111 protein-coding genes and 1 pseudogene (1 of these 112 running past the window's edge) are annotated in these 114,328 nt (G+C 61.5%); 72 read left to right on the forward strand and 40 right to left on the reverse strand.

From position 1 onward, the window contains the following. The 7 genes and pseudogenes from QAZ47_RS13860 to QAZ47_RS13890 form a co-directional block, all read right to left on the reverse strand. On the reverse strand, positions 1-325 hold the 5' end (the start) of the coding sequence (locus tag QAZ47_RS13860; RefSeq protein ID WP_278207312.1) for an adenosylmethionine--8-amino-7-oxononanoate transaminase. The gene continues 941 nt to the left of window position 1, outside the view; the window shows 325 of its 1,266 coding nt (coding positions 1-325); it begins with the start codon at positions 323-325; the stop codon falls past the left edge of the window. Next, a complete protein-coding gene (bioD, locus tag QAZ47_RS13865; protein WP_278207313.1) occupies positions 322-960 on the reverse strand; it encodes a dethiobiotin synthase in 639 nt (212 codons plus the stop codon). The genes QAZ47_RS13860 and bioD overlap by 4 nt, the downstream gene beginning before the upstream one ends. Continuing rightward, positions 957-2,099 (reverse strand): 8-amino-7-oxononanoate synthase, encoded by a 1,143-nt coding sequence (locus QAZ47_RS13870; RefSeq protein ID WP_278207314.1) that lies wholly within the window; start codon positions 2,097-2,099, stop codon positions 957-959. The genes bioD and QAZ47_RS13870 overlap by 4 nt, the downstream gene beginning before the upstream one ends. Before the next feature lie 8 nt (positions 2,100-2,107). Then, on the reverse strand, positions 2,108-3,106 hold the full coding sequence (gene bioB / locus QAZ47_RS13875) for a biotin synthase BioB (protein WP_278207315.1): 999 nt from the start codon (positions 3,104-3,106) through the stop codon (positions 2,108-2,110). A gap of 87 nt (positions 3,107-3,193) precedes the next feature. Beyond that, complete coding sequence (gene panD, locus QAZ47_RS13880; protein WP_278207316.1) at positions 3,194-3,643, reverse strand: aspartate 1-decarboxylase; 450 nt, start codon at positions 3,641-3,643, stop codon at positions 3,194-3,196. Positions 3,644-3,692: 49 nt separating this feature from the next. Further along, positions 3,693-3,930, reverse strand: a pseudogene (locus tag QAZ47_RS13885) (hypothetical protein); the annotation flags it as partial. Between the two features lie 123 nt (positions 3,931-4,053). Next, the gene (locus tag QAZ47_RS13890; RefSeq protein WP_278207317.1) at positions 4,054-4,803 is read right to left on the reverse strand and encodes a 3-oxoacyl-ACP reductase family protein; all 750 of its coding nucleotides are present in this window, start codon (positions 4,801-4,803) and stop codon (positions 4,054-4,056) included. Positions 4,804-5,082: 279 nt separating this feature from the next. Between QAZ47_RS13890 and QAZ47_RS13895 the strand changes: the two genes are divergently transcribed. The 4 genes from QAZ47_RS13895 to QAZ47_RS13910 all read left to right on the forward strand — a co-directional run bounded on the left by QAZ47_RS13895 (position 5,083) and on the right by QAZ47_RS13910 (position 9,010). Further along, positions 5,083-6,369: a Re/Si-specific NAD(P)(+) transhydrogenase subunit alpha gene (locus QAZ47_RS13895; RefSeq protein ID WP_278207318.1), complete on the forward strand. Its 1,287-nt coding sequence runs from the start codon at positions 5,083-5,085 to the stop codon at positions 6,367-6,369. Further along, positions 6,369-6,791, forward strand: a complete 423-nt coding sequence (locus QAZ47_RS13900) for a proton-translocating transhydrogenase family protein (RefSeq protein ID WP_278207319.1) — start codon at positions 6,369-6,371, stop codon at positions 6,789-6,791. The genes QAZ47_RS13895 and QAZ47_RS13900 overlap by 1 nt, the downstream gene beginning before the upstream one ends. A gap of 1 nt (position 6,792) precedes the next feature. Further along, on the forward strand, positions 6,793-8,190 hold the full coding sequence (locus QAZ47_RS13905; RefSeq protein WP_278207320.1) for an NAD(P)(+) transhydrogenase (Re/Si-specific) subunit beta: 1,398 nt from the start codon (positions 6,793-6,795) through the stop codon (positions 8,188-8,190). 67 nt (positions 8,191-8,257) lie between these two features. Beyond that, a complete protein-coding gene (locus QAZ47_RS13910) occupies positions 8,258-9,010 on the forward strand; it encodes an SDR family oxidoreductase (protein ID WP_278233810.1) in 753 nt (250 codons plus the stop codon). 77 nt (positions 9,011-9,087) lie between these two features. Here QAZ47_RS13910 and QAZ47_RS13915 read toward each other — a convergent pair whose 3' ends face one another. After that, positions 9,088-10,083: a zinc-dependent alcohol dehydrogenase family protein gene (locus QAZ47_RS13915; protein ID WP_278207322.1), complete on the reverse strand. Its 996-nt coding sequence runs from the start codon at positions 10,081-10,083 to the stop codon at positions 9,088-9,090. A gap of 100 nt (positions 10,084-10,183) precedes the next feature. Here QAZ47_RS13915 and QAZ47_RS13920 point away from each other — a divergent pair, with 100 nt between their 5' ends. Further along, complete coding sequence (locus QAZ47_RS13920) at positions 10,184-11,080, forward strand: LysR family transcriptional regulator (RefSeq protein ID WP_278207323.1); 897 nt, start codon at positions 10,184-10,186, stop codon at positions 11,078-11,080. A 170-nt stretch (positions 11,081-11,250) separates the two neighbouring features. Here QAZ47_RS13920 and QAZ47_RS13925 read toward each other — a convergent pair whose 3' ends face one another. Beyond that, positions 11,251-11,835 (reverse strand): hypothetical protein, encoded by a 585-nt coding sequence (locus QAZ47_RS13925; RefSeq protein ID WP_278207324.1) that lies wholly within the window; start codon positions 11,833-11,835, stop codon positions 11,251-11,253. Between the two features lie 185 nt (positions 11,836-12,020). After that, positions 12,021-13,655, reverse strand: coding sequence for a sigma 54-interacting transcriptional regulator (locus QAZ47_RS13930; protein WP_278207325.1), 1,635 nt, complete (start codon positions 13,653-13,655; stop codon positions 12,021-12,023). A gap of 195 nt (positions 13,656-13,850) precedes the next feature. On the opposite strand from QAZ47_RS13930, the gene QAZ47_RS13935 reads away from it, so the two are divergent. The 11 genes from QAZ47_RS13935 to QAZ47_RS13985 all read left to right on the forward strand — a co-directional run bounded on the left by QAZ47_RS13935 (position 13,851) and on the right by QAZ47_RS13985 (position 25,174). Then, entirely contained in the window at positions 13,851-15,107 is a 1,257-nt protein-coding gene (locus QAZ47_RS13935; protein WP_278207326.1) for a CoA transferase, read from the forward strand. Positions 15,108-15,243: 136 nt separating this feature from the next. Next, complete coding sequence (locus tag QAZ47_RS13940) at positions 15,244-15,945, forward strand: enoyl-CoA hydratase-related protein (RefSeq protein WP_278207327.1); 702 nt, start codon at positions 15,244-15,246, stop codon at positions 15,943-15,945. 4 nt (positions 15,946-15,949) lie between these two features. Beyond that, positions 15,950-17,566, forward strand: coding sequence for a class I adenylate-forming enzyme family protein (locus QAZ47_RS13945; protein WP_278207328.1), 1,617 nt, complete (start codon positions 15,950-15,952; stop codon positions 17,564-17,566). Beyond that, entirely contained in the window at positions 17,563-18,330 is a 768-nt protein-coding gene (locus tag QAZ47_RS13950) for an enoyl-CoA hydratase-related protein (RefSeq protein WP_278207329.1), read from the forward strand. Before QAZ47_RS13945 ends, QAZ47_RS13950 begins: the two co-directional genes overlap by 4 nt. Then, positions 18,323-19,030, forward strand: coding sequence for an SDR family oxidoreductase (locus tag QAZ47_RS13955; RefSeq protein ID WP_278207330.1), 708 nt, complete (start codon positions 18,323-18,325; stop codon positions 19,028-19,030). The genes QAZ47_RS13950 and QAZ47_RS13955 overlap by 8 nt, the downstream gene beginning before the upstream one ends. After that, the gene (locus QAZ47_RS13960; protein WP_278207331.1) at positions 19,030-20,196 is read left to right on the forward strand and encodes an acyl-CoA dehydrogenase family protein; all 1,167 of its coding nucleotides are present in this window, start codon (positions 19,030-19,032) and stop codon (positions 20,194-20,196) included. The genes QAZ47_RS13955 and QAZ47_RS13960 overlap by 1 nt, the downstream gene beginning before the upstream one ends. Next, complete coding sequence (locus QAZ47_RS13965; protein ID WP_278207332.1) at positions 20,193-21,071, forward strand: 3-hydroxyacyl-CoA dehydrogenase family protein; 879 nt, start codon at positions 20,193-20,195, stop codon at positions 21,069-21,071. The genes QAZ47_RS13960 and QAZ47_RS13965 overlap by 4 nt, the downstream gene beginning before the upstream one ends. Before the next feature lies 1 nt (position 21,072). Next, the gene (locus QAZ47_RS13970; protein WP_278207333.1) at positions 21,073-21,714 is read left to right on the forward strand and encodes a 3-hydroxyacyl-CoA dehydrogenase family protein; all 642 of its coding nucleotides are present in this window, start codon (positions 21,073-21,075) and stop codon (positions 21,712-21,714) included. Beyond that, a complete protein-coding gene (locus QAZ47_RS13975) occupies positions 21,711-22,838 on the forward strand; it encodes a CaiB/BaiF CoA-transferase family protein (protein WP_278207334.1) in 1,128 nt (375 codons plus the stop codon). Before QAZ47_RS13970 ends, QAZ47_RS13975 begins: the two co-directional genes overlap by 4 nt. 55 nt (positions 22,839-22,893) lie before the next feature. Beyond that, on the forward strand, positions 22,894-24,330 hold the full coding sequence (locus QAZ47_RS13980; protein ID WP_278207335.1) for a 3-hydroxyacyl-CoA dehydrogenase NAD-binding domain-containing protein: 1,437 nt from the start codon (positions 22,894-22,896) through the stop codon (positions 24,328-24,330). A gap of 46 nt (positions 24,331-24,376) precedes the next feature. Continuing rightward, positions 24,377-25,174 carry an SDR family oxidoreductase gene (locus QAZ47_RS13985; protein ID WP_278207336.1) on the forward strand — a complete coding sequence of 266 codons (798 nt, stop codon included), beginning with the start codon at positions 24,377-24,379 and terminating at the stop codon, positions 25,172-25,174. 237 nt (positions 25,175-25,411) lie between these two features. On the opposite strand, the gene pcaF is transcribed toward QAZ47_RS13985, so the two are convergent. The 9 genes from pcaF to QAZ47_RS14030 form a co-directional block, all read right to left on the reverse strand. Beyond that, entirely contained in the window at positions 25,412-26,617 is a 1,206-nt protein-coding gene (gene pcaF, locus QAZ47_RS13990) for a 3-oxoadipyl-CoA thiolase (RefSeq protein ID WP_278233622.1), read from the reverse strand. Between the two features lie 160 nt (positions 26,618-26,777). Continuing rightward, positions 26,778-27,776: an NADPH:quinone oxidoreductase family protein gene (locus tag QAZ47_RS13995; protein WP_278207339.1), complete on the reverse strand. Its 999-nt coding sequence runs from the start codon at positions 27,774-27,776 to the stop codon at positions 26,778-26,780. 36 nt (positions 27,777-27,812) lie between these two features. Next, positions 27,813-28,124, reverse strand: a complete 312-nt coding sequence (locus QAZ47_RS14000) for a DUF4286 family protein (protein WP_278207340.1) — start codon at positions 28,122-28,124, stop codon at positions 27,813-27,815. A gap of 111 nt (positions 28,125-28,235) precedes the next feature. Next, positions 28,236-29,681, reverse strand: a complete 1,446-nt coding sequence (locus tag QAZ47_RS14005; RefSeq protein ID WP_278207838.1) for an aldehyde dehydrogenase — start codon at positions 29,679-29,681, stop codon at positions 28,236-28,238. A gap of 105 nt (positions 29,682-29,786) precedes the next feature. Next, positions 29,787-30,761, reverse strand: a complete 975-nt coding sequence (locus QAZ47_RS14010) for a biotin-dependent carboxyltransferase family protein (protein ID WP_278207341.1) — start codon at positions 30,759-30,761, stop codon at positions 29,787-29,789. Then, entirely contained in the window at positions 30,751-31,626 is an 876-nt protein-coding gene (locus QAZ47_RS14015; protein ID WP_278207342.1) for a carboxyltransferase domain-containing protein, read from the reverse strand. The genes QAZ47_RS14010 and QAZ47_RS14015 overlap by 11 nt, the downstream gene beginning before the upstream one ends. 7 nt (positions 31,627-31,633) lie before the next feature. Continuing rightward, complete coding sequence (locus QAZ47_RS14020) at positions 31,634-33,007, reverse strand: acetyl-CoA carboxylase biotin carboxylase subunit (RefSeq protein WP_278207343.1); 1,374 nt, start codon at positions 33,005-33,007, stop codon at positions 31,634-31,636. A gap of 6 nt (positions 33,008-33,013) precedes the next feature. After that, positions 33,014-33,256 (reverse strand): acetyl-CoA carboxylase, encoded by a 243-nt coding sequence (locus QAZ47_RS14025; RefSeq protein ID WP_278207344.1) that lies wholly within the window; start codon positions 33,254-33,256, stop codon positions 33,014-33,016. A 14-nt stretch (positions 33,257-33,270) separates the two neighbouring features. Then, positions 33,271-34,041: a 5-oxoprolinase subunit PxpA gene (locus QAZ47_RS14030; RefSeq protein ID WP_278207345.1), complete on the reverse strand. Its 771-nt coding sequence runs from the start codon at positions 34,039-34,041 to the stop codon at positions 33,271-33,273. 209 nt (positions 34,042-34,250) lie between these two features. Here QAZ47_RS14030 and QAZ47_RS14035 point away from each other — a divergent pair, with 209 nt between their 5' ends. The 7 genes from QAZ47_RS14035 (at position 34,251) to QAZ47_RS14065 (ending at position 42,028) form a co-directional block, all read left to right on the forward strand. After that, positions 34,251-35,165, forward strand: coding sequence for a LysR family transcriptional regulator (locus tag QAZ47_RS14035; protein WP_278207346.1), 915 nt, complete (start codon positions 34,251-34,253; stop codon positions 35,163-35,165). A 231-nt stretch (positions 35,166-35,396) separates the two neighbouring features. Continuing rightward, positions 35,397-35,588: a hypothetical protein gene (locus QAZ47_RS14040; protein ID WP_278207347.1), complete on the forward strand. Its 192-nt coding sequence runs from the start codon at positions 35,397-35,399 to the stop codon at positions 35,586-35,588. 50 nt (positions 35,589-35,638) lie between these two features. Further along, positions 35,639-37,018, forward strand: a complete 1,380-nt coding sequence (locus QAZ47_RS14045) for an aminotransferase (RefSeq protein ID WP_347566942.1) — start codon at positions 35,639-35,641, stop codon at positions 37,016-37,018. A gap of 206 nt (positions 37,019-37,224) precedes the next feature. Then, entirely contained in the window at positions 37,225-38,385 is a 1,161-nt protein-coding gene (locus QAZ47_RS14050) for an ABC transporter substrate-binding protein (RefSeq protein ID WP_278207840.1), read from the forward strand. A 74-nt stretch (positions 38,386-38,459) separates the two neighbouring features. Next, positions 38,460-40,010, forward strand: coding sequence for a sugar ABC transporter ATP-binding protein (locus tag QAZ47_RS14055; RefSeq protein WP_278207348.1), 1,551 nt, complete (start codon positions 38,460-38,462; stop codon positions 40,008-40,010). After that, positions 40,007-40,990 (forward strand): ABC transporter permease, encoded by a 984-nt coding sequence (locus tag QAZ47_RS14060; RefSeq protein ID WP_278207349.1) that lies wholly within the window; start codon positions 40,007-40,009, stop codon positions 40,988-40,990. Before QAZ47_RS14055 ends, QAZ47_RS14060 begins: the two co-directional genes overlap by 4 nt. A 69-nt stretch (positions 40,991-41,059) precedes the next feature. After that, complete coding sequence (locus QAZ47_RS14065) at positions 41,060-42,028, forward strand: ABC transporter permease (protein ID WP_278207350.1); 969 nt, start codon at positions 41,060-41,062, stop codon at positions 42,026-42,028. A 92-nt stretch (positions 42,029-42,120) separates the two neighbouring features. On the opposite strand, the gene nadC is transcribed toward QAZ47_RS14065, so the two are convergent. The 4 genes from nadC to QAZ47_RS14085 all read right to left on the reverse strand — a co-directional run bounded on the left by nadC (position 42,121) and on the right by QAZ47_RS14085 (position 46,531). After that, on the reverse strand, positions 42,121-42,969 hold the full coding sequence (gene nadC, locus QAZ47_RS14070) for a carboxylating nicotinate-nucleotide diphosphorylase (RefSeq protein WP_278207351.1): 849 nt from the start codon (positions 42,967-42,969) through the stop codon (positions 42,121-42,123). Further along, positions 42,966-44,525: an L-aspartate oxidase gene (locus QAZ47_RS14075; protein ID WP_278207352.1), complete on the reverse strand. Its 1,560-nt coding sequence runs from the start codon at positions 44,523-44,525 to the stop codon at positions 42,966-42,968. The genes nadC and QAZ47_RS14075 overlap by 4 nt, the downstream gene beginning before the upstream one ends. Beyond that, on the reverse strand, positions 44,522-45,496 hold the full coding sequence (gene nadA, locus QAZ47_RS14080) for a quinolinate synthase NadA (protein ID WP_278207353.1): 975 nt from the start codon (positions 45,494-45,496) through the stop codon (positions 44,522-44,524). The genes QAZ47_RS14075 and nadA overlap by 4 nt, the downstream gene beginning before the upstream one ends. A gap of 66 nt (positions 45,497-45,562) precedes the next feature. Continuing rightward, positions 45,563-46,531, reverse strand: coding sequence for a hypothetical protein (locus QAZ47_RS14085; RefSeq protein ID WP_278207354.1), 969 nt, complete (start codon positions 46,529-46,531; stop codon positions 45,563-45,565). Between the two features lie 402 nt (positions 46,532-46,933). Between QAZ47_RS14085 and QAZ47_RS14090 the strand changes: the two genes are divergently transcribed. The 9 genes from QAZ47_RS14090 (at position 46,934) to QAZ47_RS14130 (ending at position 55,860) form a co-directional block, all read left to right on the forward strand. Then, complete coding sequence (locus QAZ47_RS14090) at positions 46,934-48,073, forward strand: GNAT family N-acetyltransferase (protein WP_278207355.1); 1,140 nt, start codon at positions 46,934-46,936, stop codon at positions 48,071-48,073. Positions 48,074-48,148: 75 nt separating this feature from the next. Continuing rightward, positions 48,149-48,976, forward strand: coding sequence for a MurR/RpiR family transcriptional regulator (locus tag QAZ47_RS14095; protein ID WP_041006570.1), 828 nt, complete (start codon positions 48,149-48,151; stop codon positions 48,974-48,976). Beyond that, the gene (locus QAZ47_RS14100; RefSeq protein ID WP_278207356.1) at positions 48,960-49,871 is read left to right on the forward strand and encodes an N-acetylmannosamine kinase; all 912 of its coding nucleotides are present in this window, start codon (positions 48,960-48,962) and stop codon (positions 49,869-49,871) included. The genes QAZ47_RS14095 and QAZ47_RS14100 overlap by 17 nt, the downstream gene beginning before the upstream one ends. Positions 49,872-49,936: 65 nt before the next feature. Then, a complete protein-coding gene (locus QAZ47_RS14105; protein ID WP_278207357.1) occupies positions 49,937-50,653 on the forward strand; it encodes an N-acetylmannosamine-6-phosphate 2-epimerase in 717 nt (238 codons plus the stop codon). Then, the gene (locus QAZ47_RS14110) at positions 50,650-51,666 is read left to right on the forward strand and encodes a Gfo/Idh/MocA family oxidoreductase (RefSeq protein ID WP_278207358.1); all 1,017 of its coding nucleotides are present in this window, start codon (positions 50,650-50,652) and stop codon (positions 51,664-51,666) included. Before QAZ47_RS14105 ends, QAZ47_RS14110 begins: the two co-directional genes overlap by 4 nt. 64 nt (positions 51,667-51,730) lie before the next feature. After that, on the forward strand, positions 51,731-53,023 hold the full coding sequence (locus tag QAZ47_RS14115) for a sugar ABC transporter substrate-binding protein (RefSeq protein WP_278207359.1): 1,293 nt from the start codon (positions 51,731-51,733) through the stop codon (positions 53,021-53,023). A gap of 74 nt (positions 53,024-53,097) precedes the next feature. Further along, positions 53,098-53,979, forward strand: a complete 882-nt coding sequence (locus QAZ47_RS14120) for a sugar ABC transporter permease (protein WP_278207841.1) — start codon at positions 53,098-53,100, stop codon at positions 53,977-53,979. Further along, positions 53,979-54,791: a carbohydrate ABC transporter permease gene (locus tag QAZ47_RS14125; protein ID WP_278207360.1), complete on the forward strand. Its 813-nt coding sequence runs from the start codon at positions 53,979-53,981 to the stop codon at positions 54,789-54,791. The genes QAZ47_RS14120 and QAZ47_RS14125 overlap by 1 nt, the downstream gene beginning before the upstream one ends. Positions 54,792-54,798: 7 nt before the next feature. Next, complete coding sequence (locus QAZ47_RS14130; RefSeq protein ID WP_278207361.1) at positions 54,799-55,860, forward strand: ABC transporter ATP-binding protein; 1,062 nt, start codon at positions 54,799-54,801, stop codon at positions 55,858-55,860. 123 nt (positions 55,861-55,983) lie between these two features. Here QAZ47_RS14130 and QAZ47_RS14135 read toward each other — a convergent pair whose 3' ends face one another. Both QAZ47_RS14135 and QAZ47_RS14140 read right to left on the reverse strand, forming a co-directional pair. Beyond that, positions 55,984-56,688 (reverse strand): nucleoside hydrolase, encoded by a 705-nt coding sequence (locus tag QAZ47_RS14135; protein ID WP_278207362.1) that lies wholly within the window; start codon positions 56,686-56,688, stop codon positions 55,984-55,986. Positions 56,689-56,794: 106 nt separating this feature from the next. Beyond that, positions 56,795-58,186: a PLP-dependent aminotransferase family protein gene (locus QAZ47_RS14140; protein ID WP_278207363.1), complete on the reverse strand. Its 1,392-nt coding sequence runs from the start codon at positions 58,184-58,186 to the stop codon at positions 56,795-56,797. A gap of 121 nt (positions 58,187-58,307) precedes the next feature. Here QAZ47_RS14140 and QAZ47_RS14145 point away from each other — a divergent pair, with 121 nt between their 5' ends. The 8 genes from QAZ47_RS14145 (at position 58,308) to QAZ47_RS14180 (ending at position 68,599) form a co-directional block, all read left to right on the forward strand. Next, positions 58,308-59,627, forward strand: coding sequence for a hydroxymethylglutaryl-CoA reductase, degradative (locus QAZ47_RS14145; RefSeq protein WP_278207364.1), 1,320 nt, complete (start codon positions 58,308-58,310; stop codon positions 59,625-59,627). A gap of 100 nt (positions 59,628-59,727) precedes the next feature. Next, positions 59,728-60,966 carry a CoA transferase gene (locus tag QAZ47_RS14150; RefSeq protein WP_278207365.1) on the forward strand — a complete coding sequence of 413 codons (1,239 nt, stop codon included), beginning with the start codon at positions 59,728-59,730 and terminating at the stop codon, positions 60,964-60,966. 2 nt (positions 60,967-60,968) lie between these two features. Then, entirely contained in the window at positions 60,969-61,721 is a 753-nt protein-coding gene (locus QAZ47_RS14155; protein ID WP_278207366.1) for an enoyl-CoA hydratase/isomerase family protein, read from the forward strand. A 23-nt stretch (positions 61,722-61,744) separates the two neighbouring features. Next, positions 61,745-62,743 (forward strand): ABC transporter permease, encoded by a 999-nt coding sequence (locus QAZ47_RS14160; protein WP_278207842.1) that lies wholly within the window; start codon positions 61,745-61,747, stop codon positions 62,741-62,743. A gap of 31 nt (positions 62,744-62,774) precedes the next feature. Continuing rightward, entirely contained in the window at positions 62,775-63,779 is a 1,005-nt protein-coding gene (locus QAZ47_RS14165; RefSeq protein WP_278207367.1) for a sugar ABC transporter substrate-binding protein, read from the forward strand. 70 nt (positions 63,780-63,849) lie between these two features. After that, positions 63,850-65,964 (forward strand): SMP-30/gluconolactonase/LRE family protein, encoded by a 2,115-nt coding sequence (locus QAZ47_RS14170; protein ID WP_278207368.1) that lies wholly within the window; start codon positions 63,850-63,852, stop codon positions 65,962-65,964. After that, on the forward strand, positions 65,961-67,100 hold the full coding sequence (locus QAZ47_RS14175) for a strictosidine synthase (protein WP_278207369.1): 1,140 nt from the start codon (positions 65,961-65,963) through the stop codon (positions 67,098-67,100). Before QAZ47_RS14170 ends, QAZ47_RS14175 begins: the two co-directional genes overlap by 4 nt. Next, the gene (locus QAZ47_RS14180) at positions 67,097-68,599 is read left to right on the forward strand and encodes a sugar ABC transporter ATP-binding protein (RefSeq protein ID WP_278207370.1); all 1,503 of its coding nucleotides are present in this window, start codon (positions 67,097-67,099) and stop codon (positions 68,597-68,599) included. The genes QAZ47_RS14175 and QAZ47_RS14180 overlap by 4 nt, the downstream gene beginning before the upstream one ends. Positions 68,600-68,621: 22 nt before the next feature. On the opposite strand, the gene QAZ47_RS14185 is transcribed toward QAZ47_RS14180, so the two are convergent. After that, the gene (locus tag QAZ47_RS14185) at positions 68,622-69,050 is read right to left on the reverse strand and encodes a hypothetical protein (protein ID WP_278207371.1); all 429 of its coding nucleotides are present in this window, start codon (positions 69,048-69,050) and stop codon (positions 68,622-68,624) included. A gap of 89 nt (positions 69,051-69,139) precedes the next feature. Here QAZ47_RS14185 and QAZ47_RS14190 point away from each other — a divergent pair, with 89 nt between their 5' ends. Then, entirely contained in the window at positions 69,140-69,649 is a 510-nt protein-coding gene (locus QAZ47_RS14190) for a TetR/AcrR family transcriptional regulator (protein WP_278207372.1), read from the forward strand. Positions 69,650-69,698: 49 nt separating this feature from the next. Here the strand turns inward: QAZ47_RS14190 and QAZ47_RS14195 are convergent, their stop codons facing one another. Genes QAZ47_RS14195 through QAZ47_RS14225 form a run of 7 tightly spaced genes read right to left on the reverse strand, consistent with a single transcriptional unit; the run spans position 69,699 to position 78,342 of the window. Further along, positions 69,699-70,553, reverse strand: coding sequence for a hydroxymethylglutaryl-CoA lyase (locus QAZ47_RS14195; RefSeq protein ID WP_278207373.1), 855 nt, complete (start codon positions 70,551-70,553; stop codon positions 69,699-69,701). Between the two features lies 1 nt (position 70,554). Continuing rightward, positions 70,555-72,045: a sugar ABC transporter ATP-binding protein gene (locus QAZ47_RS14200; protein WP_278207374.1), complete on the reverse strand. Its 1,491-nt coding sequence runs from the start codon at positions 72,043-72,045 to the stop codon at positions 70,555-70,557. Further along, positions 72,042-73,133, reverse strand: a complete 1,092-nt coding sequence (locus QAZ47_RS14205) for a hypothetical protein (protein WP_278207375.1) — start codon at positions 73,131-73,133, stop codon at positions 72,042-72,044. Before QAZ47_RS14205 ends, QAZ47_RS14200 begins: the two co-directional genes overlap by 4 nt. Beyond that, the gene (locus QAZ47_RS14210; protein WP_278207376.1) at positions 73,133-75,244 is read right to left on the reverse strand and encodes an SMP-30/gluconolactonase/LRE family protein; all 2,112 of its coding nucleotides are present in this window, start codon (positions 75,242-75,244) and stop codon (positions 73,133-73,135) included. Before QAZ47_RS14210 ends, QAZ47_RS14205 begins: the two co-directional genes overlap by 1 nt. Before the next feature lie 6 nt (positions 75,245-75,250). Next, entirely contained in the window at positions 75,251-76,252 is a 1,002-nt protein-coding gene (locus tag QAZ47_RS14215; protein ID WP_278207377.1) for a sugar ABC transporter substrate-binding protein, read from the reverse strand. 45 nt (positions 76,253-76,297) lie between these two features. Then, on the reverse strand, positions 76,298-77,317 hold the full coding sequence (locus QAZ47_RS14220; RefSeq protein ID WP_278207378.1) for an ABC transporter permease: 1,020 nt from the start codon (positions 77,315-77,317) through the stop codon (positions 76,298-76,300). Between the two features lie 5 nt (positions 77,318-77,322). After that, positions 77,323-78,342 (reverse strand): hypothetical protein, encoded by a 1,020-nt coding sequence (locus tag QAZ47_RS14225; RefSeq protein ID WP_278207843.1) that lies wholly within the window; start codon positions 78,340-78,342, stop codon positions 77,323-77,325. A 124-nt stretch (positions 78,343-78,466) separates the two neighbouring features. Between QAZ47_RS14225 and QAZ47_RS14230 the strand changes: the two genes are divergently transcribed. Together QAZ47_RS14230 and QAZ47_RS14235 are read left to right on the forward strand one after the other, a co-directional pair. Next, positions 78,467-79,864, forward strand: coding sequence for a PLP-dependent aminotransferase family protein (locus QAZ47_RS14230; protein WP_278233623.1), 1,398 nt, complete (start codon positions 78,467-78,469; stop codon positions 79,862-79,864). 385 nt (positions 79,865-80,249) lie between these two features. Next, a complete protein-coding gene (locus tag QAZ47_RS14235) occupies positions 80,250-80,564 on the forward strand; it encodes a hypothetical protein (RefSeq protein ID WP_278207380.1) in 315 nt (104 codons plus the stop codon). A gap of 427 nt (positions 80,565-80,991) precedes the next feature. On the opposite strand, the gene QAZ47_RS32105 is transcribed toward QAZ47_RS14235, so the two are convergent. Next, entirely contained in the window at positions 80,992-81,447 is a 456-nt protein-coding gene (locus QAZ47_RS32105) for a hypothetical protein (RefSeq protein ID WP_347566943.1), read from the reverse strand. A 455-nt stretch (positions 81,448-81,902) separates the two neighbouring features. On the opposite strand from QAZ47_RS32105, the gene QAZ47_RS14245 reads away from it, so the two are divergent. After that, positions 81,903-82,949 (forward strand): ABC transporter substrate-binding protein, encoded by a 1,047-nt coding sequence (locus tag QAZ47_RS14245; protein ID WP_278207381.1) that lies wholly within the window; start codon positions 81,903-81,905, stop codon positions 82,947-82,949. Between the two features lie 342 nt (positions 82,950-83,291). On the opposite strand, the gene QAZ47_RS14250 is transcribed toward QAZ47_RS14245, so the two are convergent. The 5 genes from QAZ47_RS14250 to QAZ47_RS14270 all read right to left on the reverse strand — a co-directional run bounded on the left by QAZ47_RS14250 (position 83,292) and on the right by QAZ47_RS14270 (position 87,827). Beyond that, positions 83,292-84,251, reverse strand: a complete 960-nt coding sequence (locus tag QAZ47_RS14250) for an acetylxylan esterase (protein ID WP_278233624.1) — start codon at positions 84,249-84,251, stop codon at positions 83,292-83,294. Between the two features lie 235 nt (positions 84,252-84,486). Further along, the gene (gene tdh / locus QAZ47_RS14255) at positions 84,487-85,524 is read right to left on the reverse strand and encodes an L-threonine 3-dehydrogenase (RefSeq protein WP_278207383.1); all 1,038 of its coding nucleotides are present in this window, start codon (positions 85,522-85,524) and stop codon (positions 84,487-84,489) included. 52 nt (positions 85,525-85,576) lie between these two features. Beyond that, positions 85,577-86,764 (reverse strand): glycine C-acetyltransferase, encoded by a 1,188-nt coding sequence (locus QAZ47_RS14260; RefSeq protein WP_278207384.1) that lies wholly within the window; start codon positions 86,762-86,764, stop codon positions 85,577-85,579. Then, entirely contained in the window at positions 86,761-87,024 is a 264-nt protein-coding gene (locus tag QAZ47_RS14265) for a hypothetical protein (protein ID WP_278207385.1), read from the reverse strand. Before QAZ47_RS14265 ends, QAZ47_RS14260 begins: the two co-directional genes overlap by 4 nt. 56 nt (positions 87,025-87,080) lie before the next feature. Next, positions 87,081-87,827, reverse strand: coding sequence for an SDR family oxidoreductase (locus QAZ47_RS14270; protein ID WP_278207386.1), 747 nt, complete (start codon positions 87,825-87,827; stop codon positions 87,081-87,083). 416 nt (positions 87,828-88,243) lie between these two features. On the opposite strand from QAZ47_RS14270, the gene QAZ47_RS14275 reads away from it, so the two are divergent. The 13 genes from QAZ47_RS14275 to QAZ47_RS14335 all read left to right on the forward strand — a co-directional run bounded on the left by QAZ47_RS14275 (position 88,244) and on the right by QAZ47_RS14335 (position 100,936). Continuing rightward, positions 88,244-89,035 carry a GntR family transcriptional regulator gene (locus tag QAZ47_RS14275; RefSeq protein WP_278207387.1) on the forward strand — a complete coding sequence of 264 codons (792 nt, stop codon included), beginning with the start codon at positions 88,244-88,246 and terminating at the stop codon, positions 89,033-89,035. A 660-nt stretch (positions 89,036-89,695) separates the two neighbouring features. Then, positions 89,696-90,745, forward strand: a complete 1,050-nt coding sequence (locus QAZ47_RS14280) for an ABC transporter substrate-binding protein (protein ID WP_278207388.1) — start codon at positions 89,696-89,698, stop codon at positions 90,743-90,745. Positions 90,746-90,978: 233 nt separating this feature from the next. After that, the gene (locus QAZ47_RS14285; protein ID WP_278207389.1) at positions 90,979-91,692 is read left to right on the forward strand and encodes an SDR family NAD(P)-dependent oxidoreductase; all 714 of its coding nucleotides are present in this window, start codon (positions 90,979-90,981) and stop codon (positions 91,690-91,692) included. 20 nt (positions 91,693-91,712) lie between these two features. Beyond that, a complete protein-coding gene (locus QAZ47_RS14290; RefSeq protein WP_278207390.1) occupies positions 91,713-92,771 on the forward strand; it encodes an aldo/keto reductase in 1,059 nt (352 codons plus the stop codon). A gap of 632 nt (positions 92,772-93,403) precedes the next feature. Beyond that, the gene (locus tag QAZ47_RS14295) at positions 93,404-94,576 is read left to right on the forward strand and encodes an ABC transporter ATP-binding protein (protein ID WP_278207391.1); all 1,173 of its coding nucleotides are present in this window, start codon (positions 93,404-93,406) and stop codon (positions 94,574-94,576) included. A 1-nt stretch (position 94,577) separates the two neighbouring features. Beyond that, complete coding sequence (locus QAZ47_RS14300; protein ID WP_278207393.1) at positions 94,578-95,477, forward strand: ABC transporter permease; 900 nt, start codon at positions 94,578-94,580, stop codon at positions 95,475-95,477. Further along, entirely contained in the window at positions 95,474-96,292 is an 819-nt protein-coding gene (locus tag QAZ47_RS14305) for an ABC transporter permease (RefSeq protein ID WP_278207394.1), read from the forward strand. The genes QAZ47_RS14300 and QAZ47_RS14305 overlap by 4 nt, the downstream gene beginning before the upstream one ends. A gap of 60 nt (positions 96,293-96,352) precedes the next feature. Continuing rightward, positions 96,353-97,336 (forward strand): SIS domain-containing protein, encoded by a 984-nt coding sequence (locus QAZ47_RS14310; RefSeq protein WP_278207396.1) that lies wholly within the window; start codon positions 96,353-96,355, stop codon positions 97,334-97,336. Positions 97,337-97,408: 72 nt separating this feature from the next. Beyond that, positions 97,409-98,341 (forward strand): PfkB family carbohydrate kinase, encoded by a 933-nt coding sequence (locus QAZ47_RS14315; protein WP_278207398.1) that lies wholly within the window; start codon positions 97,409-97,411, stop codon positions 98,339-98,341. A 298-nt stretch (positions 98,342-98,639) separates the two neighbouring features. After that, a complete protein-coding gene (locus QAZ47_RS14320; protein ID WP_278207399.1) occupies positions 98,640-99,368 on the forward strand; it encodes a LuxR family transcriptional regulator in 729 nt (242 codons plus the stop codon). A 94-nt stretch (positions 99,369-99,462) separates the two neighbouring features. Beyond that, positions 99,463-100,089 (forward strand): acyl-homoserine-lactone synthase, encoded by a 627-nt coding sequence (locus QAZ47_RS14325; RefSeq protein WP_278207400.1) that lies wholly within the window; start codon positions 99,463-99,465, stop codon positions 100,087-100,089. Positions 100,090-100,125: 36 nt separating this feature from the next. Further along, positions 100,126-100,383 (forward strand): DUF6499 domain-containing protein, encoded by a 258-nt coding sequence (locus tag QAZ47_RS14330; protein WP_278233625.1) that lies wholly within the window; start codon positions 100,126-100,128, stop codon positions 100,381-100,383. A gap of 217 nt (positions 100,384-100,600) precedes the next feature. After that, positions 100,601-100,936: a DUF2285 domain-containing protein gene (locus tag QAZ47_RS14335; protein WP_278207844.1), complete on the forward strand. Its 336-nt coding sequence runs from the start codon at positions 100,601-100,603 to the stop codon at positions 100,934-100,936. Between the two features lie 16 nt (positions 100,937-100,952). On the opposite strand, the gene QAZ47_RS14340 is transcribed toward QAZ47_RS14335, so the two are convergent. After that, positions 100,953-101,204, reverse strand: coding sequence for a DUF2285 domain-containing protein (locus tag QAZ47_RS14340; RefSeq protein ID WP_278207401.1), 252 nt, complete (start codon positions 101,202-101,204; stop codon positions 100,953-100,955). A gap of 125 nt (positions 101,205-101,329) precedes the next feature. On the opposite strand from QAZ47_RS14340, the gene QAZ47_RS14345 reads away from it, so the two are divergent. The 15 genes from QAZ47_RS14345 to QAZ47_RS14415 all read left to right on the forward strand — a co-directional run bounded on the left by QAZ47_RS14345 (position 101,330) and on the right by QAZ47_RS14415 (position 114,322). Then, entirely contained in the window at positions 101,330-101,539 is a 210-nt protein-coding gene (locus tag QAZ47_RS14345; RefSeq protein WP_278207402.1) for a helix-turn-helix transcriptional regulator, read from the forward strand. 413 nt (positions 101,540-101,952) lie between these two features. Continuing rightward, entirely contained in the window at positions 101,953-102,915 is a 963-nt protein-coding gene (locus tag QAZ47_RS14350; RefSeq protein ID WP_278207845.1) for a zincin-like metallopeptidase domain-containing protein, read from the forward strand. After that, positions 102,912-103,115 carry a hypothetical protein gene (locus QAZ47_RS14355; RefSeq protein ID WP_278207403.1) on the forward strand — a complete coding sequence of 68 codons (204 nt, stop codon included), beginning with the start codon at positions 102,912-102,914 and terminating at the stop codon, positions 103,113-103,115. The genes QAZ47_RS14350 and QAZ47_RS14355 overlap by 4 nt, the downstream gene beginning before the upstream one ends. A gap of 14 nt (positions 103,116-103,129) precedes the next feature. Next, the gene (locus QAZ47_RS14360; protein ID WP_278207405.1) at positions 103,130-103,537 is read left to right on the forward strand and encodes a DUF2958 domain-containing protein; all 408 of its coding nucleotides are present in this window, start codon (positions 103,130-103,132) and stop codon (positions 103,535-103,537) included. A 92-nt stretch (positions 103,538-103,629) separates the two neighbouring features. Then, entirely contained in the window at positions 103,630-105,360 is a 1,731-nt protein-coding gene (locus tag QAZ47_RS14365; RefSeq protein WP_278207406.1) for a ParB/RepB/Spo0J family partition protein, read from the forward strand. 536 nt (positions 105,361-105,896) lie between these two features. Then, positions 105,897-106,220, forward strand: coding sequence for a DUF736 domain-containing protein (locus tag QAZ47_RS14370; protein ID WP_278207407.1), 324 nt, complete (start codon positions 105,897-105,899; stop codon positions 106,218-106,220). A 171-nt stretch (positions 106,221-106,391) separates the two neighbouring features. Beyond that, positions 106,392-106,631, forward strand: a complete 240-nt coding sequence (locus tag QAZ47_RS14375) for a helix-turn-helix domain-containing protein (protein WP_278207408.1) — start codon at positions 106,392-106,394, stop codon at positions 106,629-106,631. After that, a complete protein-coding gene (locus QAZ47_RS14380) occupies positions 106,628-107,176 on the forward strand; it encodes a S26 family signal peptidase (RefSeq protein WP_278207409.1) in 549 nt (182 codons plus the stop codon). Before QAZ47_RS14375 ends, QAZ47_RS14380 begins: the two co-directional genes overlap by 4 nt. Beyond that, positions 107,164-107,850, forward strand: coding sequence for a lytic transglycosylase domain-containing protein (locus QAZ47_RS14385; RefSeq protein ID WP_278207410.1), 687 nt, complete (start codon positions 107,164-107,166; stop codon positions 107,848-107,850). The genes QAZ47_RS14380 and QAZ47_RS14385 overlap by 13 nt, the downstream gene beginning before the upstream one ends. A 189-nt stretch (positions 107,851-108,039) precedes the next feature. After that, positions 108,040-110,010 carry a relaxase/mobilization nuclease RlxS gene (gene rlxS, locus QAZ47_RS14390; protein ID WP_278233626.1) on the forward strand — a complete coding sequence of 657 codons (1,971 nt, stop codon included), beginning with the start codon at positions 108,040-108,042 and terminating at the stop codon, positions 110,008-110,010. Between the two features lie 211 nt (positions 110,011-110,221). Beyond that, positions 110,222-111,178 carry a DUF1403 family protein gene (locus tag QAZ47_RS14395; RefSeq protein ID WP_278207412.1) on the forward strand — a complete coding sequence of 319 codons (957 nt, stop codon included), beginning with the start codon at positions 110,222-110,224 and terminating at the stop codon, positions 111,176-111,178. 2 nt (positions 111,179-111,180) lie between these two features. Then, complete coding sequence (locus tag QAZ47_RS14400) at positions 111,181-111,873, forward strand: SMC-Scp complex subunit ScpB (protein WP_278207413.1); 693 nt, start codon at positions 111,181-111,183, stop codon at positions 111,871-111,873. Between the two features lie 123 nt (positions 111,874-111,996). Then, positions 111,997-113,130 (forward strand): radical SAM protein, encoded by a 1,134-nt coding sequence (locus tag QAZ47_RS14405; protein ID WP_278207414.1) that lies wholly within the window; start codon positions 111,997-111,999, stop codon positions 113,128-113,130. Between the two features lie 71 nt (positions 113,131-113,201). Then, positions 113,202-113,711, forward strand: coding sequence for a 3'-5' exonuclease (locus tag QAZ47_RS14410; protein WP_278207415.1), 510 nt, complete (start codon positions 113,202-113,204; stop codon positions 113,709-113,711). Beyond that, complete coding sequence (locus QAZ47_RS14415; protein WP_278207416.1) at positions 113,708-114,322, forward strand: AAA family ATPase; 615 nt, start codon at positions 113,708-113,710, stop codon at positions 114,320-114,322. The genes QAZ47_RS14410 and QAZ47_RS14415 overlap by 4 nt, the downstream gene beginning before the upstream one ends. The last annotated feature ends 6 nt before the right edge of the window (positions 114,323-114,328 follow it).

The raw sequence follows: 114,328 nt of genomic DNA on the forward strand, positions 1-114,328 counted from the left end.
CGCTGGTCGAGCCGCTGTCGGAGAAAAAGACCCAGTCAAGGCCCGCTGGCGTCATGTCGACCAGTGCGGCGCCCAATTGCTCGGCCGGCTCGTGGCAGAGGCCGGCGAAGATCACCTGGTCGAGCGTTTCGGTCGCCTCGCGGATCGCCTCCAGGATCTTCGGGTGGCGGTGGCCGTGGGTGATGACCCACCAGGAGGAGATCGCATCGAGGATGCGCCTGCCTTCGCGCGTCTCGACATAGGCGCCCTCTGTGCGCACGATCGTCGGCGGAACCGGCTCGGTGGCATGTTGGGTGAAGGGATGCCAGACAGCGGAGCGGCTCATGCCCGGATCTCCCTGAAGTCGGCGATTTTAAATGCGGCCTGCATAGCCGCGGAAAGCACCTCAGGCGTTAGCGGGTCGAGACGCGGCAGGCGACCAAGCATTCGTACATTACCCATTTCGGCGATCGTCCTTTGCGTATCGGCCATCTCGTCGCCGATGAAGGCGATGCCAAGCAACGGTATCGAACGGGCACGCAGAGCTTCCAACGAAAGCAGGGTGTGGTTGATGGTGCCGAGCGCCGTGCGGGCGCAAAGAATGACCGGTAGTTGCCATTCCCGGAAAATATCAATGAACCGCATCTGCCGACTGAGCGGCACCATCAGCCCGCCAGCACCTTCGATGACGAGCGGGCCCGGCAAATCTGGGAGCGAAAGCCTTGCCGCCTCGATCGCGACGCCGTCAATTTCGGCCGACCGATGCGGCGACAGAGGCGTCCTCAGGCGGTACACTTCCGGCAGGACGCGCCCCGCCGGCAGGCCGGAGAGGCGAGCAACGATCTCGCTGTCGGTCTCCTCGTCGAGGCCCGATTGCACCGGCTTCCAATAGAAGCCGTCGAGCAGGCCCGCCAGACCGGCCGCAAACACGGTCTTGCCGATTCCGGTGTCGGTGCCGGTCACGATGAAGCGCGCCGTCATGGCCTGCGCCCCCATTCCTCGGCAAGCGCATCGAACAGCGCCGAGACGTCGTCCTCGCCGACATTCAGCGTCAGCGAGATCCTGAGCCTCGCCGTCCCTTCGGGAACGGTTGGGGGGCGGATGCCGCGCACATCGAAGTCGCTTGACTGCAAAGCCAGCGCCAGCGCCATGGCGCGCGCATTGTCGCCTACGATGATTGGCAGGATCTGCGAACCGCTCGCAGGCAGGCCCAACTCCCCAGCCTTCTTGGAGGCGAGCGCGACCAGCCCCGCCAGCCGTTCACGGCGATCCGGTTCGTCGGCGACGATGTCGAGGGCCGTCGCCGCCGCCACAGCCATCAGCGGCGAGGGCGCGGTGGCGTAGATGAAGGGCCGGCAGCGGTTGACGAGATAGTCGCACAGCAATTCTGGCGCGGTGACCAGCGCGCCGGATGCGCCCAGCGCCTTGCCGCAGGTGTGGAGCACCACGACATTGTCGCGGCCTTCGAGATCGTGCGCGAGACCGCGCCCGTCGGGACCATAGACGCCGGTAGCGTGCGCCTCGTCGACGAACAGGAATGCATCATGCTGGTCCGCGATCTCGATCAATTCACCAAGCGGAGCCCGGTCGCCGTCCATGCTGTAGAGGCTCTCGACCACGATCCACGCGCGGCCGGTGCCACCTCTCGCGCGCCAGGTTTGGATCGCATCGTCTACGGCGTCGGCATCGTTGTGCGCTGCTTCAGTCAGTTCGGCGCGGCCGGCTCGCGCCCCCTCATGCGCGCTGGCATGGATGAGCTCGTCCAGCACGATCAGATCGCCCTTCTGGGGCAAGGTCGTGAGCACCGCGAAATTGGCAACATAGCCGCCGCCGAAGAACAGCGCGCGCTCGGCGCCGAAGAAGCCGGCGGCCTTGGCTTCGAGTACCTCGTGTTCGGGGTCGTTACCGCGCAGGAGCCGCGAACCGGTCGCCCCAACGAGGGTGCCGGCGGCGAGTGCCGCGGCGACCGCCTCTGCCATACGCTTCGAGCGCGCCAGGCCGAGATAGTCGTTGGAGGCGAAATCGAGCCCGGCGCGGCCGCTCAGGGCCCGCAACCGCTTCTTGCGGGCCAGCCCGCTCAAGGTTGCTTCGTAGCGGTCGAGCATAGCTCGGCCGTTCACCCGCCCGTTCACTGGGCTTCGCGCTCCATCGGCTTGATGCCCAGCCGGCGGAACAGCGCGCTGTCCTTGTCCTCGCCTGGGTTTTCGGCGGTCAGCAAAGTGTCGCCGACGAAGATGGAGTTGGCGCCGGCGAAGAAGCACAACGCCTGCATCTCGTCGCTCATCGCCGTGCGCCCGGCCGAGAGCCGCACGTGCGACTTCGGCATCATTATGCGGGCAAGGGCGATGGTGCGCACGAATTCGATCGGCTCGATCGGGTCGGCCTCGCCGAGCGGCGTGCCTTCGATCGGGATCAGCATGTTGATGGGCACGCTGTCGGGCGGCTCCGGCAGGTTGGCTAAAGTCACCAGCATGTCGATGCGGTCGGCTTTGTCCTCGCCCATGCCGACGATGCCGCCGCAGCAGACCTTGATGCCGCTGTCGCGGACGTTGGCCAGCGTCTCCAGCCGGTCGGCGAAGGTCCGCGTCGAGATAATCTCGCTGTAGTAGCGCTCGGAGGTGTCGATGTTGTGGTTGTAGTAGTCGAGGCCGGCCTGCTTCAGCCGCTGGGCCTGGCCGAGGTCGAGCATGCCGAGCGTCATGCAGGTCTCCATGCCGAGCGCCTTCACGCCCTCCACCATGGCGATGACCGCCTCCATGTCGCGCTCCTTGGGGCTGCGCCATGCGGCGCCCATGCAATATCGCGTGGCGCCTGCGTCGCGCGCCTTTCTTGCCTCGGCGATGACGCGCTGAACCTCCATCAGCTTCGAGGCCTTGAGGCCGGACTGGTGATGCGCCGACTGGCTGCAATAGCCGCAATCCTCAGGGCAGCCGCCTGTCTTGATCGACAGCAGGCGCGACAGCTGCACCCGGTTGGGGTCGAAATTCTCCCGGTGGATGGTCTGGGCCCGGAACAGCAGGTCGTTGAACGGCAGATCGTGGATAGCCTGGGCGGTTTCCCGCTTCCATTGGGAGGACACTTCGTTGAACAGCTCAACGGCCGCGTTCAGATGCAATTCGGCGTTCATTCCGTCTCCATCGTCTAGATGTCCATTTGCAGCCGGTTCCGCTGAACGAGCTTGAACTTTTCCGCAGTGGCCAGCCTGGCCAGCTTTTTAGCCGCCCACGAGCGCCGGTATCGGCAGAGCGTCGTGGACCTCGTTGAGTATCGAGAAGCTGTAGCCTCCGCCGGCGTTGCGCTCAACTGAATAGGTCAACTGGTCGACGACGCGATTATCCTTGTCGAAGGTCAGCACGCGCGGCTTGAGTGCGGTCAGGTCCGTCTCGTGCGCATACACTGCGTTGCAGATGATCACCTGATCGCCCGGCTGGCAGGTGCGGGCCGCGGCGCCGTTGAGAATGCAGCAGCGGGATCCGCGTTCGCCGAGGATGACATAGGTCGAGATCCGTGCGCCCGAGTTCTTGTTCCAGATATCGACGAATTCCATCGGCAGGATGCCCGCTTTCTCGCAATGGTCGGGATCGAGCGTGACCGAACCATGGTAGTCGAGATTGGCCTCGGTGACGTGGATGCCGTGCAGCTTGCCGGCGACGATTTTGCGCATGGACATCTCCAGAACAGCTTGCGATTTTAATGCAACCGCTTTGCGCCTCTCATTCACCTCGGCGGCTGCGACTGGCCGCAAAGCGGCCTCCCCACCGGGCGCGCCGGTTTCTGTCGTGGCCGTATGTGCTACGATCAAAAGCCAATGAAGCTGGTATCAGGTCGATGCCCGCCGCGGCAATTGCCGATGCTGTCTGCGCGATCACCCGGCCGGATGGTTCGGTGATCGCGCGGCCGCCGACCATCGCCATCGCCCGGGTCAAACGACATGTTGTCCAGCACTGCGTCTTGGTGGGCGCGATCGGGCCTGCTCATCATAACAGCCACCATTTCATTTCTCGATGCAGGCGCCAGCGATCATCGTTCGAAGGCCACTTTGGGAGTTGTCTACGCTGTCATATCGTTCGACTATCAGGCGTTGGATCCGCGATCGATCGTGTAGACGGAGCCAGTAACGCTGGCTGCGCCGGGCCCAGCAAGCCAAGATACGAGCCCGGCTATGTCCTCAGGAGTAGCAAAGCGCCCCGGCAGCGCCATCCGCGCCCGTTGATTGTCGGCGAATGCACCATCAGCAGGGTTCATTTCCGTATCTGTGGAACCTGGCTGAACGACGTTTACGGTTATGCCTTTCTGGCCGAGTTCGCGGGCGAGGGCTTTGGACATCCCAACAAGGGCGGCCTTGCTCATGGAATACAGGCTTAAGCCCGGTCGAGGCGCTCGATCAGCAAGATTGCTGCCGATTGAAATGATCCTTCCGCCCGCACGCATTTGGCGGCCAGCCGCGCGGCAAGCTAGAAAGGGAGCTCGTACGTTGATTGCAATGGTCTGCTCAAAATCCTCGAGCGTGAAGTCCTCAATTGGCCCGGTGTGCAGAATCCCAGCGTTGTTGACGAGAATGTCCAGACCTCCGAGCTTGGCGATCGTTTCGTTCACGGCAAGATCCATTGCTTCAGCGGCCAGATTGTCGGCACGGATAGCGATGGCGCGGCGGCCGATGGCCTCCATTTCCTTGACCACTTCATCGGCTTTGTCTTTGGCCGAAGTGTAAGTGATGGCGACGTTCGCACCGTCGCGCGCAAGGTGCTTCGCTATTGCGGCGCCGATGCCGCGGCTGCCTCCTGTGACCAAGGCGATCTTGCCTTCAAGTGCAGAGCTCATCAACTAATCCTCCCGAGTGATGCCGTCATTCTCTTCGCAATAACCATGCCATTCCGCTGGCAGCCAGGGATGGCGAGAAAAACATCAACCCAAGCGCTGACCTTCACGCGCACACCGGTGCTGGCTGTCCTTGATAAACACATGATGTTGCCACCGGAAACACCGGGATCCTCCTGCCTGGAAACAGACGAGTAGCTGGTAGCCAGTTACTCGGCCTCCATCCTCTCTGGCACGGGACTTGCTACTGAGCGCGGCAACGAACCGACAGAAAGATTAACCCGTTTGGCAGCGACACAAACCATATTCATCCCTCGTGAGCTTGATGCGAACGAGCCGCGTGTCGCGGCTTCGCCTGAGACGGTGAAACGGCTGGCGGGTCTGGGCTTCGAGGTGATCGTCGAGAAGGGCGCGGGCCTCGGCTCGCGCATCACCGATCAGGAGTTTGCCACGGCGGGTGCCGCGATCGGCAAGGCTGCCGACGCGTCGAAGGCCGATGTGGTGCTGAAAGTGCGCCGGCCGACCGATGCGGAGCTGAAGGGCTACAAGTCCGGCGCGGCCGTCATCGCCATCATGGATCCCTACGGCAACGATGCGGCGGTGGCCGCGATGGCCAAGGCCGGCATCACCTCCTTCTCGATGGAGTTCATGCCGCGCATCACCCGCGCGCAGGTGATGGACGTGCTTTCCTCGCAGGCCAATCTCGCCGGCTACCAGGCGGTGATCGACGCGGCCGCCGAATATGACCGCGCGCTGCCGATGATGATGACGGCGGCGGGCACCGTGCCGGCGGCGAAAGCCTTCATCATGGGCGTCGGCGTCGCCGGCCTGCAGGCGATCGCCACCGCGCGTCGCCTCGGCGCCGTCGTCACCGCCACAGATGTGCGCCCGGCGGTGAAGGAGCAGGTCCAGTCACTCGGCGCGAAGTTCCTCGCCGTCGAGGACGAGGAATTCAAGGCGGCCGAGACGGCCGGCGGCTACGCCAAGGAAATGTCGAAGGAATACCAGGCCAAGCAGGCGGCGCTGACCGCCGAGCACATCGCCAAGCAGGATATCGTCATCACCACGGCGCTGATTCCGGGTCGTCCGGCGCCGAAGCTGGTCTCGGCCGCCATGGTCGCCTCAATGAAACCGGGCTCGGTGATCGTCGACCTCGCGGTCGAGCGCGGCGGCAATGTCGAGGGCGCGGTGCCCGGCAAGGTCGTCACGACCGAAAACGGCGTCAAGATCGTCGGCCATCTCAACGTCCCGGGCCGCGTCGCGGCATCGGCCTCGCTGCTCTACGCCAAGAACCTCTACGCCTTCCTCGAGACGATGGTCGACAAGGCGGCGAAGCAGCTTGCCATCAAGCGCGACGACGAGCTGGTCAAGGCGACGATGCTGACCGACGCTGGCCAGGTCGTGCATCCCAATTTCGCCAAGGCCGCCGATGCGCCGCGCACGGAGCCGGCTGCGATCCCGGCCACGATCATGGTTGCCGGCGCCGGCGACACGAAACCGGCACCCCGGAAAACCAACAACAGGAAGGCCGCGGCCAAGTCGCCCTCGTCCAAGCCAGAAGGGAGCGCGTGATGGAACAGCTGCAGAAAGCCCTCGACCAGCTCGATCAGGCGACGGCCGCCGTCCGCCTTGCCGTGCATGACCTCGCCAACGCGCCCGCCGGCGCCGAGGCTGCCGGCAACGCCGCACATGCGCTCTCTGGCGGCGCCATCGATCCCTTCGTCTTCCGCTTCGCCATCTTCGTGCTGGCGATCTTCGTCGGCTACTATGTCGTCTGGTCGGTGACGCCGGCGCTGCACACGCCGCTGATGGCCGTCACCAACGCCATCTCCTCGGTCATCGTCGTCGGCGCGCTGCTTGCCGTCGGCATCGCGGCTTCCGGCCTTGCCGCGGGCTTCGGCTTCATCGCCCTGGTGCTGGTTTCGGTCAACATTTTCGGCGGCTTCCTCGTCACCCAGCGCATGCTCGCCATGTACAAGAAGAAGGAAAAGTGACGTGACCGTCAATCTCGCTTCCTTCCTCTATCTGGTCTCCGGCATCCTCTTCATCCTGGCGCTGCGCGGCCTGTCGCACCCGACCACCAGCCGGCAGGGCAATCTCTACGGCATGATCGGCATGGGCATTGCTCTTTGCACCACGCTGGCGCTGGCGCTGCCCTCGGCGGGCCGCTTCGGCCTGATCGTGCTGGGGCTAGCCATCGGTGGCGGCGTCGGCGCCTATGTGGCGCGGCGCATCGCCATGACCTCGATGCCGCAGCTGGTCGCCGCCTTCCACTCGCTCGTCGGCTTCGCCGCCGTCATGGTGGCGGCAGCCGCCATCTACGCGCCGGAAAGCTTCGGCATCGGCACGGCGGGCGACATCCACGCCCAGGCGCTCATCGAAATGAGCCTCGGTGTGGCCATCGGCGCCATCACCTTCACCGGCTCGGTTATCGCCTTCCTGAAGCTCGACGGCCGCATGTCCGGCAAGCCGATCATGATCGGCGGCCGCCACATGATCAACATCGCGCTGGGTGTTGCCCTGGTGGTGCTGATCGTGCTGCTGGTCACCACCGAGTCCAAGCTGGTCTTCTGGCTGATCGTCGCCGCCTCGCTGGTGCTCGGCGTGCTCCTGATTATCCCGATCGGCGGCGCCGACATGCCGGTCGTGGTGTCGATGCTGAATTCCTATTCCGGCTGGGCGGCGGCAGCGCTTGGCTTCACGCTCGGCAACTTGGCGCTGATCATCACCGGCGCGCTGGTCGGTTCGTCCGGTGCGATCCTGTCCTACATCATGTGCAAGGGCATGAACCGCTCCTTCATCTCCGTCATCCTCGGCGGTTTCGGCGGCGAAACCGCTGCCGCTGCCGACGACGGCATCGAGCGCACCGTCAAGCAGGGATCGGCCGACGACGCCGCCTACCTGATGATGAACGCGCAGAAGGTCATCATCGTGCCGGGCTACGGCATGGCGGTCGCCCAGGCGCAGCACGCGCTGCGCGAGATGGCCGACAAGCTCAAGGCCAACGGCGTCGAGGTCAAATACGCCATCCACCCGGTCGCCGGGCGCATGCCCGGCCACATGAACGTGCTGCTCGCCGAGGCCAACGTGCCCTATGACGAGGTGTTCGAGCTCGAGGACATCAACTCCGAATTCGCGCAGGCCGACGTCGCCTATGTCATCGGCGCCAACGACGTCACCAACCCGTCCGCGCGCGACGACAAGTCCTCGCCGATCTACGGCATGCCGATCCTCGACGTCGACAAGGCCCGCACCTGCCTCTTCGTCAAGCGCTCGCTCGGCTCCGGCTATGCCGGCATCGACAACACGCTGTTCTACAAGGACGGCACCATGATGTTGCTCGGCGACGCCAAGAAGATGACCGAGGAAATCGTCAAGGCCATGGATCACTGATGCTAGGTGGCTTTTGACTGAGTTCGCAACGACGAATAAGGCTGCCGCACCGAAGAAGGTCGCACTGGTGACGGGCGCTAGCCGAGGCATTGGCCGGGCTATCGCATTGGAACTCGCAAAGGGCGGCTTTTCTCTTTGCTTGGCTGCTCGCGACAGTCAGTCACTCGCCGAAACACAGCAGGCTGCGACAGCACTTTCTGGCGCGCCAGCAGCTGTCACTATTGCAGATCTGAAAAAGCCTGACGCCCCGGATCGATGCGTAGCGTTTGCATTAGGTCAGTTCGGTCAGCTCGATCTTTTGGTCAACTGCGCCGGCGACACCAGGCGAGGGGAGTTTCTGGATTTTACTTATGAGGATTGGTTGGATGGGTTCTCGTTAAAATTTTATGCGAGCGTGCTTCTGTGCCGGGCGGCGTGGCCGCATCTGGCTTCACGCGGCGGCTCTATTATCAACATAGTAGGCTCGAGCTCTCGCACGCCAAGCGCGGATTTCACAATTGGCGGCGCGGTCAATTCGGCACTGCTGAACCTGACAAAGGCCTTGGCTGATAAGGGAAGTCGCGACGGCGTTCGAGTGAATGCGGTAAACCCGGGCTATATCAAATCGGGTAGGCTATTCGCCCGCATCGAGTCTTTGATGAGGGAGCGACAGTTAAGCGAAAGCGCCATCGAGAACGAGCTACTTGCTGGCCACCAGATCGTGCGCTTCGGGTCCCCAGAGGATGTGGCTCGGCTTGTTGCCTTTCTTGCATCCGATCAGTCAGCCTACATCCAAGGCGCCACGATTGACATCGACGGCGGCGCTGCCCGGGGAATTTAGTACTGTCGGTCCCCTCCGGCTCTAACGACTGAGCGGCCCAAATGGGCCGCTCAGATGGTCACTGGTTTGAGATGCCCCTAGGTGTTCAGCGACACAACCACTTTGCCAAATTGTTCGTTTGATTCGAGATATCGATAGGCTTCGACGATATCTGCAAAATCAAAGGTCTTGGCGATCACAGGCTTCAGGGATCCGTCCGTGAGTCCCTCGGCAATGAAAGTCTTGGCGGCTTCGAGGCGGCGAGGATCCTGAACGATCTCATGTACAAGGTAACCGCGAAGCGTCAGACATTTACCCAGCACCGTGAAAAGCGGGAAAGGGGTAGGCTCGGGGCTTAGTCCGCCATATTCGAGCAGGATGCCGCCGCGAGCCATGGCAGCAGTCAGTGGATTGAAGATTGGGCCACCGACTGCGTCGAGAACGACCCGCACGCCAGTCGAGCCGGAAATGGCCTTCAGCCGGGCTTCCAAATCCTCCTCATTTGCCGCGATCACATGGGTTGCGCCGAAATCGATCAACGCCTGCTTCTTGGCGGACGATCGGGTAATGGCAATTGGCGTGGCGCCAACCTTTTTGGCGATCTGAATGGCCGCCAGTCCGACACTGCTTGACGCCGCGGTAATAGCGACGAAGTCCCCGGCGCGCAGCTGGGCGATCTCGATCAAAGCGCCGTACGCCGTGAGAAACTGCATCCATAAAGCAGCAGCAGCTTCGAAGGTGAGGCTCGCAGGGTGCTTGACAATGTGCGCGGCTGGGAATGTGGCGAGTTCGCCATGGGCCGGGTATTCGATCATCGAGATCGGTGGAATGGTACTGACAACGTCACCAGCCGCGAACCCGCTTACGCCGGATCCGAGTGCGTCAACGATGCCGGCGGCCTCGAGGCCAAGACGCGAGGGCAACTCAGGGGTCTCGATATAGGTGCCAGCGCGCATCAGCGCTTCAGCCCGATTGAGGCCGATGGCCTTCACGCGAATACGGACTTGCCCCGGGCCGGGAGGCGCCACATCGATATTTTCTATGCGCAGAACCTCAGGGCCACCAAACTCATGAAAACGGACGACTTTTGTCATTATAACTCCTAACGATTTGCATCGAATTGGCTTTACCATGCACAAATCGGGAAGATATATTGGCTCGCAGGAAGATAAGACTAAACCAACGGTTTGGAATATGGATCGTCTTGCCAGCATGACTGCCTTCGTCAAAGCCGTGGATCTAGGCTCATTCGAAGCGGCGGCCTCTGCCCTTCAAATGTCTGGCCCAATGGTTGGGAAGCATGTGCGTTTCTTGGAGGAGCGGCTCGGGGTTCGGCTGCTCAACCGCACCACGCGCAGGCAGAGCCTCACCGATATCGGCAAGATTTATTATGAGCGCTGCCGCATCATTCTTACCGAGGCTGAAGCTGCCGACGCACTAGCAGCCGATCAACTCTCGGAGCCAAGGGGCAAACTGAGAGTAACAATGCCGGTCCATTTTGGCCGGCAATGCGCAGCCCCCGTAATGCTAAACTTGGCCAAGCGCTATCCTGGATTGGAGTTGGAGCTCTCTTTCACCGATCGGCTTGTCGACCTCATGGAAGGCGGGTTCGACCTCGCGATTAGGACGGGAGAATTGACCGATAGAGCCGGACTCATGGCCAAGCGACTCGCGCAGCAACGCATGATCGTTTGTGCTTCGCCAAGCTACATTGCCGAGCGTGGCATGCCCCAAGATCTGTCTGACATCGCGGGCCATGAGACAGTGGTTTATTGGCGCGCTGGGCCGGTTCCTCCTTGGCTGTTCCCGCGCGATAGCGAAGCGCCTTTTGAGATCGTTCCGCCGAGCCGATTTCGCTTCGACGATCTCAATGTGATTGCCGAAGCCGCTGCAGCAGGGGCTGGCCTTGCATGGCTGCCCTCATGGTTGGTGCGCGGTCATATTGCTAATGGCAGCTTGAGGGATGTGTTTCCGACAATGCCGAGCTTTCCTTACGACGCTTATGCCGTCTGGTTGCGGGCGCCGCTGATGCCAGTCAAGTTGAGGCTTGCCATAGATGAGCTGGCAGCATCCTTGCCGAAATTGATGTGAGAGCTCAGAAATGGCGGCCTGTGTGCAGCGTGGGAACGGGCCGGACTGTCGTCCGACCCGTTGCCAATATGAGCCATCAGGCGTTGAGATCGTCATTCGGCTGTCGGTTTGAAGGTAAGGTGGCCGTCCGCGTCCTTGATCCATAAACGATGAATTCTGCCAAGGCGTGGTCAGCGAACTAGGGGAAGCGCTTCGGGCTGCTCGGTGATTACCAGATCGGAGATGGGCTCGTAGAAAGCCTCGTTGACACCTGCGATTGCAGCGTAGGCGGTGTCTGATTTTTCGACCGAAAGGCCGAGAAGGGGTGTGTGCCTGTCGAGGCCGACAGATCGGAACCATCTGGTACCGGGTCGCTCGGCATCGATTTGGGAATGGGCATCCGTGGCATATGCTTCCGACGCGCCCTCGAAAGAAACCAGGCGCAACAACTCGCGTGGTCGCAGCTTGGGCGCCGTCACCGAATGCCCGTTACGGGCTTCAAACAGGTCGCGGCTCCAATCGACTATATAGGGGTGCCATTCGAAGAAGCCCCAGTCGCTTGTATATTCGTTGGTGGTGAAGGCGTCCGCGGACGCGATGGTCCAGAAGGCGAGGTAGTTTCGCCCCGATCCCGAAACTCGTCGAAATCGCTGCACGGTCAGGAAGTGTGGCTTTGCCAACATCTGCCTCAGCTTCGGGCCACTATACCAGTCGTTCCAGGCGGCCTCGCGTGAGGCATCGTTGAAGTTGCAGCGTACGACATAAGCGAGATTCATATTCATCCTCAGATAGGCCCGGCGATCTGGCCTGATCTTGCAACCAATGTGCCAGTCAGTCTGGGCGGCTTCGGGCGGGTCGTAAAACGTCCCTCGGATATGCTTCGCTGCCTTTCTGAAGGACACGGAAGTCACTGAATGCCTGTGCTGCGGACATGGACCGCAATTCCGTGGGCTGTCTCGCACTAACGGTCGACTTCACCGAGGACCTTGTAGAGATAAGATCGTGAAATGCCGAGTTCATCGGCGACACGTTTCTTGTTCCCGCCAAAGGCTTGCATTGCTTCCCGGATAAGCGCGGTTTCGGTACGCTCGATGGCATCCTTCAACCGCGGTAGACTGGCTCGGGGTTCCCGTTCAAGCGGCAGTTCCGAACGCGCGGCGCTCGCTTCCAGACCGCCATGTTGGATCAATGTCTCGGTGGTGATCAGACCGTCCTCGGCAAAGATGAAGGCCCGCTCGATGACGTGACGAAGCTGGCGGACATTGCCAGGCCAAGTCCGCTCCATCAGATAGGTGCCGGCGCTCTCGCTTATCTTCGGAACCGGTTTACGGTGAATACGCGAGAACTCGTCGAGGAAATGTGCAGTAAGCAGCTCGATGTCCTCAACACGCCTGCGAAGCGGCGGCACTTCGATAACGACAGGTGAGATCCGGTAGTAGAGATCGAGACGAAACTTCTCTTGCGAAACGAATGACTGCAAGTCCCGGTTGGTCGCCGAAACAAGGCGAAAGTCGACATGCCGCGGACGCTCGCCACCGACACGTTCAACGACCCGGTCCTGCAGGACGCGTAGCAACTTGGCCTGCACGTCGAGTGGCATGTCGCCGATCTCGTCAAGGAAGATGGTGCCGTCAGCAGCCTGTTCGAACTTACCCTTGCGACCCTTCCGGTCGGCACCGGTGAAAGCGCCGCCCTCATAACCAAAGAGTTCCGATTCAACCAGATTGGCCGGGAGCGCAGCAGCATTGACCATGACAAGCGGGTTGTCGCGGCGTGGGCTCAAGCGGTGCAGTGCATGCGCCACCAGTTCCTTGCCCGTCCCGCTCTCGCCGGAGACCAGTACCGGGACCTCCAAGGGCGCCACCTTGGTGATCTCTGTTTTAAGGCGCTGCATAGGCGCGCTTTCGCCGATCAGGTGCTCGAGGCCGAAACTGCGTCCGCGCAAGACTGCTGCTTCGCGGCGGTGGAACTCGACCTCACCCTCCAATTGACTGATGCGCTTGCTCAGCGCGGCGAGTTGCTCAGGGCCCTTGAACATGATGCGGCCGATCGCGCCGAGGGTCTTTCCATCGCGCAGGATCGGCTGTCGCGAGACCACGCGTTCAACGCCGTTCATGCGCTGGATCTCCCCGATTTCGGGGCGCCCCGACCGCACGACTGAATCCAATCTTGTGTTTTCGATGACGCGCGCGACGGGACGACCATTGGCTTCGCCATGTCGCAGGCCAAAAAAGGCCTCATGCACGGGCGAGATGTAGACAAGACGCGCCTCGCGATCGACCACTGTCATGGCCTCGAAAGGATCGGTCAGCAGCTTCTCGATAATGTCGTAGGCGAAGTCGACGGAGCCGATGAATTCAAGAACCGCGTTGCGGCTCGTGCTGATGAAGATGACGTCGCCATCGGCGTACGAAGAGATGAGCGCCGAATAGTCCTTGCCGCGCAACAGGAGCGGTTGCAGCCGGCGCGTTCTCGCTTCCGCTATCCATTCCCGGTCAGTTGCAAGGGCCCGCACCCGGGGATCGGCACCAGCGCCGCACGCAAAGACAACGCCCTTACCCGTCTGGGTAACCACAAGGCCCTCAATGCCCGACATCACACCCTCCTGAGCCCGAAGACGAGCAAGTGTCGTCAAAAAAGACACACCAGCGCGTTCCGCTGTACTGGATGAATACAATCAGACAGGGCTGATGTAAATCTTAGCCGGATTTCGGTTCAAAATTCTTCGCGTGAGGCATGGGACGCGATTGGCATGCGACTTGCTGATAACGGCTTAGCAGTGAGGAACCGCATGTCGCATGACCACATGATTGCAGGAGGCTTGCCGCTCGACCAGCTTCCCGTCGAGCAAGTAGGCAACAAGGGCTTTGACTTGCTGGAGGGGGTGCGTGTGATCGATTTGACTACGTCGATCGCTGGTCCTTATGCCGCGCAATTGCTCGCCGATTTCGGCGCCGACGTTATCAAGGTCGAGCGGCCTGGCGGCGACGACGCTCGGGCATGGGGGCCGCCCTTCCTTGACGGTGAGTCGCTTTGGTTCGAAAGCGTCAACCGAAACAAGCGCAGCCTGTGTCTGGACTATAGTCAGCCGGAAGGCGTGGCGATCTTGCGCGACCTGGCCGAGAGAGCTGATGTTATCCTGATCAACACCTCTGTACGGGTCGCCGCAAAGCTTGGCCTTGACCAGGAAACCGTGCGTTCGTGGAACCCCCGGCTGGTCTATGTCTCAATCACCGGTTTCGGAATGACTGGGCTCCGATCTGATTTGCCCTGCTACGACCTGATTGCAGAGGGGTATTCAGGGATCATGGACGTCACCGGCGCGGCTGACGGAGATCCGCAGAAGGTCGGCGCGCCTGCGGCCGACATGTTGGCTGGCCAGGATGCCGCCCTCGCGGCAATCGCCGCGTTGATGAGGCGCGCCCGAACAAACGTGGGCGCAACAGTCGACATCGCATTGGTCGATTCGATGTCGCGCTTTGTCGCCTGTCGGATCGTGCCGTTCCTGGGTTCCGGCGAACTCCCCCGGCGGTCCGGCGGTAAGGACAGCGTGATTGCAATCTATCAAGCGTTTGAGACCGCCGATGCTCCGATCACGCTTGGGCTTGGTAATAACAATATCTGGCAACGGTTCTGGGAGGCGCTCGGCAAACACGAAATCGCTGGCGACGGGCGCTTCGCCAGCAACGCGCTACGACGCGAGTGCAGGACAGAAATTGTAGCGTTGATCCAAGAGGTTCTTCTGGGCAAGCCTCGCGCCCATTGGCTGTCCCTGTTTGCCAAGGCGCGGATACCGGCCGGACCTATAAACCGTGTCGATGACCTCGTCAGCGACCACCACCTGCTCGAGCGCGGCCTGTTCTATGCCTTGCAAAGCGGCGATCGCAAAGTTCCGCAGGTTGGCATCGGCATTCAGGTCGATGGGGCGGTCAGCAGGCCGCGGCTTGGGCCACCGCTTCTCGGCGAGCATAGCGCCGAGATACTCGAAAATCTTTTGAGGTACGATCAGGAGCGCCTTACGGATTTGCGCCGCCTGAAGGTGGTCTAGTCATACAAGAACAACGTCGCTCAGGCGGCAAGCTGGCAAGCAAGGGAACCAGGATTCAATGAGCTACGATACAATCATTTATGAAGAAGACGGTCCGATTGGGACGCTTACGCTCAATCGTCCTGACGATGGCAACATGTTCAACCTGACAATGTGCCACGAAATTCGGGATTGCCTGAACGAGGTCCGCCGTGAAACGCGCACGCGCGTGATTGTGCTGACCGGCGCGGGCGACCAGTTCTTCTGCGTCGGTGGCCGCAAGGATGGTATGGAGGATAGCCTGCTTTATGCCGGCACGCTCCCCACTCTGGAGATGTACGAGACGATCGACCGGCTGCAGAAACCTGTCATTGCCTCAGTCAACGGTTTCGCGGTCGGTGGCGGCAACGTTCTGCAGATGGTTTGCGATTGTACGATCGCCAAGGAGAGTGCCGTCTTCCGCCAGGTCGGTCCGATGGTCGGATCCTTCGATGCCGGCTATGGCACCTGGTACCTGGAAGATCTGGTCGGCAAGAAGAAGGCGAAGGAAATCTGGTACCGCAACCCGAAGATTCCGGCCCATGAAGCGCTTGAGCTCGGTTTGATCAACAAGGTGGTGCCCGACGCCGACCTCAAGGAGGAGACGCGCAAGTTTGCGCTGGAGATCGCCGAGCGTGGCTCTTTTGCGCTTGCCTCGATCAAGGCGGCCTTCAACGCTCGCCATGGCGGCGTGTCAGGCCTGTCCCGCATGGCTCACGACCTGTTGTTGCGGGCCTATCTCGAGACGGATGAGAGTCATGAACTTGCCAGCGCCTTCACCGAGCGGCGCAAGCCCGATCCCTCCAAATTCGGGGCCTGATGCGATGCGCCCATATCTGACGCTGCACCATCCTACGGTGGCGCGCGATTATTACGATGCAGGGCTTTGGCAGCCGGACACGTTCTATTCGCTGCTCCAGCGCAACGCTCGAAGGCGACCCGACGATGCGGCCCTGCAAGACGGCCGTTCCGTGCTGTCGTGGGCAGAGCTATTGGGGCGTGTCGATGGGGTCGCTGCGGATCTGAGGATCTACGGCCTTGTACCCGGTGATCGCGTCTCGATCTGGATGTCCAACAAGATTGAGGCCGTCATACTATTCCTGGCCTGCGCGCGCGAGGGCTTTGCCTGCAATCCTTCGCTTCATCGTACCTATACCTGCGCGGAAGTCGCAGGACTTCTCAATCGGCTCTCCGCGCGCGCCTTGTTAACGGAAGAAGGGTGGGGCGCGGACCGAGCGACGGCAAAGTTCGATCAGTTACTCGCCGGTGTGCGATCGCTGAAGATCGTATACACGCCGAAAAGCCTGCCGGTTGCCGCCCCGAATTTGTCGGAACCGTCCCGCGATCCAGACAAGGTCGTCTACCTTGCATTTACATCCGGCACCACAGGGGCACCCAAATGCGTCATGCATTCCGACAACACGCTGTTGGCGAATGCGCGCGAACTCGTGCGCGACTGGGGCCAAGGGTCAGAGACGGTTGTCATGGTATTGGCTCCGCTCTCGCATCACATTGCCTGGGTGGCAGTATCCCAGTGGCTTTTGACCGGCGGGCGTTTTGTCACCGATGACCCGCCAGAGGGTATGAGCCGCCTTGACTGGATTCTGAAGACCGGCGCCACCTATGTGCTTGGGGTGCCTACGCACGCGATGGACATCCTGGCAGAGCAGCAGCAACGGGGTCTGCCACGGCTTGGAAGTGTGGCGACGTTCTATATGGCTGGATCTCCAATCCCGCCTTCCGTGGCGAGCGCTTTCCTGGCGCAGGGGGTCAAGGCACAAAACGTCTACGGCATGACCGAGAATTCATCTCATCAATACACGCATCCGGACGATGATGAGCTAACGATCGTCAACACCTGCGGACGAGGGGGTAACGCTTATCGGGTGCAGATCTTCGATGCAGCCGATCAGGATGTAGCTCTGCCTGCCGGCCAGATCGGTCAGATCGGCGGCAAAGGGGCTTCGCTCATGCTTGGCTATTTCGATAACCAGACGGCGACTGAAGGTAGCTTCAACCGTGACGGCTGGTTTATGTCGGGAGACCTCGGCATCCTCGATGAGAAGGGCAATCTGCGCATAGAGGGCCGCATCAAGGACGTCATCATTCGTGGCGGCCATAACATCTACCCGGCGCATATAGAGGCCATTGCACTGCGCCATGCTCAGGTCGATCGGGTTGCGTGTTTCCCCGTTGCCGACGTCCGGCTCGGCGAAAAGGTCTGCATCGCCGTGATCGGTACGGTCGATGCGGGTGAGCTACTCGAACACCTGGCCCGCGAAGGTCTGTCTAGGTTCGACATGCCGGAATACTTCATCAGGCTGAGCGAGTTGCCTCTGACCCCAAGCGGCAAGGTGCTCAAACGCGAACTGGTCGAACAGGTCAAGCGCGGCGAGATCGCCCCGATAGCTATTCGCTACCAGGCGAGGACGCCAGCATGAGTGTCACCCTTGATCGGAAGGACGATTGCGCCATCGTGACGCTAGATCGCCCGGGGAAGCTGAACGCGCTGTCATTCTCGCTGATCGCAGAGTTGGACGCCGTGTTGGACCAAGCCGCAAGCATGCCTGTGCGCGCCCTGGTCGTTACAGGTGCCGGTGAAAAGGCGTTCTGCGCAGGAGCCGACATTGAAGAGTTACGCGGGCGTAGCCAGACCGAACAGCAGCGCGGCGCAGAGCTTGGTCAGGCGGTGTTCGAGAGACTTTCACATTTTCCTGTGCCCTCGATCGCCGCAATTAAGGGTTATGCATTCGGCGGCGGGCTGGAGCTCGCCATGGCATGCACCTTCCGCATCGCCGCGCGGACGGCGCGTCTGTCGTTGCCCGAGATCAAGCTTGGCCTGATCCCGGGCTATGGGGGGACCCAGCGCTTGCCGAGGCTGGTTGGTGAGGCGCGCGCCATGGAACTCATTTTGACGGGGCGCATGGTCGATGCCGTGGAAGCCTTTCAGATCGGCCTCGTCAACCGTGTGGCTGATGGGGAGCCAGTCGCAGCGGCTATCGAATTCGCAGGGGCATTCATGCGGCATGGCCTGGTAGCGCTGCGGTTGGCGCGATCCGCAGTCGCAAGGGCGCTCGACAATCCGATCCAGGTGGGGCTCAAGATCGAGGCCGATCTGTCAACCCTCGCCTATCAGACTCGTGATTCCGAGGAGGGCATGGCTGCCTTCCTGGAGAAGCGCAAGCCGGAGTTTCGAGATGCCTGAGCAGCAGATTATCGTCACGGGCGCGAGCAAGGGCATTGGCGCCGCCATCGCTACAGACCTCGATCGGCGTGGCTTCATTGTGGCCGGTCTTTCACGCTCCGGCGAAGTGCCTGCCGGTTATGGGCTCGCATGCGACGTCTCCGATCAGCATTCGATTGCGGCCGCAGTGAACGCGGTGGCGGCCAGAGGATACATCACTGGCGTTGTGAACTGCGCCGGAGCGCACGCATCAACCCCGAGCGCGGACTTGCCGGTCGAAGACTTTGAAAGCACCATGCGCCTCAATGCGACCTCGGTGCTCGCCGTCTGCCAGCAAGCCTACCGCCATCTGGTCCGTGCCGAGACGTCGCTAGTCGTCAATATCGGCTCCTTTTACGACAAGCTCGCCGTGGCAGAGAACGTCGCTTACTGCGCCTCGAAAGCGGCGGTCGGCGCGATCACCCGTTGCCTCGCGGCGGAATGGGCCAAGGACGGGGTGCGGGTCATCAATATTGCCCCTGGATATATCGAGACCGATCTCAACCGCGAGTTCCTTGCCAAGGACAAGATCCGGGCCTGGATCGGCAAGCGCGTACCGGTCGGACGGACCGGCAAGCCGGATGAAGTGGCCAGGCTGGTCGGCGCGCTATTTACCGAAAACATCGGCTTTTTGAGCGGCGAGACGATCTATCTGGACGGTATGCAAGGGATCAATCTGTAATGAAGTTTCTGGATCAACTTGAGCGCCGGCGCGGCTGGTCGTCAGACGAGCGCATGGTTCTCGACCAGGTGCGGCGGCTTTGCCAGGAATTGATTGGCCCAAGCGCCGAACACCATGACCGGACGGGCGAGTTTCCGGCCGAAAACCTCGCTGCGCTGAACGCCCTTGGCCTGAACGCGATCTTCGTTCCGGAAGCCTATGGCGGCTCGCCGATGTCATACCGACTCTACCTCGAAGTCGTGAAGACTATTGCGGAGGCTTGCGCGTCGACTGGCATTATCTACGCAACGAACTTCCACGGCATGAAACCTCTGGTGGACTTCGGCAGCGAAGAACAGAAAGCGAGGCTGCTGCCACGCATCGCGGAAGGTGGTATCGGCGCGCTGGCGATCACCGAAAACAGTGCCGGTTCGGATGCCACGGGCATGAAGACGCGCTTCCGGCCTGACGGTGACGAGATCGTCGTCGATGGCAACAAGCTTTTCATCACCAATGGCGATGTCGCCGACCTCATTCTGCTGTTCGGCAAATGGAGTGAGATCGACGATGCCCGTGCAGCCATCTCGGTTCTGGTGTTTGAGAAGGGAACGCCAGGCTTTGAGGTCGTGCGGCTCGAAGACAAGATGGGGCATCGCGGTTCGTCGACGGCTGCGATCGCATTTCACGAATGCCGGGTTCCACACGCAAATCTCATAGGCAACCCCGGGGATGGGCTTCGCATCCTGCTTGCTTCACTTAACAAGTCGCGTCCCAGCATCGCGGCGCACGCGCTAGGCATTGCCCGTGCAGCGTTCTCCGATGCGGTCGCATACTCGAACCAGCGACGCCAATTCGGCCACGCCTTGCTCGAATTTCAGGGCAACCAATTCACCTTCGCCGACCTATCAACGGAACTCGCAATGACAGAGCTGTGGCTCGATTATGTCGGCCGGCTGATCGATGACGGAGAGGTCGACTTTGGGCTCGAGGCCTCCATGGCGAAAATGCGAGCCTCCGACCTTGCCATGCGTCTCAGCACCGAAGCGGTCCAAATGCACGGCGGCTACGGCTATTGCAAGGATTACCGCGTGGAGCGCCTGATGCGCGACGCCAAGATCACGCAGATCTGGGAGGGCACCAATCAACTGCATCGTCAATTGATCGGCAGGAGTCTCATCGCCAAATGAGCAACATAAAGACAGTAGGGGTGTGTGGCGCGGGCGGCACCATGGGGGCTGGCATCGCGATCGTGGCAGCGCGGGCGGGCTTCCGCACCATTTGCTTCGACAGGTCGGCCGAGGCACTCGACCGGTCAAGGCAGAGCACGGCCACATTCTTCGGCAAGTCCGTGGAACGAGGCAAGATGACGACTGCGGAGCGGACTGCCATACTCGACAACATGCGCTCGACCACCGCGCTTGATGTTCTGGGTGAATGCGACCTGGTCATAGAGGCGGTATTCGAGGACCTGGAGACTAAGCGCCAGCTGCTTGGAGCGCTCGACAGCGCATGCGGGCCGCAAACAATTTTCGCATCAAACACCTCGACCTTGTCCATCACCGAGATTGCTGCTGGTTCCAAGCATCCGGAACGGGTGGTCGGTATGCATTTTTGCCTACCGGCACAGTTGATGAAGCTCATCGAGATGTCGCCGGGCCTGCTGACTTCGACCGAGACCTTCGCTGCTGCCTGGGATTGGACGGAGGCCTGCGGCCAGATCCCGGTCAGAACCCAAGACAAGCCGGGCTTCATCCTCAACGCACTCCTGGTGCCATTCAACAACGACGCCATCCGGGCCGTGGAAGCCGGCGTTGCATCGCCGGCAGACATCGACAAGGCGATCAAAGCGGGCCTCGGTTACAAGATGGGGCCGCTGGAGTTGCTCGACTTGATCGGCCTCGACACGCAGATAAGGCTGTCGGAAGCCTTCTATCCCATAACGCTCGACGCACGAGCAGCGGCGCCGCCACTTCTGCGGCGGATGGTTGCCGCAGGCCTGCTCGGGCGGAAGTCGGGAAGAGGGTTCTTCAGCTATGCCGGCGATAAGATGTTCGGAGCTTGAGATGCGCTACACACTGGTAAAGAAAGGCACCAGTCCATCGTTCCCCGACGACGACCCCTTCCTGGCGGCGGCGGTTGCCGACCCGGACGCAGAGGCGGTGATCTACCTATCGGGGACCAAGCTGCAAAGCGATAGCTCGAAGTCCGCTATCCTTGTAGAGCTCGGCCTTGAAAGCCTAGGCTTCCATACAGGCGAAGCGGCGGGAGAAGAGGGCTCCAACATCCTCGGTTTCGCGCGCTATCGGAATGGGGCGGACGCGCCTTCCTCCCTCATCGAACTCGTCACGCAGCCCAAGACTTCCCCCCAAGCCGTGACTGCTGCGCGCGCCTTGCTGGAATCGGCCGAGTTCGCCGTGATCATTTGCAGCGACCAGGCAGGGCGCATCATCGATCGATTGGTCCGGCCAAAATACAACGCGGCGCTGCGGCTGCTCGATGAAGGCCTTGCCAGCCAGAAGGATATCGATCTGACCTGTCGCCTTGGCCTCGGCTATCCCGATGGACCGATTGAACGCACGGTGCGCGGCGGTCTTGCCTATCATCACGACGTCTGCAGGGCCTTATTTGAAACCTATGGCACCCCGGCTTTCGCGCCAGCGCGCCGTGCCGTTGTCGCTGCCCAGCGCAGGGAGGCAGGCGATTGAGACCACTACAGGGACTGCGCGTACTCGACTTCTCGACGCTGCTGCCTGGTCCGCTTGCTTCGCTGTTGTTGGCCGAGGCCGGCGCCGACGTCGTCAAGATCGAGCGCCCGGGGACAGGCGAAGATATGCGTGGCTACGAGCCGCGATGGGGGCGGGACAGCGTCAATTTCGCCATGCTGAACCGAGGCAAGAAAAGTCTTGCCCTGGATTTGAAGCGGGACAGAGACCGCGCCGTGTTAGCGCCGTTGTTGGAGAGCGCCGACATTGTCCTGGAGCAGTTCCGGCCCGGTGTCATGCAGCGGTTGGGATTGGATTACGCGACAGTCGCGAAGACCAATCCGAGGGTTATCTATTGCTCGATAACCGGTTACGGACAAAGCGGCCCCAAGCGCGACGTGGCTGGGCATGATCTGAACTATATTGGCGACACAGGCCTGCTTTCGCTCTCGATGGGAACACCACAGATGCCGGTCCTTCCGCCGGCGCTGGTTGCTGACATCGCGGGTGGCGCCTACCCTGCGGTGATCAATATTCTGCTGGCTCTAGAGGAGCGTCGCGCGACGGGCAAAGGCCGCCATCTCGATATCGCGATGACCGACAATCTGTTCACTTTCATGTACTGGGCGATGGGCAGTGGCCTGGTCACGCAGAAATGGCCCGGCAACGGCACCGATCTGGTAACGGGCGGCACCCCCCGCTATCGCCTCTATCCCACGCAAGATGGCCGGTTCGTTGCCGCGGCGCCGATCGAACAGAAATTCTGGGATCATTTTTGTGATCTGATCGATTTGCAGCAGCGCTATCGCGACGACACGATCGATCCGTCCGAGACTGTCCGCCAGGTCACGACGATCATCTCATCGCGTCCCTCGCAGCACTGGCGAGAGAGTTTCGCTGGTCGCGACTGTTGTTGCTCGATTGTCGCGACTCTCAAGGAAGCACTAGCCGATCCTCACTTTGCCGCCCGCGGGGTTTTCAGCCATCTCGTGACGAACGAAGCCGGCCAGACACTGAAGGCCCTGCCTGTGCCAATCAACGCCGGATTCCGTGGCGATGCAGGTGAGCCTCTGGCAGCCCCAATCCTCGGCGGGTTCGGGGCGGAACCAAACGGATCGGGGCGATGAGGCGGTTTTGCGAACCGGACTTACCTGCGCAAAATCAACAACAGGACAACGCAAAATGAGCGCTCTGTCGCAAGATTCACTTGTCGCCGTGGTCGGTACCGGCGCGATGGGTTCCGGTATAGCTCAGGTGGCAGCGACGGCTGGACATCCGGTCATCATCTACGATGCAATCGAGGGCGCAGCGGCACGCGGCCTCAAGCGCATAGAAGACAGCCTTGCCGGTCTCGTGTCAAAGGGGCGGCTTGGCGACGACGAGCGCCGAAATGTTCTTGGCCGCATCACGCCGGCTGAGGGTTTGGACGGACTGGCCGGCGCCAAATTGTGCGTTGAAGCAATCAACGAGGACCTCGCGGCAAAGCGATCGCTTTTTGCCGCGGTTGAGGACAAGCTGGAGACAAGCTCCATCCTCGTCACTAATACGTCGTCCCTGTCGATCCCCGCCATTGCGGCCGGCCTCGCAAGCCCCCAACGCTTTGCAGGCATGCATTTCTTCAATCCTGCGCCGGTGATGAAACTCGTGGAGGTCGTCAAGGGGCCGGCAACATTGCCCGAGGTCGCCACCACCATTTTCGACACCGCCCAGGCATGGGGTAAAGCGGCGGTCCTTTGCCGATCGACCCCCGGCTTCATCGTCAACCGCATCGCCCGACCTTTCTATGGCGAGGCCCTGCGCATCCTCGAGGAGGGTGTGGCAGACGTCTCGACGATTGACACTTTGATGGTGGAGAGCGGTGGCTTCCGCATGGGGCCTTTCGCGCTGATGGATCTCATCGGACAGGATGTCAACTATGCCGTCACCTGTTCTGTTTTCGAGGCTTACTACGGGGATCCGCGCTATCGGCCTTCCCTGCTGCAAAAGGAACTGGTCGAAGCCGGTTGGCTCGGTCGCAAGACCGGGCGCGGCTTTTACAATTATTCCGACGGTGTTCGGTCTGGTAGCGATCGGCCCGGCGCCGATTCCACCGTGGTGGCTACGGCCGGCCGCCGGTTCGCGGAGCGCATCGAAGGTGTACGCTTCCAGCGCACGGATGGGCGTATGGCAGCCGAGGTCGCGCGAACCCTTGGCGAGCCGGTCATCCTGCACGACCTCGCCCTTGATGCCGGCAGCAGCGGGAGGATCGGTATCTCCGCCTCGCCGGATCTACCGGCCGCGCTGCTGCAACGCGTGATCAAGGCACTCCAGGAAGACGGGCTAGCGGTCTCCTGCCTGAGTGATCACCCCGGACTTGTCGTGATGCGGGTTGTCGCGATGCTGGTGAACGAGGCCTATGAGGCAGCCATGCACAAGGTCGCAACGCCTGATGCCATCGATATGGCCATGCGCCTTGGTGTCAACTATCCGGTCGGCCCGATCGCCTGGGGACAGCGCATTGGCCTGAACGCGGTGCTTCAGGTCCTCGAAGCTGTTCTTGAGCGCACAGGCGACACTCGATACCGGCCGTCACTTGGCCTCAGGCGAGCATGCCTGGCCGACGAGCTTTTGTCGGCGTGACGACTGACATTTTTCCTAAAGCGGTGAGGTGGGGCAGATGACGCGAATGAACGGCAAGGTTATTTTCATCACCGGCGCCGGCGGTGGGCAGGGAGCAGCCGAAGCCGAGCTGTTTGCTCGGGAAGGGGCATCGCTGGTTCTGAGCGATGTCGATTCGAGCAGGGTCGCTGCTATTGCAGCCAAGGTAGAGAAGGCTGGATCGCGGGCGATATGGTGCAAACAGGACGTGACCATCGAGGCTGATTGGGTCTCTGCGGTCGAGAAAGCACGGCAAACATTTGGCGCCCTTCATGTCCTGGTCAACAACGCCGGCACCATCAGCCGGCAAGGAATTGCAAACACCGAGCTCGCCAATTGGAACAGGACGATCGATGTTAATCTGACAGGCGCGATGCTGGGCATGAAGCATTGCGCGCCTGCCATGCGCGACTCTGGCGGAGGCGCTATCATCAACGTGTCCTCGACGGCCGGACTTGGCGCTCACTATGACGCCGCCTATACGGCGAGCAAATGGGGCCTCCGCGGTCTCACTAAGTCGGCGTCGGTGGAGTTCGTCGAATGGAACATTCGAGTCAACTCCATTCATCCTGGCCAGATTGTCGATACAAGCTTCTACCGCGAAGGGTCACCGGGTCACGCTGAATCTGGCCGGCTAAGCGTGCCGATGCAGCGCCAGGGCACGCCGTTGGAATGCGCCCAACTTGTGCTCTTCCTCGCTAGCGATGAGGCCAGTTACATCACCGGAGCCGAAATCGCCATTGACGGCGGTTATTCTGCAGCTGGCGGTCTCTGGTTGCGCAACCGCCTGCGCGATGCGTTAGCTGCCAGTTCGTCGCAGCACTAGATGGCGATCTATGGTGTCGCGGGCCGAGTGCATTTTTCGGCCGCGCTGCGGACGGGATCATTCCGCCGGGAGCATTCGTTCTGGCCTTGCGAAGGAAGTCGGGAGCGCGCGTTAACTGGAGAAGACGATGGTCACTCGCCCTCGTGTTGAGTGCGAGTCATGCTTTTGTGAACACGGTCCTGCTGTATGCGCAAGGCGAGCCGTACTGGGCCGCATCACCCCGCCCAAGGGGCGTAATTAAATTCGCTCCAGCGCGATGGCAATACCCTGGCCGACGCCGATGCACATGGTGGCCAAAGCAAGCTTGCCGCCGCGCTCGCGAAGCTCCAGCGCTGCCGTGCCGGTGATGCGCGCGCCGGACATGCCGAGCGGATGGCCGAGCGCGATCGCCCCGCCATTTGGATTGACGTGCGCAGCATCTTCGGCGATGCCGAGCTGGCGCAACACGGCGATGCCTTGAGAGGCAAAGGCTTCGTTCAATTCGATGACGTCGAATTGCTCAGGCGTCAGGCCGAGGCGTGTGCAAAGTTTCTTCGTGGCGGGCGCCGGACCGATTCCCATGATGCGCGGCGCGACGCCGGCGACCGCACCGGCGAGGATGCGGGCGATCGGCGTCAGACCATACTTTTTTGCCGCTGCTTCCGAAGCCACGATTAGGGCGGCCGCACCGTCATTGACGCCGGAGGCGTTGCCGGCGGTCACCGAGCCGCCCTGACGAAACGGCGTCGGCAATTTGGCCAGCGCCTCGATGGTCGTGCCGGCGCGCGGATGCTCGTCCTTCGCCACGACGACAGGGTCACCTTTCTTCTGCGGGATGGTCACCGGTGTGATCTCCCTAGACAGCCGGCCGTTGGCTTGCGCGGCGATGGCCTTGTCCTGGCTGCGCACGGCGAAAGCATCCTGGTCGGCTCTGCTGACGGAAAAATCCTCGGCGACGTTCTCGCCCGTCTCCGGCATGGAATCGACGCCATACTGTTTTCTCATCAGCGGGTTGACGAAGCGCCAGCCGATGGTGGTGTCGTGGATCTCGGCGTTGCGCGAGAAGGCGGTGTCGGCCTTGGGCATCACAAAGGGCGCACGGCTCATCGACTCGACACCGCCGGCGATCATCAGCTCGGCCTCGCCGGCCCTGATGGCGCGCGCAGCGATGGTGACTGCGTCCATACCGGAGCCGCACAGCCTATTCACGGTCGAGCCCGGGATGTCCTGGGGAAGGCCCGCGAGCAGCAGCGCCATGCGCGCCACGTTGCGGTTGTCCTCGCCGGCCTGGTTGGCGCAGCCATAGACCACGTCGTCGATCGCCGCCCAGTCGACGCCCGGGTTGCGCTCGACCAAGGCTTTCAGCGGTACGGCAGCGAGATCGTCGGCGCGCACCAAGGACAGCGCGCCGCCGAAACGACCGATCGGTGTGCGAATGTAATCGCAGATGAAGGCGTCGGTCATTTATGCGGCTTTCCCTTTGGCGGTTCTCGTCGGCGCCGGCGTATCGTCAGGCGCTTCGGCAAATTCTACGATTGAATATCGCAAGGGTTTTGCACCTGCTGACGCGTAACGTCCGGATGTAGCGAGACCAGACAATTCCTTGGTGACCTGCGTTTGCACGTCATTCTGATCCAATATTGAGGACGATCTTGCCCTGCGCCTTGCCGTCGCGCAGCAGCCTTAGTCCTTCGGCGAATTCCTCCAGCGCGAACTCTCGACTGATGATGGGATCAATCTTGCCTGCCATAAATAGCGAGGAAATCTGCTCCTGAGCCTCTTTCACCCGCTCTGGGGTCCGTTCGCGATAGTCGGACCATTGCAAGCCGGTGACGGCGATGTTCTTCACCAGCAGATAGTTGGCTTTGATCGTCGGAATCGTGCCGCTGGCGAAGCCAATAATGACCAAGCGCCCGCACCAGGCCAGCGACCGCAAAGCTGCGGCATTCGAGTCTCCGCCCACCGGATCAATGACGATGTCGACTCCATTTCCGCCCGTCAGCTCTTTGACCTGATCGCGCAATGCGTCCTGTAGATTGGATGCGCAGAGGTTGATAACCGCGTCAGCCCCGGCTTGTCGCGCAATCGCATCGTTGCCTGGCCCGATGATACCAGCGATGACAGTCGATGCCCCCAGTGCCTTGGCCAGCTGGATGCTGGCAACGCCGATGCCGCCAGATCCCCCAAGAACCAGCACGCTTTCGCCTGCCTTGAATGAAGCCCGGTCCTGCAAGGCAAACCAGGCGGTTTGGTAGACCAGGCCGAGAGAAGCGGCCTTGGCGAAGGGCATGCCTTCGGGCAGCACGAAGCAACTTTCCTCGCGGACCCGCAATTTCTGAGCATAGGCGCCATATTCGGTCTGTGCCGCGACCCTTTGACCGACGCTCAGCGATGCCACGCCCGCCCCGATGGAAGAGACGACACCAGCGGCGCATTTCCCGGGAGAGAATGGCAGGGGTGGCTTGATCTGGTATCTGCCCTCAATGGCCAGAATGTCGGGATAATTCGCTTCCGCAGCTTGCACCTCAATGACGACCTCGCCCGGGCCTGCAACGGGATCGGGGACGTCTGCGACGCGGACCTGCTCGAACGGCGCAAATTCAGTTACCCAAACTGCTTTCATGGTAACGTCTCCTGCTGGCAAGGGTTGTCGACGGCCTTAGCGTAGTCGGCGGAACATGGCGTGGCGGCGGACCGAGAGGTGAGGGCGGATCGTCTCCGCCCAACTCGATTTGACCGAGGCCTCGAGCCAGGCTGGCGATTTGGGGACGTCCGGCGAATCGACTTCATAGATGGCGAGATATTCTGGTGCCTTCTCGCCATCGGTCCACTCCAGGCGATAGCGGCTCACCGCTCTAACGCCGGGCAGTTTCAGGAGCTGGGGCAGATAGCGATTGTCGTAGAAATCATTGAACCGCCGATCAAACTCTTCAGGCACGGACAGCTGCGCCAGATACACGTAGTCGCTCATTCCACCACTCCTTTCTTCAAGACCCTGTCTGGCAAGTTGGTCACGTGGCACACCTCACGGTTTGCGAGATAGGCGACGCACCGCTCCCAGCTACTCAGAGGCCAACAAACCTCAACCGAGTTTGAAGGGATCTCTCGGCTGGCCGCTGAGCTCCACAAACACCGTCTTGGTTTCCGTGAACTCCCGCATCGCGTCGGGCCCGTTTTCACGTCCCAGCCCGCTTTCGCCAAACCCGCCAAAGGGAGCCATGTAGCTGACGACGCGGTAGGCGTTTATCCATACTGTGCCGGCACGCAACTTGGCTGATACGCGGTGAGCGCGATGCACATTCTTGGTCCAAACTGCGGCTGCCAGACCAAACCGCGTGTCGTTGGCGATCGCGATCGCCTCCTCCTCCGTCTTGAAGCGGATGACGCTGAGGATCGGTCCAAAAACCTCCTCCTGCGCGATACGCATGTCGTTGGTGACATCGGCGAATATGGTTGGCTTCACGAAATAGGAGCCGATATCGGTGACAGCCTCGCCGCCTTCGACCAGTCGCGCGCCCTCTTGCTTTGCCATCTCGATTGAGGACAGAACCTTCCGATACTGCGGCTCATTCGCGATCGGCCCCATCTGGGTTTCAGCGTCCATCGGATCGCCCAGACGAATTGTCCGGGTCTGTTGAATCAGCTTCTCTAGAAAGGAGTCATGGATGCTCTCTTGGAGCAGCAGGCGAGAGCCGGCGGAGCAAGATTGGCCACTGGCGCCGAATATGCCGGCAATCGCACCGTTTACCGCGACATCGAGGTCCGCGTCCTCAAACACAATGTTCGGAGATTTGCCGCCGAGCTCAAGGGAGACCCGCGTCAGATTAGCCGCGGCGCTGGCAGCGATGCGCTTGCCGGTCTCTGTACCGCCCGTGAATGCGATCTTGTCTATGCCCGGGTGGTTGACTAGTGCCGCGCCTACCACGCCACCGCCAGTGACGACGTTGAACACGCCGGGCGGGAAGCCTGCTTCGTCGGCACGCTTGGCAAGTTCAATGGTCGAGATCGGCGTGTATTCGGATGGCTTGACGACAAAGGTGCAGCCGGCTGCGAGCCCGGCTGCGAGTTTCATGATGAGCAGCATTCCGGGCGAGTTCCACGCTGTGATGGCGCCGACAACGCCCACTGGCTCCTGGCGTGTGAACAGGTGGAAGTTCTGGCGATCCGAGGCGAGCACGCTCCCAGCAAGCTTGTCCGCCATACCCGCGAAATAATAGAAGTATTCCGGCAGGTAGCGCCATTGTCCAAGCATCTCGCGATAGAGCTTGCCATTGTCTGCCGTTTCCATGCGCGCGAACGCTTCCGCATCCCGGGCGACGATATCGCCAAGCTTGCGCAGGAGGTGACCGCGCTGGGTCGCGGTTATCATGCTCCAGGGTCCGGTCTCGAAGGCGTCACGGGCCGCCTTCACGGCGGCGTCGACATGCGATGCATCGCCATCTGGCACTCGGGCCCACGCCCGGCCCGTGTAGGGATTGACGGTGTCAACGTATTTGTCATGCATCACATCCGCACCCCCGATGCGCATGCCGTAGCTCTCAATCTTAGCTTCGAAGCCCATAGGTCCTCCTTCGGGCGTCCCAGCGGACGCCACATCAAGCGTTGATATTCAGGTCAGATCAGGCGATAGGCCTTAGCCATATCCTCGTCGCAGACGATCGAGGCGGTCTGCCTCGTGTCGCCGAGCCGCGAGGGCGGTGGGCATGTCGACCGGAGCGAAGCGTATTTTCTGATGGGGTTGCAACTGGCCAATCAGGTCCATGTCGGCCGCGATGACGGTGCCGAGCGTGAAATAGCCGCCGCCTGACACGGCATCACGGTGCAATACGATCGGTTCGGTGCCGGCGGGAACCTGGATTGAGCCGTAAGGATAGCAGGCATCGACAATGTTGGACGGATCGGCGCCAGCGCCGAATGGCTGTTCTCGCGCCTTGAACTCCAATGGTGACCCGCCTCGAAACCGGTAGCCGACGCGATCAGCGTCAGGCGCCACCGCCCATGTGTCATCATAGAAACGCTGTTCGGCAACGGGCGTGAGGCGATGGTTATAGAGTCCGGGAAGCACGCGCAATACCACATCCGCAGGCATGGTGCGCCGCATTTCATCCGCTACTCGCAACCGGCTCCCCGACTGTCGCTTGCGCGCTCCGGCGGGCAAGCGGTCGCCACTTTTGAGAGGCCGCCCGTCCAGGCCGCCGAACTGGCCATGCACATAGGTCGATCGGCTGCCCAGCAGCAGCGGCACTTCAAATCCACCCGAAATGGCAATATATGCCCTGGCGCCTCGCTTGAGAAACCCGAAAGACAAGGTCTGACCCGGTTCGACCTCGAATGCCGCCCATGTGGGCCGGGATTCTCCGTCGACTTTTGGAGGCAAATCGGCTCCCGTAACCGCGATGATCCTATGGTCGGTAAAGGTCAGCTCCGGCCCCGTGAAGACAGCCTCCAACGCTGCGTCGCCTTCATCATTTCCGACCAGAAGATTGGCCGCCCGCAAGGCATGGCGGTCCATGGCGCCAGAGATCGGGATGCCGAGATGATAGTAGCCGGGACGGCCGAGGTCCTGGATGGTGGTGAGAAGGCCAGGCTTGATGACTTCAATGTCCATCGATTGCCTCCAGCATTTGCTGGTTAAACGCCTTGATGTCTCGCTCGAAGTCGTCGAGCGAGAATGAGGCTGGCGTCTGGCGCAGCTGAAAATCTCCGGTCTTCACTTGCTCCGCGAGGTCGTCATACTCATTGCGGCCGATAGGGCGCATTCGCACGATGTCGCCGGGGCGAAACAGGATCATGAACTCCTGTAGATAGCTCGTCGTCTGCGTCGGATCGTAGATCGGCAGCGGTGTAACGCCGAGCATCTGGTAACCGCCGGCACCGCGCACCGGGTAAATCCCGGTGAAGCAGCCGCCCTGGGATACGCATTGTTTCGGCGTGTCCGTGCGCGGGCGCACATATTTCGGGACTTGGAGTTGTTGGTCTTGCTCCACCATCTGGAACATGAACGGGCTGCCGGCACCGAAGCCAACCATCGTGACCATCCAGGGCGAACCCGAATGTCTGGCGACATAGTCGACTGGGCCGGACAGGCCGTTTATGTGTGCCACGTATTCGAGATCGGTCATTTCAGGGTCTTGGCGGCGGTCGCTGAATCTCGCCATGACCTCACGTGTCCAGGGGTCATCGTAAAATACGGGAATTTCGAGAACGCGTGTCCCTAACGCCTGTTCCCGGTTTGACAGCGATGCCTCGATTTTCTTCACCTCTGCCAGAAGGTCTTCGGCCGCGATGAGGTCCGGATCAAAGCGAAGTTGAAATGATGCGTTGGAGGGGCAGATCTCCGTGACACCTTGGATTTGACTGTCGCGGATAGCATTGCAGATTGACAGGGCGGCCAAGAAGGCGCGCAGCGACATTGCTTCGTCCACCTCGACGACCAGATGCTCGTCCCCGCCAAATGAATAACGCGTCATCAAGATCGTCCTAGGATGCCAGCTTAGCCGGTTCTAGTGGCCGGTCTTCCAGCCATCGCTCAAGCCAGCCGGTATGAACGCGCAGCGCGCCGACATCCGGGTCGAGCGCCAGCCGGCGATGCAGTGGTGCCGTGGTCGCGATGCCGCCAACCTCGAGCACAGCGAGTGCCTGACGCAGTTTCTCAAGCGCTTTTGCTCGCGTCTCCCCCCAGACGATGAGTTTTCCGAGCAAAGAGTCGTAATAAGGCGGCACAATGTATCCCGGATAGAGCCCGGTATCGAAACGCACATGCGACATCTCGGGCAACCGGAGTTCCTCGACCTTGCCGGGTGTCGGCCTGAAGTCTGCGTGTGGATCCTCGGCGTTGATGCGGCATTCAATGGCGTGCCCGGACAGCACGATGACGTCTTGCTGGACAGACAGTGGCTCGCCGGCAGCGATCCGGATCATCTCTTTCACGAGATCGATGCCTGTTACCATCTCGGTGACGGGATGCTCCACCTGGATGCGTGTGTTCATCTCGATGAAGAAATACTCGCCCGTCAGCTCGTCATAGAGAAATTCCAGGGTGCCGGCGCCGCGGTAGTTCACGTGTTTGGCAAGACGCGCAGCCGAAGCGCAGAGTTCGGCGCGCACAGACTGCGACAGGCAAGCGGCAGGGGCTTCCTCCCACACCTTTTGGCGTCGACGCTGCAAGGAGCACTCGCGCTCAAAGACATGGACAGCGTCCTTCCCGTCTCCCAGGATCTGGACCTCGATATGACGGGCGCGTTCGATGAAGCGCTCGACATAGAGGCCACCATCGCCAAAGGCCGCAAGCGCTTCAGCGCTGGCCAGAGGCATCATACGCTTGAGCTCCTCGACCGTATTGGCGACCCGTATCCCCCGGCCGCCACCTCCGGCGGCCGCCTTGATCATCAGGGGCAGGCCAAGCTTGGCAGCTAGATCGGCGGCGTCCGCGGCGTCAACGCGCCCCTCGCTTCCTGGGACGGTCCGGATGCCCGCCGCTGCCGCCGAAGCCCGGGCGGCAGCCTTGTCGCCCATAGCGCGGATCGTATCGGCCCGCGGCCCGATGAATGTCAGCCCTGCCGCCTCGACCGCGTCGACGAAGTCCGCATTCTCCGACAGAAATCCGTAGCCGGGATGGATAGCGTCGGCGCCGACGGCGCGCGCCGCATCGATGATCGCATCTATCTTGAGGTAGGATTTGGAGGCTTGGGCAGGCCCGACCTCGATCTTTTCATCTGCTAACCGCGCCGCAAGCATCTCATGATCGGCCTTGCTAACCACCTGAGCTGTCGCGATCCCCATCTCACGCGCTGCACGGATGATACGAACCGCGATTTCGCCGCGGTTGGCAACGAGTATTTTCGAGATTCCCATGGCCGGCTACGTCTCCAGTTCATAGAGCGGCTGGCCAGGCATGACCGCGTCCTCATCATCGACGAGGTAACGGACAAAGTGCCCCGACTCTTCAGCCTCGATCTGCGTGAACGTCTTCATGACCTCGATCAGCCCCACCACATCGCCTTTGCTGACGGCATCGCCTTCAGATTTGAAGGGCGGCTTGTCCGGCGACTCGCTCCGGTAGAAGACACCCGGGATCGGCGCTGGCACCGTCGTCAATGTCATTTCGGTTTCTCCACTCAGATCCTTGCCAGGCTGCCGAGGCTTCGTCCGCAATCCGTTATCGCCTTCCGGGCGGCGTTGATGACCGCCAGCACGTTGGGCCCGTCACTGTGAACGCATACGCTGTCGACGTCCATCGGCAGAACCTTGCCCGAGCGTATTGTGAGTGTCTTGTGGGTGATGATCTCGGCGACGCGCCGGTAGACCAGGTCGGCATCGACCGGTTTCTTGTGCCTCTCGACAATGACAGAGCCGTCGTCTTCATATTCGAGGTCGGGATAGGCCTCCGGCCAAACCGGAACGCCGCGCGCGACCGCGGTGCTGGAAAAGATTTCCTTCCCGGTGGGGCCGGCCAGGATGATGGGAAGCCCGGGTGCAACGGCGGCGATGGCATCCACGGCCGCTTCAGCAAGTGCCCGGTCACGCAGAACGTAGAACATGGCGCCATGGGGTTTTACGTGGCTCATCGCTACTCCGGCCTCGGTGAGGAAGCCCTGCAGCGCCCCGATCTGGTAGACGAGATAGGCATGGAGGTCATTCGGGCTGATGGCCATCGGGCGCCGCCCGAAACCCAGCAAATCGGGAAGCCCTGGATGCGCACCAACGGCGACGTTGAACTCGCGCGCCAGATTGACGGTATTGCGCATGATGACCGGATCGCCGGCGTGAAAGCCGCAAGCAAGATTGGCGGTGCTGATGAGAGGCATTATGCCGTTGTCGTCGGCCAGACGCCAATTGCCGAACCCTTCTCCAAGGTCGCAATTGATATCGAATTTTCCACCGCTCATCCACGGCCCTCCCTTCCGCTGTAGGCAATTGGCACGTTCGGTCCACGTGCATCCGGGGCCATTGCACGCCCCGTGGAATTCCCGAACGCCCCGTGTTTCCTGGCCACGCCGTGGTGGCTCAGGAATCCATAGCCAATATGGAAAGGATGCGATAATATTTAATAATGATGATGTTCCATCTGTTTTTTTTATAATCCTAGGGTGCTGTCATGACCTTTTCGCTGAAGCAGGTCCGATATTTCATTGCCGCCGCGGAGACCGGTCAGGTCAGTCGGGCGGCTATCCAGTTGAACGTTTCACAGTCGGCGGTGACGACCGCGATCCGCCAACTGGAGGATCTCATCGGGATAACGCTCCTCAACCGCACTTCCCTTGGCGTGACGCTCACGCGTGATGGCGAGCAGTTTTTGCGACGGGGACGGGACATAATTGCAACCGTCGAGCAGGCACTGCACCTTCAACGGGATGGTGAGCGGGAAGTAGCGGGTGAGGTGAGGCTCGGTACCACGACAATCGTTACAGGTTATTTCCTGGCTCCCCTGCTGGCGCGCTTCCACTATGTCTACCCGGACGTCAGGTTGATTCTTGAGGAACTTTCAAGACAGGCTGCTGAAAAGGCCGTCCTAGATGGCCGCTTCGACCTTGCGCTCACGATGACCCAGGATGCGCAGCAGGATGGCGGGCTGAACTATAAGTTGCTGCACAGATCATCCCGCAGGCTCTGGCTCTCCGCAAACCATGCATTGCTCGCCAAGGAGTCGGTAACCCTCGGAGAGGTAGCGCAGGAGCCCTACATCGCTCTGACCGTCGACGACGCCTGGGACAATGCCCTTCGCTATTGGGAAACGGAGCCTGTGAAGCCAAAAGTCGTCTACAGGACTGATTCAGTCGAGGCGATCCGGACGATGGTTGCCTCGGGTCTCGGGGTGTCAATCCTGTCCGACATCATCTATCGCCGTTGGTCATTGGATGGCCAGCGGGTGGAAACCCGTGACCTGCAGAACAATGTGCCTACGCTCGATGTATCGATCGTCACGGCGACACAACGCAAACTCAGCCCGGCGGCAAAGACGTTCACAACGTTCATTCAGCGAATAGTCAGCAGCCCGCAGCTGCCGCAGTGATGGATTGACGGCTCGGAAACTGAGGAGAGAGAGGGTCCGGCCCTGGTTTGAGTGGTTCATTATAAAAAGATCAGATAGTGCTCCCTCACTATTTTGAATTTTACATTGCTCACCAATTTCAGCAGCATCTGACCAGCGCAAGGGATGGAGCTGCGTCGGTGAGCGTTTTCAAATCAGATCCTCTGTCGGGAAGCTGCTATGTGGGCATAGCGGGCTACCGACAGCGTCATCGTGATGCTGATCGGGGAATTGGCGATCTTCCTGCCGGACGTGGCGTGGCTTGGTGTTCTGTTCGGGCCCGACAAGGCGCTGGCCGGCGGGCTCTATCCGTCCATTCTCGCGGAAGTGCTCAAAGTCTTACGCGCCTGTGCCGCGATCCGACTTTTCAGAGCTCAGCCGGCCGGGAGCAAAGCTGACGTTTGATCCGGCCGGTTACGCACTGGCCCTATGACACGGTAAAAAAGGGGAAGGCAATGCTGCAGGCCGCGCCGAATTCCATAGAGTCGCGGGACATGCTCTCGCTGATTCATCCGCAAACTAACCTCGCGGCTCATCTGGAGAGGGGGCCAGAAGTTATAACGCGTGGGGAGGGCGTGTTTGTTTTCGACAATAACGGCCGTCGCTACCTTGAATGTGCGGCCGGCCTGTGGTGCGCAACGCTCGGCTTTGCCAGCGAGCGCCTGGCAAAGGCGGCCTACGAGCAACTCCGCACGCTGGGCTATTATCACAACTACTGGCATTACGCTCACGAGAAGAGCATCGAACTCGCCGAGAAGCTCCTGAAAATCGCGCCGGTCCCAATGTCGCGCGTTCTCTTTCAGAACAGCGGTTCGGAAGCCAATGACACCGCCATCAAGCTTGCTTGGTATCATTGGAATGCGCGAGGGCGTCCCGAGCGGCGCAAGATCATTGGCCGCGACCTTGGCTATCACGGTACCACGATTGCCGCGATCAGCGCCTCCGGCAAGCCAGACATGCAGCTCCCGTTCAACTTGCCGCTTGACCGGTTCATCCATACGCTGACCAATCACTACTACAAGTTCCATGACGCGGGGGAGACCGAGGAGGCCTATTCCGCACGGCTGGCCCAGGCGCTCGAGCAGTTGATCCTTGCCGAAGGACCCGAGACCATCGCGGCCTTCATCGCTGAGCCACTCATCGGCGCCGGCGGGGCAATTCCGCCCTCGCGTGGATACTTCGAGAAGATCCAGGCTGTGCTGGAGAAGTATGAGATTCTCTTCATCGCCGATGAAGTGATATGCGGCTTTGGGCGCACTGGCTACATGTGGGGCAGCGAGGCCTACGGCCTTAAGCCGGACTTGATCGCGTGCGCCAAAGGCTTGTCGGCCGGCATGCTTCCGATTGCAGCGGTGCTGGTCGGGCCGCGGGTCTATGAGACGATGCTGGAGCAAAGCCGCCAGCATGGCAACTTCGCTCACGGTTCAACTTACTCGGGTCACCCGGTCGCGACTGCGGTCGCGCTTGAGGTGCTGGAAATCTATCGAGAGATCGACGTCCTGAGCCGGGTGAAGTCCGCTGGCGCCTATATGCTTGGGCAACTCGAGGAACTGCGTGGGCATCCCTTGGTCGGCGACATCAGCGGCATCGGTCTCGTCGCCGGCATCGATCTGGTCAAGGACAAGGCTTCGAGGACGTTCTTCGAGCCTGCGGGAGGCGTCGGCGCCCTCGTTATGCGCGCGGCGCGCGAGCGCGGACTGCTGATCAGGGTCATCGGTGACCGCATTACACTGTCGCCGCCGCTGATCATCACCGAGTCGGAGATCGATATTATCGTCGATGAACTGAAAATTGCGCTCGACCAAGTCTCGGCGGCCTTGTCGAACGGAAAGTAACGAAGTGCCTCGCGGTGCGTTTTCGTGAGGGCATTGGGGAACGAAGAATGACCCGTCACAGGCGGGATCACTGGAGCGCATCGGGCGGAATTTGCTCCAATCTGAAGCGTCGCTCCTAGATGGTTGGCGGCGCTCGGCATGAGGTTCAGGCCACCGCTCGGCAGTGCGTGAAATCAAGCATGCATACTTCACAATGGGAGACGGAAATGAAAGCATTACTTCAGCTCGCGCTTGCCGCATCAATCGGCATCGCCTGCGCGCTTCCGGCAATCGCCGCTGAACGAGGCCCCGTGCCGGAAGGCCAGAAGGCGGCGTATGAACGTGTCGACCCTCAATTGCCGATAGGGCCGAGTCCCTTGGTGAACTTCAAGCCCAGGAAGGGGCCACCTTGGAGGATTGGCTACGCCAGCAACTATGCCGGCAATGGTTGGCGCGCGGCCATCATGGATGAGTTCACCAACAAGCTTTTGCCGAAATACAAGGCAGCCGGTCTCGTCTCCGACTTCGTGGTGACGCAGTCGGAGCTCAAGGACACGGTGCAGATCCAGCAAATGCGCCAGATGGTCGATGACGGGGTCGACGCAATCATCATCTGCTGTTCAAACGTCACGGCCCTCAACCAGACGATCGAATACGCGCATGACAAGGGCGTCCCGGTGATTTCCTTTTCGGGTTATGTGACATCACCCCTGGCCATCAACGCCACCGAAAACGCTGTGCAGAACGGCTATATCGCCGGCGAATGGCTAGCCAAGGAAATGGGGGGCAAGGGCAATATCCTCTTGGTGTCGGGCATTCCCGGTATGGCCACATCCGACAGCTTTGACCTTGGTGCCAAGGAAGCCCTCGCCGACCATCCCGACGTCAAGATTGTCGGCAATGTCGCAGGCAACTGGACCGATCAGGTCGCGCAGGTCGAGGTGCAGAAGTTCTTGGCCACAAACCCCCAGCAGATCGACGGCATCCTGGCCCAGTCGTCGAATGAGAATGGCGTGCTCAACGCGGTTCGCCAGTCCGGCCGTGAAATGATGCCGATCGTGCTTGGCGGCGAGGCCTCGGCCGCATGCTTCTGGCGCAATACCCCCAATTTTGTCAGCAAGAGCTTCCACTTCTGGCCGCCTCGTGCCGACGCCAGGCTGGCTTGGGACGTCACCTTGCGTATTCTTGAAGGGCAGGGTCCGAAGAACCAGTCGATCTTGCGCCAGGCTCTGCCCTACACGATTGAGGACGTCAATGCGGCTCTTCCGAAGGACTGCAACCCGAACTCAACCGACTGGATCGAACCCAAGGGTGACGATTGGGCAAACTCTGCCGTGCTGGACGCCTTCTTCGAGAGACCGCATGATCCCCTCAGTTGGAAGCCTTGACCGCGGGCGGACAACTCGCACTCTGGCGGAGCCCAATCTCCGCCGGAGTGCTCGACCAGTGAAGGGGCTCCAAAGTGGACAATGGGAAAAACTTCATCGAGCTGAACAACATCGTTAGGGCGTTCGGCGAAACCAAAGCCCTGCGTGGCTGCAGCTTTTCTGCCCGTGGTGGGGAAGTGCATGCGATCGTCGGTGAAAACGGCAGTGGGAAAAGTACGCTCGCCAAGATCATCTCAGGCGTGGTGCGAGAAGACTCTGGCAGCGTCCGGGTACTCGGCGGCCGTCCGCGTAACCCCATCGAGGCTCAAGCGCTAGGCGTGGCCACGATCTTCCAGGAAGTCCTGCTGGCCGACGAAGCAAGCGTGGCGGACAACCTGTTTGTCGGCGCAGATGGGCTCCTCGCCAAAAGAGTCTCCGCACGGGAGAAGCAGTCCCGCGCGCGGGAAATGATGCGCCGCTTCACGGGGCGCGACATTCCGCCATGGACACGCGTCGGGATTTTACCGCTCAGCGTCAAGCAATGGATCGTTATCGGCAGGGCGCTGTTGCGCGAGCCAAGGGTGTTGATCCTGGATGAGTCTTCCGCTGCATTGGATCTTGAGGCGACTGAGCGCCTCCATCACGAAATCAGTCGATTGCGTGAAGTCGGAGCCTGCGTAGTCCTGGTGACACATCGTATTGCGGAACTGGTGCGCATCGCCGACAGGGCAACGATCCTCCGTGACGGAGTTGCGGTCGGAACGCTCGATAAGTCTGCGCTGACCGAGCAGAATCTGCTGGCCTTGATGACGCCGCAGGATCGTCAGATCGCCTCGCTTGATCGGCGCCAATCCTCGGTGATTAAGCCACCGCTGATGACCATGTCCAGTGTGCAGTTGACCGAAAAGGCGCAGGCTTTTGATTTCCAGATCGGCCCGGGGCAGATTGTCGGAGTGACCGGACTCGACGGTCAGGGTCACGAGCTGTTTGCCGCAGCGGCAGCAGGTATCTCCAAGCCCGAAACTGGTGCGCCGCTGATGCACCTGGCAGGCGGCGCGATTCGGGCTTTGCGCAATGCGGCCGATGCTGACGCCTTCGGCGTTGCCTATGTATCAGGCGACAGGAAACGCGACGGCATTTTTCCCAACCTCAGCATTTTTGAGAATCTGGCTATAAGTCTTTATCGCCAGAACACGGGCCTGCTTGGATTGATCAGGCGAAAAGCTCTGGAACAGGCTTTTGCAAGCGAGGTGCGCAGGCTTTCCATCAAGACTGGCCATTCCTCCAACAAGATTACGTCGCTCAGCGGTGGCAACCAGCAAAAAGTGCTGATCGGCCGGGCATTCGCGCGGGATCCGCAATTGATCGTGCTTAATGATCCGGCCCGTGGCGTGGATCTTGGCACCAAACGGGACCTTTACCGTGAACTGCGGAACTACGCCGACGCCGGCGGTGCGGTGATCTACCTCTCCAGCGAGATCGAGGAGTTTCTGGGCTTCGCTGATCGGGTCGATGTGTTCGTCAACGGCAGCCTGTTCCGATCCCTTGAAGGCGACAACATCGCCGAGGCTCCGATCCTGAGTGCCATGTTCGGCCACGGCAATCATACCGGACTCCAAGCAGTGACCGAAGGAAAGGTTCAATGACCTCAGCAGCACATCCCTCCGGCCGGGTGTCCCGCGACAGCCACCTTATCGTTCCGGCGGCTTTGTTCATGATCCTTGTCTTGTCCTGCATTGTCCGTAGCCCGGCTCTTTTTACCGGCACTGGAATCGCAGGGGCCGTGTTGGTGGCAGCGCCGCTCGTTCTTGCGACCATGGCTCTCACGCCGATCGTGATGGCCGGGCGCGGTGCCGTCGATCTAGCTGTGGGGCCGCTTCTTGGCTTAATCAACGTAACGCTGATCCAGTGGCTGGTCGGCAACGGGATCGTGGGCCCCGTCGAGTTCTTCGCCTGGGCGATTGGCATTGGTGTCGTCTATCAACTCTTCCAAGCCTTCGTAATCGTCTTTGTGCGCGTCGCCCCAATCATTGTCACCCTAAGCAGCTATCTCTTTCTCAGTGGGGTCAACTTGATGGTCATGCCGCGGGCAGGAGGAGTGGCACCTGATTGGTTGGCGAAATGGGGCGCTGGCGTCGACCCATTTTCGCCGATCCTTGCCGTTGTTGTTGTGGCGCTTGCTTTGTGGGGTCTTCTTACGCGCACAGCGTTCCATACGCATTTGCGCATGACCGGCTTGGACGAGCGTACCGCGTATACGGCTGGCGTGCGCATCGAAGCCGTGCGCTTCGCGGCCCATGTCGTTGGCGGCGTCTTCGTCGGGCTAGCCGCGATCTGCCACACCGCACTAATCTCTTCCGGGGATCCGATCCAGGCAGGCACTTATACACTTCAGGCGATCACAGCATTAGTGCTTGGCGGTGCCAGCATGGCGGGGGGACGGGGCGGAGCGGTCGGTGCACTCTTGGGTGCGCTCAACATGTTCATGATTTCCCGACTGCTGGCGACGTTCAATTTTGGTATGTACTCAGGCTACGCCACGCAAATGTCTTTTGGCCTCATCCTCATTGCGTCGCTCTTGATCAACGTGCTCGTGAATAGCGCCAACGCGCCAAGGACGAGGTAGCAGATGACCGTGACACAGCTATCCGTGGACGGAGCGAGGGGCGAGTTGGGCTCTTCTGGAATATCGCACATGATCCGAATCAATCGTGCCTTGGCCATCGGCGTCTGCCTTCTTCTCATGCTTGCTATTGCGGGGTCATTCCTCGTGCCAGGGTTTGCCTCGGTCCAGAATGCGCGCTCCATCCTGCTGCTTGCCGCGTTTCTGGGATTGGCATCGCTGGGGCAGACTATGGTTGCCCTGCTTGGGGGGCTGGATCTCTCGATCCCCTATGTCATCGGCGCGGCCAACATCCTTTTGCCTGCGATGATCAATGCGGGATTGCCGGCCCCCATCGCCATCACCATGATCCTGCTGCTTGGGCTGATGGCTGGCGCAATCAACGGCGCGCTCAGTTTCCGCCTTCAAGGCCAGGCCCTCATTATGTCGCTTGGAGTCGGCTTCACGATCGTTGGTGCGACACAGATCTACACCGCGCTCGGCTCTGCCACCGGGGGCAATGTTTTTGCACCGATACCTAGCTGGCTGACGAATTTCGCGGCCTTCAACGGCCGTACATTTGGCTTGCCCATACCGCCGGTCGTCGTAATCTGGTTCCTGGTGATCGTCGCCATGACTTTTGTGGTGAAAAGAACATGGTTCGGCCGCAGCCTCTATGCTCTGGGAGGCAGCCGGAATGCCGCAGCCAGGCTCATGATAAACGAATTTAGACTGTGGGTGGCTGTGCACGCGATCAGCGGCATCATGTCAGCAATGACCGGCGTGCTTCTGCTCGGCTTTTCGGGTGGTGGCTATGTAGCTGTGGGCGACCCCTATCTTTTCACAACAGTTGCGGCGGTGGTGATTGGCGGAACGTCATTGCTCGGCGGCGCCGGTGGTTATGGCGCGACCGTGATCGGCGCACTTGTCCTGACAGTCCTAACGTCCTTGCTGGTTGGTGTTGGACTGTCGATCCCAGCGCAGCAGGCGATCGTGGGATTGCTGCTCATCCCGATGGTCGCTCTGTATGCCCGGATGCCGCACATTCGCTCCCAGGTCTGATGGGTGCAAACGATGAATGCTTTGCCAGCTCGATGCGGCCGCACCGCCTTTATCTGTCGGGTGGCGTGGCGTTCTGTTGAGGGCTGCATTAGCTACCGGCAATCCAGCCCGATGTCGAGGATCGGTGCGCTGTGCGTGATCCATCCGACCGAAATCAGGTCGACCCCGGTCGAGGCGATTGCAGGTGCAGTCTGCGCGGTTATCCGGCCAGATGCTTCGGTGATGGCGCGGCCACCCACCACCGCGACTGCGTGAGTCAGTTGCTCAACGGACATGTTGTCCAGCAGCACCGCGTCGACTCCCGCCGCCAGTGCGACATCGAGTTGCTCAAGTGTGTCGACCTCGACTTCGATCTTCACCATGTGACCTGCAGCTGTCCGCGCCCGCTCGATGGCCGTGCGGATATCGCCAGCGATTGCAATATGGTTGTCCTTGATAAGCATGGCGTCGTCGAGACCGAAGCGGTGATTGACCCCGCCGCCCGCGCGGACGGCATATTTTTCCAGAGCGCGCAGGCCGGGCGTCGTCTTTCGCGTACAGACGATTTTGGCCTTGTGCCCGCGCACCCCTTCGACGATCGCCGCGGTTCGCGTGGCGATGCCGCTAAGATGGCAAAGGAAGTTGAGCGCGGTGCGTTCGGCCATGAGGAGCGCGCGGGCAGGTCCGCGCACCGTGGCCAAGACATTTCCGGCCGAGATGGCAGCGCCCTCCGGGTGGACTACGGTGACCTCGGCGCGTGGGTCGATCAGTTCGAAGGCGAGAGCGGCGACATCGAGTCCGGCGATCACGCCGGGCTGTCGTGCAGCGAGCGCCATCGTCGCGGTCGCATCCGCTGGAACGATCGCGTCGGTGGTTAGATCGCCAGCGCGGCCCAGATCCTCGAGCAGGGCGGCGCGCACCAGGGGCTCGACCATCACACGCGGCAGCGGTGTCAGATTCATGGTGAAGCCCTCCTGTCGAGCAGCGCTATAGGATCGGACACCGTGTCGGAAAGGATTGCTGCCGCTTCGAGCGTCTGGTCGAGCGTCAACCGCAGCGATCGTGGCCGTGCATCGCGCTGCGGGAAATCGGTCCGGAAGTGCGAACCCCGGCTTTCTTCCCGGCGAAGGGCTGCGATCATGATCATCAGGGCGACCAGCGCGGGATCTGAGGCGGCATCATGACCGGAGGCAATTGGCGCTAGTATCTCCGCCGCTTCGCGCAGCGTCTGGCCGTCGCGCTCGATGCCGAGAGCGCGCGACGCGATTGGGCGGATGCGCGAAGCATCGGGCCGCGGCGGCACGATCATCGGCTTCAGCCGTTTGTGAGCGCCAGGCGACGCAGCGGCAACGCTCGCCGCTACCCATGTGGCCGATGTCACGGCCTCAATGAGTGAGTTGCTGGCAAGCCGGTTGGCCCCGTGCAGTCCAGTCCGTGCGACCTCGCCACAGGCCCACAACCCGCGAACCGAACTGCGGCCGTCGGCATCCACGGCCACGCCGCCCATGTGATAGTGAGCCGCGGGACGCACCGGGATCGGCTCCTTGGCGGGATCAATGCCGGCCTCCCGGCAGAGCTGTGCAATCGCCGGGAAGCGCGCGGCGAATCTCGGCCCGAGACACTGCCGCGCGTCGAGGAACACGCTATACCCGGCGCGAAGCTCGCGCCACAGGCCCCGTGCCACGACATCGCGCGGCGCGAGTTCCCCGCCCGGTGTATCGGCGAGAAAGCGCCGGCCGCGCTCGTCTACCAGGATCGCGCCTTCTCCACGCACCGCTTCGCTCACCAACGGCATCGGGCGACGGAAGCGATCGAGCGCCGTCGGGTGGAACTGCACGAATTCCAGATCGGCGAGCTCCGCGCCGGCACGCGCGGCAAGCGCCAGGCCCTGCCCGAACGAGCCGAGCGGGTTGGTCGTGTGATCGAACAACCCGCCAATGCCGCCGGTCGCGAGCACCACGCGGTTCGTCGAGAGCGTCATCGCGTCGCCGTTTCCGACGGCAAGCCCGCCGGCGATTTCGCCGTCCTCGACAAACAGGCGTCGCACGTCGACGCCTTCAAGGACGGCGATCGAAGGCGTCCGTCGCACGGCGGCGGCAAGCGCCCGGACCAGTTCACGGCCGGTGGCGTCGCCGCCGGCGTGCACGATCCGCCGGCGCGAATGCGCGGCTTCGAGCCCGAGCAGAAGCCGGCCGTCGGACGCATGATCGAACCCGACGCCCAGCCGCTCGAGACGCCTGATAGCTTCCGGTGCCGCTTCGACTACGCGCCTCGCCGCGAACTCGTCGCAAAGCCCGTCGCCGGCCCCAAGCGTGTCGGCAAGATGCAGGCCCGGGCAGTCATCGCTGCCGAGGCTCGCTGCAATCCCGCCCTGGGCGAGCGTGCTGGAGGTTTCATCTCCCAGTGAGGCCCTGGAGATGAGGACGACCGGTTCCGGCGCGAGATGCAGCGCCGTCATCAGTCCAGCAATGCCGCCGCCGATGATGACGGGGCGGCTGCAGAGGTCGCGCATGGTCATATGGCGAGCATCCGCTCCACCGCCCGGCTCGCCCGCTCGGCGATGTCCGGATCGATGGTTACGATGTGGCGGTTCTCCTCGAGTGCCGTGCGGATGTTGGCGAGCGTGATGCGCTTCATGTGCGGGCAGAGATTGCAGGGGCGCACGAAATCAACGTCAGGATGTTTGACGGCGACGTTGTCGCTCATCGAGCATTCGGTCATCAGCACGACGCGCGCCGGCCTGTGGCGCCCGACATAGTCGGACATCGCCGCCGTCGAGCCGGCGAAATCCGCCTCCGCGACGACCTCCGGCGGGCACTCGGGATGGGCGAGCACCCTGACGCCAGGATATGCTTCGCGCAGCTCGCGTATATCGGCGGGCGTGAAGCGCTCATGGACTTCGCAATGCGCCTTCCAGGCGATGATCTCGACCTTTGTCTGCGCCGCGATGTTTTTAGCTAGATATTCGTCGGGCAGCATGATCACCCGTGGCGCGCCAAGGGATTCCACTATCGCAAAGGCATTGCCCGAGGTGCAGCAGATGTCGGACTCGGCCTTAACGGCAGCGGAGGTGTTGACGTATGTCACGACCGGCACGCCGGGATAGCGTTGCCGCATCAGGCGCACGTCGGAAGCGGTGATAGAGTCGGCTAGCGAGCAGCCGGCGCCGAGATCCGGAATGAGCACGGTCTTGCTGGGATTGAGGAGCTTGGCCGTCTCGGCCATGAAATGCACGCCGGCGAGCACGATGATGTCCGCGTCGACCGCCATTGCCTTGCGAGCAAGCGCTAGGCTGTCGCCGACGATATCGGCAACGCAATGGAAGATCTCCGGCGTCTGGTAGTTGTGCGCCAGGATGACCGCGTTGCGTTTTCGCTTCAACGCGAGAATGGCTTCGATGTCATCGGTGAAGGCCGGCCATTCGATCGGCGGGATCACCCGGCGCACACGATCGTAGAGGGAGGCGGTGGTCGAAAGCGAAACCGGCACTGGTCCTCCAAATTATTCTCAATATGAGTATAATTACGATATATACTCACAATGAGAATAAGGGTGTCAAGCCCGCGATAGAGGCAATTTCGTCCCTGCGACAACCCGCTCGTCCAGGACGGCGCGGCGGAAGCGGAAGAGTTTCGCTGGTCGTCCGACCGTGTCGGCGGTTGCCTCTCCCGTCTCTTCGATTAGTTCCTGCTGCTCGATGAGGCGCCGGAAGTTCGGCTTGTGTAAGAGCCTTCCTGAGAGCGCTTCCACGGTGCGTTGCAGTTGCAGGAAGGTGAATGAGGGCGGCAGCAGCTCGAACACGACGGGCCGGTATTTGATCTTTGAGCGCAACCGTGCGATCCCTGTCGCCAGAATGCGACGGTGGTCGGCTGTCATCGATACGCCAGGGATAGGCGGAGATGCGGCAGGCTGCGGCCCGCGCACCGCTTCTTCGATCAGGGCCGCCTCGTAGAGTAGCTCATAGCGCTGCAGGACCAGCTCTTCATTCCAGTCGCGGCCGTCGAAGCCAAAAGCGATTGCGGCGCGCTGCCGGCGCTCGCGCTTCATCTGGTCTTGGCCGGCGCCGTCCGCCCAAGCCAGCAGGCGCGGCTGCAGAACCTCCGTAATGATCGGCGGGATGCCAGCGCGGTGATCCTCCCATGGGAAATAATCGTACCAACGCCGCCACGCGCGCTTGGCGGGGCCGACAGTTTGCTCGACGCGCGTCAGGGCGAGATAGCTGATCGAGATCACGCGCTGCTGACGTCGCTCGCCGATCCGGTCGCTGTCAGCAAAAGTGTAGAGCTGCTCGATATAGCCGAGCTGGTGGCCGGTCTGCTGTTCTACCCACGCTCGCAGGCCGGACTGCAAGGACCGATGGCCAAGCTCGAAGGGACCGGAGGGCAGGCCACTGTCTGGCCCGACGGTCAGGACACTCGGCCCCTGATCGGTGACCGCCACGACCACTGCGATCAGATCCACGCTGGCGTCCTGGACGTTGCGTGAAGCTCGCCCTCTGTTCGTTGCTGCTGCTTGGTCCTGCATGATTCACGAGCGCGTCGATCAGAGACGATTTTGGAAGCTGAATCGGATCGCTGCGAAGGTGGACTGCGACCGCTCACCCGTCAACGGCGCTGGGAACTTGCTGGAACAAATGATTGGCGGAGAGATAATTGAAAACATAGATTTTTTCTTATCGATTGTTATCCAGTTTGTTACGCAGTCAGGGATGAGCGCTTTGCGCCTCAAATAGGATGTTAGGCAAAGTTCCCGACAGCCTGAAAGCGGACGTTGTGAGTCCAGGGCTAGCAGACTTGGCTGAAGTTCATCCCTTCCCGCAGCCCCATCCTGCGAACATTCCCAACCCAAATCTGTGAGGGCTGATCGGCCCCCGTTGCGTACCATCGTTTTCTTGCTATGATAAAAAGCGTCATAGATGGGAAAGATATGAAAAAAAACTTCACAACAGACCAGGCGACCACCAAGGATGTCGTCGATATCGCCAGCCTACTAAGCTGGGCCTTCGGTTTCAGGAAGGCACGTTCGCACGAATACATCTCCAACATCGGGCTCGAAACGCTGCGACTCATTCGCGGCGAGGACGGCCGCCCGGTAGTGTGCGCGGGTCTGCTGCAGACGGCGCATATCTTTCACGGCAAGCCCGTGCAGGCGGCCAACATCGTGCATGTGGCGATCGCGCCGGAACGGCGTGGACAGGGACTAGCCGTGCCTTTTGTAGATGCTCTTTGCGACGAGGCGAAGAGCAACGGCGCCGCGATTGCCACGCTGTTTGCCTCGACTCGGCCGGTCTATCGCAAGGCGGGCTTCGAGCTCGCTGGCCACGAGATCGTCTACGAGGCCGATACCGCGGCGTTGCCCTCCGCCAGCCGGCTTGGCTTCGAGCGCGTCGAACTCGACGATCAGCGGCTGGCCGGCGCCTATGCCGAAAAGACGTTGCGCGAATCCGGGCTGCTCGTGCGCGGCACGGCGCACTGGAACGAGTTGCGCCGCGCGCCGACCGATGCGCTCGCCGCCTATTTGGCCGAGGGCGAGGCCGCCTATCTGATCCTCGACATGGGCAACGAGAAGCGTCTTGAGGTCCGGGACTGGTTTGCCGCTTCGCCCGAGGCGGCGCTTGGCCTGCTCTCCTTCCTCGCCCGCTTCCGCTCGGTCTATCCGGCCGTGCGCTGGCACGGCGCTCCGCAGGACGATCTGGTGGCGGCCATGCCGGACAAGGACTGGCGGCTTGCGCATCAGGAGGAGTGGCTGCTGCGCGTGCTCGACCCTGCAGCCGCGCTCCGCCAGCGCGGCTACCATGTCGACGCGGCCCGGCTCGCGTTGCGCATTGGCGAGGCGCCACCGCTGGAGATCGACATCCGCGCCGGCAAGGCGGAGGTAGGCGAGGCGGCCGGCGCGTTGGGCGGCGCGGTGTCACTGCAACCGACCGCCTTCGCCCAGCTCTTCACGGGCTTTCGCAGCGCCTCGAAACTGGCGCAGTATGGCCTCGTTTCCGGCGACTCGGCTGACATACGCCGCTGTGACCAGCTCTTTGCCGGATCGCCGCCCTGGGTGGCGGAACATTTCTGAACATGATCCCGAAAAGGTGGGAACCGGTTTTGGACAGAATCATGCTCACACCAGGAATCTTTTGAGGGATCTTGCATGACACACGCGCTGATAGCCTCGCTGAGAGCGGCGGCAGGCGACATGACGCCGGCGCTGGCGCGCGTCGCCGAGACGGTGCTGGCGCAACCCGACGCCACGCTTCGCCAGAGCATCACCGAGCTTGCCGAAACGTCCGGATCGTCTGAGGCGAGCGTCATGCGCTTTTGCCGCGACCAAGGCTTTTCCGGCTTCCAGGATTTCAAGCTGGCGCTGGCCAAGGAATTGGCGACCGACGAACGGGCGCGCGATAACGGCTCTCCTTCCGACGACATCCAGCGGCTGGTCGAAACCGCGATCACCTCGCTGCGTGAGACCGAGCAGCTGATCGTTCGCGAAGACGTCGCCGTCGCGTCGCGAAAACTCCTCGACGCTTCCGTGGTCGAGTGTTTCGGCATCGCCGCCTCCGCCGTCACGGCGCAGTATCTCGCCTACAAGATGACCCGCATCGGCAAGTTCAGCCGCGCGCTGGGCGATGCGCATCTGGCGGTTATGGCGGCGGGAACCGCGCAGCCGGGGACGGTGCAGGTGGTGATCTCGAGCTCCGGCTCGACCATCGACGCCGTGCGTGTCGCCGAGCTCGCCCGCTCCAAGGGCGCTTTCGTCATCGGTATCTCCAACCGTTCGAAGAGCCCGCTGATCGCCGTTTGCGACCTGGCTTTGATTGCCTCCTGGCCGGAGACGCCGCTCACTGGCGGAGCCTTCCCGTCGAAGATCAGCCAACTGCTCATCGTCGATGCGCTGGTCGCCGAGATGACCAGGCAGGATCCGAAGCGACTGGTCGAGCTCAGCCGCACGGCGGAGGTCGTGAGTGACCGCAGCTTCTGATTTGCCGGTGCTCGCCATCGATATCGGCGGCACCAAGATCGCGACAGCCGAAGTGCGTGGCGGCAGGATCGCCAACCGCCGCCAGGCGCCGACGCCACGCACCGGCAGGGGTGACGACCTGATCGCGGCCATCGCTGGGCTTGCGCCGAAAAGCGGTTTTGGCGCGGTGGCCGTCGCCACCACTGGCATCGTGCGCGACGGCGCGTTGACGGCGCTGAACCCCGAAACCCTGCCGATCGAGGACGGTTATCCGATTGCCTCGGCGATCGAGCGCGCTTTCGGCATGCCGCCGCTCGTCGTCAATGACGCGCAGGCAGCCGCCTGGGCCGAATTCACGATCGGTGCCGGCAAGGGTCATCGGAACTTCGCCTTCTTCACCGTCTCCACCGGCATCGGCTGCGGGCTGGTGATAGATGGCCGGCTGGAAAGCGGCGCGACCGGGCTCGCCGGCCATGTCGGGCACACGCGCTCCGAGCCCGGCGGCATCCTGTGCGGCTGCGGCCGGCGCGGCTGCCTGGAGACGGTCGCCTCGGGTACGGCGCTGGCGCGGCTGGGCAGCGCGCGCCTTGGCCGCAAGGTAACGGCGCCGGAGCTGTTTGCGGCGGCGGAACAAGGCAACGGCAATGCCGCGGAAATCATCGCCGGCGCGGTCGCAGCACTGGTCAACGCCTTTGCTGACCTGGCGGCCTCGGTCGATGTCGACTGCTTTGCCGTCGGCGGCGGAGTCGGCCTCGCTGGCGGCTTCATCGAGGCACTGCACGCGCGCTCGCTCGACCTGCCGCGCGTCTACCGGCGTCCCATCCTCGCCGCGCGTGCGGGCGCCGATGCCGGCCTGCTTGGCACAGCGATGCTGGCGAGTTCGAAAATGCCTGACAGAAATTTTCATCAAAAATAATTTGTTGACAAAAACTTTCATCCGCGCTTGGTTAGCAGGGTAATGCTCTTCCAGGAGATGCCCCGGTGCAGGCCAAGCAGGGCGATTTGCTCGCCATACTCGATGGGACGCTGGTCGTGTCGTGCCAGGCCGAATCCGGCCTGCCGCTCGACGCTCCCGGCCACATCGCCGCGATGGCGCGCTCCGTCGTGTTGGGTGGCGCCACCGGCGTCCGCATCGAGGGGGTGGCCAACGTCGCCGCCGTCCGCGCGGCGGTCGACGTGCCGCTCATCGGCCTGATCAAGTCCAGGCGCGACGACACCGAGGTCTACATCACACCGACGCTCGACGACGTCGCCGCCGTCGTCGAGGCCGGCGCCGATATCGTCGCGATCGACGCCACCGCCCGGCCGCGCCCAGCCGAGCTGAAGGCGATGTTCGCCAGCATCGCGGCGAGGGGGCGGCTCTCCATGGGCGACGTCGCCACGCTCGATGAAGGCCGGCGCGCGCTCGATGCCGGCGCTGACCTCATCAGCACCACCATGGCCGGCTACACAAACTATTCCAGCGACCAGCGCGGCCCCGCCTTCGCCCTGATGGAGGAACTCGCCCGTGCCGGCCTGCCTTTCGTTGCCGAGGGGCGCATATGGTCGCCGCACGAGGCCGTCCATTGCTTCGAGCTCGGCGCCCGCTTCATCGTCGTCGGCGGCGCCATCACCCGGCCCGACGCCATCACCCGCCGCTTCGCCGACGAGGTCGCCGCTTCGAGTGCCCGTCCGCAACTGAGAAGGAACCCGACATGATCAAGCGCCGTCGCGTCGCCGTCATTGGTGCAGGCTTCATGGGCTCCATGCATGCCGGCATCTTCGCCAACATGGTGGGCTCCGAGCTCGCGGCCATCGTCGATCCCAACCGCGCGCTGGCCGAGGCCGTGGCGGCCAAGGCGCCGGGCTGCAAGGTCTATGACAGCCATCAGGCGTTGCTCGGCTCGGAACGCGATCTCGATCTAGTCTCGATCTGCACGCCGGACAATCTGCATCTGGCGCCGGCCGTTGCAGTGGCCGAAGCCGGCATCAACGTCTTCGTCGAGAAGCCGATCTCCTCCAAGGTCGACGACGCCCAGGCCATCATCGCGGCTTGCGAGGCGGCGGGCGTAAAGCTCGGCGTCGGCTACCTGCTGCGCTTCGATCCGCGCTACGCCGCCGCCAAGGAGCTGATGACATCGGGCAAGATTGGTGAGCCGATCCACATCTATGCCCGCCGCAACAGCGCCCGCACCGAGGGCCCGAAGCGCTATGGCGGCAAGCTGCCGCTGGCGCTGCATGTCACCGTCCACGACGTCGACATGGTGCTGTGGATGCTCAAGGGCCAGCAGCCGGTGTCGGTCTATGCGCAGCAGACCGACAAGCTGCTGGGTAGCTCCGGCACGCAGGACAGCATCGCGGCCATCGTGCGCTTTTCCGGCGGCACGGTCGTCAATTTCGAGAGCGCCTGGTCGCTGCCCTCCGGCGCGCGCCACATGATCGACGCGCGCATGGAACTTATCGGCACCGACGGATCCTTCGAGGTCCAGTGCGGCGACAGCGGGCTCTATTTCGCCAGCAACGAGACGTCGCGCGAGATCGATACCCAGCACTGGCCCCAGCTCAACGGCCGTATCGACGGCGACCTCGCGCGCCAGCTCGGCGGCCTCATCGACTGGCTGGACGGCGCGGCGATGCCGATCGCCACCGGCCGGGAAGCCCTTCGTTCGCTCGAACTCACCCTAGCCATGATGCAGTCGGCACAGAGCGGCGAAATCGTGCGCCTCGGTTGAGCTCAATCAAACGGACGGTGCTGTTGCAACGAGGCCAGATGGCCCAAGAATGGGAGACGAAAACATGCTGAACAGACGCAATCTACTGATGCTTGGCGCGGCCGCCGCCGCGCTGTCGCTGGCCGCGCCGGCCTCGGCCGAAGACAAGCCGTTCAACGGCGTGCAGATATCGGTGCTGCTCGAGGGCCATCCGACCACCGACGCCATCCAGAAGATGGTGCCCGAATTCAAGGAGAAGACCGGCATCGACGTGGCGATCGAGGTCGTGCCCGAGGCCGACATCACCGCGAAGGAGCTGCTCGAGTTCTCGTCCAAGTCCGGCCGCTACGATGTCGTCCAGAACAACATCATCTACCTGCCGGGCTTCGTGAAGTCGGGCTACATCGTGCCGCTCGACGATTTCCTGGCCAAGCACAAGGAGAATTTCGACAAGGCCGATTTCGTGCCTGGCTATTTCAACACCAACGTCCTCGACGGCAAGGTCTACGGCCTGCCAGTCTATGGCGAGAGCACCTTCGTCATGTACCGCAAGGACCTGTTCGAACAGTACGGGCTGGCGGCGCCGAAGTCCTTCGAGGACATCGAGAACGCGGCGAAAACCATCTCGGCAAAGACCAACAAGCAGATCGCCGGCATCACCATGCGCGGCCAGCAGGGCATCCAGAGCGTCTATGTCTGGGCGGCCTATCTGTGGGGCTTCGGCGGCTCCTTCTTCGACGCCAGCGGCAAGTCGGCGCTGGCGACACCTGAAGGCATCGCCGCGCTCGACGCCTTCACCAAGGTGCTGAAGGACTACGGTCCGGTCGGCGTCGCCAATTTCGGCTGGGAAGAGAACCGGCTGCTCTTCCAGCAGGGCAAGGCGGCAATCACGCTCGATGCGACCGTCAACGGCGCCTACAACGAAGATCCGGCCGTCTCGACGGTGGTCGGCAAGGTCGGTTATGTGCCGGTGCCGATGAAGTCGGCTTCGCCCAAGGGCGGCTCGTCCTCGCTCGCCGTGCATTCCATGTATGTCTCGGCCGAGTCGAAGAACCAGGAAGCGGCGGCCCTCTTCGCCGCCTGGGCAACCGCCAAGGAGCAGCAGCTGAAATCGATCGAGACCGATCCCAACTCCGGCGTGACCTCGCTCTCGGCGCTCAACAGCGATAGTTTCGGCAAACGCTACGGCGCCTTCAAGGAAGGCATGATCGCGGCCATCAACGCCGGCAACCCGCAATATCTGCCGACGGTCGAGCAGGCGAACGAGATCATCAACAACACTGGCATCGCCGTCTCTAAGGCGCTCGCCGGAACCGCAAGCGCGGCCGACGCCCTGAAGGAAGCTGACGAAGCCAACAACGCCGCGCTCGCCCGCTAGGTCGAGAGGCGTGCCCTGCCGCGTGCGCTCCCTGTGCGCGGCAGGGTGAATTTCCCTGCATTCATGGATTGATGATGAGACCCGTGGCCGCAGCGTCCGATCCTACAAGGCATTTCTTCCAGCCGATCATCGTCTGCCTGACGGTAGCGTCGGTGGCGCTGACGCTGTTTGTCATCTGGATTTCCCTGCACGACCTCTCGCTGATGCGGGCAGGGCGCGAGAAGTTCGTTGGGCTCGACAACTATATCCGCTTCCTCGGCGATCCGCGCGCCATGGCCGCGCTCTGGCGCACGGTGCTCTTCACCGTGCTGGCGACCGCGATCGAGATCGCGCTCGGCCTTGCCGTCGTGCTCTTCCTCGACCGCGACTTCGCCATGAAGCGGCTGGTGCGGACGTTGCTTCTGGTGCCGATCATCATGACGCCTGTGGTCGTCGGCCTCACCTGGCGCTTCCTCTTCGACCCGGCCACCGGCATGGCGAACTATCTTCTGTCGCTGGTGGGCATCGCCCAGGTCGACTGGCTTGGCAGCCCGCGGATCGCGCTGTTTTCGGTACTGGTCGCCGACATCTGGCAGTGGACGCCCTTCGTCATCCTGCTTGTGATGGCCGCGCTTGAATCGGCACCCACCGATCCGCTCAACGCCGCCCGCGTCGACGGCGCACGCGAATGGCAGGTCACCTGGTACGTGCTCCTTCCCATGCTGCGCCGGGCGCTTGCCATCGTCGCGCTGATCAGGGCGATCGACAGCATCAAGGCCTTCGACCTCTTCTACATCATGACGCGCGGCGGGCCGGCGTTGTCGACCGAGACGCTGAACTATTACGGCTATATCGTCGCCTTCACCAATTTCGACATCTCCTACGCCTTGGCTATCGCGATCATCCTGACCGTGTTCACCAATGTCGCGCTGCTCACCATGTACAGCGTGCTCTTCCCGAAGACGGGGGACCGCTGATGGCCAGGCGCGCGCTGTTCTATGTCGGTCTGGCCCTGCTTCTGCTTGCGGTGCTGTTCCCGCTCTATTGGGTCGTCGTCACCTCCTTCAAGACGACGCGCGACGCCTTCGCCATTCCGCCCGTCTGGCTGTTCAGCCCGACGCTCGACAACTATCGGACGGTGTTCGCCAATCGCGGCTTCCTTAGCGCCTTCGCCAATTCCTTCATCGTCTCGATCCTCTCCAGCGCGCTCGCCGTCACCGTCGGCTCGGCCGCCGCTTATGGTCTGGCCCAGCAGCCGGCGGAGCTGCGCCGCGCTCGGGAGAAATTCATCCTCAGCCTGCGCATCGCGCCGGCGCTGCTCTTCGTCATCCCCATGTATTACCTGGCGACCCGCATCGGCGCGCTGAATAAGCACTGGCTGCTGATCGCCGCCTATGCCTTCGTCAACGTACCCTTCGCCATCTCGCTGCTCATCACCTTCTTCGATGACATCCCGAAGGAGTTGCGCGATGCCGCGCGTGTCGACGGGGCGCGCGAGTTTTCGATCTTCTGGCACGTCTATTTGCCGGCCGCTCGCGGCGGCATCATAGCCACGCTCATCCTGTGCGTGCTGTTCACCTGGAACGAGTTCTTCGTGGCGCTTGTGCTCACCGGCCGAGACACTCAGACGCTGCCGGTCTCGATCACCTCGTTCCTGACATTCCAGGGCATCCAGTGGGGCGCGCTGACCGCCGCCGCCACCCTCATCATGCTGCCGATGATCGTGCTCGGCGTATTGGTGCAGGGACAGGTGGTGCGCGGCATGACGCTTGGCAGCGTGAAGGGCTGAACAACCGATGGCGAAACTCTCGATACGGTCGGTCTCGAAATCCTACGGCGCGGTCCCTGTGCTGGACGACGTTTCGGTCGAGGTCGAGGAGGGCTCCTTCGTCGTGCTGCTCGGCCCGTCCGGGTGCGGGAAGTCGACGCTGCTCCATGCCGTGGCCGGGCTTAATCCAATCGACTCCGGCAGCATCGTCATCGGCGACCGCAACGTCACCAACCTGCCCGCGCGGGAACGCGATGTCGCGATGGTCTTTCAGTCCTATGCCCTCTACCCAACCATGACGGTGGCGCAGAACATCGCCTTTCCGCTGAAGATGCGCGGGCTCGACCGTAAGACATACGACGAGAAGGTCACCGGCGTGGCGCGCCTGCTGCAGATCGAGCCACTGCTGGCCCGGCTGCCGCGTGAGCTTTCCGGTGGCCAGCGCCAGCGCGTCGCCATCGGCCGAGCCCTGGTGCGCGATCCGCGCCTGTTCCTGTTCGACGAGCCGCTCTCAAACCTCGACGCCGCCTTGCGCACCGAGCTTCGCGCCGAGATCAAGCGCCTGCACCAGTCGATCCGCCGCACCATGGTCTACGTCACGCATGACCAGACCGAGGCGTTGACGCTAGCCGACAAGATCGTCGTACTGAAGGCAGGCAAGATCGAACAGACCGGCACGCCACTGTCGCTGTACGACGACCCGGACAACGCTTTCGTCGCCGGCTTCATCGGCACGCCGCGCATGAACTTCCTCAAGGCGACCGTCGTGGACGATGGCAAGGCGCTGACAGCAGGCGAGGCGAGGGTGGACATCTCGCATCTCAAGACGAGGCTGGAGAACGGCCAGACGGTGACGCTGGGCATAAGGCCGGAGCATCTCGACGAGAAGGACGGCGTCGCGCTCTCGCTTGCCGTGGACGTCACCGAGCGCCTGGGTTCGACCTCGTACGTGCACGGCGCCCTGGCGAGCGGCCAGAGCGTCGTTGCCGAACGGCGCGAGGACCAGCCGGGCTTCGGCGAGACGATCACGCTGCGCTTCCAGCCCAGCCGTGCGCGTATTTTCGATGCCGAGGGTAATCGCATTCGCTAGCAGATCTTCCTGGATAGCACTGCTGATCGGGGTGTTGCGTCCAGAGTGATCACGGCTTGAGTGGCGCGAGCTCGAATTTCCGTCAGTTTATTACACAGCCTACGGGTATCAGCCCTTCGTGACTTAGAGCGAGAGGAGCCGTTGGTTCAGGAGATTGAATAACTTCACGTCGTCTGCGCCTGTGACCACCAAGCAGTTCGCGGGAGCGTTCTCCCGGTGCCGCTCTGAAACCGCGGCGACCGTGCGGCCGCGATTGAGCGGGGACACGCAATCGATGTCGACCTTGGCGCGAACTCCATCGAAGATTGAGGGGTCAAGGAGAAAGGCAGTGACGCATGGGTCGTGGAGCGCCGGGTCCTTGCCACCGTAGTTGACCATCATCGAAGCCGCCTGGCGCGCAATGGCGGATCCTCCGTTCTGAAGAACGGCGACCCGATCGGACGTGACAATGACCTTGTTGGTGACGTCGAGGCCGAACATCACCAGAGGCGCGCCCGAGTTGAGAACGATCTGCCCGGCGTGCGGATCGAACCAGATGTTGAACTCGGCCGCGGGCGTGGTGTTCCCAGGGCAGAAAGCCGCACCGCCCATGAACACGATCTGCTTGAACTTCGCGGCGATCGTCGGCTCCTTGACCAAGGCCAGAGCAACGTTCGTCAGTGGTCCGATCGCGCACAATGTGACCTCGCCGGGGTGCCTCAAGACCGTCTCGACGATGAAGTCGACGGCGTGTTGAGCGTGCTCCTTGCGCGACGACTCTAGGACGCCGACATCACCGAGGCCGTCATCTCCGTGCACCGAGACCGGGCGAGGGGGCGTGGGAAACATTGCATGTCGGCATCCGGCAAAGACCTTTGCAGCCAGCGTCCTAGTTGAGGATAACGGCCTTGAAGTCATCGCCCGATATATCGATCAGTATGCAGGGCTTTGAGAGTTAAGAAAGCTTCCTGAGCAGGAAATCGAAGAACCGATCCTCGTCGGCGCGAGCGACATTGATCCTGATGCCGGCCGCCATCGGGTTCTGCTTGTCCAGGCAAAAGACGCTGCCCGGGGCGATGAAGATGCCTTCCTGAGCCCCCAGCCTTGCCAGCTCGATATCGCTGATACCCGGAGGCAGCATCAGATAGAGGTAATAGCCTCCGCCATTCCCCGCGAAGATCGAATGCCCGGATCGGGCGAGGGCGCCATGGACCCGATTGGCGGCGGCCTCGATCCGCTGGCCGAGGCGCTTCAGATGCCGATCGTAATGCCCTTCCGATGTCACCCGGTGCAGCAGCCGCTCGACATGGCCTGAACTGTTGACGGTCGTCAGCATTTTGAGCTCGGCAAGCGCCGCGATCTTGTCGGGATGGCCGGCAATGTGGCCCGAACGCAGGCTGGCCGACAGTGTTTTCGAAAACGTGCCGATCGAGATCACCTGGTTGAGCTGATCCAGCGTGGCGAGCCTGTTGGGTGGCGTCGGCGACAGATCGGCGAACGGATCGTCCTCGACGATCGTAATATTATGCCTGGCCGATATGGTAAGTATCGAGTGTGCGACCGACAGGCTGATGCTGCCGCCGGTCGGGTTGTGTCCGATCGACTGCGTGATGAACAGTTTCGGCCGCTGCGTGGCGGCCTTGCTCGCAAAGTCTTCGGCATCTGGTCCATCGGGGAGCCGCCTGATGCCGACGACGCGGACCTGGGCGAGCTTGAGCTTTGCGAACAGCGGATAATAGCCGGGCTCGTCGACCAGCACGACGTCGCCTGGCGTCAGGAAGGCCCGGATCACCAGGTCGAGCGCATGGTTGGCGCCGAAGGTGAGGATGATGTTCTTCTCGGAAGCGTGGATATGCTGTTTTTCCAACCTTCTGGCGATCTGCTGCCGCAGCGGCGGGAAGCCCCATGCCGAGCCATAGCCGTCCGTGCTCGATGACGGCCCTTTGCCCAGAAGCCCCAGATGTCGCCGGATTTCTGACTCTTCGGTCCACGAGGCGGGCGGGCGGCCGTCGCCAACCCTGATCTCAAAGCTCTCCTCCAACTGCGCGTTGAGCAGCGACACGATATCGACCGCTTCGGACAGGTGCTTGGGCCGGCCGGCCGCCGGCTGCGCGGACTTGGCGACCACGAACCCGGATCGGGGCTTGGAGACGATGTATCCCGCGGCCGCCAGCCGTTCGTACGCCTCGACGATAGTGTTCTTCGAGACGGCGTATTCACGCGTCGCGTTGCGGATCGAGAGCAGCTTGCTGCCGGGAACGCGGTCGCCCGACACGATCTGTTCGATCAGCCGCGCCGCCACATTCTCCGCCAGGGTGACGCCCTGCCTGCCGCCTGAAGCAGCCATCTGCAAGCCCTTCTTTGAGGGTACAGATTGAGACAATTTCTCATATCTGTACCTTTAGTAGATGGTAGCAATGATCCATCCTGCTGCAAGAAGAAAATGACACATTGCGTGGGAGGCGCTTGTGACAGATCCCCAGAAGGGCGCAGCGCGCCCCTCCGTCAACTCGCGGCTTGAAAATCTGCGCAATCTTGCCCCGACGGAGCGTCTGGCCCGGCTCGCCGATGCCGTGGCCCTGACCGAGGCGGAGCGCGCGACCTTCGGACCGGGTGGCCTGCCGCTGACGCTCGCCGACGGGATGATCGAGAACGTGATCGGCACCTTCCAGCTGCCGATCGGGGTTGCCACGAACTTCATCGTGAACGGTCGAGACTATCTCGTCCCCATGGCCGTCGAGGAGCCTTCCGTGGTGGCGGCAGCTTCCTTCATGGCGCGCCTTGCGAGAAAGAGCGGCGGCTTCTTCGCCTCCAGTTCCGGCCCCATCATGCGGGCCCAGGTGCAGGTTCTGGAATTGCGCGACCCGCATGGCGCGCGGGCGCGCATCCTGAAGGAGAGGGAAGCGATCATCGCGGCGGCCAACGTCAAGGACAAGGTGCTCGTCTCGCTGGGCGGCGGCTGCCGCGACGTCGAGGTCCATGTGTTCGATCAGACCGCGGCCGGACCGATGGTCGTGGTCCATCTTATCGTCGACGTGCGCGACGCCATGGGCGCCAACACCGTCAACACGATGGCCGAAGCGGTGGCGCCGATGATCGAAGCCATCAGCGGCGGGGTCGTGCGGCTGCGGATCCTGTCCAACTTCGCCGACCTGCGCATTGCGCGCGCCATGGTGAGGATCGCACCCGAAACGCTCGAGACCGCGGAATACAAGGGCGATCGGATCGCCCGCGGCATCGTCGAGGCCTGCGCGCTTGCGATCGTCGATCCTTATCGCGCCGCCACGCACAACAAGGGGATCATGAACGGCATCGATCCGCTTGTCGTGGCCACGGGCAACGACTGGAGGGCCATCGAGGCCGGCGCGCATGTGTGGGCTTCCCGTTCCGGGCGCTACACGTCCCTGTCGACCTGGGAGCTCGACGCCGAAGGGCATCTTGTCGGCACGCTGGAGATGCCGATGGCGCTGGGACTCGTCGGTGGCGCGACCAAGACGCACCCGGCCGCGCGCGCCTGCCTGAAAATCCTTGGCGTTGAAAGCGCGCAGACCCTGGCCGAGGTGGCCGTGGCGGTCGGTCTTGCCCAGAACATGGGCGCGCTCCGCGCCCTGGCGACCGAAGGCATCCAGCGCGGGCACATGGCGCTGCACGCCCGCAACATCGCCATCGTCGCCGGGGCGACCGGGGACGAGATCGACAGGGTCGCGTCCTCGCTCTCCGCCAACCACGACGTGCGTGTCGATCGCGCCAGGGAATTGCTCGAGGAAATACGGGCGGAGAAGGTATGAACGTTCGTCTTGATGGCGGTGAACCCGTCGTCTCGACTAGCATTCGATGACCGGCGCCGTTGTGCTGCCCGATCTCAATCAGGCCATTGGAAACCAAGACGTGACTGAAGTGGATCCCAACAGCGATTTTCCGGTGCGGAGCGGCCCGCTCGCCGGCGTCGTCGTCCTCGACATTACGCGTGTGGTCGCCGGACCGTTCTGCTCGATGCTGCTCGCCGACCTCGGCGCGTCGGTGATCAAGATCGAGAATCCGGAAGACCCGGACTATGCGCGTACCTTTCCGCCCTTCGTCGGCGAGGAAGGCTCCGAGCTCAGCGCCTTCTTCACCCAGTTCAACCGGAACAAGCTCGGCCTCACCGTCAATCTCAAGTCGCCCGAAGGCAAGGCCCTGCTCAAGCGGCTGGTCAGAAAGGCCGATGTCTTGGTCGAAAACTTCCGGCCGGGCACCATGGACAAGCTCGGCCTCGGCTATGAGGTGCTCAAGGCCGAGAATCCGCGGCTGATCTATACCGCCATCAGCGGCTTCGGCCGTACCGGTCCCAACTCCTCCAAACCCGCTTACGACAACACCGGCCAGGCGGCCGGCGGACTTTGGTCAATGAACGGCTATCCGGACAGGCCGCCGGTGCGGGTCGGCACCATCATCGGCGACCTCGCGGCGGCGCTCTATGCCGCGATCGGCACGCTGGCCGCGCTGCGCCAGGTCGACAAGACCGGCGTCGGCCAGGTGGTCGACGTCTCGCAGCAGGACTCCGTCCTGACGCTGACCGAGAATGCCGTCGTCCGCTACACGGCAAGCAAGGAGATCGCTTCGCCGCTGGGCAACGACCATCCCTTCGTGCGCCCCTATGGGCAATTTCCCTGCAAGGACGGCTATGTGTTCTTCGGTGGTTACACCGACAAGTTCTGGGCCATCACCTGCGGCCTCTTCGGCGAGCCCGACAAGGCGACGGACCCCGAAATCGACACGATGGAGAAGCGCTTCGATCCGATCGTTGCCGAGACCAGGGTCAAGCCGCTGCTCGATCGCTGGTTCAGCCGCTACACCAAGGCCGAGCTTGAGGAACTCGCCGGCGACAAGGTGCCGCTGAGCGCCATCAAGACCATCGCGGAAGTGGTCGAGGACCCGCACATAGCCGCCCGCAACATGATCGTTCAGGTGCCGATCGGGCGGCAGCTTCTCGGCATGTTCGGCCTGCCCATCAAGCTCTCCGAAATGGCCGAGGCGGCGCCGCAGAAGGCGCCGGCGCCCGGCGAGCACAACGATCTCGTTCTCGCCCGGCTGGTCGGGCTTTCGCCGCAAGAGCTGGACGCCATGAAATCGCGAGGGACGGTCTAGCGATGGCGATCGATTTCAACGTCGACGGGCCTGTGGCCACGATCCGGATCAACCGTCCGGAAAAGCTCAATGCCCTGAGCCTGGCCATGTATGAGGATCTCGGCCGCGCCTTCGACGAGGTGCGGGACGACGACCGGATCCGGGTGGCGGTGCTCGCCGGAGCCGGAGACCGGGCCTTCTGCGTCGGGGCCGACCTGAAAGAGTCCATTCCGGCGCTGGCCTCCGACAGCTTCGATATTTCCGCCTGGGACCCGGCGCATATCAAGACCTCCGGTTTTTACAAGCCGGTGGTGGGCGCCATCCGCGGCCTGTGTATCGGCGGCGGTTTCGAACTGATGCTGGCCACCGATATCAGGATCGTGGCCGAGGACGCCGTCTTCCAACTGCCGGAGCCGGCTCACGGCTTCGTTCCCGCCGGCGGCACGCTTGTGCGCCTCGTTCGCCAGATCGGCTACGCGCACGCGATGGAGATTCTGTTGACCGGAAGGCGGTTCACGGCGGCCGAGATGCTCGCCTGGGGCGTCGCCAACCAGGCCGTGGCGAGCAGCGAGGTCGAGCGCGTGGCGCGCGATATCGCCGAGCGCATCGCATCCTTCAGCCCGACAGCCATCCAGACGATCAAGGAAGCGGTCCTGACATTGCAACACCTGCCGCTTGGCGATGCCTTCCAGCAGGAAGCGCGACTCGGCCAGCGCACCTTCACGAGCGACGACGCCAAGCGCGGACTCGACGCTTTCGCCAACAAGGGCAAGTGACCGTGGCAACAGCATCCGAAAAAATGACGCCGAGCGCGGCGACGAAGACAAGGCACCGGATCGGCCTCACCCAGGAACTGATCGTGTTCGTCGTCGCGGTGCTCCTCTTTGTCTATTTCTCGGTCGCCCTCAATGGATTCCTCAGCCCGGAGAACATCCTCAACCTGATCCGGAACGTCGCCATGCTGGGCATGCTCAGCCTCGGTATGGCGGTGGTGGTCATCGGCCGCGGCGTCGACCTTTCCCTGGTCGCGGTGATGGCGGTCTCGCTCACTTTGTCGATCGTACTTGCCAACCAGGGCTATGCGTTCTCTACCGCCCTGGCCCTCGGGCTGGCCTTCGCGGTCGCCGTCGCGGTGGTGATGGGTTTCCTGATCGCCTATGTCGAAATCCCGGCCATCTTTGCGACGCTCGCGGTATCGGCGATCGTCTATGGCCTCGGGCGAGGGGTGATAGCGTCGCTCGACGTAAACAACATTCCCGACAATCTGCACTGGTTCCTGTTTCTCGGACGCGGCGCCGTGCTTGGCATCCCGATGCCGATCTGGCTGTTCGCGATCTGCTCGGCAGCACTCTATCTCTTCCTCAGGAAGACCGGTCTCGGGCGCTTCATCTACGGCATCGGAGACAACATCTCCACGGCGCGGATCACCGGCATACCGGTCCGGCCGATCATCATCCTGCAATATGTAATCTCGAGCACCATGGCCTTCCTGGCCGGCTGCGCGACGGCGGCTTCCGTGGCCAGCATGAACATGCGCATGGTCAACTCCACCCTGATATACGACGTGCTTCTGGTCGTCATATTGGGCGGCATCGGCCTCACCGGCGGACGCGGCGGCGTCCGCAACATCCTGGTCGGCACGGTGCTGATCGGCCTGCTGCTGAACGGCATGACCATCCTCAACATCTCCTACACGGTCCAGAACCTGCTCAAGAGCACGGTGCTGCTCTTCGCGCTGGTGATCGACGCCCTTCTCAACCCCCGAGATGAACAGACATCGCAGCAAGGGGACATCTGAAACCGACAGTCATCGAATGGGAGGAACCGAGATGATGATCCTGAAATACGCGGCGGCCGCGCTCACGGCGGCCATCATTTTCACGAGCTGCGCGACGGCGCAGGAGGGCATGGCCGATGCGCTCAGGCAGCCGACGCTCGATTCGCTTGCCGGCAAGAAAGTGGTCTTCGTGCCGATGTCGATGAGCTTCGACCTGCCGGAAGGCTGGGCCGCGATTATGGAAAAGGAAGCCAAGCGGCTCGGCTACACGATCGACATCCGCGACGCCAACTGGAGCACCGACACCGGCACGCGCGCGCTGACCCAGGCGATCACCGAGAAGCCGGACATCATCGTCGTGCAGAATTTCGATGTGGCGTCCTACGCCCGCACCCTGAAGAAGGCCGAGGATTCGGGCATCAAGGTCGTCCAGGTCAACATGAAGTCGAGCTATCAGACCGATGCCTTCGTCGGTGCCGACTGGTACGGGATTGGCCAGTACGCCGCCAACCGCATGATCGAGAAATGCGGCAAGGCCACCGGCAAGAGCGGCAAGATCGCCATCATCCAAGGTCCGGCAACGGCGGCGGCCAGCGTCTATCAGCTCAACGCCATCACCGAAACGCTCAAGGGCCATGACGATATCAAGATAGTCTCCAGCCAGACGGGTGACTGGGATCAGTCCAAGGCGCATGGCATCGCCCAGACGGTGATCCAGCAGAACCCGGATCTTTGCGGCATCATTGGCTTCTGGGACGTCATGGATGCGGGGACCGGCGCGGCCATTCAGGAGTCGGGCAAGGACATCTACCTGATCACCTCGGGCGGCGGAAACAAGACCGCGTGCCAGGGCGTGCAGAACGGCACGTTCAACGAGGTCATCTCCTATGACGTCGAGGGGCAGGGCCGAGACCTGAACAACACCATCAAGGTCTTGCTGCAGTCGAAGGAGCCGGCAGGCTCGCTCAAATTCGCGCTCTATACCCCCAACAAGTTCATCACCAAGGACACCATGTCAGCGAACAGCTGCTGGGACCTCGATCAGTTGAAGAAGTAGGGAACAGGCTGGGCCGCTGCGCGACAAGGCGGCGGCCCCGGCCGAGGCCGGATTTGATTGGGACGTTGTGATGGAAGCGATCGAGCGCCTCTATTTTCGTTATTTTCCTGAAAAGGTGCTTGGCGAAGTGCTGTCGAAGCGCTGGAGCGACAATGCCGTTCCGGTTTTTGCCACGATCCTCACGGTCGGTTTCTTCCTTCTGGAAAATCCGCATTTCTTCACGCTCGACAGCGTGACCGAGACGTCGCGCCAGCTCTCGGAGTTCGCGCTGGTGGTCGTGGCGACGGGCATCGTGCTGCTCGCGGGCGGGCTCGACCTTTCGGTCGGCAGCGTCTTTGCGCTTGCCAACATCACGGCCCTGATCTGCATCTCGCTGCTCGGCTGGCCGGTTTGGGCGACAGTGCTTGCCACGCTGGCGGTCGGAGCCGTCTGCGGCGCGGTCAACGGCTTCCTGATCGGCTATCTGCGCATCCGGGCGTTCCTGACGACGCTTGTGACGCTGATCATCATCCGATCAGTCGTCGACATCATCCTGCTCCACTATGCGGTGGACGTCTCGGCGGTGTTCCCGGATTCCGACCTCTGGGCCTTCATCGGGGAGGGCAGCGTCTTCGGGATCCCGTTCTCCTTTCTCGTAGCCCTGGTCGTCATCGTGCTGTGGCATGTGGTGCTCACCCGCGCCAGGACGGGCTGGCACATCACCGCTGTCGGCGGCAGCCGCCGCTCGGCCTACAATGCCGGCCTGAAGGTCAAGTTCGTCATCTTCTCGACCTATGTCTGGTCGAGCGTGCTGGTGTCGCTGGCCGGTGTGTTTTTCGCCGCGCGTCTCGGCAGCGCCGGATCGGACACCGGCGTCGGCCTCGAGATCGCCGCGCTGACAGCGGCCGTCCTCGGGGGCAACAGTTTGGGCGGCGGCCGCGGCTCGGTCGTGAAGTCCGTGCTGGGCGCGGTGGTCGTGCTCATCCTCACCGACAGCATGGTCCGCATCGGCATCACCGGCGGCATCAGTTCGATGATCCTCGGCATCGTGCTGCTCTGCGTCGTGGCCATCGACGTTCGCTGGCTGAAGAACAGGCACAAGCTGCTCAACAAGGTCTATTTCTCGCCGAGTTATTTCCGCCTGCCCGAGCTTCCCGACACCGACGCCGGATCGGCGAGCCCCTACGCGCTCAACGACCGGCTGAAGGACGTCACGCTGATCGGCAAGGGAGAGATCGAGGGGCCGGAGGACGTCATCTTCGACGGCCAGGACAATCTCTACTGCCCCAATCGCCATGGCGACATCGTGCGCTTCCTGGCGCCCGATTATGCGCAGTGGGAGATTTTCGTGCATATCGGCGGCCACCCGCTGGGGATGGCGTTCGACGCCGACGACAACCTCAATGTCTGCATCGGCGGCATGGGCCTCTACCAGGTCTCGCCCGACCGCAAGGTGACCAAGCTCACCGACGAGACCAAGCGCACCTTCCTGTCGGTCATCGACGATTCCCGCCTCAAGCTCGCCGACGACCTCGACATCGCGCCGGACGGCCGCATCTTCTTCTCGGAAGCGACCATCCGCTACGACATGCATGACTGGCCTACCGATGCGCTGGAGAGCCGCGGCAACGGACGCCTAATCTGCTACGACCCGCGGGACCGGTCGACGGCGACGATCCTGCGCGACCTGCAGTTCCCGAACGGGGTCTGCATGGCCGGCGACGGAGAATCCTTCTTCTTCGCCGAGACCTGGGGATGCCGCATAAACCGGTACTGGTTCGCGGGGCCGAATAAGGGCAAGCGCGAGGTCACGATCGCGAACCTTCCCGGATATCCGGACAATATCAATCGCGCCTCGGACGGCAATTTCTGGCTGGCCCTGGTCGGCATGAGGTCGCCCGCTCTGGATCTCGCGATGCGGATGCCGTCGCTGCGCAAACGCATGGCCAAGCGGGTCGCCAGGGACGAGTGGCTGTTCCCCAACATCAACACCGGCTGCGTCCTGAAGTTCAGGCCCGATGGCGAGATCGTCGAATCCTACTGGGACCTTGGCGGCAAGAACCATCCCATGGTGACGTCGATGCGCGAGCACAAGGGCCATCTCTATCTCGGCGGCCTCTACAACGACAGGATCGGCCGGCTGAAATTGCCCGATGCCGATCCCGAATGGACGTCGCAGGCCGCCTATTGGGGAGCGCGCGCATGAGCCTCTTGCGTTTCGTCGGTGGCATCGTCGACCGGTTCATGGGCGGCCGCGGCGAGCATTCGATCACCGTGCCGGTCATGGACGGCGCGCTGAAGCCGAACAATCTTCTTGAACAGGTCTCCAGCATCGCGACGCTGAAGGACGCCGATAATCTGTTGATCGCCGGCAACCTCGTCCTGGCCTCGTCGGGAAGAAGCCTGGTCGAGATCGCGAGCGACGGTTCGGTCGCGACGCGCGCGACCTATGAGGCGGACATCACGTTCCTGGCGGCCTCCGCCGGCGGCGCGATCGCAGTCGGCCTGGATGGGCAGGGCATCGCGATCGTGGGCGGATCGCATGATGGTCAGCGGCTGCCGGCCGCCCTCGGCAATCAACGCCTCAATTGCCCGACCGCCGGCGTGTTTGCCGATGAAGACACGCTCGTGGTCTGCAACGGTTCGGGCGCACATCCCGTTGGCGAATGGGCGCGGGACCTGCTGGAGCTCGGCCGCGGCGGCAGCGTGCTGAAGATCAATATCGGTGCCCGCGACGCTTCGGTGATCCAGGATGGTCTCGGCTATCCTTCCGGCGTGTGCATCGCCGGCCGCGATCGTGTGGCCGTCAGCGAGGCATGGCGGCACCGTCTACTGACGGTCGGGATCGGCGGCGAAGGCCGCGCAACGCCGCTGGCGGACCTTCCGGCCTATCCGGGCCGCATCTGTCCGTCTATCCGGGGAGGGTATTGGCTGACCCTGTTTGCTGTGCGCTCCCAGCTGCAGGAGTTCGTGCTGCGTGAAAAACGCTACAAGCGCGAGATGATGGAGACGGTCGCTCCCGAATACTGGATCGCGCCCACGCTATCGAGCGGCCATAGCTTTAAGGAGCCGCTGCAGGCGGGCGGGGTCATCCGGCTCGGCATTCACAAGCCATGGGCGCCCACGCGCTCCTACGGGCTCGTGGTTAGGCTTGACGATGAGTTCCAGCCGATCTGGAGCGCGCACAGCCGGGCCGACGGCAAGCGCCACGGCATAACTTCCTGCGCGGAGCAGGCCGGGCAGTTGCTTTTGACCTCGAAAGGCCGCGGCGAGATCATCGCCATCGACCACCTCGATCCTAGCGAGCCCGACATCGTTTCCACCTTGGATGCCGTAGCATGACACCCATTGTCGATCTCAAGGCGGCAACCAAGGATTTCCGCGGCAATCCGGCGTTCCTGGATGTCGATTTCCAACTGCTGCCTGGCGAGATCCACGCTTTGCTCGGCGAAAACGGCGCCGGCAAATCCACGCTCACCAAGGTCCTAGCAGGGGTCTATCCGCTGAGCAGCGGCAAGCTGTTCATCGATGGCCGGGAAGAGCGCCTCAGCACCCCCGCCGAGGGCCTCGCGAAGGGCATCGCCATGGTCTACCAGGAGAACAGCCTGGTGCCATCGATGACGGTCGCCCAGAACATCTATCTCGGCAAGGAGAAGCCGCTCAATCGCCTGCGCGGCGTCTATATCTCGGCCCAGCAATTCCTGCAGTCGCTCAATTTCCATGTCGATCCCTCGGCGATCGTCGGCTCGCTCGGCGCAGCCCAGAAACAGATGGTGGAGATCGCGCGGGCGGTTCACCACAAGGCCAAGGTAATCATCTTCGACGAGCCGACGGCGACGCTGACGCCCGAGGAGAAGAGCTATTTCTTCAAGCTGATCAGGAAACTGAAGGAAGAAGGGGTCTCGATCATCTTCATCTCGCATGCGCTGGAGGAAGCGCTGCTGGTGGCGGATCGCATCACCATCCTGCGCGACGGCAGACTGGTTGCATCCGACAAGGCGTCCGCCTTCGATCGCCAGAAGATCATCCAGGCGATGGTCGGCCGCACGCTCACCGACGAGATCTACAGCGGCGCTTCGCGGAGCCGCGCGCCGCGTCGGCGCGGGCCAAAAGTGCTTTCGGTCGAGAACCTGTCGATGGGCAACATGGTCCGCAACACGTCCTTCTCGCTTTATGCCGGCCAGGTGACGGGCATCTTCGGCCTTGTCGGATCCGGCCGCACCGAGACGCTGAAAGTCGTCAGCGGCGTGCTCAAGCGCGACTTCTTCCACGGCGGCGAAGTCAAGATCGGCGGCCAGCCCAAGCGCTATCTGGTGCCGGCGCCCGCCGTCCGCGACGGCATCGTCTACGTCACCGAGGAGCGCAAGGCCGAGGGCTTTTTCGAGACGATGAGCATCGCCGAGAACATCTATATGGGCCATCTCGGCGGCCAGGCCTATGGCGGCCTGAACATCATATCGATGAAGCAGGCGCGCTCGCTCGCCGAAGACTGGCGCAAGCGTCTGAACATCCGTGCCATCGACCCCAATGCGAAGGTCATCGAGCTGTCAGGCGGCAACCAGCAGAAGGTCGTCATCGCCAAGGCCCTGGTGCAGAAGCCGAAGCTGGTGATCTTCGACGAGCCGACGCGCGGCGTCGATGTCGGCGCCATCGCCGAGATCCACGCCTTCATCAACCAGCTCGCCGACCAGGGAATCGCAATCGCGGTGATCTCTTCCTACCTGCCGGAGATCCTCACGCTGTCGGACCGGATTCTCATTGCGCGCCAGGGCAAGATCGTCGAGGAAATGGATCGCCGCAACGCAACGGAAGAGGCAATCATGTATGCCGCGGTCCATTAGGATCGTGCGCTGAAGCGATGGATCAGTCGCGCGAACCCGCGCCGGCTTTCAGGCGTAGCGCCAGGGCGCGGGCATGCGCCAGCTTCCGGATGTCGACGCCAGTGTCGTAGCCGAGCCGCGTTAAATGCGCGACGACAGCCTCCGTGGCGACATTGCCGGCCGCACCCGGCGCATAGGGGCAACCGCCCAGCCCGCCGACAGCGCTGTCGAAGATCCGGATGCCGAAGGCCAAGGCAACATCGACGTTCGCCAAGGCCTGGCCCGACGTGTCGTGGAAGTGACAGGCAAGATGCGAGGCAGCAATGCCACGGGTAACCTCGGCCAGCATCCGATCGACCCTTTCGGGACTCGCGCGTCCGATCGTATCCGCGACGGCCACCTCCCCGCAGCCGATGCCAATCAGGCGCTCGGAGACATCTCTCACCGCTTCCGGCTCGATAGCCCCCCTCATACCGGCAGTCGATGGCGCAGGAGACGTAGCCTCTCACAGGGAGCCCGTGGACGGCGCTTATTGCCGAGCGCGGCATCGTGCCGGCTAGCGTGCGCGACATATCCGAGACCCCCGGCTATTCGCAGGGCGCGTTCTATTGGAATTTCGCGGACAAGGATTCGCTGCTCGTCGAGCTGGTGGACGGCCAGCTGGTGCAGCTGGCGGAAAGTTTCGACGCGCTTATCCGAGAGACGGAACCGTGCAGTCTCGATGAGACGCTGTTGGCATTGGTGCGTTGGCTGAACGAGCAGCACGCCGATCAGAGACTGTCACATCTGATGCTCGAGTTTCAGATGTATGCAAATCGGAGTCAGAACTTCGGTGCCAGCTTCCGCAAACGGCATGCCGGTCATCTCTCCACGTTCGCAGACGGCTTTGCGGTGCTTTTTGCGCGCTATGGAAAAGTTCCGCCGTTATCGCCCATGCATATGGCGATCGGGTTTATTGCGCTTTGGAACGGGTTCAGCGCCTTGTCGCCACAGGATTACGGGGTGGCGCCGGGCGACGTGTATCTGCCGTTCCTTCGGGCGCTCTTTGCGGATGCCGCAGAGGAGGCTTGAACGAGGAGACTGCCCAAACCCTCGAGGTTCGGCAGCGACGCGTGGTCTGCTATGCCGTCAATTTCATCGCGAAGTCTTCGGCGAGTGCCACTCTGTCAACGTCAACATCGACGCTGAAACCACGCGCTTTCAGATGCCGGACAAGCACCCCGCTTGCCAGGTTACCCGCGGCCCCGGGCGCATAAGGACATCCGCCGAGCCCTCCGGCGGCGCTGTCGAACACCCGGATGCCGCGCCTCAGTCCGACGTCAACATTGTCGAGTGCCTTTCCATACGTGTCATGGAAATGGCAGGCGATCACGCCGGACGGAAGCTCTTCGAGCAGCGTTCCAAGCATGGTGTCGACGTCGCCGGGGCTGGCCGTGCCAATCGTGTCAGCCACGGCTATTTCATGGCATCCCATGGCAAACAGTTTTCGAGCGATATGCGCAACGTTGTTTGGATCGATATGTCCCTCGTACGGGCAATTGACAGCGCAGGAGATGTAGCCTCGCACGGGGACGTCGTGATCCCTTGCAAGCGCAAGGATCTCTTCAAAGCGCGCAAACCCTTCCGCAATGCTGCAGTTGGTATTTTTCCTGGAGAAGGTTTCGGAAGCACTGCTGAACAGCGCAATCTCATCGGCGCCGTGCTCGATCGCTGCATTGGCGCCCTTGGCGTTGGGAACCAGCACGGAATAGGCAGTGCCAGGCTTTTGTTTCACGGTCGCCATGACCGCTTCATGATCGGCCATTTGCGGGACCCACTTCGGCGATACGAAAGCCGTTGCTTCGATCCGTTTGAAGCCGGCATCCGAGAGCATCTCGATCAGCTTCACCTTATCTTCCGTCGAGATCAGGCGTTTTTCGTTTTGCAGTCCGTCGCGGGGGCCCACCTCGACAATGGAAACCAGATCGTCCGTCATCTCAGTGCACCGCCGCATACATGATTTTCTCCTCGGTCGCGTCCTCGATCGCCATCTCCTCGACGATGCGGCCCTGCCGCGCCACCAGGATGCGATCCGAGATGGCGAGGATTTCCGGAAGATAGGAGGAGATGACGACGACGGCTGCGCCTGCATCGGCGAGCTTCTGGATCATCTCGTGGATTTCGGCGATGGCGCCCACGTCGACGCCGCGTGTCGGCTCGTCGAAGATGATCAGTTCCGGAGCCTGGATCAGGCTCTTGGCGATCACCACCTTCTGCTGGTTGCCGCCCGACAGTTCGACGACTTTGGCGTTCTGCCGGATGGTGCGGATGCTGAGCCTGTCGATCCATTCCGCGGCCTCGCGCCGTGCCTGCGACATGGTCACGACCGATGCGGGATTGGCCCGTTTCGCCAGCTTGCCATAGAAAATGTTCTGGGCAATGCCCATCGTGTCGAACAGGCCGTCGAGCTTGCGGTCCTCGGTGATATAGGCGATGCGGTTGTTGATGGCGCTGCGCGGCACGTTGAAGTGCACCGTCTCTCCGTTCAGCTTGATGCGGCCGCCATGGAAGAAATCCCGCTTCAGCACGCCGGAGGCGATCTTCATCATCTCCGTGCGGCCGGCGCCGACCAGCCCGAACATGCCGGTGATCTGACCTGCGAAGATCGACATTGTGGCGCTGCGCACCGCCTTGCCCATGGAGACGTTTTCGAGCGCCAGCACCTTCCTGCCCGCCGGCCGGCCGATGCGCTTCTTGCCGTAGAGCTCGTCCTTCAACTGGCGGCCGACCATGGCCTGCACGATGCGGTCGCGGGTGAAATTCCCGGTCTCGTCGGTGACGACCAGCTCGCCGTCGCGCAGGATCGAGATGCGGTCGGCGACCGCGAGGGCTTCTTCGAGCGCGTGGCTGATGAAGATGATCGAGCCGCCATCGGCCTTCAGCCGCTCGACCAGGGCGAAGAAATGCTGCTTCTCCTCAGGCGTCAATGTGGCCGTCGGCTCGTCGAAGATGAAGATGCGGGCATTGTGCTGCACCGCCCGCGCAATTTCGACCATCTGCTTCTTGGCGGCGCCAAGGGAGGAGACCAGCGCCGTCGGCTCGACGTGAAAGCTCAACCGCTGCAATTGCTGCTGTGCCCGGATGTTGACGCCGCGCAGCCGGTTGAAGAAATTCTCCTCGCCGAGGAAGAGGTTCTGCGCCACAGTCATGGAGGGGATGAGGTTCGTCTCCTGGAAGACCATGGCGACGCCATGCGACAGTGCATCGCCCGGCGATGTGAAGCTGCGTGCCTCGCCTTCCACCAGCATCTCACCGGATGTCAGCGGATAGAGACCGGCGAGGACCTTGGTGAGCGTCGATTTGCCGGCGCCGTTCTCGCCCAGCAGCGCATGGACTTCGCCCTTGCGCAGCGTGAAATTGACGTTCCTGAAGGCGGCAACGCTGCGGAATTCCTTGGTGGCATTCCTGAATTCGACGATGTCGGTCATGACCGGGTGCCTCGCGAAAGGTCCAGGCGGAGCAGGGTGCCGGCGCCGCGCGAGGCGGCATAGAGAAAGCCGTCCATCTCCACAACGGAGGCGATGCCGTGCATCTTTCCGTCGGCACGTGAATGATAGCTCGCGACCGGCGACAGATCGGCATCGAGGCGCACGACCATGCCGTAGGAGCGCGACGGCGCCCAAGGCTTTATGATGCCCATCTGCCGCACGGAGCCGGCCTGCAGCGGCTGTTCCTCGTTGCCGCTCTCGGCAAAGTCCGGGCCGATCCAGGCATCGGGCGGTATGGTCGCCATCATCTCCATGCGGTAGTCGGCCTCGGTGAGCACGAGTTCGGTCAATTGCCGTCGCGGTGCGAACAGGGCGAGCCAGTAGCTGCCATCCGATGATGGAGCGAGCCGGGCAGGGTAAGCGGGCAGTTCGCCCAGCAGGCTCCGAGGGGCTGCGCCGGGCGCCACCGCAACGATCCGGTGCCGCCAGCTTTCCGCCACGGCGACGGCGCCATCGGGCGTATGGGCCAGGCCGTAGGGGAAGGCCAGCCCGCTCTGCACGACATCGGTCTTGCCGCTGGATATGGCATAGCGGATGAGCTCGCCGGTTGTGCCGTGGCTCATCAGGTCGCGCTTCCAGTCCGATATAGGGTGCTGGCGGGAGCCGATGGCGAGCAGCAAGGCATCCTCACCGTCGAACAGGCCGGCGTTGACGCAGGACGTGTATTCGCGCGGAAGGTCGAGCTGTCGCTGCTCGCCCGTCGCCCTGATCAGCTTGAGGCCGGTGGCCTCGACCGCGACGGCGACATCGCCTGTGGGGGAGGCTGCGGTCATCGTAACCGGTCCGTCGAATTGCCGCACGAGCGTAGCGGATTTCGTCTGCAGGTCGATGCGGAACAGGCTGTTGCCGCTGCTGCAATAAAGTCCGGCCGGCGATGCCGCGAGATTGTCGATAGCCGGCAGATCCAGCAGATGTTCGGTCGTATCGAGCAGATTGTTGGGCTTGTAGACGCCGTCCATGGGAGGCACCCTCAGCACATCCTCGTCGCCACGGCCGAGAAAAGCGGAAATGCGGGAAAAGATGCTCATCAGTCCTTCCCCCAATAGTCCTTGCGCGCCGTCCAGCAGGGATCGGCATTCGGCAGGCGGATGCGGCCGATGCGATTGTTGGAGACGCCGCCGAGATAGAGATAGCCCTTGTGCTCGCAGGTCGAAGTGATCGAGGGATGGTTTTCGCCGGCGCGATCCCAGAGCACGTCGAGGATTTCGCCACTTTCGGAAATCTGCACAACGCAGCCGCGATTGACATTGGGAAACAGCCATTCGTCGGCCGCGATCCGCCTGGCCATCCGTTTGCGAAAGCCGGGTTTCTTCATCGCGAGGTCGAACGTCCGGGTCCGGAGACCGAGGAGCGCCACCCAATAGGCGCCGTTCGAGCCGCGATTGATGTTGTCAGGATAGCCGGGCAGGTTGGCGACCAGCACTTCGCGCTTGCCCTTGTGCGGGCCGTCGAACCAGTAACGCGAGATGCGGCAGGCCCAGGTCTCGGCGAAGATCAGCGACTGGCCGTCGCGGCAGATGGTGATGCCGTTCGGGAAGATCAGGCCGCGCAGCAGGGTGCGGGTCCTGCCCGTGCGGGGATCGTGGCAGATCAGCCTGCCATTGCCGCGACCTTCGAGCGCGTCGACCACCCAGTCGGACATTTCGTAGCGGATCGTCGCCTCGCTGAAGAAGATGCGGCCATCCGGCGCGACATCGAGATCGTCGGGCAGCCTCAGGCGGGAATCGTCAATCACCGACAGCCAGCTGCGGTTGGTCTCGTCGGTGACGCGGTCGATCTTGCCGCCCGGGCTGACCTTGTAGACCCCCATGCCGCCGACGCAGGTCAAAAGGTCGCCATTCTGCGCAAAGGACAGGCCGAGCGGATGGCCGCCGATGCGGGCGAAGATCTCATGTCTCCGGTAGTCGGGCGCGAGGAAACGGACGATCGTGCCGTGACGCGTGCCGGTATAGAGATGGTCGTTGCGGTCGAGCACCACGTCTTCCGGCCCTTCGACATCGCCGAGACCGATGATCTCGACATCGGCGAGCCGGTCGTTGAGGGCGAAGGGGTCGTCGGCGGCTTTCCGCCGCTCCGGCAATTCGAGATAGGTGGGCGAGACATAGACCTTGCTCAGGATCTTGCCGCGGTTTTTCACCCATTTCGCGTCGAAGAGCACGGCGAGGATCAGGATCAGGCCGAGCAGCAACTGGTTGACGGAGCCGGGCGTCGACAGCCGGATGAGGCCGTTGGTGAGGATCAGCACCAGGATCGCGCCGATGATGGCGCTGCCGACCGAGCCGCGTCCGCCGCCGAGCGACACGCCGCCCAGCACGACGGCCGTCAGCACCTGGATTTCGAGGCCTACGCCGGTGTCGGCGCCGGTGCTGCCGAGCCGGGCGGAGAACAGGAATGCCGCCACCGCCGTCAGGATGCCTGACGACACATAGGCCATGCAGACGGTCCGCTTGACGTTGATGCCGGCGTTGTAGGCCGATTTACGGGCGCCGCCGACGGCTCTCAGCCGCCAGCCGGGCCTGAGCCGCGACAGCGTGATGTGGATCGCGACGGCGATGACGACGAAGATCAGGAAGGAAACGGGCAAGCCGTGGAAATCGCCGAAGCCGAGCGTGTCCCAGACTGGCGACTCCGGCGTGTTGCCGACGATGGCACTGGCAAGCCTCGGGAAGATGATGTCATAGATGGAGCGGTAGATGACCAGCGTCACAAGCGTGGTGATGAAGGCGCGGAGCCTCAGATACCCGATCAGCACGCCGTTGAGCAGGCCGCACACGAGCCCGGTCACCAGCGTCATTGCTAGCGCCACCGGGAAGGGCAAGCCGAGCACGTTCATGCCGACCAGGGCGGCGAGCACGCAGAGCGCGAACATCGAGCCGACTGAAAGATCGATGCCGCCGGACATGATGACGATGGTGAGCGCCAACGCCACCAGACCGAACTCCGCCAATTGCCGCGAAAGATCGGCGATATAGGCGGCGTTGAGCAGGCCCGGAATGACGGAGGCCATGATGATTGTCACCACCAGCAGGGCGGCGACGGGAATCGCGCTGTCGATCCAGCTCTTCGACAGGATTTCTCCGACCAGGCGGCCGGAGAAATACCTGTAGCGCAATTGTATCAGCGTCTTGCTTTCTGCCATGCTCGCCTACTTCAGCTCATCAAGCGTCCAGCAATTGCGCTGGTTGACGTTCGCCTTGGTGATGAGCGTGAGGGGATTGAAGTACATCGTCTTTGTCTCGCCGGCCGGGCTGTCCGACATCAGCAGGCGGGCGATCTCCTGATTGAGCAAGTCGCCCTGCAGCGGCACGTTGTAGCTGATGTAAAGATTGAACAGGCCCTTGGTGACATTGTCGCAGCCGACTTGATTGCCGCCGCCCGAGGTGACGAGGAAGACCTGGTCGCTTTTGCCCGCTTCCTTGATCGCCGAGGCCGTGCCGGTGTCCTGATTGTCCCAGATACCGATGCCCCCGCAGAGGTCGGGATGCTGCTGCAGCACGGTCGCCATGATCGAGCGCGCCTTTTCCGGATTGTATTCGGTGGCCTGCTGCGACACGACCTGGATGTCGGGATGCTGGCTCAGCACCTTGTAGATGCCGTCGAGCTGGAAGACATCCGACGCCGCGGTCGGCACGCCGGTGTCGATGGCGATCTTGGTGGAGACGCCTTTGCCCTTGTCGCACTTGTCGACGATCGCCTCGGCTGCCTTCTGGCCGATCTCGGTCCAGTCGGCGCCGACATAGGAATCAGTCGTGGTATTGGATTCGAGATTGATCTGGACGATCTTGATTCCGGCAGCCTGCGCCTGCTTCAAGAGCCGCGCATAGGACTGGATATCCGGATTGTGGATGACCATCAGGTCGGGCTTTTCTGTGATCAGCGACTGGATCGCCTTGGTGCCGGCGTCGGTGCTCCAGGCCGGATCACGGATCTCGAACTTGTAGCCGAGACGGTCGGCCTGCTTGCGCATCTGCGCCGCCCAGCCCTCGGTCAGGTCGAAGCCCATGGAAAGCGGCACGAACACCACTTTCTTGTCCTTCATCGACGTGTGGAACGTGGTGCTGCGCGGGTTTTCGAGACCCCTGTCCTGTGCGGCGGACCAGCCGAGCCCAGCGGCGACCATGACGGCTGCGAGGGCGATTGTCTTCAAGGCACGTTGCATATTCTCCTCCCTAGTTATCTTCAGCTACAAAGATCAAAGGTCTCCGGCCTGCGACGTCTGTTCGTCGCGTGGGTTGACAATGGAATCGGCCACGATTGCCAGAAGCAGAACCACGCCTTTCACGAGGTTCTGGATGGTGTAGTCGATGTTCATGATCGTCATGCCGTTGAGCAGGATGCCGACGAAGACCGTGCCCAGAATGACGTTTCGAATGCTGCCGTGGCCGCCATTGAGGCCGATGCCGCCGAGCACGACGACCAGCAGGATGTCGTAGATCATCGTCGAATTGAATAGCCGGGCATTGATCGCATTGGCCGACGAGGCGAGGATCAGCCCGGCGACGAAAGCGATGAAGGCGCTGATGGCATACTGGGCGACGATCATCGGCCGCATCGGGACGCCGGTGGTGCGGGCCGCATTCGGATTGTCGCCCATCGCATAGATCATCCACCCGAAGCGTGTTCGCGACAGGATGAACTGGAACAGCGCACACAGCAGCAGGAAGGCGATCACGGTGACGGGAATGCCCAAGACGTTGCCCTGGCCTATCAATGCGAACCAGTCGGTGTTGACGGGCACGTTCTGCATTTCGAGCGCGAAGAAGAAGGTGCGGCCGGTTCCATAGATTACTGAACCCGCAGCCAGTGTGGCGAAGATCGGCGGCACGTCGCCGAAGGCGATCAGCGCGCCGATGATTACGCCGGAAAGGATGGCAAAACCTGCGCCGATCAGAAGCGCCAGAACGAAGGGATAGCCGGCGGCGGTGATCACGAAAGCCCAGGATACCGAGACGACCATGATCGCGATCATCGACACGTCGATGCCGCGCGCGATCACCACCAGCGCCATCCCCAAGGCGAGGATGCCGAGGATCGAGACGCTGCGCACCAGCACCAACAGATTGCCGGCGCTCAGAAATCCCGGCAGCAGCACCGAGAACAGCACGAAAGCAATCACGGCGAGCGTGAAGACGATGCCTTCCTGCGTGGCAATGATCCCGCGAACGAAGCCTGTCTTCGATGGATTGGGCTGATCGGAGCTGGCGACGGACATCGAACTCAGCCCCCGAAAAGCTTGGCGATCGCCGGCACACTGAGAAGTGCGGCATAGTACCCCATGAATTGCATGCCGGTGTTGAAGCCGATGATCCGGTAAAGCAGTCCGCCGACAAGACCGATCGCGAGGATGACAGCGAGCGCCAGCAGCCCGCCTTCCCACAGCCCGATCACCAGGACCAGGCCGACAAAGGTCCCGATAATCGCTTCATGGCTGACGTAGCGCGACACGAAGGCGGCGGCGGTGCGCGCATGGTTCATCGCGAAGGGATAGGCGATCAGCGCAGCGATCGCGACACCGATCAATCCATAGACGAGAAACTCAAAGGGCGTCAGGAGATTATGGAGGTTATTCACGGCACCGGTCGCGGCATCCACCGTGAAACGGGGGGCTGCGTTGTAGAGTGGCGCGGCCGGGCCTGCGGCGACCGGGCTGAGCGGCAGGCCGAAGGCGACCAATGGGATGAGGGCTTCTCGCACGTCGACCAGGAGATGGACGATCACCATCGGACCGCGAGGGGAGGACCTGAAGACATGGACCTCGACGTCACGGCAACCGCCGCCAAAGCCGACGAGGATAGCGTCCTTCGCATTGGCGCAGTCGACAATTCGATCCTTGGCAGCCAGGATATTGATGCGGACTCCATGTGGATCGCGGATCTGCGCCCTCATGACGGGCGCCGTGCTCGAGGTCGTGAACCCGCCCCCGGAACGCGCGATCCGTGCCATATAAGACGCGGCCGCCACCACGGATGGCTCTTCAACCGCCATCGGGATCAGGTAGTCGCGTCCGTTGACCTGGAAATTCGTGGCAATGCCGAGCGGCAACGCGAAGGTGCCGATCACGTTTTCGATCATGCCATTGGCCCGATGGATGTCGAGCGCGCCGTCCCCGGAAAGGGTTGCTTTCTCGGCATCGGAGAGCGAGACAGCCGCGGCAACTGCCAGCCGTTCGGCAGGCGAAAGGTTGCGCATATTTTCAAGTCGCGAATTGATGGATGGGCGCTGTACGCCCTTGTTCACGTCGGCCAAAGCCGCCTCCCACGTGAATTTTTTTGGATCCTCTTGATGGAGTTATCACCACTTTGGTACCCTAAAGAAAAGGTACACTTTAAGAATATTGTCTGAAATTGTACCCATGGGAGGGATGTGTTTGAGGAACGCGATAGCTGCACCCGCTAGAGGGCCCACCTTGGCGGAAACGGTCGTGGCGAAGTTGCGCGAAGACATTGTCTCCGGCGCGCTTCCCCCCGGAAGCCGCCTTCTTTCCATCCGCAAAGCCGCCGAGGCTTTTCAGGTTTCCAAGAATACGATCGTCGAGGCCTACGACCGATTGGCGGCCGCCGAATTGGTCGCGGCGCGCAAAGGATCCGGCTTCGTCGTGGTCTTCGCGCCCGATGGAACACAGAGACCGAAACATGTCACCGAAGCCGTAGATATTGCTTCGCTCCTCAGCGCGCAGCTCGACCAGGACTTTCAGATCCGTGTCGGTGACGGTCGGCCGCCGCCGTCATGGACCGAGCAGTCGGAGATCAGGCGGCATCTCGCGTCTCCAGGGCGAAGCTTGCTGGCCGAGTCGGACGCCTATGGCTCGGCGCTTGGCTTTCAGCCGCTCCGCCAGCAGATCGCAAGCCGCCTTGGGGCACAGCACATCGACGCTCGTGACGAGAACATCCTGACGACGTTCGGCGCGAACCACGCGCTCGATCTCATCATCCGCAGCATGCTGGTCGCCGGCGACGCGGTCCTCGTCGACGAGCCAGGCTATTATCCTCTCTTCGCCAAACTGGCCTTGGCCCAGGTCCGGATGGTCGGCATACGTCGAAATCCGGACGGACCTGATATCGCGGATCTCACCGCCAAGCTGATATCCGAACGGCCAAAGCTGTTTTTTACCCAGTCGCTCGGACACAATCCGACGGGCGGTTCGATCGCCTTGCCAGTCGCCCACGCAGTGCTCACGGCGGCACTGCGATACAACCTGGTCATCGTCGAAGACGATCCATTCGCCGATTTGCCGTCCCCGTCGATTCACAGGCTTGCGACGCTTGATCAGCTGAACAATGTCATATCCGTCGGTACGTTTGCGAAGACGCTGTCCGCCAGCCTGCGCTCCGGGTTCATCGCCGCCCGTCCGGACAGGATCGCGGCGCTTGCCGAACTCAAGATGCTTACGACAGTCAACAGTTCCGGGCATATTGAACGCCTGTTGCACCGGTTGATAGCGGAAGGCCACTACGACCGGCACCTCAAGCGCCTATGGCAGCGGATTGAAAGCGCCTCCAGCAAGGTTCAGGAGAAACTCCATCTTGGTGGCTGGGCGACCTATTCGGATCAAACCACAGGCTATTACCAATACCTGCTTCTGCCTGAAGGTGTCAGCGACCTAGATCTGGCCCGGGACGGCGCCAAGGAGGGCATCTTCATCGCACCCGGAAGCGTTTTCTGTGTCGACAAACAAACCCCGCTAGCACGGGGGATCCGGATCAACGTTTCGCGTGCCGATGATCCTCGCTTTTACGATTTCCTTCTGCGCAATTTATAAGCTCCGGAAAATGGCCGTCGAGCTCCGCCCCTCGTTGCTCGGCTCGACGGCCCATGCGCGAGCTTGGGAGGATGCGCGCACATCGAGTATAAGCGACAGCCGGCGCAGCGGACACAAGCGTGATTGGCATAGTCCAGAAAAAAGCACCTCAGATTGGTAAAGTGCTTTGATCCGAACTCTAGTGATCCACGGTTTGCTTCCTGATCCCGTTCGATGAGCCGGGACTCCGATCATCACCCATGCGAGCGAGAATTGCTGTAGGAGAGATACCTACCGCAACTTCACAACGAACTCGTTTAGACTTACTGTTTCTTAAATTCTTGCGCCTGCCAGATATCTCGCATTTTTGAGTACGCTTTTTCGTTGATCTTCTTCGGGGGGAAGAATGTTTGGACGATCCACGCTCGTACTTGCCTGCATCGCTTTGAGTTTCGGCGTCGCCAACGCGGCGGATTCCCGTTGCGTGGTCACGAGCTACAATCCGGTCAAGGGAATTCCGCCGGGTTACGCGGAGAGCCAAGGCTTCAAGGGCCGCTTCGATTATCCGAAAACCACCAGTGAGCAGCCGCCGGACTTTCTCGCGAACAAGGACTTCAGGGCCGACTGGCGCGGATACATGAATGCCGTCCTTGATTATGCCTTCGAGGGCAATGAAGACGGTACGGAAGCTGGCGTCCCGACCTCCTTCCGTCATCCATGAAAATACCAAGCGCAAATGGTATCGATGGACCGGGGAGACTCGGGACGGGAGTTTCTGCACGGTCTGACCTCCGAGCGTCCGACACGGCCCAATCAGCTTGGCGATGGAGTTCTGGGAGGCGACCCACCAACTGCTTCATGAGTTGGAGCGCAGCGTTCTCGCTTGCGGTCTAGAAGAGCGTCTCCGCAACGTTTCATCGGAAGAGTGTCCGGGATCTGGAAGTTGCTTCTTTTCTCTCCAAGTAGGTCCAAAACCGAGTTTGCGGCATGGCGTCCCAACGGACCGTTCAATCGGCCCTTCCAACCCATTTCGGGACGACCGTCCCAGCCGTAGGTGACGCCCTTCAGCTGGGCGTTGACGACGCTCTCCTTCAGCGCGTCGTTTGCCGTCGCGTTTGCGTCGTCGCCCCACATCAGCCCAACCGGTTTCAGTCGGCGCCAGGGATCCGATGACGCCACATCAGCAGCGTAAACGAATGTCCCGAAAACCCAACCGCTGGGTCCAGCTCTTGGATCACGAACCGCAATATCGATCTGAAGGAGATGCAGCGGCTGAACGCGCTTTGTAGGGTCGGCAGTGTTCCATCGCCGCTCCGGTCAAAATGGTCCCTCTCCATGCGGCGCATCATCCGGCACGGCTTCATGCGCCACGAGCTCCCTGTCGAACTTGAGGACGGCTCCATCGTGGCAAGCACGTCATCCGCCAGCCAGCATAGGCTTGTCTGGCCGCCGCCGAGCTTCTTCTCCGGCAGCAGGTTCGTCTCGCGCAGATTGTCCGGCACCATCTTCTTGTGGCCGCGGCGAGTCTGGAGGAACAGCCGGTCCGCGGTTATGGGCGACGGGATGTCCTCTTCCAGCACGATGGGTGTCGGCGATCGGGTCACCGACAGCAGCGCCTACTCCCTTGCCGCGCATGGGTGAGCACGCACGGGCGCTTCGCATAGCCAGCAAGACCTCTACGGTCGAAATGGCTGTTCAGAGTGCGCCTGCCTTTGGCGAAGCAAATCGTTGTTGACAGGCGTCGGCCCTTCCATATAGTCTTGGTATATACCAATGATCGCGACCGAGGGGAGGACGTCTCTACGCTCGAAAAGCACCGCAGAGCGGGAAATCCCGCCTGCAGGAGCATCTCGACTTTGCCCCGTCGCGCAGTCGAGCTTCGCATCGGCAGTTGTCCTCGCGGTCCATTGGTATATCCCAAAGGGCGGTCGGATCTCGCTGCGCGAAAAGTGAGTCGCGTCGTTCGTGGGAGCCCGGGATCTTTGAGCCAGAAGCCCGTTGGTGAGCATTTCACTGGTATCTACCAATCGGTAATGCCGTAAACAAGAGGGAGACTGGAATGAATATCCCACACAAGAGGTTCGCGGTGATTGCCGCTGCGGCCGTCATGATCGCCGGAGCGGGTTTGCCCGCACGAGCGGCGGACGTGGTGATTGTCGCAAACGGTGGCCCGCCCCAGGACGCCCACCGCCAAGCGATGTGGCAACCCGCCTCAAAGGCCCTCGGAATGACATTCGACGAGGACACTTCCCAGAGTTGGACCGAGGCCAAGGCGCAGGTCGATTCTGGTTCCGTCACCTGGGACATAGTGAACTTGAACATGGGCGAGGTGCCGCAGGCGGTTGCGGCGGGCATCTTGGTCAAGCTGCCTGCGGACATCGTTGACCGGACCCACTACGCTCCTGGTTCCGTGAACGACTACTGCATGGGAAACACAGTGTTCTCCATGGTCATCGCTTACAATACAGCCAAGTTCGGGAACAACGGGCCGAAGAACATGGTGGACTTCTTCGACGTGACGAAGTTTCCTGGCAAGAGGGCGCTGCTCCGCAGCCCGAGAAGCAATGTTGAGGCTGGTGCTCTCGCGTTGGGCCATTCTCAGAGCGAGCTATACAGCTACCTGCAGACGGACGATGGGCAGAAGGCTGTGCTCGACAAGCTCGCCGATCTGAAACCGACTGTCACTTGGTGGGACAGCGGTTCCCAACTAACTCAACTTATCAAGGACGGGGAAGTCGACCTGGCTTACGGTTTGGATGGTCGCATCAATGCGGCGATCGATGCCGGCGCGCCGTGGAAGATCGTCTATCAGGACGGGCTGCTCAGTGTTGATTGCTACGCAATCCTCAAGGGAAGTCCGCATCCCGAAAACGCTCTCAAGTTCCTCAAAGAGATCCTCAAGCCTCAATACACCAAGGACATGGTGAAGTACGTCGCCTACGGCCCCGCCGACCTGACGGCCTACGACGGCATGGACCCGAAGGTCCTTTCGAGGTTGACTCTGGCGCCGAAGAATCTGGTCGGTCAGTATCCTCAGGATGTGGACTTCTGGGGAAAGAGCGGGGCCAAGCTGTCGGAAGCGTTCGACGCGATGCTTGTGAAGTAGTGAAGACGGCCTTGGTGGCGGAGCTTCCGCCACCAAGGCCAACTCTAAAAAGCAGCCAAGTCTCGAGCACGCCCACCAAACCTCAAGTGCCGAGATAGATCACTTCATCGCCGCGGTCCTAGTCGTCTCGAACAGCGTCGGTCATGGTCCCGCGTCAGGAGACCGGCGACGAAGGGGAGGGAACCGTCAGGCGCTCGCGCAACAACCGGATACCGCAAGTGCTCAGGTCCAGGGCGACGACGTCTACCACCCTTCGAAGGCGTCCCCGATCGGCGGAAGCGAGGTTCGGGGCGACTGGCCACGCGTCGAAGCAGACGACAGCATGTCAGCCTGGATACGCCGCTAAAGCACCTTGCTAAGAAATGCGAGTTGCTCCCGCTCCTGGAATGAGCCGCCACCTTCATGATCATTGAAGGTGTAGGACTTGATCTCCTTGTCGCCCGCATAGGCGTTGAACGCCGCGTAGACCGTTGATGGCGGGCAGACCGTGTCCATCACCGCCACGGAGAACAGGGCTTTGGCCTTCGCTCTGCGCACGTGGTTGACGACATCAAAGTAGTTGAGCGTGGCGAAGGCAATTTCCACCATATCGCGGTGAACGGAGAGGTAGCGTGACACTTCGCCATAGCGATCGCGCGGCGCGAGTCCGACGGCTCTCGGAAAATCGCAGAGGAACGGGACGTCGGCTACCACCGCGTTGACGCTGGGATCGAGGCTCGCAGCGGCCAGCGCCAGCGCACCCCCCTGACTCCCGCCGGCTGTCGCAATCCGCGCCGGATCAATCTCGGCTCGGCTTCGCAACGCCTCGATGGCGCGCACGGCGTCGGTGAACACACGTCGGTAAAAATAGGTCTGCGGGCTCCCGATCCCTCGCGTCATGAACCCCGCATGCGACGAGTCCGACCCGATGGGATCGGGCGTTGCACCGACCGACCAGCCACCGCCCTGGCCGCGCGTATCCATCACCAGCAGCGGCCGCCCGGAAATAGGCCATAGCAAATGGTCCTGCGGGAAACCGCGGCCGCCGTTGTAGCCGATGAACTTCACCACAGCACCAGCGTCAAATGCGTTGCGCGGCTTGATATACCACCCCTTGATCGGATGCCCGCCCCAGCCGGCGAAGGTTACATCGAACACCTCGACTAGCGGGAGTCCGGCATCAACTAGCTCGAACGTCGCGTTAAGCGGCAGCGATCTCGCCTCAGCTAGGGTGGTCGACCAAAACGCGTCGAAATCGGTTGGTGGCACGATGCTGCTGCAATAGGACGGCAGGTCTGCGGCATTGAAATCGAAGAACGGCATTCACTTCTCCAAAATCGGTTCGGCAACCAATCGAGGTTGGCAGACCCCGAAAGTCACAATCAGTTCTGACCGCGGGCGCCCCGGCGCGGATGGCCGATGGGGGCAGCGGCTCGACGGGGCTTCAGCACCGCCCCCGCCCCGTCGGCAGCGCCGAGAAGTAACCGGAAGCTGAGAAATCATCGCCATGACGAACGTTCGCGACGCATCCTCCTAGGCCGACGTCCGGGCGAGCCCGTCACCAATCCATCACCACCTTACCCGAACTGCCGCTCCGCATCGCGTCGAAGCCAACCTGAAAATCGTCGATCCCGATCCGGTGCGTGATCAGTCCCGACACGTCGAGTGGCCCCTGAACGAGCGCGATCATCTTGTACCAGGTCTCGAACATCTCACGGCCGTAGATGCCTTTGAGATGCAGCATCTTGAAGATGACCTTGTTCCAGTCGATCTCGAAGCCGGTAGGCGCGATGCCCAAAATGGCGATCTTGCCGCCATTGTTCATGGTGTCGATCATGTCGCGGAAGGCGGGTGCGGCGCCTGACATCTCCAGGCCGACATCGAACCCTTCGCTCATGCCGATCGAGGGCATCACGTCGCGCAGCAGCTTCTCCTTCGAAGCATCGACGACATGCTGCACGCCGAGCTTGCGCGCCAGGTCCAGCCGGATCGGGTTGATGTCGGTGATGACGACTTTTCGCGCGCCGACGCACTGCGCCACCAGCGCGCCCATGATGCCGATCGGGCCGGCGCCGGTGACCAGCACGTCCTCGCCCACCAGATCGAAGGACAGTGCGGTGTGAACCGCATTGCCCAGCGGATCGAAGATCGCCGCGATCTCATCCGGCACGTCATCGGGGATCGGCACGACATTGTGCTGCGGGATGACCATGTACTCGCCGAAGGCGCCGGGGCGGTTGACGCCGACGCCCAGTGTGTTGCGGCAGAGATGCCCTCGCCCGGCGCGGCAGTTGCGGCAATGGCCGCAGACGATGTGACCCTCGCCCGAGACGCGCTGGCCGACCTTGTATTCGGTGACCGCGGCGCCGAAATCGGCGACCGTGCCGACGAATTCATGGCCCGTCACCATCGGCACCGGCACGGTCTTTTGCGCCCACTGATCCCAATTGTAGATGTGGACGTCGGTGCCGCAGATCGCGGTTTTCTTGACCTTGATCAGCACGTCGTTGGGGCCGATCTCCGGCACCGGCACCTCTTCCATCCAGATGCCGGGCTCGGCCTTGGCCTTCACCAGCGCCTTCATCATGTTGGACATTCTTGTGTTCCTTGAATCGCTTGATCCGGTACCGTTTTTCGGTGCCAGCCGGTCACGAAATCACGCCCAGTTCCTTGCCAACCTCGCCAAACGCTTCGACCGCGCGGTCGATGTCGGCGCTGGAATGGGCGGCCGACATCTGCGTGCGGATACGCGCCTGACCCTTCGGCACCACCGGGAAGGAGAAGCCGATGACATAGATGCCGCGCTTCAGCATGCGCGCGGCCATCTCCTGCGCCAAGGCGGCGTCGCCCAGCATCACCGGAATGATCGGGTGATCGGCGCCGGCAAGCGTAAAGCCGAGCTTGCCCATCCTGGAGCGGAAGCGATCCGCATTGGCATATAGGCGCTGGCGCAAGGCGTCGCCGTGGCGGATCAGGTCGAACACCTTGATCGAGGCGCCGGCGATAGCCGGCATCAGCGTGTTGGAGAAGAGATAGGGCCGCGAGCGTTGGCGCAGCCAGTCGACCACCTGCCTCTTGCCGGACGTGTAGCCGCCGGAGGCGCCGCCCAGCGCCTTGCCGAGCGTGCCGGTGATGATGTCCACCCTGCCCTCGACACCGCAGTGCTCGGCCGAGCCGCGGCCGTTCCTGCCAACGAAACCGACCGCGTGGCTGTCGTCGACCATCACCATCGCATCGTATTTCTCGGCCAAATCGCAGACGCCGCGCAGATTGGCGATGATGCCGTCCATCGAAAACACGCCGTCGGTGGCGATCAGCCGGAAGCGGCAGTCCTTCGCCTCCTTCAGCCGGGCCTCGAGATCGGCCATGTCGTTGTTGGCGTAGCGGAAGCGCTTGGCCTTGGAGAGCCTGACCCCGTCGATGATCGAGGCGTGGTTCAGCGCGTCGGAGATGATGGCGTCCTCCTCGCCAAGCAGCGTCTCGAACAGGCCGCCATTGGCGTCGAAGCAGGAAGAGTAGAGTATGGTGTCCTCCATGCCGAGGAAGGACGAGATCGTCGCCTCGAGCTCCTTATGCTCTTCCTGCGTGCCGCAGATGAAGCGCACCGAAGCCATGCCATAGCCATAGCGGTCGAGCGCATGCTTTGCCGCGTCGCGCAGGTTCAGGCTGTCGGCGAGGCCGAGATAGTTGTTGGCGCAGAAGTTCAGCACCTTTTCGCCGCCGACCTCGATCTCGGCGGACTGCATGGAGGAAATCACCCGCTCGGATTTGTAGAGCCCGGCCGATTTCAGGTCTTGGAGCTCGCTGTCGATATGGGAAAGGAAAGTCTGACTCATGCGCACATCCGCTCCTCGGTGGACGGATCAGGACTCTGATGCGCGTACAGGATCTCGTTGTAGGAGCCGACAATGCCCAGGTTTAGCGAGCCGTTGACGCCGAGCTTGTCGTCATCTGCCGGCGAGGAAACGGCAAAGCTGTGGGCCAGCTTCCCATAAACGAGGACAGAACGGTATGCACCGGTCTGTTTGGCCTCATCGAGGCGACGGAGTAGAGCGCTGCGCATGTCGGCGCTACGTGCCGCGACACGATCGGTCAAGTTCTGATCGCCTTGACGGTGGGCATTTGAGATTCTCCGTGGACAGCAGCAAACGGTCAGATGCCCGGCTTCAAGTAGTTGCCAGCAGGAGCTGCTTTCATGAACTGCGGCACCGGAGACGCCTCGCCAATGTAGACGCGGGCAGGTCGCGTGACGATGAATGCTACGTACTCTGCAACGTCCTCGGGTTGGAGCAGTTTCGAGTGATCATCGACATGGTTTTCGGCTCGCTGTTGAGTATCGACGGCTCCCGGGCAGAGCGCGGTGGCCTTGACGCCGAATTCGATTCCTTCGGAATCGGTCGTCTGGGTGAAGCCAAGCATGCCAAACTTCGACGCGGCGTACGCGCCGAATTTCGCAGAGGCCACTTTGCCGGCACGCGAGACGATATTGACGATATGGCCGCTTCGGCGGTCACACATATGCTGAAAGAAGGCTTGTGTACAAAGGAATGTGCCCTTGAGATTGATCGCCATCATCCAATCCCAGTCTTCCTCTCTTATGTTGGGAATGGCGTTGTGGATCGCCACGCCGGCGTTGTTTACCAGGATGTCCACCGCACCGAAGCGATCGAACGCAGCCTGCGCCAAGGCCGTGACCTGAGATTTATGCTGGATGTCGGTAAGGACGGCCAGCGCACCGGGACCACTCGCCCGGACCTCTGCTGCCACTGCTTCGATCTGGTCCATTTCGGGCGCCGCGAGAACGATGTTACAACCTTCCCTGGCGAGTGCGAGAGCGGTGGCGCGTCCGATACCCCGGCCAGCGCCTGTGATGACGGCGGTTTTGCCTTCCAATTTCACGAAAGATCACCTTTAACGTTGAGATCCCTGTTGCGGCCGTGCTGCAGGGGGGATGTTGAGGGTTAGTCCTGAGCGTCACAGTGATAGCGGCGAGGTTGGGTGCGAACTGCATCAGCGCTATTCAATGCTCCTTTGTCATTGGTATATACCAAATTGTCAAGGGCTTTGCTGCCAAATCTCGCGCACCATGGCTATCAGCGCGGCGCCGGTTGGGCCAAGCGCCTCGCTGGGGCGCTTCATTGGACTGGAGCCTGCACCAAAGTGCTCCGAATGGACCTTCTCCACTGTTTGGTTTATGCCAATGCCGGTTGCTCCGACCGTATTCAGGAATATGGATTGCGGCGGGCTTTGTTGCCCCAGCGTGCCGCCAGCTCTCGGCGGTTGGATAGCCCGGGCTGCCGAAGAAAGATAAGCTTATGGAAGACGCTACTTTGGACAGCGCCCCGTTCTACGTCAGGATCCAGAAAGATCTACTCAAGCTCATCCATGACAAAGAGGTTGAGCCGGGCGGACGCTTCCCCTCCGAAAGAGAGCTTTCGGTACGTTTTGGAGCCAGCCGGATGACCATGCGCAAAGCAGTTGATCATCTTGTGCAGGCGGGTGCGCTCGAGCGACGCGGCACGAGCGGTACGTACGTTCCCGACCATTTGTTTGACCGCCCGTTGAGCGACCACTCGCCATACAGCATCTCCGACGTCGTAAAAAAGGCCGGTCACACCCCAGGATCGAAGTTGCTGTTCTTCGAGCGACGGGAGGCCGATAACCTCGTTGCGTCAAAGCTCGGTCTGGACCTGGGCGATCCAGTTATCGCCATCGAGCGGCAACGGACAGTCGATGGAGTGCCAGTCTGTCTCGAATTCAGCCACATCCCAGCACGTCTCGTGCCAGGGTTGTCTGCAAGCGACCTGCTGGAGAACAATTCCCTCTATAAAGTTTTTCGGGAAACATTCCACGTGGTCCTGCATAGTGGTACCGGGAGCATCGGCATCCACTACGCCACGAAAGCGGAGGCAGAACTCCTTGACCTAAAGCCGGGGGCCTCTGTGCTCTTGTTTGACGCTGTGACGATAACGAGTGACGGCCACCCTTTTGAGTATCTGCGCTCTCTAAATCATCCTGATCGCGTAAGCTTCACAATTAACCAACCGCCGGGGAAGCCGGACGCTCGCCAGGGCAATCCCCCCATCCGCTGGATGTTCAACAGCTAGCCGGAACCAGTTCACGCTTCCTTTTAGGCTGTACGATGTCAAGCACTGGGAAGTGAACGCCTTAGACTCTGTGAGAGTTATGTATGCCGTTGGTGCAGGGCGCGGCCTCACATTTTCGGCAGACTGACAGCGCATTAGACGAGCCTGTCAAACGCGCACGCGTTCGGCAAGCAGGAGTATGCGGCTTGGAACCTGGAGACGCTGCCGCGCAAGCCAATCGGCACTGCACGTTTAAGGCGGCAACCCTGGCCAGCGCCGCAGTCAACCACCATCGACATCTACGCCGAACAAGCTTGTTTCAGCTCGGCCTTCTCGTTGCCGGAAAATCGTTGTTGACAGGCTGCGGGCCTCATGCATAACATTGGTATATACCAATGGCCGCGGGCTATGGAGGAGAATATCTCTACGCTCGAAAAAGAGCCAGCGCAGCAGGTATCAGCTCGCAGAAGCATTTCGATTTGAACGCCTCGCGCCGTCGAGCTTTGCATCGGCAGGCATTTCGGCCACCGCTGGTACATTCCAGCGGCAGGGGAAACTCGTTGCGCCGGAGAGCGGCTCACGTGGTTTGTGGCGGCAGGAGTTCTCGCGGGCGAAAGCCATTTGGTCGAGCACTTCACTGGTATGTACCGTCCGGTAATACCGCAACAGGAGGGAACTGGAATGAATAGCCGACGTCACAGGTTCGCGGTTATCGCCGCTGCCGCCATCATGATCGCCGGAGCGGGTTTGTCCGCACGAGCGGCAGACGTGGTGATTACCGGAAGTGGTGGCCCACCCCAGGATGCCCAACGAAAAGCGATGTGGCAGCCTGCCGCAAAAGCTCTCGGTATCACCTTTGACGAGGACACGTCCCAGGCTTGGACTGACGCCAAGGCGCAGGTGGATTCAGGTTCCGTCACTTGGGACATCGTAAACTTCAACATGGGCGAGGTGCCGCAAGCGGTTGCGGCGGGCATTTTGGTCAAGTTGCCCGCAGATATCGTCGACCGGACCCAGTACGCTCCGGGCTCCGTAAGCGACTACTGCATCGGAAATTCCGCCTTCTCAGAGGTGATGGGATACAACACCGCTAAATTCGGCGACAAGGGTCCTAAGAATATGGCGGAGTTCTTCGACACGAAGAAGTTCCCGGGTAAAAGAGCGATGACCCGTGCCGTGAAAGGCAACGCCGAGGCAGCTGCCCTGGCGCTGGGCAAGCCTCAAAACGAGGTTTACAGTTTCCTGGCTACGGACGAAGGCCAGAAGGAAGCGCTTGATAAGCTCTCGCAATTGAAATCGTCTGTGACCTGGTGGGATAGCGGCTCTCAACTCACCCAGCTGATCGTGGATAAGGAAGTTGACTTGGCCTACGGTTGGGATGGTCGCCTCAATGCAGCCATCACCGCAGGTGCTCCGTGGAAGATCGTCTATCAGGATGGAATCCTCCAGACGGACTGCTATGCGATCCTCAAGGGCAGCCCGCACCCCGAGAACGCCCTTAAATTCCTCAAGGAAATTCTCAAGCCTGAATACAGCAAGGATATGGTGAAGTATGTCGCCTATGGCCCTTCCGATCTGAGGGCCTACAAAGGCATGGACCCGGCTGTCCTTTCGAAGCTGACCCTGGCACCGCAAAACCTAGTCGGGCAGTACCCCCAGGATCCCGCCTTCTGGGGGGCCAACGGCGCAAAGCTGTCGGAAGCATTCGACGCGATGCTTCTGAAGCAGTGAAGATTGGCCTTGGTGGCGGAACCTCCGCCACCAAGGCACCACAAACCTCAAGTCCGGACGAAGCTTCAGAGCCATGCGGCGGGACGGTCCAGAGGGCTTGACCTCACCGAGTTCAGGCATGGGCATCTAGCAGGCGCAGCGCTGCATCGGGCATGCACCAGGGTTGGAACGCATAGGCCCTGAGACAACTTCGAAGTCAGGCTGAAATCAGAACTTAAGGGGATCGACTGACGATGGCCAACAACAGACCAGTTATTCTTATTTCCGGCAGTGACGGTGGTATCGGCTCGGCGATAGTCAGCGAATTGATGGAGCGCGGCTATCGGCTCAGCCTGGGTGCGATGAATGCTCGCGCCCTCGTTGAGAAATTCGGACCAGAGACACCCGACCGCATCTACCAGTCATTCGATGCTTTCGACCGCTCCAGTGCTAAGTCTTGGGTTGATCGAACAGCTAAGACATTTGGACAGATCGACGGGGTGGTGAACGCTATCGGGCTTGGTCTGCGTGTCACCATCATGGACGACAACGATGAAGACCTGGATAAGCTCTGGGAGGTGAACGTCAAGACGCCCCTGCGCCTTGTCCGGTTATGCATGCCGTATCTAGAGGCTTGCGGCAAGGGCCGTGTGGTCAACCTTGTTTCACTGGGTGGCAAGCGAATTAAGAATGTCACGGTCGGCTATGGCACGACGAAATTCGCCGCCATGGGGCTGACACACGCGATCAGGACTTATGGTTGGGATAAAGGAATTCGGGCAACAGCGCTTTGTCCTGGGTGGGTAAAGACGAGCATGAGCGTCAAGTCGCCCACCCTAAAGATTCAGCAGGACGAGATGACGGATCCGTCCACGATAGCCCATCTCGTCAGAACGGCGATCGAGCTTCCGAACAATGCTGCAATGGCCGAGATGGTCGTCAATTGCGAATTCGAAGATATCTTCTGATTTCAATAGTCGAGGATACAATGGAATATCGTCTACTCGGCCGTTCGGGCCTAAAGATCTCAACCGTCACAATGGGAACGATGACCCTAGGTGGCGTGGGTTGGGCGAAGAAGACCGGCGACTTGGGGGTCTCGGATGCCAGGCGACTCGTCGATCTCTGCATCGACGCAGGCGTCAATCTCATCGACACCGCCAATGTCTACTCCAACGGAGTAGCTGAAGAGATTATTGGAGAGGTCCTGGGTGGCAAGCGAAAAGGGGGCGTCCTTCTTGCCTCCAAGGCACGCTTCCAAATGGGTAACGGATTAAATGATGTTGGCTCCTCACGCCATCACTTGATCGCTGCATGTGAAGCAAGCCTGAAGCGGATGAGAACGGACGTCATCGACTTGTATCAGTTACATGAGTGGGATGGGCTGACGCCATTGGAAGAAACGATGGAGGCACTTGATACGCTGGTGCGTGACGGGAAAGTCCGTTACATCGGGTGCTCCAATTTCTCTGGCTGGCACATCATGAAGGCGCTAGGTGTCAGTGAGCGGGACAGACGTCATCGCTTCGTAAGCCAACAAATTCACTACACGCTTGAGTCTCGCGACGCCGAATACGAGCTCCTTCCAATTTCGGTCGACCAGGGACTAGGCGTTCTCGTATGGAGCCCACTCGCCGGCGGCCTGCTCTCCGGCAAACATCGCCGCAACCAGGCGGCGCCACAGGACAGCCGGCAATTTGCTGGCTGGACCGAACCTCCAATCCGCGACGAGAACCGTCTATGGAATATCATCGATGTGCTGGTGTCGATTGCCAATGGGCGCGGTGTATCCGCCGCTCAGATCGCACTTGCATGGTCGCTTGGGCGAAAAGCCATTACGTCGGTCGTGATCGGCGGGCGTACTGATGCACAGTTCAAAGACAACCTGGCTGCGGCCGAACTAAAGCTGACAGCAGACGAGAGGAAGGCTTTGGACGAGATCAGCATGCCACCGGTAATCTATCCGTATTGGCATCAGAGGAACGAGGCCAGCGATCGACTGAGCGAGGCAGACTTGACGCTCCTAGGTCAACATCTTCTTTCTTAGTGCACGGTTGATTAGCTTCGTCGGCCGAAGAAGCAGATGGGTTGTGCTGCAAAACCGCCCGATCTCTTCATGATCCCGGGTGCCTGACTTACATGCGGGTGTGGGCCTGCTGCTTGATCGAGACGATCCATTGAACTGGTAGTGACATGTAGGGGCGCTACGCAGGGCAAGCTCAGCAGACCCTCGACCAAGAGTACCGGGAACATGACGCGACGCGACACAGTAGCGGCGGCGGTGCTATAGCGATCCTAACGAAAGTACTCAGCTGGTCTACTTGAAAGGAAATCTTTGCCAAGACGCACGGGACTGGCGTTATTCGGCCTGATCAACATCCTCCAATGTTACCAGAGCTTTCAACAGGATTGCCGGGATGACAAATTCGTCATTGACACCAGTCACGGCTTTCTCTAGATTGGTATATACCAACTGGCGCAACGCGGCGAGTGGCAATATCGGAGGGCGCATCTCGCCCAACGAGGAAGAAAACGCCGTGCGGTGGCAAAACCAGCAGGTAGCGGGGATGAGGTCGGCGCGGACTATCGTGTCGGACCCTCATCTCCAACTTGACACGACTTTCAATACAGCAGCGGCGCATCCTCCCGTGCCTCTGCGAAATGTGGCCGGCGAACTTTTTGTTCGTCGGCCACCCCATCATTCTGCGGCTGGGCGCACTAATGGACGCTAACGAGAGTTCAGAACACTACGCATACAGCGCTGATGTCGCGTCCAAGTCGCTTCCGATCTCCATTCGGTCTGTGAACAAGGCTTACGGCGCGGTCGCCGCGCTTAAGGACGTCAACCTCGACATCAAGAGCGGGGAGTTCATGACGCTGCTCGGGCCGTCGGGATCGGGCAAGACTACCCTTCTGATGGTTCTCGCGGGGTTTGTGCGTCCGCAAGCGGGATCTGTGATGTTTGGGGATGAAGAGGTCATCGCAAAGGCGCCTCACGAGCGAGGTATAGGGATGATGTTCCAAAACTACGCTTTGTTTCCCCATATGAGCGTGGCAACAAACATCAGCTATCCACTCAGGATTCGTAAATGGTCCAGGGAACGGATCGATGCCGCGGTAGACGAGGTGCTCTCCACGGTCCAACTGTCCGGGTATCAATCGCGCCGCATTTCCGAGCTATCCGGGGGGCAGAAGCAGCGCGTTGCGCTTGCTCGGGCCGTGGTGTTCAAGCCCAAGATTTTGCTGATGGATGAGCCGCTATCGGCACTCGATAAGAACCTGCGGGAGTTGATGCAGCTCGAACTACGCGGCATGCATGAACGCCTGGGCATGACAACGGTTTTGGTGACGCACGATCAACGAGAAGCCCTGACGATGTCAGATCGTATCGCCGTCCTGCGTAACGGCGAAATCGCGCAGGTCGACAGTCCCTCCGCCCTTTATAACGCGCCAACAACAGCATTCATCGCGGGTTTTCTGGGCGAGTCTGCATTCCTGGCAGTAACGTCGCGCGACGGCATGCCCTTTTACCGGGAGCAACCGATCGTGGTCCCTGACGGTAGTGCTGTTTTGGAAGACGGCTTCCTGGTGCTGAGGCCTGAGAAACTCGAGGTGGTCACTACGCATATACGACAGCCGGAATATAACTACTTTGAGGGATCACTGGAGCGTGTTCTTTTCCAAGGCGAGAGTAGCGTGGTCTTCGTTCGCTTGGCCAATGGCGAGCGCGTTGCTGTTCGGCGTCATTTGAATGAGGGAAACAGCACTGGTCTTCCTCCGGCAGGTAGCCGTGTCGCGCTTAGCTTGCATAAGAACGATAGCCGGATCGTTCGCGACGACTTGAAGCGCTGATATGACGACCGCTGCTTCAACCGCGACCACCGACTTCAACGTCGAAGTCCTACGCAGTGCAGAGGGACGGGAGCGCCGGATCCTTCTGTCGCTCACTCTGCCGGGCATCCTGCTTGTCGCATCCGTTATTCTGCTGCCGCTTTGCGTAATGCTGTATGAATCTTTCATCGGGGAGAGCGGTTCCTTCAGTGTGGAGAACTACACAAGGCTGTGGACGAGCCCGGTCTATGGACAGGTCTTCGAACTGACCTTCAAGGTATCCTTGTTTACCACCTTGCTGGTTGCGATCATCGGCTATCCACTGACGTATGCACTCTCGCAGTTGCCCGAGCGCTCGCAGAACCTGGCCCTGCTGTGCGTCCTGCTACCGTTTTGGACGCCGGTACTCGTACGCACCTACGCCTGGTTGGTGCTCCTCCAAGACAACGGCCTGATAAATAAAGGACTCACGGGGCTTGATTTGATCTCGCAGCCCTTGCCGCTCAGCCACAACATGACCGGCGCGCTCGTTGGAATGGTGCAAGTGATGCTGCCTTTTCTCGTGCTGCCACTCTTCGCGTCGATGAAGGCGATTGACCCCAACCTTATGGCTGCCGCGTCCAATCTCGGTGCCAAGCCTTCTCGAGCTTTCAGGGACGTCTTTTTCCCATTGTCACTGCCTGGATTCCTTTCGGGGCTCTTGATCGTCTTCGTCCTCTGCCTTGGGTTCTATGTTACTCCGGCAGTTCTGGGTGGCGGCCGCGTGATCATGGCTGCGATGCGTATCGAAGCCAATGTCCGGGCCTACTCAAACTGGGGCGCCGCTAGCGCGCTTGGAATTGTCCTTCTGCTTATCACTGTCTTTCTGATCCTCGTGGCTGGCTTCGTCGGTCGTAAGGCAGGCAAGGGGATGTTCCGATGAAGTGGCTGCTGCAACCGGCGTCTCTAACCCAGGTCACACATTTGCAGCGGCTTTGGTTGTACGCCCTTACAATTCTGACGCTAGTATTTCTCGTCGCGCCAACGTTGATCGTCATTCCGATGTCCTTTTCGGGGTCGAAGTTCCTTCAATTCCCGCCTAAGGACATTTCTCTCACCTGGTACGTGAACTACTTCACGTCGCGACAGTGGATGCAGGCGACATGGGTCTCGGTTAGCGTCGCCATACTCAGCATGCTTTCCGCGACCGCAATAGGTACTGCGGGGGCTTACGGAATCTGGGTCGGTAAACCGCGCTTCAGAGCGGCGATCTGGGGTCTATTTGCTCTCCCAATGGCAATTCCCGTGATCCTGCTGGCGATAGGATCGCTATTCGTGTTCGCCAGGTTGGGTCTCGTGAATACAACGCTCGGCCTGACCCTCATGCACACGGCAATGGCGCTGCCGTTCGTAATGATCGTCGTTACGGCGGGTCTGGCTTCGTACGACATCAATCAGGAGCACGCTGCGCGCAGCCTCGGTGCTTCTCGTCTGTACGCTTTCTTTACCGTCACCCTGCCGCAGATCAGGTTTTCCGTGATTTCGGCGATGCTGTTTTCGTTCTTCGCATCGTTCGATGAAGTCGTTGTGGCGATGTTTATATCTACTGGACCCGGCTCGACCCTAAACCGCAAGATGTTCAATTCACTTAGGGACGAGCTCGACCCAACGATCGCTGCGATCTGCACCTGCCTGATCGCCATTTCGATCCTGCTAATCGTCATCGGCCAACTCACCAAACCTCGCTCACCGAAATAGCGTCGATCACACGAGATCGATGCGACAAGTCAAACCAGTCAAAACATCGAAGGACTCACGATGATTACCGAACAAACTGACGCTCAAATCAAAAATGCGTTGAACGCCGTGGCTGGTCGCGAAAATGTCACCGACATCTTCTTTGTCGCCTGTGGGGGCTCGTACGCGCACATGCTTCCAAACCAATACATCGTGGAGCGCGAAGCAAAGGCGATCATCGGCAACGCGCTCAATGCGGCCGAGTTCAAGGCGCGGGCGCCGAAACGCCTGGGCAAAAATTCCATCGTCATCGCCTGTTCCCATTCGGGCACGACCCCGGAAACCGTGGAGGCGGTCAAAATCGCCCGCGCCGCGGGTGCTCTGACCATCTCATTGACACATGATCTTGGTAGCCCGCTCGACCAGGAGTCCGAATATATAGTCTCCTACGTCCATGCACCCCTGACCATGTCGCCCATTCATTCGGCAGCGGTGTTGCAGAGGCTGACCTTCGGCATTCTCAAAATCCGAGAAGGCAACCCAAGGGCCGATGATTTCGAGAAGGGCTTGGCGGCGTTCCCCGCTCTCGCGGAGAACCTCGTCGCTGACCACGGTGGCAAGGCCGCTGAATTCGCGGAGACGCATAAACGCGAAGCGATTATCTATACGATGGCGTCGGGAGCGAACTTCGGACAGGCCTACTCATTCGCCATTTGCCTTCTGCAGGAAATGCAGTGGGTTCACTCGGCGGCAATACATGCCGGCGAATATTTCCACGGCCCGTTCGAGATCACTGACTTTGACGTGCCGTTCATCCAACTCATGGGTTTGGGACCATCCCGCGCGATGGACGAGCGCGCGCTCGCCTTCGCGCAGAAATACAGTAAGCGCGTGACGGTGGTGGACGCGAATGATTTCGGCGTGACCTCATTGCCCGAAAGCGTATCCGAGTATCTCGCGCCGTTGGTCTTCTCGCCTGTCTTGCGTGCCTACGCCGACAAGCTGTCCGAGGCCAAAGGTCATCCGCTGACCGTCCGCCGCTACATGTGGAAGATGGAATACTGACTTCCAGGCTTTTTAGGTACCCAGCCTGCCTGCGTGCGACCACCTCAACGCCCAGGCTCGCTGGTCGGCTAGATGATGACGAAAGGATGGCTGAAGCGTGCAAATCGCTTCTGCCACCTACGGTCGAACGCCCAGATCCACAAGATTCGAAGGTTCTGCATCATGTCTTCCGCCTCGCAATTCGAACGTGGGCTCGTCGGGGTCGGTGATAACGTCGTTGACCATTATCTCGATCAAGGCGTCTACTACCCCGGCGGCAACGCCTTGAACGTTGCCATCCTCGCTCACCGGTTCGGGGTGGCCAATAGCGCCTATATCGGCATTTTGGGCTGTGATCAGGAGGGCGCCCATGTGCGGGCCAGCATCCTGGCCGAGGGACTCTCAGATAGCCAACTGCGCGTCGTGAAAGGCGAGACGGGCAAGGCGAAAGTAACTCTGGTCGACGGTGATCGTGTCTTCGTTGGCTCCAATAAGGGAGGTGTGCGCAAGAGGGTGATGCTGCGCATGGACGACGATGATCTCGACCTCATCTCTCGGCTGGGGCACGTGCATTCTTCGTGCTTCAGTTATCTCGAGCCGGAACTCCCTCGCATCCGCGCGATTGCTCATGGCCTTTCGTTCGATTTTTCAACTGGTCGCGATAGGGACTACTTCGCCGCGATATGTCCGCTCGCGACGATCGCATTCTTTTCGGGTTCGGACATGAATGACGCCGAGACAGAGGCGTTCATCCGGGAGGCACATCTGCTCGGCGCGCAGACAGTGTGCGTTACCCAAGGCGAACGCGGCGCCGTCTTTAGCGATGGTCGGTCGACTTTACGTCAGGGAATCGTGCAAGCCAAAGTGGTCGACACGATGGGAGCTGGAGATGCGTTCATCGGAGGCTTCCTTGCCGCTATGCTCCAGGGGGCCTCAAGTGAAGCATCGCTTTTACATGGCGCGACATCTGCAGCGGCAGCTTGCGAGTGGTCAGGAGCCTTCGGCTATCCACATCCCACTAGTTAGCGGCGGGATGCGAGCAGGGTGCTTCTAGCGTTAGGAATCCGGCCCCGTAGACCCGGCCATTCTTGCTCGAAGCATTACGTAGCCGATGACGGTCCGTTGCTCAGCATGAGGTTGAGGCCGGCGAGTTGCACAGGCCCCCGCTAATCGGCAGCTAGCAACGAATGGGAGCTATGATAGTGCCTCAAGCGGATGTCCTAGGGCCTGGTATCGCCCATCTTTCATCAATCGGCGCCGCGATAAGGGTGCCGTCGATATCGCCCGATCGTAGGCTCTCCAGACTCTGAGATGCGGACTGCGTATGCACGACGTCTTTCATAGATTTGTCGAGCACCTGTCCGAAAGCACCAATGCGGCTGATCTACGCGATGCCTTGGCCGAGACTGCGTCCTCGCTTGATCTGCCCTCATTCGCTTATCTCCTGCCATCGCTCGGTTCGCGTCGGGGGACCGATCTGATCTCCACCTATCCTCAACCATGGACATCTCACTATCTTAATAGCCGCTACGAACATGTGGACCCGGTAGTCCAGCAGGCCCGGCTAGGCCCGGATGCATTCCGCTGGGATGCGGACGGAGGCGATCTAGACTTGTCGACCCCACAGCGGCAGTTGATGGATGAGGCGACCCAATTCGGCATCCGCTGTGGCTTTACAATTCCGATCCATGACCGTCGGGGGATGTTTGCCGCGCTAACTTTCGTCTCAGATGAACGGCGGCCGCTTTTCTTTCGCATGATTGAGCGCTACGAGAGCGCGCTGCAATTGGTGGCCGTCTTCTTTCACATCCAGGCACGTCGCAGGCTGACGTCGGAGCCAATGGTGGATGGCGTCGCTTTGTCCCGTCGGGAAACTCAGTGCTTGCAATGGGCTGCTCGCGGCAAATCGGATTGGGACATCGGCCGCATTCTGGGAATTAGCCAGCGCACTGCCGCCTTTCATCTGGACAATGCCAAGAAGAAGCTTGGCGTGCGAACCAAAACCCAGGCAGCCATCCGCTTCGCATTATCGAGATCGACAGATCTGACCTGACCACCCCACCACGCTGTATACATGCACAGGTTGTGGCGACAAGGACCTTCGCCTCCAATCACGACCGATATTTGTCGCGAAGGAGAAGGCCGCCATGATGCAGTTGATCACGCCGGATCGTTACGCTGAATTCAGCCACGAGCTCGAGGAGATGCACCGCTTGCGACATCGCGTCTTCAGGGATCGCCTCAAATGGGACGTGCCGGTCAACGGCGGTTATGAAGTCGACTCGTTCGACGCCCTGGGCCCCCACTATCTGCTGCTCAGGGGACCGACTGAACGCATCGAGGGCTGTGTCCGCCTGTTGCCCACCACCGGCCCGACAATGTTGCGCGACAGCTTCTCCATTCTTCTTGGCGGCCGCCAGGCGCCGGCAAGCCCCGGGATCTGGGAGAGCAGTCGCTTCGCGCTCGACGTTCCGCCCTCCGCGCCTAAGGAGGCTGGCATTGCGCTCGGCACTTACGAACTGTTCGCCGGCATGATCGAGTTCGGCCTGTCCCGCAACCTGCACACTATTGTCACCGTGACGGATTTGCGCATCGAGCGGATCCTGCGCCGTGCCGGCTGGCCGCTCGAGCGGTTGTCCGATCCGCAGACGATCGGCGACACGCGCGCGGTCGCGGGCTTTCTCGAAGTCTCTACCGACATCCTGGAGGTCATTCGCGGCAATGGCGGGATCAAGGGCCCCGCGCTGTGGGCGCCGGTCATGAAGAACGGCTGATCGGAAGGCTCATTCCACCCCGTTTGGGAACGTATGATGAGCGATTCGAGTTCTGGTCTAGCCTGGCCGGATTGGCAGGACAAGAATGCCTATCACTATTCCGCGTCGCTCACCAGCCGCGGCTGGGCCTGGGAGTTTTTGAGGCGCAATCGGATTTTCCGAGCTGAGATAGCCGCGGCCTTGCGATGGATTGATTCATCAAAAACGCTGACTGGTACCATATTTCGGATGCCGCCTGGAGCATTCGATCTTTCGTCCTGGGGGCTGATTTTTTGCAAGCTCGATCGAAAGTAGCGCGGACGTCTTCTGGCGTCCGCGGCTATGTCCGCATGTTCTTGACGTTGCTGCCAAGCGGGCGCCGCGATCACCCAAGACGGACATATTCGATGTCTCGACCCTATCCTGCCGGGTGTCCGTCCTTCATGCGGAAGATGGGCATCAGGACGTCCTGTTCACCGACGGTGTCCGGAACCTGCAACTGGCAGTTTCCGGCGCGAATCTCATCGAGCCCGTGCGCTTGACGGCCAACGTCCTCTGGCCATCCGCGGAGACGAAGCAACGTCTGGATAGTCTTGCGTGCTTGAATGCCCTCCGATCGACCGGACGACTTCCACCGAGATTGTTCCCGGCCGAGCCCCGGTGTGCCCGATTGCGATGGGTTCTGCGCGCGCTCGACGGCTCGATTGCCGGCGCCTCGCATCGCGAGATCGGCCTCGCCCTGTTCGGGAAGGCTCGCGTCGAGCAGGATTGGGCCGATCCCGGCGACCATCTCCGTGACATGGTGCGTCGTGCGGTCAAACGCGGGCGCGTGCTCATGAACGGTGGATACAGGCGGTTTCTGCTGTAAGCTCGCCTTCGGCCGGTCAGCTGGGGAACAATTCCTTATACCCGCTCTCTATCAGCCAGCGCGTGCGCTCAAGATGACTTCGAACCGCTTTGCGGGCTCGAACCGGCTCCCGCTTGGGATCGATGCCCAATATGGTCAGCGCCATCTCTTCTTCGCTGGCATTGTCGGCGCACGCGTCGATGAGACTGAGATAGATGGAGAAGTGTCTGCTGTCGTAGGCGGTCAGGTGATCCGACCAGGGCACTTCGCTTTGGATTTCCGTTTTCATCTTGTCTGTTAGTTCAGCCTTCGGGTGGCTTGCGATCCAGAATGACGTCCTCTGACCGGCTCATCATAGCGAATAGGAACGATCATTCCTAGAACGATAGTTCCCGTTCTGGTCGGTATCTGGCCATGGATCTCAAGGAGGTCATGGCGGTCAACATGCGTCGTGTGCGCCATGATCAGGGCCTGACGCAGGAAGAATTGGCGGCACGCGCAGACCTGAGCATGCGCTATGTCGGGTCAATCGAGCGTGGTCGGGTCGCGGCAAGCGTGACAGTTTTGGGACGACTTGCAAAAGCCCTCAACGTTGATCCTTGTGATCTAATCAAGCAGTTGTAGTAAGCGGCTCAACTGGCTTGTCCGTTCGCATCTCTCGAATGAGGGCGCCTGCGCGCTGATGGCGCGCACCGGTTGCTCGTGAACCGAGCCCGCTTTCCTTCGACAGGCTCAGGCGGTCTCGGCCATACGGCTTCGCCCCTTGGCGCATGCAGCCCTTGCGGGCTGTGACGGTCGCCGGCCCTTCGGGCGGCGCAGTCTTTTTGGGTTGGCCTTTCCGGCGGCGCGGTGTGGGCGGCTCTCCCTTCTAGGCCCGCCGCGACGGCCCGCAACCCTGCGCTTCGCTCCGGGTCCTCCACTTCGTTCCGGTCCTGCGGATGCCGGCCGCCTCTGACGGCGGGCCTTTCCGGTCGTTTTCGCCGCCCACCCCGCTTCCGGGGAAGGGCGCAGCGAGAGTTGCGAGCGGAGATCAGATCATGCGCAAGACTGGCAAACGTGGAGCCCGTGGTGAGGTCGGCGCAAAACAGGGCGAGCCGCTTAAGCGCACCCTCTATTCCGAAATCACCGACCGCATTATCGCCGATCTCGAGCGGGGTTCGGTGCCTTGGGTCAAGCCATGGGGGAGGGCGAAGGCGGCGCTTGGTCTGCCGAAGAATGCCGCCACAGGGCGCAGCTATTCTGGCATCAACATCCTGATCCTGTGGGGTGCGGTCATCGAGCGCTCATACCCGGGCCAGAACTGGCTGACCTTCCGGCAGGCGCTTTCGCTCGGCGGCAATGTCCGCAAAGGCGAGCACGGCACGACCATCGTTCACGCCGATCGCTTCATCCCAAAGAATGAAAAGGAACGCGCCAAGGCCGAGGACACCGAGCCGCACGCGGTACCCTTCCTCAAGCGCTTCACCGTGTTCAACGTTGCGCAATGCGATAGCCTGCCGGAGCACCTTTACAGCAATGCCGAACCGCTGCCCGAGCGCGAGATCGTCCCGAAGGCCGAAGCGCTTATGCGCGCGAGCGGCGCTGATATTCGCATCGGCGGTGACCGCGCATTCTACTTGCCTGCCGGCGATTTCGTGCAACTGCCGCCGCAGCCGGCCTTTTTCGAACCGGTCAACTACTATCGCACCGCTCTGCATGAATTAGGCCATTGGACGGGTCATCCGACCCGGCTCGCGCGTGATTTGTCCGGTTCATTCGGCTCCAAGGCCTATGCGCGCGAAGAACTGGTCGCCGAGCTCACGGCCGCCTTCACCTGTTCGAGCCTCGGCATCGAGCCGACCGTGCGCCACGCCGATTATATCGGCTCATGGCTGACCGTGCTGCGGGAGGATAATCGCGCCATTTTCCGCGCCGCCAGCCTTGCCTCCAAAGCCGCTGATTTCCTGCTCGCCTTTCAGGCTGACGAGAGAAGCGGCGCGCAAGAAGGGATGGCGGCATGACCGCGCGCGATCCCGTTCCGCTGCAGAGCGAGCCGACGCCGGAAGGCGAGCAGACGCTCGTTCCCGGCGTCCGCCCAATCACCGCGCGTGACCGGCTGGCGCTGTTGATAGACGCGCCGATGCGCCCGCGCACGGCACAGAAGCCGCTTGATATCGGCCTCTTCGATGAGGCCCGGCGCAATCAACTCGACCTCTTCTGACAAGGAGTGTTGCCATGATCCTGATCACCGAAGACCTGCGCGCGCGGCTGCTCGCCAACGGCGCGACCGATACGGAAACCGACCACGTCCCCGTCATGAAACTGTTCAATCCGGCAGGTGCCGCGACCTGGCTTCTGACCGAACTCGACGCAGACGGCGACACGCTGTTCGGACTTTGCGATCTCGGTTTCGGGTTCCCGGAACTCGGCAGCGTCAGCCTTGCGGAACTTGAGGCTGTAAAAGGGCCGCTTGGGCTTGGCATCGAACGCGACGTTGATTTCGAAGCGCGTTTTCCGCTGTCCGTTTATGCCGAAGCCGCTCGGCTATCCGGCCACATTACCGAGACCGAGCGGCTTTTGCGGCAGGCTGCCGCATCCCTCGAAATCCCAATGCCCGAGTTTCCGCCCGACAGGACGGAATGACCGCGCCGATAGGCGCAAAACCCGCCCGCCGCTCGGCCTTTGGCCTCGCGGGAAAGGGCAATTTCAACCAGTGCAAACAAGGAGACAGAACCATGCAGCTTGCCCACGTTTCTATCGACCATTTGAGTATCTCGGCGGCCAACATGCGGCATTCCAAACGCGCGCCCGATATCTCCGACATCCTGCCGTCGGTGCGGGCACGCGGCGTGCTGGTGCCGCTGCTGGTGCGGCCGAACGGATCGCCGGACAGCTTCGAAATCGTCGCCGGACGGCGGCGCTATTTCGCGGCCAGAACCGTCGCCGACGAACGCGGCGAGGTCGACCCGCTGCCATGCGCCATCATGGAGGATGGTGACGACGCCGATGCGCTGGAGGCCTCGCTGATCGAGAATACCGCGCGGGACGATCCCGACGAGGTTTCGCAATGGGAAACCTTCACACGGCTCATCAAGGAGGGGCGCGGCGTCGCCGATATTGCCGTCACCTTCGGGCTCACCGAGCATCAGGTGAAACGCATCCTGGCGCTTGGTGATCTGTTGCCCAAAATTCGCGAGGCCTATCGGCGCGAGGAGATCGATACCGAGACGGTGCGCCATCTCACGATGGCCTCCAAAGCGCAGCAGAGGGACTGGCTGGCGCTCTACGCCGATCCCGAGCAACATGCGCCGCGCGGCTGGCAATTGAAGCAATGGCTGTTCGGCGGCCAATCGATCTCCACCAAAGTCGCGCTCTTCGCCATCGAGGATTTTCCCGGCTTGATCGTGTCCGACCTGTTCGGCGAGGAAAGTTATTTCGCCGACGCGGACCTCTTCTGGCAGAAGCAGAACGAGGCAATTGCCGCCAAGCGTGATGCCTATATCGAAGCCGGATGGTCCGAGGTGGTGGTGCTGGAACCCGGCCAGTACTTCCATTCGTGGGACTACGAGAAGACGCCGAAGAAGAAGGGCGGCAAGGTCGTCATCACCGTCTCGCAGCGCGGCGAGGTCGAGGCTCACGAAGGCTACCTGTCGCGCAAAGAGGCGCGCCGCGCTCGTTCCAACGGCGAGGCAGGCGAGGAAGCAGAGACACCGGCGAAACCCTCACGGTCCGAGCTCAGCGGACCGATGCAGAACTATGTCGATCTGCATCGCCACGCAGCCGTGCGGACAGCCTTGCTTGACCATCCGAGCATCGCCCTGCGCCTGATGGTGGCTCATACCATTACTGGTTCGAGCCTTTGGCAGGTGCGTCCTGAGCCGCAGCGCGCCGCAAACGAGTCGGTGGCCGCAAGCATCGCCAGCTGCAAGGCCGAAGCCGCTTTCGCTGAAAAACGGCGCGAGGTTCTGGCACTGCTCGGTACGATCGACGAGGAAGGTCCCGTCGCCGGCGGCAATGGCGACGACTTCGCGCTCGCCAGTGTCTTCGCGCGTCTGCTGGTTCTTTCGGACGAGGATGTCTTCAGCGTCCTGACCCTCGTGATGGCCGAAACGCTCGCCGTCGGCAGCGCCATCATCGAGGCGCTCGGCAACCATCTTGACGTCGATATGCGCGACCATTGCCAGCCGGACAACGCCTTCTTCGAGCTGTTGCGAGACAAGGAGGTCGCCAATCAAATGCTCGCCGATGTCGGCGGCACACACGTCGCCGAAGGCAATGCTTCGGAGAAGGTGAAGACGCAAAAGAAGATCATTCGCGATTTTCTTGCCGGCGAGAACGGCAGGCAGAAAGTCGAATTCTGGCTGCCGCGCTGGATGAAATTCCCGGTCGAATCCTACACGGATCGCGGCGGCTTCCGCACCGCCGATCAGTGGTCCAAGGTCCAGTCGCTGTTCGTGTCTGAATGATCATTTCCGTAAGGCGGGTGGCGACGTTGCGGACGTCGCCGCTCGTCCGCATGCCGGGCTGTATCGAGCGCGCGGCAAGTGCCTTCGGTGTCGCCGGGCCGCTCCAGTTCTCACCCGGCGCACCATCCTTTGATCTTGGGGCGAAACCTTGGCCGCTGGTCTGGATCGGCGCTGGCTGCGTGGGCAGGATTGCGTTGGCACGGCACCGGAGTGCCGGTGGTCTCAACAGTAGCTTGGCCTTTGTCTGGCTCCGTGACCGCGTCTCCAGTCCATCTTCGTTGCTTGTTGCCAGGACCATTCCCCTGCGGCTGGCTTGTCGACCTATGGGCGGATCCGGCCCGCCCGAAACCCTCGCCAGCAACTTCTTTCCCCGCCGCCTGCGGCGGCTCCTCGCGCCGCTTCGCTTCAAAAAAGCTCCCCGCTCGGGTCCTCCGCTGTCGCTTCGGCCCTTCGGGTTCGGGCGGGTCGGACGCGCCCATCACGGTCCGCCATCGCAGGGGAATGGTCCCCGGCGACAGCAAAAAGGAGACTTTCAAATGACCGCGATCGGATATGTCACCAAGCAGGAGAACGGCAGCTACAAGGGCCAGCTCAAGACGCTCAGCGTTCGTGCTGACATCGACATCGTGCCCAACCAGGCCAAGGGCGCCGACAGCCATCCCGACTTCCGGGTGCTGACCCAAGGCGTCGAAGTCGGCGCCGGCTGGGTCCGGACCGGCGAGGCTTCCGGCAAGGATTATGTGAGCCTGTCGATCGCCGCCCCCGAGTTCGGACCGCGAAAACTCTACGCCAATCTCGGCCGCGCCGCCGGCCAGGACGATGATGACACCTATGCCATCATCTGGAACCCGGCCGACTGACCGGCACTGAGAAAGCCCCCGCGCCGCCACCGGCGCGGGGGCACTTCCAAAGCTCTCCATCCCCGCCCCAAAGGGGCGGCGAAAACTCCCGACCGACTCTTCGCCCGTCCCGCAAGCGCTCTCGCTCGCTGATCCTTGGCACGGCCTTCCATCGGCGAAACGAGGATCATCATGGACGACGAAAACGAACGCGCTGCCCGCGCCAAGAAGGGCAGTCCGTTCCTCAACACGGCGCAGGCTGCCTTCTATATCGGCCTTTCACAACGGACATTGGAGAAGATGCGGATCAAGGGCTACGGCCCAAAGTTCCGCAAGCACGGCCGCTTCGTCCGCTACCACATAGACGAGCTCAATGAGTGGTCGAAAGGCCGCCAGAACGAGATCGATACCGATGATGGAGGCCGCTCATGAGCCGGCGCCCGTCCATACATCTGGCCGGCAGTGCTCTGCGTCGAATTCGGGCACGCAAGGTGATCGCCGTTGCTGCGATCGGCCTCAGCCTGATTGGCATCACGGCCTTCGCCAGACCGGCGCCTTGGCTCGTCTGGAACGCCTCGGCGAGTGCGCCGATCGGCCTCTACCGCGTCGTCACTGGAGCGCCATCGCGTGGCGATCTCGTCCTCGCACGCGCACCGGAATTCATTGCCGATGTTGCTGCTGAGCGCGGCTATCTGCCTCGCAATGTGCCGCTGGTCAAGCGCGTCGCAGCACTACCGCGCGAGCATGTCTGCGCTTTCAACGAAGCGATCATCATTGGCGGCGAGATCGCCGCGCGGCGGCTCGCAACCGATACCCAAAACCGTCCGCTGCCTTGGTGGAGGGGCTGCCGTTTGCTGGCAGGCGACGAGGTTTTCCTGCTGAACGGCGACGCTCCTCGCTCCTTTGACAGCAGGTATTTCGGGCCAGTTCCGATCCAAAACATCATCGGGAGGCTCGTGCCGCTATGGACCGAGTGACCCTCCTCATGCTTGGCATGATCGCTGTCGCGCCATGCGCCTGTTCCGCCTCGACCGACGCTGAGCCGGTCGCCATCTCCCTAGGTCCGCAGCTTGGAAAGTGGCAGCAGTTCGTTACTGAAGCAAGCCAACGTTTCCGTGTCCCGCAGGTCTGGATATACGCTGTCATCGATGCCGAGAGCGGCGGCAGGACCATGCTCCACGGTCGTCCACTCACCTCGCGCGCCGGCGCCATGGGCCTCATGCAGGTGATGCCCAAAACATATAACGAGATGCGGATCGAACACGGTCTCGGCGCCGACCCGTATGATCCGCTCGACAACATTCTGGCTGGAACCGCTTACCTGCGCGCCATGTATGACCGGTTCGGATTCCCTGGTTTGTTCGCTGCCTACAACGCCGGACCGGAGCGCTACGACGACCATTTGCAGCGCGGACGACCGCTGCCGTCCGAGACGGTCGATTATCTCAGAAAGCTCAATGCGGCCGGCGTTTCGGCTGCGGATATCAACGTGTTCAAGAGCAAATCTCCACCCGCAAAGGCGCCCAAAGCGTCCTCCGGGCGGTCACTCTTCTTCCTGCGCGACGGCGTTCGCGCGGGCAATCCGAACGGGCAAATTCTGGTGCCGCTCGGATCAGATCGAGCTGGATCGGAACGGCCGGACGGCAGGTGAGGTCCGAGTGTGGCGAATTTGGTTGGAGGCGGGTGGGGGGAGGTTCGCGGAAGGCAAGATAAAGGGACCGCCTCCCGGAGGCGGTCAAGTCTTTGTCTGCACATCGTTTTTGCCGGAGGCTGTTCACGTGCCTTGGAGGCTGATGACGGCAACCCTTTGATCTGGCGCCAGATTTCCGGGAAGCTTCACGTGAAGAATGATGAATTCAGGCCGAAGCTTGGCAAAATCGGCTCGCAGGGCTCGAAGGCAGGAAAGCGCTTCGCCGGCCAGGTCCGGGCGGCGATCAACCGAGCCGGCGGCAAACCCCGTCGTGGCGGCCGCTTCACAGGAAGCCGGGCAGGGCGTGGTGGCGCTGCTGCGGCGCTGCTCAAATCACGCGATCGCTACGCCGCCTTTCGGCTGCGACGTGTCGTCGTCAAGGCACGGGTCGTCAAACTGGCCGGCAAGGGTTCGGACGGAGCGCGCGCACACCTGCGCTACCTCCAGCGCGACGGCGTCACCCGCGATGGCGAGTCTGGCCAACTCTATGGTGCTGACAAAGATCGGGTCGATGGCAGAGCCTTCCTCGATCATGCCGACGGCGACCGGCATCAGTTCCGTTTCATCGTCGCTGCCGAAGACGGCATTGGGTATGACGACCTCAAGCTACTGACCCGGCGCCTTATGGCGCAGATGGAAGAGGACCTCGGCACGAAGCTCGACTGGGTTGCCGTGGACCATTTCAACACAGGTCATCCGCACACCCACATCATCGTCCGTGGCAAGGATGATCGTGACGAGAATCTGGTGATCGCGCGCGAGTACATCTCCTCTGGTCTGCGAGAGCGGGCGGCCGAGCTGGTGAGCCTCGACCTTGGTCCGCGCACGGATCGCGAAATAGAGCAGCGCCTGCGCCAGGAAATGGAGCAGGAACGCTTCACCAGCATCGACCGCCAGCTGCTACGCAATCGAGATCACGACGGACTTGTTGCGCCGGATGGGCGGGATGCATTTCGCCAGACGTTGCAGCAGGGACGCCTGCGTAAGCTCGAGCGGATGGGTCTTGCGGCGGAAATCAACGCGGGCCGCTGGCGCCTGGACGATGAGCTCGAAGCAACACTGCGCCGGTTGGGCGAGCGTGGCGACATCATCAAGACCATGCATCGTGAACTGACTGGCCGGGGGCCTGCTCGCAGTGCCGCAGACTATGTTGTCCATGATCGGCCGGGACAAGAGACCCAGCCTATTGTCGGGCGCGTTGTCGCGCGCGGACTGAGTGACGAGATCAACGACCGGCATTACCTCATCGTCGACAGCCTGGACGGTAAAAGCCACTATATCGACATCGGCAAAGGCGATGCCAACGAACCGACCCCTGACGGCTGCATCGTCCGGGTCACACCTCGGAATACTGAGCCCAGACAGGTCGATCGCACGATCGTCGACGTCGCGGCGGTGAACGGCGGCCGCTACAACAGCGATATCCATCTCAGGCACGATCCATCAGCCACCGAACGCTTTGCCGAGACCCACGTCCGTCGGCTTGAGGCGATCCGCCGTGCCACCGGTGGCCTGGAGCGAAAGCCGGATGGCACTTGGATCATCGCGCCGGACTATCTGAAATGCGTTGCGGACTACGAGCGCCAGCGGGCAAGGGCCGAGCCTGTTATGGTCGACAAGCTTTCTTCATTACCATTGGAACGGCAGGTCGGCTTCGACGGTGCCACCTGGCTCGACAGTGAGCTGGTTTCCGACAAAGCGGAGCCCTTGCGCAATTCTGGCTTCGGACGCGAGGTACGGGAGGCACAAGCCCGTCGGCGCCAGTGGTTGATCGCGCAAGGGCTAGCGCACGAGGAGCAGGACCGGATCGTCTGTCGCGCCAACATGCTGGCGGTCCTGCGTCAGCGCGAGCTGAACCGCGTTGCCGGTCAACTGTCGGACGAATTTGGACTGTTGTATTCCGAAGCGAAGCTTGGAGTTCGGGTAGAAGGCACGCTGCGCCAATCGATCGAACTTGCCAGCGGCAAATTTGCCGTCATCGAGAAATCGCGCGAGTTCACCCTCGTGCCATGGCGGCCGGTGCTCGACCGTCAAATTGGCAAAGACGTCTCTGGCATCATGGGGCGGGAGGGGATTTCATGGACCATCGGCCGGCAGAGGAGCGGGCCGAGTGTTTCGTGATATGGCTGCACGGAATCTTCGTCCAAATGTGCCTGCAGGGTGCTCCGTCGAGAGTTTAATGATTAGCCGGCCAATTTAATGGGGATGGAAGTAATGAAGGCTTAAGCGACTGATAAGGCAACATTATCATTCGTTTTGTCTTGCCGACAAGCTGTGCGTTTTTGGCCGAAATTGATGGCATAAAGCGCACCGCCGCTTTACCCTGGAAAGCATGATTCGCCTCGATCCAGCGATCGCTACGTCCGTCCTCACGCCGCCCACCGTTCCGGCCTGGGCGCTAGGCCGGGACGCGCCCAGTGACGCGGCCGCCGCCTTCCAGGCGGGAGCCGCACTGGCTTCGCTGGACACGCTTGCCCGCGCGCAACCTGCTTGGGCCGGCGCCTGGCGCCAGCGGCTGGCGCTCAACTGTGCCGCCGCCTCGATGCGGCTCGCCGGCCGCGCCGAGGATGAAGCCGCGCTGCGCGATGCCTGGCAGCTTTGCCCGGCCGGCGCCGATCCGGGTCCGGCCGGCACCATTTTTGGCGCCTGGCGCCAGTTGGTGCTGCAGCCGCCGGCGGTCAGCGCCGATCGGCTGGCAAAAGTGGCCGAGATGCTCGGGCTCGCCTGGGACAATGAGGCTCTCACCGACCTCTGCGCGCAGATCGAGCAACTGGCGGGCTCCCAACGCCCGGCGCCGTTCGCGGCGGCGGCGATCGCCACTCACGTCGTCGCCATGCGGCCCGATGCCGAGCTGTTTGCCTGGTGGCTCGCCGACCTGGTGCTGGCGCGGGACTTGCGCTGGCCGCGGCCGTTGCCGCTGTTGATAGCGCGGGCTTTTGGCCCGGTCTTCCGCGCCGAGGCCGGCGGCGGCACGCGCATCCGACCCGGGCAAAAGGGTTTTGAGCGCGCGGTCTGCGTCGCGCTGGTTCAGGGAGCGGCCGAGGCTTGTCGGTTGGCGGCCGAGTTGTCGCGCCGCGCTGAAAAACTGCTGGCGGTGGCGCCAAAACTGCGCGCCAAGGGCGCCGGCGACGTGATCGTTTTGCTCCTGAATGAAGATGCCGTGGCCGGATCGCTTGTGACAAAGAACCTGTCGCGCTTTGCGGCGCGGCGGCTGTTCGAGCGCCTCCAGCACCTCGAGGCCGTGCGCGAGCTCTCCGGCCGTCCGACCTTCCGGCTGTTTGGGCTGTAGCGATGAGCCAAGCCTCCGTCCGCCGCAAGATAGACGATCAGCCGGCGTTGCTGGACACCGAGCTGGAACATCTGCCGCCGGAACTGCGCTGGCGCGAATGGATGGGCCGCGTGGAAGCGGTGATCTTTGCCGCCAGCGAGCCTGTGCCGCGCGAGGTGCTGGCGCGGGTGGTGGGAAAAAACTGCAATCTCGACCTGGTCATCGACGACATCCGCGCCGAGCTCGCCGGCCGCCCCTACGAGTTGGTTTCCGTCGCCGGCGGCTGGCAGCACCGGACCAAGAAACTCTTTGGCGACGCCATCCACGCCGCCTTCGGCACCCCGGCGGGGCAGGGTACAAAAGAGCTGACGCAGTCGGAGGCGCTCGTGCTGATGTGCATTGCCTATTTCCAGCCGATTACGCGTGGCGAGCTGTCTTCCTTCTTCGGCAAGGAGGTGTCGCGCGACCTGATCGGCGTGCTGCGCGGCCAGGACCTCATCGCCTCGGGGCCGCGCAGCCCGCAGCCCGGCGCGCCCTATACCTATGTGACAACCAAAACCTTCCTGTCGCAGTTCGGGCTCGACACGCTGCGCCAGTTGCCGGATTTTGAGGCGCTCGAGGACGCGGGCCTGCTGTCGAAGGAGAAGCTCCTGGCAGGAGACACCTCTCTGGGGTTCATAGGAGCACAGTCGGATAAGAGCGATATTTTTTTCTGACGGTTAGCGCCGATAACAGATGCGCATGACAGCCATCGGCGCCATCTTTCATCGCGGACAGAACACCTATTGCAAAACGATCAGTATCGGGCGGTACTGAAGCGGGAAAGGGGAGTGCTTCGAGTGATTGCTTTTGAAAGGCTTCGACAAAAGAGAGTGCGCTCTGCGCCCAGTAATCTCCCCCCGGCACTCCGAGAGATTATCGATTACCGCAAATCCGGGCTGAGCCTTAATCACATTGTAGGCTGTCCTTTGGATTGCGGCTACTGCGTCAGGCACATCTTCGCAAACTACGAGATGAAACGCCCTCACCTGATCGTGGACGATGAGGTGGCGGTTGAGCAACTGGTCGGTCATTGGGCGTTCGTGCCGCATCGAACACCTCTGCAGATATTCAACCGGGCGACAGACCCATTTCTCCCCGGTGTCAAAGATCATCTCTTTGCCACTTTGAAGCAGATCGATGATCGTGGTCTTTCAAACCCGGTGCTCGTGATCACCAGATGGGAAATCGATGCCTCGGACGTGGCTTGGCTGGAGACGCTAAGGAATGTCAAGCTGACGATCCTGGTGACGTGGTCGGGGATCGACAACGACAGGATCGAACCCGTCTCGTCACGCATCGCGGAACGATCGCTTGAGGTCTTGCGGAGCGCGGCCAGCCGAACGAAAATCGTGCTGTATTGGCGGCCGTTGATAGCGGGATTGAACGATACGTTTGCCCATCTGCAGCACGCGCGCGCACTCGCGCAGTATGCCGATGCGACCGTTTTTACCGGTTTGTTTTTCAGGGAGGAAATCCGGGAACATTTCCGGGCTGCCGGAATCCCTGACCTTTACCAGGAAGTTGCTCGGCGCAAAATCCTTCCCAGCTCGGTCGAGCGGCGCGTGCTTCGCGCGTTTGAAGGTGTCCCGATATTTCGCAAGACCTCGTGTGGCGTTGCATATGCCCACGGAACGGCGGATTACAACGGTCATTTCGGGATAAGCGAGATCTGCGATATCTGTCCCAACGACCAACGAGCACTCTGCGGCAAGGCGCATCGCCGCCCAGATATTGATGAGGTGCGGAAACTGGCGGAAATGGTCAACCTACCAACCGACAACGCTCTAGTGACGGACCGGGCCGTAGAGGTGAGCGGCAGCACCGAGTATCAGCGCTACTTCATCCAACACGCGTTGAACTACCAAGTGCACGATCGCGCCCAACCTCATCGACCATATCGTCACGGCAGAGCGGAGGTCGGTTGGGAATGAGTTCGGACCGATATTGGGTCATAGATGTCGAAGGCAACGGCGCCTCCCCCCCGGAGATCGTGGAATTGGCCATGATAGAGCTCTCAGCGCTGGTGCCGACCGGAAAGCAATTCCATTGGCTGGTGAAGCCTTCGCAGCCCATCCAACCAGCGGTGACCAGGATCCATGGGCTTACAGATGATGACATCGCCGATGCGCCGGAGATTGCAGACATAGCCGATGAAATTCTGACTTGGACTCAAAATGGGAGGATCATAGGTCACAATGTCCGTGTCGAGTTGGAGACCATCCAGCGCGAGATTCCGGAGTGGAAACCGGTCGCCGCGATAGATACGCTCAAGCTGGCTCGGTCCTTGAAACCGGGCCTAGATTCCTATGGCTTGGAAAAGCTCGGTTCATTCTTCGGGCTTATCGATGAGGCCGCCCGGCGAACGAACCGCAAGCATCATTCCGCCCTCTTTGATGCGATGCTTACCGCGCTGATCTTTGCTGACCTATTGATGCCACTGGAGCAAAGCGCGCGCGAGGATTGCCTTCGCGACGCCGATGTCCTCTTTAGCCGACAGAGCAGCTTCTTATGACACGAACCGTCGTGAAAATCGGGGTAGCAGGAACACACTCGACCGGAAAGTCCACTTTCCTGGAGAGGCTTAGGTCTCGGTTGTCTGATGGTGGGTACAAGACCGGACAAATCGAAGATCTTGCAGCGCGCGCCCGCGCCCGGGGCTTTCCGATTCTGACCCAACACACGTTCGAAAGTACACTCTGGATCATGGCAGAGGGTATGAGGCTGGAAGCTGAAGCCTCTCTGAATGAAGATGTTATCTTGATCGACAGGCCGGTCTTCGACGCTCTGGGCTATCTTCAAGCTGCGTTGCAGATTTCCGGCCGATCGCTTCCTCCTCGGCGAGTCGAAGAGCTGCAGACCATCGCCGCCGCTCACGCTGGCGACTACGACATCATTCTCCTTACGGAACTCGATCCAAGCATTCCCCTTGGCGAGGGTCGAGATGAAAATCAAGCATTTCGTATTGCGGCTGGCGAGCACATCGCAGCGATCGCCGATAGATTTGGGTTGCAGCCACTTCGTCTCACCTCTGGAAATGCAGATGAGCTCCTGGAGACTGTTTACGGCATGATCATCAAAAGTCTCCCGCAGGCACAGATCTCCTGCCATTGCTGCACAGAGTGACAGCAC

The organism is Mesorhizobium sp. WSM4904 (assembly GCF_029674545.1).
GTDB lineage: Bacteria > Pseudomonadota > Alphaproteobacteria > Rhizobiales > Rhizobiaceae > Mesorhizobium.

Coding starts and splice junctions, on each gene's coding strand:
- QAZ47_RS14385 (WP_278207410.1), top strand. CDS start 107,164: ATGGACCGAGTGACCCTCCTCATGCTTGGCATGATCGCTGTCGCGCCA.
- QAZ47_RS14330 (WP_278233625.1), top strand. CDS start 100,126: ATGAGCGATTCGAGTTCTGGTCTAGCCTGGCCGGATTGGCAGGACAAG.
- QAZ47_RS14375 (WP_278207408.1), top strand. CDS start 106,392: ATGGACGACGAAAACGAACGCGCTGCCCGCGCCAAGAAGGGCAGTCCG.
- QAZ47_RS14400 (WP_278207413.1), top strand. CDS start 111,181: ATGAGCCAAGCCTCCGTCCGCCGCAAGATAGACGATCAGCCGGCGTTG.
- QAZ47_RS14095 (WP_041006570.1), top strand. CDS start 48,149: ATGACACACGCGCTGATAGCCTCGCTGAGAGCGGCGGCAGGCGACATG.
- QAZ47_RS14230 (WP_278233623.1), top strand. CDS start 78,467: ATGTGTTTGAGGAACGCGATAGCTGCACCCGCTAGAGGGCCCACCTTG.
- QAZ47_RS14275 (WP_278207387.1), top strand. CDS start 88,244: ATGGAAGACGCTACTTTGGACAGCGCCCCGTTCTACGTCAGGATCCAG.
- QAZ47_RS14010 (WP_278207341.1), bottom strand. CDS start 30,761: ATGGACATTGAAGTCATCAAGCCTGGCCTTCTCACCACCATCCAGGAC.
- QAZ47_RS13940 (WP_278207327.1), top strand. CDS start 15,244: ATGTTCAACCTGACAATGTGCCACGAAATTCGGGATTGCCTGAACGAG.
- pcaF (WP_278233622.1), bottom strand. CDS start 26,617: ATGACCGACGCCTTCATCTGCGATTACATTCGCACACCGATCGGTCGT.
- QAZ47_RS14300 (WP_278207393.1), top strand. CDS start 94,578: ATGACGACCGCTGCTTCAACCGCGACCACCGACTTCAACGTCGAAGTC.
- QAZ47_RS14075 (WP_278207352.1), bottom strand. CDS start 44,525: ATGACCATGCGCGACCTCTGCAGCCGCCCCGTCATCATCGGCGGCGGC.
- bioB (WP_278207315.1), bottom strand. CDS start 3,106: ATGAACGCCGAATTGCATCTGAACGCGGCCGTTGAGCTGTTCAACGAA.
- QAZ47_RS13965 (WP_278207332.1), top strand. CDS start 20,193: ATGAGCAACATAAAGACAGTAGGGGTGTGTGGCGCGGGCGGCACCATG.
- QAZ47_RS14290 (WP_278207390.1), top strand. CDS start 91,713: ATGGAATATCGTCTACTCGGCCGTTCGGGCCTAAAGATCTCAACCGTC.
- QAZ47_RS14195 (WP_278207373.1), bottom strand. CDS start 70,553: ATGACGGACGATCTGGTTTCCATTGTCGAGGTGGGCCCCCGCGACGGA.
- QAZ47_RS14025 (WP_278207344.1), bottom strand. CDS start 33,256: ATGACATTGACGACGGTGCCAGCGCCGATCCCGGGTGTCTTCTACCGG.
- QAZ47_RS13900 (WP_278207319.1), top strand. CDS start 6,369: ATGGAACAGCTGCAGAAAGCCCTCGACCAGCTCGATCAGGCGACGGCC.
- QAZ47_RS14125 (WP_278207360.1), top strand. CDS start 53,979: ATGGCCAGGCGCGCGCTGTTCTATGTCGGTCTGGCCCTGCTTCTGCTT.
- QAZ47_RS14005 (WP_278207838.1), bottom strand. CDS start 29,681: ATGCGCATCGGGGGTGCGGATGTGATGCATGACAAATACGTTGACACC.
- QAZ47_RS13915 (WP_278207322.1), bottom strand. CDS start 10,083: ATGACAAAAGTCGTCCGTTTTCATGAGTTTGGTGGCCCTGAGGTTCTG.
- QAZ47_RS14035 (WP_278207346.1), top strand. CDS start 34,251: ATGACCTTTTCGCTGAAGCAGGTCCGATATTTCATTGCCGCCGCGGAG.
- QAZ47_RS14000 (WP_278207340.1), bottom strand. CDS start 28,124: ATGAGCGACTACGTGTATCTGGCGCAGCTGTCCGTGCCTGAAGAGTTT.
- QAZ47_RS14165 (WP_278207367.1), top strand. CDS start 62,775: ATGATGATCCTGAAATACGCGGCGGCCGCGCTCACGGCGGCCATCATT.
- QAZ47_RS14370 (WP_278207407.1), top strand. CDS start 105,897: ATGACCGCGATCGGATATGTCACCAAGCAGGAGAACGGCAGCTACAAG.
- QAZ47_RS14220 (WP_278207378.1), bottom strand. CDS start 77,317: ATGTCCGTCGCCAGCTCCGATCAGCCCAATCCATCGAAGACAGGCTTC.
- QAZ47_RS14065 (WP_278207350.1), top strand. CDS start 41,060: ATGATCCGAATCAATCGTGCCTTGGCCATCGGCGTCTGCCTTCTTCTC.
- QAZ47_RS13955 (WP_278207330.1), top strand. CDS start 18,323: ATGCCTGAGCAGCAGATTATCGTCACGGGCGCGAGCAAGGGCATTGGC.
- QAZ47_RS14280 (WP_278207388.1), top strand. CDS start 89,696: ATGAATAGCCGACGTCACAGGTTCGCGGTTATCGCCGCTGCCGCCATC.
- QAZ47_RS13985 (WP_278207336.1), top strand. CDS start 24,377: ATGAACGGCAAGGTTATTTTCATCACCGGCGCCGGCGGTGGGCAGGGA.
- QAZ47_RS14260 (WP_278207384.1), bottom strand. CDS start 86,764: ATGAGTCAGACTTTCCTTTCCCATATCGACAGCGAGCTCCAAGACCTG.
- QAZ47_RS14180 (WP_278207370.1), top strand. CDS start 67,097: ATGACACCCATTGTCGATCTCAAGGCGGCAACCAAGGATTTCCGCGGC.
- QAZ47_RS14110 (WP_278207358.1), top strand. CDS start 50,650: ATGATCAAGCGCCGTCGCGTCGCCGTCATTGGTGCAGGCTTCATGGGC.
- panD (WP_278207316.1), bottom strand. CDS start 3,643: ATGCGCAAAATCGTCGCCGGCAAGCTGCACGGCATCCACGTCACCGAG.
- bioD (WP_278207313.1), bottom strand. CDS start 960: ATGACGGCGCGCTTCATCGTGACCGGCACCGACACCGGAATCGGCAAG.
- QAZ47_RS14175 (WP_278207369.1), top strand. CDS start 65,961: ATGAGCCTCTTGCGTTTCGTCGGTGGCATCGTCGACCGGTTCATGGGC.
- QAZ47_RS13995 (WP_278207339.1), bottom strand. CDS start 27,776: ATGAAAGCAGTTTGGGTAACTGAATTTGCGCCGTTCGAGCAGGTCCGC.
- QAZ47_RS14360 (WP_278207405.1), top strand. CDS start 103,130: ATGATCCTGATCACCGAAGACCTGCGCGCGCGGCTGCTCGCCAACGGC.
- QAZ47_RS14315 (WP_278207398.1), top strand. CDS start 97,409: ATGATGACGAAAGGATGGCTGAAGCGTGCAAATCGCTTCTGCCACCTA.
- QAZ47_RS13970 (WP_278207333.1), top strand. CDS start 21,073: ATGCGCTACACACTGGTAAAGAAAGGCACCAGTCCATCGTTCCCCGAC.
- QAZ47_RS14410 (WP_278207415.1), top strand. CDS start 113,202: ATGATAGAGCTCTCAGCGCTGGTGCCGACCGGAAAGCAATTCCATTGG.
- QAZ47_RS14185 (WP_278207371.1), bottom strand. CDS start 69,050: ATGAGGGGGGCTATCGAGCCGGAAGCGGTGAGAGATGTCTCCGAGCGC.
- QAZ47_RS14140 (WP_278207363.1), bottom strand. CDS start 58,186: ATGGCTGCTTCAGGCGGCAGGCAGGGCGTCACCCTGGCGGAGAATGTG.
- QAZ47_RS14115 (WP_278207359.1), top strand. CDS start 51,731: ATGCTGAACAGACGCAATCTACTGATGCTTGGCGCGGCCGCCGCCGCG.
- QAZ47_RS14355 (WP_278207403.1), top strand. CDS start 102,912: ATGACCGCGCGCGATCCCGTTCCGCTGCAGAGCGAGCCGACGCCGGAA.
- tdh (WP_278207383.1), bottom strand. CDS start 85,524: ATGTCCAACATGATGAAGGCGCTGGTGAAGGCCAAGGCCGAGCCCGGC.
- QAZ47_RS14415 (WP_278207416.1), top strand. CDS start 113,708: ATGACACGAACCGTCGTGAAAATCGGGGTAGCAGGAACACACTCGACC.
- QAZ47_RS13980 (WP_278207335.1), top strand. CDS start 22,894: ATGAGCGCTCTGTCGCAAGATTCACTTGTCGCCGTGGTCGGTACCGGC.
- QAZ47_RS13950 (WP_278207329.1), top strand. CDS start 17,563: ATGAGTGTCACCCTTGATCGGAAGGACGATTGCGCCATCGTGACGCTA.
- QAZ47_RS14090 (WP_278207355.1), top strand. CDS start 46,934: ATGAAAAAAAACTTCACAACAGACCAGGCGACCACCAAGGATGTCGTC.
- QAZ47_RS13925 (WP_278207324.1), bottom strand. CDS start 11,835: ATGAATCTCGCTTATGTCGTACGCTGCAACTTCAACGATGCCTCACGC.
- QAZ47_RS14285 (WP_278207389.1), top strand. CDS start 90,979: ATGGCCAACAACAGACCAGTTATTCTTATTTCCGGCAGTGACGGTGGT.
- QAZ47_RS14205 (WP_278207375.1), bottom strand. CDS start 73,133: ATGAGCATCTTTTCCCGCATTTCCGCTTTTCTCGGCCGTGGCGACGAG.
- QAZ47_RS14395 (WP_278207412.1), top strand. CDS start 110,222: ATGATTCGCCTCGATCCAGCGATCGCTACGTCCGTCCTCACGCCGCCC.
- QAZ47_RS14030 (WP_278207345.1), bottom strand. CDS start 34,041: ATGAGCGGTGGAAAATTCGATATCAATTGCGACCTTGGAGAAGGGTTC.
- QAZ47_RS14210 (WP_278207376.1), bottom strand. CDS start 75,244: ATGGCAGAAAGCAAGACGCTGATACAATTGCGCTACAGGTATTTCTCC.
- QAZ47_RS14235 (WP_278207380.1), top strand. CDS start 80,250: ATGTTTGGACGATCCACGCTCGTACTTGCCTGCATCGCTTTGAGTTTC.
- QAZ47_RS13935 (WP_278207326.1), top strand. CDS start 13,851: ATGTCGCATGACCACATGATTGCAGGAGGCTTGCCGCTCGACCAGCTT.
- QAZ47_RS14380 (WP_278207409.1), top strand. CDS start 106,628: ATGAGCCGGCGCCCGTCCATACATCTGGCCGGCAGTGCTCTGCGTCGA.
- QAZ47_RS14130 (WP_278207361.1), top strand. CDS start 54,799: ATGGCGAAACTCTCGATACGGTCGGTCTCGAAATCCTACGGCGCGGTC.
- QAZ47_RS14020 (WP_278207343.1), bottom strand. CDS start 33,007: ATGGGAATCTCGAAAATACTCGTTGCCAACCGCGGCGAAATCGCGGTT.
- QAZ47_RS14135 (WP_278207362.1), bottom strand. CDS start 56,688: ATGTTTCCCACGCCCCCTCGCCCGGTCTCGGTGCACGGAGATGACGGC.
- QAZ47_RS14200 (WP_278207374.1), bottom strand. CDS start 72,045: ATGACCGACATCGTCGAATTCAGGAATGCCACCAAGGAATTCCGCAGC.
- QAZ47_RS14250 (WP_278233624.1), bottom strand. CDS start 84,251: ATGCCGTTCTTCGATTTCAATGCCGCAGACCTGCCGTCCTATTGCAGC.
- QAZ47_RS14305 (WP_278207394.1), top strand. CDS start 95,474: ATGAAGTGGCTGCTGCAACCGGCGTCTCTAACCCAGGTCACACATTTG.
- QAZ47_RS14345 (WP_278207402.1), top strand. CDS start 101,330: ATGGATCTCAAGGAGGTCATGGCGGTCAACATGCGTCGTGTGCGCCAT.
- QAZ47_RS14045 (WP_347566942.1), top strand. CDS start 35,639: ATGCTGCAGGCCGCGCCGAATTCCATAGAGTCGCGGGACATGCTCTCG.
- QAZ47_RS14155 (WP_278207366.1), top strand. CDS start 60,969: ATGGCGATCGATTTCAACGTCGACGGGCCTGTGGCCACGATCCGGATC.
- QAZ47_RS14060 (WP_278207349.1), top strand. CDS start 40,007: ATGACCTCAGCAGCACATCCCTCCGGCCGGGTGTCCCGCGACAGCCAC.
- QAZ47_RS13930 (WP_278207325.1), bottom strand. CDS start 13,655: ATGTCGGGCATTGAGGGCCTTGTGGTTACCCAGACGGGTAAGGGCGTT.
- QAZ47_RS13920 (WP_278207323.1), top strand. CDS start 10,184: ATGGATCGTCTTGCCAGCATGACTGCCTTCGTCAAAGCCGTGGATCTA.
- QAZ47_RS14310 (WP_278207396.1), top strand. CDS start 96,353: ATGATTACCGAACAAACTGACGCTCAAATCAAAAATGCGTTGAACGCC.
- QAZ47_RS14050 (WP_278207840.1), top strand. CDS start 37,225: ATGAAAGCATTACTTCAGCTCGCGCTTGCCGCATCAATCGGCATCGCC.
- nadC (WP_278207351.1), bottom strand. CDS start 42,969: ATGAATCTGACACCGCTGCCGCGTGTGATGGTCGAGCCCCTGGTGCGC.
- QAZ47_RS14350 (WP_278207845.1), top strand. CDS start 101,953: ATGCGCAAGACTGGCAAACGTGGAGCCCGTGGTGAGGTCGGCGCAAAA.
- QAZ47_RS14170 (WP_278207368.1), top strand. CDS start 63,850: ATGGAAGCGATCGAGCGCCTCTATTTTCGTTATTTTCCTGAAAAGGTG.
- QAZ47_RS14245 (WP_278207381.1), top strand. CDS start 81,903: ATGAATATCCCACACAAGAGGTTCGCGGTGATTGCCGCTGCGGCCGTC.
- QAZ47_RS14320 (WP_278207399.1), top strand. CDS start 98,640: ATGCACGACGTCTTTCATAGATTTGTCGAGCACCTGTCCGAAAGCACC.
- QAZ47_RS14325 (WP_278207400.1), top strand. CDS start 99,463: ATGATGCAGTTGATCACGCCGGATCGTTACGCTGAATTCAGCCACGAG.
- QAZ47_RS14120 (WP_278207841.1), top strand. CDS start 53,098: ATGAGACCCGTGGCCGCAGCGTCCGATCCTACAAGGCATTTCTTCCAG.
- QAZ47_RS14340 (WP_278207401.1), bottom strand. CDS start 101,204: ATGAAAACGGAAATCCAAAGCGAAGTGCCCTGGTCGGATCACCTGACC.
- QAZ47_RS13960 (WP_278207331.1), top strand. CDS start 19,030: ATGAAGTTTCTGGATCAACTTGAGCGCCGGCGCGGCTGGTCGTCAGAC.
- QAZ47_RS14365 (WP_278207406.1), top strand. CDS start 103,630: ATGCAGCTTGCCCACGTTTCTATCGACCATTTGAGTATCTCGGCGGCC.
- QAZ47_RS14160 (WP_278207842.1), top strand. CDS start 61,745: ATGACGCCGAGCGCGGCGACGAAGACAAGGCACCGGATCGGCCTCACC.
- QAZ47_RS14085 (WP_278207354.1), bottom strand. CDS start 46,531: ATGCAGGACCAAGCAGCAGCAACGAACAGAGGGCGAGCTTCACGCAAC.
- QAZ47_RS13945 (WP_278207328.1), top strand. CDS start 15,950: ATGCGCCCATATCTGACGCTGCACCATCCTACGGTGGCGCGCGATTAT.